Here is a 115,343-nt window from a genome sequence, read left to right as displayed (position 1 = left end):
TGCACATCGGGGTTGCCGGCCTTGCCGATGGCGGCGATCCGGCCGTCCTTGAGGCCGATGTCCGCCTTGACGATGCCCCAGTGGTCGAGGAGGAGCGCGCCCACGATCACCGTGTCGACGGCGCCCTCGGCCTGCGTCCGCTGGGACTGGCCCATGCCGTCGCGGATGACCTTGCCGCCGCCGAACGTGACCTCCTCGCCATAGCCGTGGAGCGCGGTGAGGTCCTGCTCGACCTCGATGAAGAGATCGGTGTCGGCGAGCCGCACCTTCTGGCCCACGGTCGGGCCGTACAGGCTCGCGTAGCTGGAATGAGAGATCGGATGAGCCATCGCCTGAGCCTCCTAGAGCGAGCCGTTGATCTTCCCCTGGAAGCCCACGACGACGCGGTCGCCGCCGTAGGGCACGAGGGACACTTCCTCTTTCTGGCCCGGCTCGAAGCGCTTCGCGGTGCCGGCCGGGATGTCGAGCCGCATGCCGCGGGCCTTCTGGCGGTCGAAGACGAGCGCCTCGTTCGTCTCGTAGAAATGGTAATGGCTGCCGACCTGGATCGGCCGATCGCCGGTGTTCTCGACGCTGAGCGTGACGACGGGCCGGCCCAGGTTGACCTGGATGTCCAGCTGCGCCGCCGGGCTGATGATCTCTCCGGGAATCATGACACCTCCTCCTCGCCTCTACGGCGTGCCCTGGGGCTCCGGCTGGATCTCGAGCCGCGGGCCGATCGGGTGGTGGACCGTGACGAGCTTCGTGCCGTCGGGGAACGTCGCCTCGACCTGGACATCGTGGATCATCTCGGCGACGCCCTCCATCACCTGATCCAGGAAGATCACGCGCGCGCCTCGGCACATCAGATCTTCCACCGAATGGCCGTCTCGGGCGCCCTCCATCACGAAGTCGGAGATGAGCGCGATCGCCTCGGGGTAGTTGAGCTTGACGCCGCGCTCCAGCCGCCGGCGCGCGACCATCGCGGCCATGGAGATCAGCAGTTTGTCCTTCTCTCGGGGGGTGAGATTCATCGACTCCTCCTCAGATCGACCAGAAGCGCGGCATGCGCGCCGGATGGCCCGAGCGCGCCGCCCTGAGCCACGAGACGAGATCGGTGAGATCGCGCCGCACGTGCGCCGGCTCCGCGCCGAGCGCCCGGGCCACGAGCACCCCGCCGACGAGCGTGGCGCCCGCGCGGGACGACCCGCGCGAGAGCCGCGCGCGGGCCTCGTCGACCCACGCCGCCGCGTCGTCGGCGACGAGCAGCGCGAGCCCCGCCGCCGTGGCGCCCCCGAAGCCCGCGGGGGCCGCGATCTGCGCGGCGATGTCGCCGGAGAGGGAGAGCGCCTCCGCCCAGAGGAGCCGCCCGCCGCGCCGGACGCGCCAGACGTCGTGCAGCGCGCCGGCCGTGAAGCGCTCGCCCCGGGCCAGCCGGCCGAAGACCAGGAGATCGAGCGCCAGCAGGCTCCCGCCGGGCGCGACGTCGAGCTCGACGCGCCGCTCGAGGCGGGCGTTGTCGAACAGGATCGTCTCCCGGGGCAGCCACTCGAGCGTGGCGCCCTCGCCGACGCGGAGATCGAGCGAGAGGCGGCTGGGGGCGCCGAGCGAAGGATAGACCTTCTCGGCGGCCTGGCTCGTCACGGTGGCCGTGGCGCCGCGGCGCGCCTCGACGGCGACCTGGAGGACATCGCCTCCGGCCATCCCGCCGGAGGTCGTGATGAACACCCCGAGCAGCGGCTCGTCCGGCTCTTGCCGCGGGAAGAGCATGCGGCACGGGGCGCGGTGCGCGAGGTGCACGGGCCTCGTGCGATCGTGCCGCTCGAAGCGGACCTCGAGAAACCCGTTGTCCCGCTGCAGCCCCAGGCGGTGCTCGGGGTGGTCCTTCGGGTCAGTCAATGAGAGCCCCTGTCGATCGTGCAAAGTGCTCCGCCTCGCCGCCGTTCGCCGCTCGTCGATCCGTCCTCAGGCTTGTACTCCGGCGCACGCAGCGCTGTCCATAGGACTTTGGCCCCATGGCGGCCGCCTCCCTCGGCGAGCGGACGAGCCATGCGCACGGGAGGGGAGCGTCGAGCACGCTCAAGAGAAGAGCAAGAGGTGCCTCCTCATCTCCGTCGCGAGCAAGAAAGCGGCGTAGTTCATGCTCAGGTGAGCCGCCCCTTGCTGAAAGCCGGTGAATCGGTTCATCTGCTCTGACATGGACCCGTCCGGGTTCATGTGGTAACGGGCTCGCTCCAGGAACGCGTCCCCTTCGCGCCGAAGCGCGTCCACGGTCCGGTCGAAGCGAGGATCGCCGGCGAGGAGCTCTTCCCCGGGGTCGAATCGCACGTCCTCCACGGGCAGCGCCTGAAAGAACGGCAGGCTCGTGGGCGTGAGGGCGATCCTCGTCGACCGCCGATACTGCATGGCCAGCTTGTAGTGATACATCGCGAAGCCGATCGTGATGCCCGGCCACGGGTTGCCGATCGAGTCCGTCCGGTAGCCATCGTAGCGGTCTTCCGGGTAGCGGCCGATCGCGATACCCGCGATCCGGCGCGACGGATCGTTGATCGGATAGAGGGACTGGAACGTTCTCTTCTGCGCCACGGCGGTCGCGAGCACCTGCTCGTGCTCGACCGGGTAGAGATCCTCGCCGTAGAGCTCGTGGTCGTGGATGGAGTACCCGCCCAGCGTCGCGAGGATGACCGAGCTGTCCAGGCCGCTCCGCGGGGGATCGGTCTCCTGATCGCGGACGGAGACGAGGTACTGGCGCTCGGGCTCCCAGTGCCGGCGCAGCTCGCCGTCCAGGTGTCTCGACTGATCCACGTAAAAACGCGCGGCCTCGTCGTCCCCGAGCCGCGTCGCGAGCGCGGCTCCCTCGATGAGCGCCTTCCGCTGCAGGAGCCGCGTGAAGAAGTGATGACCCAGCACCTCCTCCCAGAGGTCGTAACACGTCGCGCGCCAGCGGTGTGCTGTGTACTCCAGATCCGCCTTGATCACCGACCCGGTGGGCAGCCTCGCATCGTAGAGCCGCTCCTGCACCAGCTCCCGCCGGCCTTCGTCCAGGAGGAGGAAGGCCCAATGGGTGAGCTCGATGGCGCGAATGGCGGGCCCGTCGTCTTGCGGCCGCCCCCACGGGTCCATATAGGGCATTCCATCCACGAAGAACTTCGGTTCGCCGAGGCCGATGCCGGCCTGAACGGCCGTCCGCTGGATGTGCCAGGAAAAGTCCACGAACTCCATCATCCGATCGAAGTACCGTCGCCGTGCCTCGGGCTCTCGCGCCAGCCGGTAGAGCTGCAGGATGGCTTTGATGACAATTCCGGCGTCGCGGACCCAGTGATAGTAGTAATCAGGGTTCGATCTGGAAGGGGACGCGAGGATGGCCCCCGGGAGGGCGTCTGGAGGCGAGACGTTCCTCAGGAGATAGATCTCGGCGCGCTCGCTCTCCTGAAGAATCCACTCTTCAAGGCTGTCTTCTGGCATGAAGACGTGTCGCGGACGTTCCGTGTCGGCCATGACGGTATTGTTCGGGTGCGGCATATCGGTCTTCTGTTCCGCAGCTCGAATCGTAGCATTGGCGCTCTGCATCGACGTCACGGATCACGAGCCGAGCACCGTCACACCGAGCCCGGGGCCGGCGGTTGGGCCCGCGCTGGGTCCATGCCTTCCGAGGGGCTGCGATCCGTCATCAAGCCCCCCGAAATCCCGGGGGAATTGACGGATCGCGACGGTTCGCCAGCGCGAATTCGTCCTTGGGTGACGCCTGGACAGGGCAGATCGGTCGCCGCGATCTCGTCTAGAGTGCGGCCGACATGCTCGGTCGATTCTCCTTCCCCGGCGGGCGCCTGCGCGTCTCCATCGCGCTCGGGCTCGCCGTGGCCCTCGCGCCCGCGCCTGCCGCGGGCGACTTGCCCGCAGCAGGCGACCTCCGGGCGCGCGGCGCGCCGTCGATGCGCGTCTTCGACGCGGAGGACGGCATCCCCCAGATCACCATCAACGCCATCGCCTTCGAGCCCGGCGGCCGCCTGTGGATCGGCACCCAGGGCGGCGCGGCGTCGTATGACGGGCGTCGCTTCACGCCCCTCCCCCTGCCGACCGCCGGAGGATCGAGCTGGGTGCAGGCGGTCGCCGTGGGGCAGGACGGCGCCGTCTGGTTCGGGATGATGACCGGCCAGGTCATCCGCTACGCAGACGGGCGCTTCACGCGCTTCGGGGCCGCCGAGGGGCTCGCGGCCGAGAAGCCGCTCCGGGCGCTCCTCGAGGCGCCCGCGGGCCAGGGGCGCGCGGTCTTTGCCGCGACCACGGACGGCCTCTACCGGCTCGACGGCGAGCGATGGACGCGCGTGGACCTGGGGCCCGGCTTCGAGCACCCGGACGTGCGCTCGCTGCACGCAACGACGCTCCCCGGCGGGGAGCCGGCGCTCTGGGTCGGCACCGGTGAGGGCCTCTTCCGCTGCGACGCCCGGGGCTGCGCCCGCTTCGCGACGACCGCCGACGGGCTGCCCAGCAACGTGGTCATGAGCTTGCTCGAGACCCCCGGGGAAGCCGGGGGCCGCGTGCTCTGGGCAGGCACGCGGGGGGGCATCGCCCGGCTCGCGGAGGGGCGGTGGGAGAGCTTCGCCCCGGCGACCGTGCCGGTGCTGGCGCAGCCCGTGCGGGCGCTCGCCGAGACGGTGAGCGGCACGGGCGCGCGGACGCTCTGGGCCGGCACCTACGGCGGCGGCCTCGCGCGGCTGCAGGGCGGGACCTGGACGGCGCTGACCAAGGAGAGCTCCACGCTGCCGGACGACCACGTGATGGCGCTCGCGGCGACCGGCGAGGCGCACGGCGGCCGCACGCTCTGGATCGGCACGAACGCCGGCGGCCTCGCGCGCCTGCGGCACGACGGGTGGGTGGGGTTCACGCAGCGGAACGCGGGCCTGTCCGGCACCATCGGCTCCATCGCCGAGGTGCGCGCGCCGGGAGCCGAGGGCGGCCCGCCCGAGCTCTGGGTGGCCGTGAACGACACGGTGGTGCGGTCCTCGGGGCAAGGCTTCGCGCCGATCGACGCCCCCGGGCTCGCCGGCAAGCTCGGCGACCTGGTGACCTTCCTCCTGCCGTCGACGCGCGAGCCCGGGGTGGTCTGGCTCGGCGTCGCCGGGCTCCATCGCTGGGCAGGCGGGCAGCTCACCACGTACACGAAGCAGAGCTCCCCTCTCCCCGGCGTCGGCGTCCAGGCGCTGTCGGAGTCCCTGGACGGGCGCTCGCTCTGGATCGCGACGGACACCGGGGCCGCGCGCCTGGACGCGGACGGCGCGTGGCAGGTCTTCACGAAGGCACAGGTGCCCCTCGTGGACGATCACGTGACCGGCGTCCTCGAGACCACGGCCCCGGGCGGGAAGATCTCCACCTGGTTCGGCACCATGAGGGGGCTATCGCGGCTCACGGACGGGCAGTGGCGGAGCTACACGGCCGCGGACGCGCCGCTCGCCTCGGACGCGGTCGCCGCGCTCACCGAGATCCGGGACGCGCGCGGCGCGCGGGTGCTCTGGATCGGCACCCAGGGCGGGATCTCGCGCTACGACCTCGACGCGGAGGCGTGGATCGAGCCGCTGAACGAGCGGACCCGGCCGGCGCTGCCGGACAGCATCGTCTACGGCGTGCGCGCGGACGCGCAGGGCCGGATCTACGCCTTCACCGACCGCGGCGTCACCCGCTTCACCCCGCGCGCCCCGACGCCCGACGACCCCGCCGAGCTCGCCGCCTACACCTTCACCACCGACGACGGGCTGCCGAGCAACGAGTGCAACCAGAACGGCTCGTTCATCGACAGCCGGGGCCGCGTCTGGGCGGGCACGACCGGCGGGGTGGCGGTGCTCGATCCGGCCGAGGAGGTCCCGGACGTCGCGCCCAAGCCGCTCGCGCTCGACGCGCGCGCTCAACGTGCGCGCGGCGCGCTCGCCCTCTCGCCGGGCGCGTCGCTCGCCTGGGACGAGAACACCGTCTCGTTCGAGTACGCGCTCCTGAGCCTCTTCCACGAGCGCAGCACGCGCTACCGCAGCCAGCTCGTCGGCTTCGACGCATCGCCGGGCGCGTGGAGCGCGGACTCGAGCGCGCGCTACACGAACCTCGCGCCCGGCCCGTACACCTTCCAGGTCTGGGGCCGCGACCACGCCGGCAACGTCGCCGGCCCGGCGACGGTCGCCTTCCGCGTCCGGCCCGCGCCGTGGCGCACCGCCTGGGCTTACCTCGGCTACGCGGCGGCGCTGTCCGGGCTCGCCTACGGCGGCGTGCGCCTGCGGCTCCGGGCGCTCCGGAGGCGCACGCGCGAGCTCGAGCTCCTCGTGGAGCAGCGCACCGCCGAGCTCCAGGCCGCCAAGGACGCCGCCGACGCCGCGAGCCAGGCGAAGACCACCTTCCTCGCGAGCGTCAGCCACGAGCTGCGCACGCCGCTCAACGGCATCCTCGGGTACGCGCAGCTCCTCCAGCGCTCCGGGCGGCTCGCCCCGGAGGATCGGCAAAGCGCCAACGTGGTGCGCCGGTCGGGCGAGCACCTGCTCGCGCTGATCGACGATGTCCTCGATCTCGCCCGCATCGAGGCCGGCCGGCTGGATCTCGCGCCGGAAGATGTCCACCTGCCGTCGCTCGCGCGGACGGTCGCGGAGGTGTGCAAGGTGCGGGCGGCGCAGCGGGGGCTCGGGTTCGAGCTCGAGGTGGCGGAGGGCACGCCGGCGTGGGTCCGGGTCGACGAGAAGCGGCTCACGCAGGTGCTCCTCAACCTGCTCGGCAATGCCATCAAGTTCACCCGCGCCGGGCGGGTGACCTTCCGGGTCGCGCCGCGCGACGGGCGCGCGCGCGGCGGCGTCCTCTTCCGCGTCGAGGACACCGGCCCCGGCATCGCGCCGGCGGATCTCGCGCGCATCTTCGAGCCGTTCGAGCAGGCCGGCGAGCGGCGCGCGCACGGCGAGGGCGCGGGCCTGGGGCTCGCGATCACGCGCCGCATCGTCGACCGGATGGGCGGCCGCGTCGACGTGGAGAGCGCGCCCGGCGAGGGCAGCACCTTCACCGTGGCGCTCGATCTCCCCGTGCTCGCCGGCGAATCGCCGTCCGGCGAGCGGCGCGGGGGCGAGGCGATCGCGGGCTACGAGGGCGCGCGCCGGGCGATCCTCGTCGTCGACGACCACGAGGACAACCGTGCCTTCCTGCGGGACGCGCTCGCCCCGCTCGGCTTCGAGGTCGTCGAGGCCGCAGGCGGGGAGGCGGCCGTCGCGCTCGCGGCCGGGCGCAGGCCGGACCTCGTGCTGATGGATCTCCGCATGCCCGATCTCGGCGGCGACGAGGCCGCGCGCCGCATCCGCCGGCTCCCCGGGCTCTCGGGCGTGCCCATCCTGGCCACGTCGGCCAGCGTCGAGGCGCCCGAGCGCGCGCGCAGCGCGGCCGCCGGCTGCGACGGCTTCCTCCCGAAGCCGATCGAGCTCGGCGCCCTGCTCGAGCACCTGGAGCGCCGCCTCGCGCTCACCTGGGTCCACGCGGCGCCCGAGGGCGCGCGCAGCGTGGGCGACGGCGACGGCGCGCCGCCGTGTGCACCGGTGGTGCCGCCGTCCCCGGAGGAGCTCGCGCGGCTCGCCGAGCTCGTCGAGCGGGGTCGCCTCCAGGATCTCGTGCAGCGGCTCGCCGCGCTCGAAGCGGAGGACCCGCGGCTCGCGCCGTGGCTCCGGGAGGTGCGCGGGCTGGCCGAGGAGTTCCGGATCCACGAGCTCGGCGCGCGGCTGGCCGCGCACGGCGAGCCGCCGGCATCCGGGTGAGGGCAGCGCCGAGGCGAGCGCGAGGTCCCCGGACGTCAACGAGCCGCCGGGCTTCGCTCGTCGGCGAGGAGCTCTTCTTCGCTCTTCTTCGCTATTCGGCGAGGATCTGTTCGAGGGAGTCGGCGCTCATCGCCCGCAGCAGCCAGCGCTGCAGCGTCGCCGGGTCCTGACAGGCCAGCAGGCGCGCGCGCGCCTCGTCCGGGCACGGGATCCCGCGCATGGCGAGCGCGGCCAGGAGGGCCTCTCGCAGGCCTGCCATGGCCTGCTCGGCCTGGGCCTGCGCCTGCTCGGCCTGGGCCTGCGCCTGCTCGGCCCTCGACTCGAGGCTCTCCATCATCCCCTTCAGGCGGCCGATCAGGTCCGCGGAGCCGAACAGCTCGGCCATGCCCTGGAAGAACTGGAGCCGGTTGCCGGCGACCGCCAGGTCGAGGCCCAGCACCGCCGAAGCGTGACGCCCCATCTGCGGCACGATGCGCTGGTAGCGCGTGGCATCCGGCGCGGGGAGCCGGTAGCCGTGGACCTGTTGCCGGAGCCGGTCGTAGACGAAGTACTCGGGGATGCCCAGGCGCGCGTACCGTTCGACGTTGGCGACGAGATCTTTGTTCCGGTCGCCCTGATGCAGGACCTCCAGCACCAGGCTCAGCCCCCTGCCCTCGTCGGCCACCACCCACGCCATCCGCGGATCGTCCTCGGGCTGCGGCACGTCCAGCACCGCGAGGATATCCGGGACGAACACGTCTTCACCCGGGTACAGGACCGCCAGCTCCTCCGCCATGTAGATGACGCGTCCGGTGGAGCCGAAGTGCAGGGTGAGCATGTCGATCGCCCGCCCCTTGGCCTTGTGGTGGGGCCGCCCTTCGGCCATGGCGCTCTTCGGGTCCGACAGGGCGTCGAGGATCCTCACCAGCAGGCGCTCGCGCTCCGCCGGGGTCATCGCGCGCCACTCCTCCTCCGTCGGAGCGATCAGCGGGGGGCCGGGCGGCCGAGGCGTTCCGGAGGCGGGTAGGACCATGCCGAGAACCTAGCACCGAACGCCGCCGCGGCAGCGGAGGTGACGCGTTCGCCAGGACCGTTCCGGTCCCCGAGGGATGCTCGACCAGGAGCGCGCTCTTCCCCGATCGCCGCCCTCGTGCGCCACAGGCGCTTACCGTTCATCGCCCGCGGGACAGGACGGATGGCTCGCGGTCGCGCGTGGGGTCCTCACCCGCCTGTTGTCCGGGTGGACCATCCGCATCAGGGATGGATCGTAGGTGAAGAACGCATCGAAGAGGTTCAAGAACACGTGCTTCTCCCGGACCAGCCGGCAGCACACGTCAGGGCCCAGATCGGTGGGCGCCCCGCCGCGCAGGATCTGGAGGTTGAGATCAGCGCCCGGGTTGGTCTCATCGTGGCTCGGCGCGGGCGCGAAGTTCAGGAGCCACGAAACGCGATCCACCACGGAGGCGTTGGCGCGGCTCCCGTGCCACACGTAGTTGTGCAGGAACAGCGCGTCGCCGGCCCGCATTTCCAGCTCGATGGACCGCTCCGGCGCGTCGAACGGATCGACATAGATGCACGCCCGCGTCTCGTCGATATCGACGAGGGGAATCCAGAGGTGGACGGAGCCCTTGTGGCGCCTGGACGCCTCGGAGAAGCCGTCCTTGCCGCCGTCGACGTCCCGATGGCGCCGGGTGGCGTACGATGAGCCCGCGCGCACCGCCATGACCTGCTCGTACTCGAGGAACACCTCGTCCCCCACGATGCTCCGCAGGAGCGGCGCCAGCTTCTCGGCCAGCGCCTGGAGCAAGCAGGGGACACCGAGCAGCACCTTCTCCAGGTTGATCTTGTCCCGGTAGGCGGCCCTGTCCTCTCTCCACACGTCGGCGATGAGGGGGTGCACGACGGCGCGCAAGGTGCTCACCACGTCCGCGGACAGGACGCCTCGGACCACCGCGAACCCGCGGCGCTCGATGTGATGCTGGACCTCGGCCGTGTAAAAGGCGTTGTCGACGGCGCGGATCCCCTCCCACACGTCCACAGGCCCGCCCTTGTCGAGCGCGTGGGCGAAGTAACGCTCCGCGGTCTCGGTCCCATCGGCGCGGCGCACCACGTATCGAAACGGCTCGCCGGGGGCCAGCTTGCCCGCGTCGACGGTGTAGAGATGCGGCAGATCGGGGTGCGGCTCGCAGTCGACGGACGTTCCCCCGTCGGATCGGGCCACCAGGCTCTCGCCGTGCTGCAGGTGCATCTCGATGAGTCGCTGGCTACTCGGATTCATGGCAGTCCTGACAGTGGCAATTACACCTCCAGCGGCGGGGCATCAACCGATGTCGCGGCTCCTCGCTCGGGCGCCACCCGGGGCGCGCGAGGCCCGTGGCCCCAGGGCCCCTCGGCTCGCCGCTGCGTCTACCTGGGCATGCGCGCCGCCGCGGTGATGCGCGGCGCTGTCGTGCTGCCGCCGATCACGCTCTCGAGCATCGTGAGGCAGGCGCCCAGGCTGTCCTGCGCGACCATGAACTGACCGCCCGTCTCGACGGCCACGCGCGCGTAGTCTGCCTCGATGCCCGTACGCCGCCTCTCCTGCGTCGCCGCGTCGCCCCGGGACCGGCCGAGGCTCGGGCACATGTGCACGCGGGCTCCCATCTGCCGGGCGGCCTCGATGACACGGCCCGCGGCCCCGCGGTCCTCGTCCCGCCCTGCAGGCGTGAGGGAGCGGACTCCATCGAGCGGCCCATCGCCGAGGAAGAGCACGTTGCGGGTGGCCCCGGGTCGCCAGTCGAAGTGGGCCACGATGTCGACGAGGACGCGCCCCGCGCTCCCCTCGACGCCGGCGGATTGCCCCTCCGACGCGCCACTCCATGGCCCCCGGGGTCGGCTCGTGAGCAACGCTTCATCGACCCTGCGCGCCACGGTCAGGTAGCCGCGCGCCGAGATCATGAAGACGGTAGAGGGAAACGCGGTTTCGATGCCCAGGTAGGTGACGCGGAGGTTCACCGGGTGCTTCAGCCTGGCGGCGCCGATGGCCGCGCCGACCACCTTGCTGAGCGTGTCTGCCAGCTCCTTCATCGCCTCGCTGGAATCGATGAGCACGACAAGGTCGACGGCCGGGATTCCGATCTCGCGCCTCGCCGGGGAGGGGCGCTCTCGGCCCGCCGACGACGCGACCGCCACCACGTCCAGGACTTGCCTCTCGGGGATCATATCCCGGCCAGGGTGGGGTCACGACGCCCCTCCGCGCCATGGGACCTTGGTCCTACGCCGCAGCGCCGCCACGCTGGCCTGAGCGAGGCCGGGCGTCAGCGGGGCCCAGGGAGCCTCATCTCCTGACGCCGCGGCGGCCTGTTCCTTTCTTGCCAGCGCCCCCTGGAGCGCAGTTCGCGTCCCCGCGGCGGCGGCCCCCCGCGCGCGCCGGGCGTCACGCGCGGCCGGCCCCGGGGAGGTCGGCCTCGATCTCCCGGTAGATCGCGGCCAGGCGCTGCGCCCAGGCCTCCACGCCCTCGTCGCTGAGCAGGCCATCCTGGCGGATCTCGAGGAGCACGCACGGCAGGCCGCGGCCCTCGCCGTGCACGGGGATCCCGTAATCGCCTCCATCGGTCACATAGTAGGGCTCGTTGTCGCCGACGCAGAGCCCGGGCTCGCGGCGCATCGCCTCGAGGAACAGCGCGGCGAGCCGCCGGTCGCGGCCGTAGAGGATGGCCGCGTGCCAGGGCCGGTCCTCGCCGGGCATCGACGGCGTGAAGCTGTGGAGGCTGAGGATCGCCGTGCTCTTGCGGCGGTCCCGCCGCTCGTCGAGGAGCGCGGTGATCGCGTGGTGGTAGGGCCAGAAGCAGGCGTCGGCGCGCGCCATGGCCTCCGCGGCGTCGATCACGTTGCCGGGGATGGGCACGCCGCAGCTGATCTCGGGGATGGAGGTCGGCGAGCCCAGCGGCCGGTTGCAGTCGATGACCAGGCGGGAGTAGCCGGAGAGCACGAGCGGCGCGTCGAGGAGCGCGGACAGGCGGCGCGAGAGGCGCGCCGCGCCGATGTCCCAGCCGGTGTGCTGGCAGAGCGCGTCCTCGTGCATGCCCAGCCCGGGGAGGCTCCGCGGGACCGCGTTGGAGGCGTGGTCGCAGAGCAGGACCGCGCTGGATCGACCCTGGGGATTCACCACCTCGAACGCAGGCGGCTCGTCAGGTGCAAGGATGCGCAAGGCAGGCGAAGGGGTGCTCATGGCGTCTCGCCCGAGACATAGCAGACCCGAGCGCGTCCGCGCCGCGCGCGATCAGGACGGCGTCGTCATGCAGGCGCGCAGCGCGACCTTGGCGCGGTGCAGGAGGACCGCGACGTGGCCCGCCGAGATGCCGAGCGCGCGCGCCACGTCCTCCCCCGGTTGCTCCTCGAGCATGCGCAGGGTCACGACCGCCTTCTGGATCTCGCAGAGCTCCTCGACGCACGCGCGCAGGCGGACGTGCTCCTCCGCGCGCGCGATCGCCTCGTCGGTCGCCGGGACCTCCCCCGCGACCTCCGGGTGCGCGTCGACGTCCTCGTGCGGCCGGGCGCGGAAGTGACGACGGCGCCGGTTGCGCGCGGCGTTCCGCACCATCCCGGCGAGCACGCCCCCCCACGCGCCGGCGTCGTCCGGGAGCGCGCCCTGCTGCGCGACGGTGAGCAGCGTGCAGAGGCCCTCCTGCACGCAGTCGACAGCGTCCTCGGGCGTCACCCCCTCCGCGCGCGCCAGCGCCGCGAGCGCCGAACGCTCCGAGCGCACAAGGTGCGACACGTGCCCCAGGATGTCGTCCGCGTCCTTGATGGCTTCCATGGTCTACGGAGGTCAGGTCTCGAGCCGCGCCCACATTACACCGGCGAGCGCTGTAATGGAGGCCGGTCTCGAGACCTGGGGAGGCATGGAGGCTCACGCGATGTCCATGAATCCTGTCCACGAGATCAACGAGCTCGACTTCGATGCCGAGGTGCTGGAGGCCGGGGTGCCCGTCCTCGTCGATTTCACGGCGCAGTGGTGCCCGCCGTGCCGCGCGCTCGCGCCGATCTTGCACCGGCTGGCGGAGGAGGGCGCAGGTCGCCTGAAGGTGGTGGCGGTCGACGGCGATCGGAGCCCGGCGCTCGCCCGCCGCTTCGGCATCCGCGGGCTCCCGACGGTCGTCGCGTTCGCCGGCGGCAAGGAGGTGGCGCGCCACGTGGGGCTGACCACGAAGGAGAAGCTCCTGAAGCTTGTCGAGGGGCGGGAGCTCTCCGCGGGGGCGCGGAGGGACCGAGCGCCGTCGCCGCCGTGATGGCGTCTCGTCGGCGCTCCCTGGCGTGGGGATGCCGCGGCGGCTCTGGCGTGGGGACTGGGGATGCCGCGGCGGCGAGCCCGCGTTCGGGCTCGCTCGGGGGTCGCGCGGGCGACCCGGCCCACCCGCGTGCTACCGTCGATGCCGGTCGCGCGGTCGCTGCCTGTCTCGCTGCCCCTCGGTGTCGCCCTGCCTCTCGGCGGCGGGGAAGCTGATCCGGCGCGTCGTCGTCTCGGCCCCGGAGACCTCGAACGGCCCCAGCGGCAGCGGTTCGCTGACCGGCCTGCCGTTCTCGTCGATGAGCGTGATCGTTCCGACGTATTCATCGGCGGTGACATGGATGCTCGCGTCGAACCGCTCGCACGGGACCACCTGCCTGTTGACGTGGTTGTTCTCCGTGTTGATGAGCATCAGCTCGACCGCGTTCGCGCCGTACGCCTTGCACTGAGAGGCGTCGGTCTTGTCCTCGATCGCCCACTGGACGGCGACGAATCCCATCTTTTCAGGCTGGGTCTCTCCCGGCCCTGTCTCTCCAGGCTCTGTCTCGTCGGTCGTGTTGTCCATGCACGCGACCATCATCACTGCGCATAGCCCTGCCACAGAGTAGATACTTCGCATTCCTACCTCGCTGTGCTCGGCGCAGATCCCGGCGCCGCGCTCCGCGCCCAGCAACGCGGGTGCCACGCGGATCTCGCGGCGCGGCGGCGAGCGCGGCCGCTCTCCTCGGGAGGACGGGAAGCGCGGTGTTGCCCGCGATCGGGCGGCCCTGCGCGCGCGGGGCCTGCCCCCATCGAGCCGGCGAGCGCGGGGCTCGAGCGACGCGCACGCGCTGCGCGGTGGCGGCCGCGAGCACGGCGGGCCCCGGGCGAGCGCACGAGCGGGCATGCAGGACTATCCTTGGAGGCCAGTGCCGCGCCGTCCAATTTCGCCTGGATCCCGGCCGCGGCACGCCTCCCGGACTACGCGGTCAGCGGAGCTCGTCGATGTTCGTGTTGTATCGCCTGAGCCACCGGTGCACCTGGGCGCGCTCTCTCCCGAGCTCGCGCGCCACCGCGGCGACGTTTCCCCACGGCTGCACCAGGAGCTCCCGCGGCACCTGAGCTTCGAGCTCGAAACGGCTCCGCAGATCAAAATCGCAGGAATCGTCCTCTGTCAACACCTTCCGATGTTGGTCATCGAACAAGCAGCAGCTCGAATGTTCAGGGCTCTCCTTAGCGAGCTAGTCAGCGGCCGATCACGCCGCCATCATGTGCACGAGCGCGATCTGAACATCGATGTTGTCGACCGCGCAGAGCGCGTCGCACCGTCCCGGGTGGAGACCGAGGGGCCTGCATGCTTCCAGGAGCGCGAGGTGAGTCCCCCACGTCACCTGCGGCGGCTCGGCGAGCAGGGGGAGCAGCGCCTCGATCTCGGCGCGAGCGCCGAGCCTGGCGAGCGCATCGACGGCACCGGAACGGACCGGCTCGCGTCCATCGCTGCGGGCGAGCGTGAGGAGCCGGGGGATCGAATCCTCCTTCCGCGCATGAGCGACGTACGTGTTCAGGGTCTCGAGGGCGTGCGTGCCCGTCGTCCCGAGCTCGCCGAGGTGCTCCCAGGCGGGAGCTGCCAGGGCCCGGTTCGCCGAGAGCTGACCGAGCCAGTACATCGCGCTCTTCTTGACGTGAGAAGCAGGGTCGTGGGTGAGCCCGAGGAGGGCCCCGTGCTCGCCCCACGCGGCGAGGAGCGCCGCGGACCGCTCGCGGATCCAGGGATCGGGGTGTCCCACCAGGAACGCCGTCAAGACGCCGCGGTCCGCAGCATAACGCTCTGCTCGGAAGCGTTCCGAGAACCGACTCTTCCTGTCCGCCCAGCAGCCGTCGAGATCGGCATAGAGCGCAACGAGCTCGGCCGTCTCCAGATCTCCGTCCGACCCGCGGTCACCACCGGGCGGGTAGATCCGCGCGTTCGTAGCGGGGTCGTCGGCCCGGGGTACGGCATCGTCCTCCGGGATGCCAAGGAGATGCCGGACCGGATCCATCCATGCGAGGAGACGGCGCCGCTCGGCCGGGTCGGCGCGGTCGAGCGCCCACCGAAACCTGTCCTCGCGGATCTCGAAGGCACAGCGACCTGCCGCGGCGCGAACCCTCTCGTCAGGATGCTCGCAGAGCGCGGTAACCGCGCGGAGGCAGCGCTGGCTCGGATAGTAACGGAGCGTGTCCAGCGCAGCGATGGCGACGTCGACCGCTGGATCCGCCGCGGCGCGGAGGAGCGGCGCCTCGGCCGCGACGGGCTCGTCCCAGAGCAGTGCGTCGGCGGCGACCTTGCGGACGTCCGCGTCGGGGTGCTCGAGGGCGGCGATCTTCAGCGCCTGGAAGCGCGGCTCCGAGAAGTCGAACGCGAGGGCCTCGATAGCCTCCTTGTGAAGCGGGTGCGCGGGGTCCCGGGCAACCGGCTCGACGATGTCCGCCTCGGCGCGTCCCATGAGGAGCAGCGCGTGACGGCGAAGCACGGCGTCGCCCCCCGCCCAGGCGGCCCTGAGCCGGGCGCCGCCCGGAGAATTCCCGGCGCTCCTCAGGATCGCGCCCGCGATCTCGCGCGCCGCCTCGGGGAGCACACGCGCCTCCACGATGCACGTCAACCGCGCCTCCGCGCGGGGGTCCTCGACACGCTCCAGGGTCGTCGCGATCTCGTCCCGCTCGGCCGCGGTGAGCTCGGGCAGCACCAGCCAGCCGAGGAGCCGCTCGGTCCACGAGCGATCCTCGGCGCTCTGGATTTCCTCATGAGGGATGGATACGAGGGTGTCGCGACGGTCATTCACGGCTACGCCCGCGATCCTATCAGGCCGCGAGGCGGTCACCCACCGGCGGGATGCCTGCGCTTGTATCGAGCGGGAAAAAGACGAGTCGCGCTGCGGACCCGCCCGAAGAAGACGCTTGAAATTCGCGAGTAACTTGGACATGTTCGCCGCCGCCGTCACGCGAGCGGCGCCGCGTGGCGGCTGCGCCGGGCCGCGGGCATCGCGCCTCGGAGAGCACAACCGTTCATGCGCACGCCCGAGAACGCCCCGGAGAGCCGCCCAGAAGCGGCGTGGGGCGTCGTCTACGGCGTCGCGGCCTACAGCGCGTGGGGCATCGTTCCCGTCTTCTGGAAGCAGCTCCGTCATGTTGGCGCGTTCGAGATCCTGGCCCACCGCACCGTGTGGAGCCTGCTCTCGTTCGCCGCGCTCACGCTGGCCACGGGGCAGCTCGGCGCGCTCGGCGCGGCGCTGCGCGACCGGCGCGTCGTCGCCTCCATGGCGGCGACCGGGGCGCTCGTCTCGGCGAACTGGGTCCTCTTCATCTACGCCGTCGCGGTGGGGCGCCTGCTCGACGCCAGCCTCGGCTACTTCATCAACCCGCTGCTCAGCGTGCTCCTCGGCATGCTCTTCCTGCGCGAGCGGCCGCGGCCCGCGCAGTGGCTCGCGCTGGGCCTCGCCGCCTCGGGCGTCGTGTACCTCGCCGCGCGCGCCGGCTCGGTCCCCTGGATCGCGCTGGCCCTGGCCGGGACGTTCGGTGTTTACGGCCTGCTGCGGAAGGTCGTCGCCGTCAACGCGCTCCCTGGCTCCACCCTGGAGACCTTGTTCGTCGCCCCGCTCGGCGCAGCCTACCTGGCCACCCTCCACGTCGACGGCTCGGGCGCCCTGGGCCAGGCCGATCTGCGGACGCACGTCCTCCTCGCCGCGACTGGCATCATCACCGCGCTGCCGCTCATCTGGTTCACGAACGCGGCGCGCCGCCTGTCGCTGACCACCCTCGGCTTCCTCCAGTACCTCGCGCCGAGCGGTCAGTTCCTGCTCGCCGTGCTGGTCTATGGCGAGCCGTTCACGGCCACCCAGGCCGTGAGCTTCGCCTGCATCTGGACCGGGCTCGCCGTGTTCAGCGCCGACGCCGCGCTGCGCGCGCGCCGCGCGTCAAGGACGAGCGCATCCTGAGCGCTCTGCAGACGAGACAAGAGGAATTCGAACCGCCAGGACGCCAAGAGAGAGCAGAGAGGGCGCTCCTTCCGTGACTGGCGCCTTCGACTCTGTTCATCTCTTCCTCTACAATTCCCTCCCCTGGCGTTCCTCGCGCCTCGACGATTCAAATCCTCACTCTGGTCCAGACGATGAGCTCCGAAGAGACCGCACCGAGCACCGACCTCTCGCAGATCCCGGCGCAGATCGCCGGCCCCTCGGCCTGGTACGGCCCTGCGATGGCGCAGAGCGACGGCTGGATCGAGCACCTCACGCCGGCGGAGCTCGAGGAGGTCGAGGCCGCCGTCCGGCGCTTCGCCGAGACGGGCGAAGACCCGGCGCGGATGCGCAGCGAGGCCTTCCCGCTGCCGTCGCTCGCCGCGCGCCTCCGCGGCGTGCTCGCGGAGGTGCTCGACGGCCGCGGCTTCGCCGTCCTCCGCGGGCTGCGCGGCGCCTGGCTCGACCGCGGCGACCTCCGCGCGGCCGCGATCGCGTTCCTCGGCATCGGCAGCCACCTCGGGAGCGCGCGGTCGCAGAACGCGCGAGGGCACGTGCTCGGCCACGTGAAGGACCTCGGCCTTTCGAGCCAGGACCCGAGCGTGCGCATCTACCAGACGCGCGAGCGGCAGACCTTCCACACCGACTCGTGCGATGTCGTGGCGCTGCTCTGCCTCCGGACCGCCAGGGCGGGCGGGCTCTCGGCGCTGGTCAGCTCGGTCACGCTGTACAACGAGATGCGGCGGGCGCGCCCGGACCTGGCCGAGGCGCTGTTCGCGCCGCTCGAGACCGATCGCCGGGGCGAGGTGCCGGCGGGCGAGCGGCCTTATTTCCGCATCCCGGTGCTGAGCTGGCACACCCAGCTCCTGTCCGCCGTCTACCAGCGGCAGTACATCGAGTCAGCGCGCCGCTTTGCCGACGTCCCGCCGCTCACGGCGCGGCAGGTCGAGGCGCTCGACCTGTTCGATGCCCTCGCCAGCGACCCGGCGCTCCACATGACCATGGAGCTCCGCCCGGGCGACATCCAGCTCGTGCACAACCACACGCTGCTCCACGATCGCACGGCGTTCGAGGACTGGCCCGAGCCGGATCGCCGGCGGCACCTGCTCCGCCTCTGGCTCGCTCCGCCCGGCGCGCGGCCGCTGCCGCCGGTGTTCCGCGAGCGCTTCGGCTCGCTCACCCCCGGCGACCGCGGGGGCATCGTCGTGCCGGGCACGCGCCTCCACGCCCCGCTCGCTCCCGCGTGAGCGGTCGCGCCCGAGAGGGCCCCGGGGCGCTCACGGTTGCCTGTCCGCGGCGCTGAGGCGCTCTTCCGCGAGGTGTCCCGCCGCCGCGGGCGCACGCCGCGCGCCCGGGGCGCCTGCGCACGCCGCGCGCCCGGGGCGCCCGCGCTCTCCGCGCGCCCGGGGCGCCCCGCCGCCGCGTGCGCACGCCGCGCCCACACGGCGCCGGCATGCGCCTCGCAGCGTACCCCCTTCCCATGGCTCCCTTGCCTCCGGCCCGAGCGGCAGAGGAATGCCCCGACGGCGACCCCGGGCCCATGCCCGGCGGCGGGGCGCGCGTCCCTGCCGCGCCGCCCGACGCCCTGAACACGTCCGCCGCCCGCGGCGCGCGGCGCAGAGCGCTGCTCCACGCGGCGCTCGGGGCCTTTGGCCTCGCCGCCCTTGTCGCGCTCATCCGGCACGTCGGCGCGGCGGAGATGCTCGCCGCGGTGACCCGCGCCGCGCCGTTCTTGCCTTTCCTGATCGCGCTGGAGGCTGCACGCATCGGCTGCGAGACGATCGCCACCGCCGTGCTCTGTGCGCCGCGGCGCATCCCGCCGGCGGAGCTCCTTCGCATCCACGTCGTCAGCTACCCCGTCATGACGCTGATGCCGGCCGGCCGCGCCGCGGGCGAGGCGGTCAAGGCCGCGCTGCTCTCCCCCCACGTCGGCGCCCCGCGCGCGGCCGCGATCGCCACGGCGAACCAGTCGCTCGCGCTCCTGGGCGCGGCCCCGCTGTCGCTCCTCGCGGCCGCGGCGCTCTTCCGCATCGGCGGCGGCGCCTCCCCGTTCGCCCTGGGCGTGCTCGCGCACGCCGCCCTCCTTGTCGCGAGCGGCCTCGGCGTCGCCTTCGCGGCGCGGCAGCGCGCCGCCTCGGCGTGGATCACCCGGCGGTTCGCCCGCGCCGGCCAGCTCACCGCCGCCTTCCAGGAGGCCGTCCGCGAGCGCGCGCCCGTCCCGGGCTGGCCGTTCGTCGCCTGCGTCGCGGGCCGCGCGCTCCAGGCGGCGCAGTATGGCGTCCTCCTCGCCGCGGTCGGCGCCGAGAGCGGCCTCCTCCGCGCGCTCGCCGCGTACGGCGTGGGCGCGGCCGGCACGGCGGCCGGCGACCTCATCCCGGGCCAGATCGGCGCCACCGACGGCGCCTTCACGCTCGCCGCCTCGCTGCTCGGCCTCACCGCGAGCTCCGCCATCGCGGTCTCGCTGCTCCTGCACCTCCTCCAGGCGGCCTTCGCGCTCGCGGGGATCGCCGCCACGCTCGCGTGGCGCCGCAGCCCTCCCGCGCGCTGAGCCGCCGGCGCGCTCAGCCGCGCTCGCGCTTGAGGCGTTCCAGCTCGGCCAGGGCCTCGGCCAGCCGCCGCTCGGCCTCGTCGGCGCGCTGTCGCTCCTCGTCGGCCCGCTGTCGCTCCTCGTCGGCCCGCTGTCGCTCTTTGTCCAGGCGCAGCCGCTCTTCATCGGCGAGCCGCCTCGCTTCGTCCAGGCGCTGTCTCTCCTCGTCGAGTCTTTGCTCGGTCCCCTCGATGCGCGCCTCGAGGTCACCCACCATCGTGCCGAGCCTGGCGAGCAGCTCGTGCGTCTCCGGCAGCGGCGCCAGCCCGTGGAAGAAGCGCAGCCGGTCTCCCTCCAGGCCCAAGTCCAGATCGAGCACCGTGCTCGCGAGCCGGCCCTCCTGCGGGACGATCGGCTGGTAGCGCGCGCTGCCCTGGGCGAGCCGGAAGCCACGAAGCCTGCGACGACGCCGGTCGAAGACGAAGTACTCCGAGATGCCCAGCGACGCGTAGCGGGTGACGTTGTCCTCGAGATCCTTCTTGCTCCTCCCGCTCCAGAGGATCTCCAGCGCGAGGTCGACGCCCTTGCCCTCGGCGCTCACGGACCAGTGGGCCCGCTCCTTCACCTCCACGTCGAGTACGGCGATGAGATCGGGCGCGAACATCCGCTCTACCGGGTAATAGACCGGCAGCTCGCACGCGAGGTACACACGCCGCCCGATGCGCTGGAAGTACCCGCCCAGCGTGTCCCGGGCTGCCACCTTCGGGTTGAAGTGGAAGTCGCCCTCGGGAGGGCTCGCCTCCGAGACCTCGAACTCCGACGGGAGCGTGTCGAGGACGCGCTGCCGCTCCTCCGGCGTCATCCGGTCCCAGAGCTCCTGCGGGGGGGCCCGAGGATCGTCGGGGTCGATCACCCAGGACGTCGGCGCGCGCTGCATGGTCCGAGCATAGCGAGCCCGCGCGGGCGCGACCACGGCACACGCCCGGCCTCGGCCCCCTCAACAAGGGCGCTCCAGGCCACGCCGAGCCGCGCTGCGCTCCCCCGCTCGCGTTGCTTGCGCCCGGGAGGGATCCCGCCCCCCCCGCGCGCGCTCTTCCGTGCGTCCCGGGAGGGGTGCGGCACCCCCGCAAGCGCTCTGCATTGCGGTCCGGAGGGGTCCGGACCCCCCTTCTGGCACAACGAAGACGGTGTACACGGGGTCGTTGGCACAGAATTTCGCCAAAAAACGCGTTTTTTGGCACAACCTTGCCCAAAAAATCGCTCGACCGAGCGTTCTCGAGGGGTCCGGACCCCGGTGTGTCGCAATGCATTGCGTTTGAGCCAGTGCCGGACCCCCCTCCCCTGGCACAGAGCCGCGCCCTTCTGGCACAAAAAAGGCCGCGCGGCTCCCTCCGGAGGCCCCCCGCAGCCTCGGGCGCCCCCGGCGACACCGGGGAGGCCGACGCCCCGGGATCGCTCCGCGCGCCCACCGAGCCTGCGGCCGCCGGCCGCGCGGGACGGCTCCCCCGACCGGCCGTCCGCTCCCCCTCGTCCCTCGACAGGCCGCCTGGCAGCCGCCTCCGTCCTGCGCCTCGAGGCGGTGCGGCGATCCCGACCTTGCGCGGATGCGCTGGCCACCCTCCGGCGGTTCGTCCTAGGGTGTGCACGTCATGACGGAAAAGACCGGCGGCCCCGGACGGGACGTGCTCACCCAGAAGGAGGCCGAGGAGCGCGCCGCGCGCATCGGCAACGCGCGCTACGAGCTCTCCCTCGACCTGTCGCGCGGCGAGAGCGGCTACCGCGGCGAGGCGCTCGCTTACTTCGACGTCCGCGGCAGCGGCGACACCTTCATCGACTTCCGCGGCCGGCGCATCGAGCGGCTCGAGATCAACGGCGTCGAGGTCGAGCCCGAGTGGTCCGACTGCCGCATCCGCCTGCCGGGGAAGCTGCTCGACCCGGAGACGCGCGTGCGCGTCGTCTACGAGAACGACTACGACCATACAGGCGACGGCTTCCACCACTTCCGCGACCCCGAGGACGGCGAGGACTACCTCTACTCGGACCTCGAGCCGTTCAGCGCGCACCGCCTGTTCCCCTGCTTCGACCAGCCGGACATCAAGGCGAGCTACCGGCTCTCCGTGACCGCGCCCGAGGACTGGGAGATCATCGGCAACGCCCGCGTCCGCCGCACCATCGGCGCGGGCCTGGGGCGCTCGACGCGGGTGTTCGAGGAGACGACCCGGTTCAGCACCTACATCTTCGCGCTGATCGCCGGCCCCTACAGCGGCGTCCGCGACGAGCACCGCGGCATCCCGCTCGGGCTCTACTGCCGCAGATCGCTCGAGAAGCACCTCGACCCCGACGAGCTCTTCACGATCACGAAGCAGGGCTTCGACTTCTACCCGGAGTTCTTCGACTACCCGTACCCCTTCACAAAGTACGATCAGGTCTTCGTCCCCGAGTTCAACGCCGGCGCCATGGAGAACGTCGGCGCCGTGACCCACAGCGAGCGGATGATCTTCCGCGACCCGCCGACCGAGCACCAGCGCCTCACGCGCGCCGAGGTGTTCCTCCACGAGATGGCCCACATGTGGTTCGGCAACCTCGTGACCATGCGGTGGTGGAACGATCTCTGGCTGAACGAGAGCTTCGCCACGTACATGGCCTTCCTCGCCATGGAGCAGGCGACCCGGTTCGAGCCGGCCGTGTGGAAGGCGTTCAACGTCATGAAGAGCTGGGCCTACCGGCAGGACCAGCTCGTGACGACGCACCCCATCGCCGGGGAGCTCGCGGACACGGAGCACACGTTCCTCAACTTCGACGGCATCACGTACGGCAAGGGCGCGGCCGCGATGAAGCAGCTCGTCGCGGCGATCGGCCTGCCGGCCTTCCGCGACGGGATGCGCCGCTACTTCAAGCGCTACCAGTACGGCAACGCGACCCTGCGCGAGTTCCTGTCCGCGCTGGAGGAGGGCTCGGGCCGCGACCTCGGCGCCTGGTCGCGCGTCTGGCTGGAGCAGGCGTCGGTCAACACGCTCACGGCCGAGTGGGAGCCCGACGGCGACCGCATCGGCCGGCTGCGCGTGGTGCAGACGGCCCCCGTGGACTACCCGACCCTCCGGCCGCACCGCATCGACGTGGCGCTCGCGCGCGAGGAGGGCGGCGCGCTCGTCGTCGACTCGGTGCCCGCCGAGATCGACGGCGCGACGACCGAGGTCGTCGCGGCGCGGGGGCAGCGGGCGCCGCTCCTCGTGTTCCCGAACCACAACGACCTCACGTTCGCGAAGATCGCGCTCGACCCGGGCTCGCTCGCGTTCGTGCGCGAGCACATCGGCCGCGTGGAGGACGCGCTCCTGCGGCAGCTGCTCTGGTCGTCGCTCTGGAGCATGGTGCGCGACAAGAAGCTCGCCTCCCCCGCGTACCTCGCGCTCGTGAGAGACAAGCTGCCGTCCGAGCCGGACCTCTCGCTCGTCGAGCCGGTGCTCACGAACGCGGTGACGGCGCTCGCGCGCTACGTGCCCGACCCGATGCGCGAGGCCGAGGCGAGCGCGTTCACGGGCCTCGCCCTCTCGGCGCTCCGGGCGGCGCCCCGCGGCGACGCGCAGATCGTGTGGGCGCGGGCGCTCCTCCACGCCGCCTACGCGGCCCCGGACCTCGTCGTGGCCGCGCGCCTCGTGGACGGCGAGATCGAGGTGGAGGGGCTCGAGATCGACCAGGAGATGCGCTGGACGGTCGCCGTGAAGTGGATCGCGCGCGGCATGGCGGGCGCGGACGAGCGGCTCGCCCACGAGCGCGAGCGCGACCCGTCCGATCGCGGCCAGCGCGCCGCGCTGCGCGCCGAGACGGCGCGCCCGGATCCGGCGGCGAAGGCCGCGGCGTGGGAGCGCTTCCACGAGGGCGGGTACGGCTCGCTGCACCTCACGAGCGCGGCCATGTCGGGCTTCAACTGGTCGTTCCAGCGCGCGCTGCTCGAGCCGTACGTGCAGGGGTTCTTCGAGCGGGTGCAGCACGTCTTCGAGACGCGGACGCACGAGCTCGCGTCCGCGTATTTCACCCACCTGTTCCCCTCGTACCGCGTCGATCGGGACCTCCTCGCGGCGGCCGAGGCGCAGCTCACGGCGCTCCAGGAGGCCCCGGGCGGCGCGCCGCCGGCGAAGCCGCGGCTGCCGATGCTGGTCCGGATGCTGCGCGAGTCGAGCGACGACCTCGTGCGGGCGATCGGGTGCCGGGAGCTCGCGGCGGCGAGCGGCCAAGGCGGCGCGGGGGCCCCGCCGGGGAGCGGCGGGGCCCTGGGCTGAGCGGGCGGCCGGCGGCGGCGCTCGAGGCGACGATGATCGTGCAGCTCGGCAAGGCGTCTCTCACGTGGACGCGCGCGGACCTCGAGGCGAAGCTCGCTGGCCACGCGCGGGTCCTCATCGATGTCGGCACGGGCGACGGCCGCTTCGTGTACCGCTCGGCCGGCGCCCACCCCGACACGCTCTGCATCGGCGTGGACCCCGCGGGCGAGCGGATGCGCGAGGTGTCGTGGCGCGCCGGCCGCAAGGCAGCCCGGGGCGGCCGGCCGAACGCGCTCTTCGTTGTCGCGTCGGTGCAGGCGCTGCCGGAGGAGCTCGCCGGGCTCGCCCACACCCTCACGCTGAACTTCCCCTGGGCCTCGCTGCTCTCGGCCCTCGTGCTCCCGGAGGCGCCGGTGCTCGAGGCGCTGCGCCGGCTCGTCCGGCCGGGCGGGGAGCTCATCGCGCTGCTCAACCAGAGCGTCTTCGACGACCGGCCCTACGCGGCCCGGCTCGGCCTCCCCGAGCTCTCGGACGCGTGGATCGATGACGCGCTGCGCCCCGCCTACCGCGCCGCAGGGTTCGAGATCCAGGCGAGCGAGATGGTGGACGGGGAGGTGCCGCACCAGACGAGCTGGGGACAGCACCTCACGCTCGCATCGGGCCGGCGGACGCGGCGGCTCACGGCCGAGGCGATCGGCTGAGGGGCGACGGGCGGGCTGCCAGGCTACGCCGGTGGGATCGCGACCGGCTCGACGCGGACCGGGACGCCGTTCAGCGCGGCGGTGCCCGAGAGCGCGTCGATCGCGAGGTCGTCCGTCAGGTCGTTGACGCTCTCGCCGGCGTGCTGCCTCGCCGTCTCGAGCCGCACGCCGTCGCGGCCGTGACCCCAGCCGTGCGGGACGCTGACGACGCCGGGCATCACCTCGTCGGTCAGCTCGACCTCGATGTCGATGCTCCCGACCCGCGAGCACACACGGACCCGCTGCGCGGCCGCGATGCCGCGGCGCGCGGCGTCCTCCGGGTGCATGAGCAGCGTGCACCGGTTCCTGCCCTTCACCAGGCGAAGGCTGTTGTGCAGCCACGAGTTGTTGCTCCTGAGCTGCCGTCTGCCGATGAGCTGGAGGTCATACCCCGCCTCGCCCCGCTGCCCCGGCGCGCTCGCCTCCCCCGCCCCGTTCACCGCGCGGCCGAGCGGCCGGCCTCCCTCCCGGTCGAGCGCCGCTCGCGCCCGATCGAGATCGGCGACGAGGACCTCCGGCGCGAGCTCGATGCGCCCGGACCGCGTGAACAGCCGCTCCGGCAGGCACGGCACGAGCGGCCCGAGATCCACGCCGTGCACCTCGCGCTCGAGCCTGCGCAGCGAGAGGCCGCCGGACAGTGGGCTCACGCCGGCGCCGTAGGGCCCGAAGCGGAGCGCCGCGTCGAGCAGCCGCGTCGGCGGGAGCGCCCTCTTCAAGAGGCGCGCGGCGCGGCCGGCGAGCCCCGCCGCGCGCCCGGGCGCCGCGAGGCGCACCCCGAGATCGACGAGGATCTGCCAGTCGTGACGCGCGTCGTCCGCCGGGGCGAACAGCGCGGGCGCGTACTTGGCGGTGTTCCGGATCGCGAACGCGTGGAACGCGAGATCGTAATGGTCGCGCTCCAGGGGACCGGTCGGCGGCAAGATCACGTGGGCGTGCCGGGTCGTTTCGTTGATGTAGAAGTCGATGCAGGCCATGAAATCGAGTCCGGCCAGCGCCCGATCCAGCGCCCGGCCGTTCGGCGTCGACAGCACCGGGTTGCCCGCCATCGTGAGGAGCGCGCGGATCTGCCCTGGCCCTTCGGTGAGGATCTCCTCCGCGAGCGCCGCGACAGGGTACTCCCCGGCGAACGCCGGCAGCTTGCGCACGCGGCTGCGGCTCCGGTCGAAATCGCCCCGCTGCCCGAGCAGATCCTGGATCGCGACGACATCGACGGCCGGCCGGGCAAACATCGCCCCGCCGGGGCGATCCAGGTTGCCGGTGACCAGGTTGAGCACCGCGATGAGCCATGTGGTGAGCGCGCCAAACTCCTGGAGACAGGCGCCGATCCGGCCATAGCAGACGGCCGGGCGCGCCGCGGCGAAGGCGCGCGCGAGCTCGCGGATCTGCGCGGCCGGGATGCCGACCTTCGGGGCGACGCGCTCGGGCGTGAAATCGCTGACGAGCCGCTCGATATCGTCGATTCCATTCATGAAATCGCCGAGTCGCCCCGGCGCGACGAGGCGCTCGGCGAAGAGGGTCGAGAGCAGCCCGAGCATCAGGAAGACGTCGGTCCCGGGCCGGATGAAGTGGTGGCGGTCGGCGATCTGCGCGGTCTCGGTGCGCCGCGGGTCGATGACCACGACCGTACCGCCCCGAGCGCGGATCGCCTTGAGTCGCCGCGGCATCCCGGGCGCTGACATGAGGCTGCCGTTCGACACGACCGGATTGGCCCCGACGATGAGCAGGAACGAGGTGCGGTCGACGTCGGGCACCGGAATGAGCAGCTGGTGCCCGAAGAGCAGGGTCGCGACGAGGTGGTGCGGGAGCTGATCGACCGAGGTCGAGGAGAAGCGGCTCCGGGTCCGCAACGTCTCCAGGAACGGGATGAGGTAGAGGAGCGACGCGTAGTTGTGCGTCGTGGGATTGCCCACGTAGACCGCGGCGGCGTCCCGGCCGTGACGCCCCTGGATCTCCCGGAGCCGCCCGGCGACCTCGTCGAGCGCCTCGTCCCACGAGATGCGCTGGAATCCGGAGGCGGTACGCCGGACCGGAACCCGCAGGCGATCCTTGTCCTCGTGGAGGTCCTGCAGCGCGAGCGCCTTCGGGCAGATGTACCCGCGGCTGAACGGGTCGCGCTGGTCGCCGCGGATCGACGCGATCCGGCCGCCGTCGACTTCGATCTCGACCCCGCACATCGCCTCGCAGAGGTTGCAGGTGCGATGGTGCGTGCGCGTGGTCCCGTGGCTCGACATGGCGCGCGAGCCTATCAGCGCGCCGCGCGGCCGGCGAACGCATGACCTCGCCCGCTTACGCGCGCCTCAATCCGGGGCGGGTCGCTGCGTCCGACGGTACCGCGAGCGCCTGTGCCGTCGGGGTCGCGCTCCGGCGCGTCCTGGCACAGACCGCACCACGGGCAGCCACGCAAACGCCGGAGATCGCGCGAGCCGGGCTCGGTACGCTCCATGCTTTGCAGCACGCCTGGCCGCGTCCGACGTCGGCACGTGAGGACCCCGGCGGCCAAGGAGACCCTATGCGTACCTGTTTCCGCATCGCTTTCACGGTGGGATGCCTTCTCGCTCTCGGGGCGTGCTCGGTCAGCTCGAGCTCAGACGACGGTGGCGACGGCGAGATCCCGGGGACGGGCAGCGACGGCGAGATCCCGGGGACGGGCCCTGGTACGGGCGAGGTCGACGGCACCGCTTCGGCCGGCACGGGAGGTCCGGCGGACGGCGGCGATCTCGCAGGCGGCGTCGGCTCCCCCGGCAGCGGCGGCGGAGGAGGCGCCGGCGGCGGAGGCACCGGCGGCGGAGGCAGCATCGAGCCAGGCACGCTCACCGCGGGCGTCTGGGACGACAATCGCAATTTCGACTTCTTCCTCTCGTACCGGAGCACGCTCTACGCGCAGCAGCTCCCGGGCCTCATGCCCTTCACCGAGGCCGATCACCAGGCCGCGCACAGCTTCTTCGCGGCGCCTCCAGTGAAGCGGGAGACGCTCGACGTCTCGCTCATCATCGACACGACCGGCAGCATGGGCGACGAGATCGCGTATCTCCAGACGGAGTTCATCGCCCTCTCCGACTCCATCTTCGCCAAGTACCCGAACGCCGAGCAGCGCTGGTCGCTGGTCCTTTATAGAGACACCGAGGACGACTACGTCGTCCGGTGGTTCGACTTCCGCAACGATCCCGGCGAGTTCCAGGTGAAGCTCGCCGAGCAGGCGGCCGGCGGCGGCGGCGACTTCCCGGAGGCGCCCGACAAGGCGCTCTCCAAGGCGGCCGATCTCGCCTGGAGCACGGGCGGCGACACAGCGCGCCTCGCCTTCTGGGTCGCGGACGCGCCCCACCACGACAGCAACGCGGCGGCCATGGCCGACGGGATACAAGCCCTGAAGGACCGCGGGGTGGCGGTCTATCCCGTCGCGTCGAGCGGCGTGGACGAGCTCACCGAGCTCACCATGCGCTCAGCCGCGCAATTGACGGGCGGCCGATACCTCTTCTTGACCGATGACTCCGGGGTTGGCGGCGCTCACAAGGAGCCGACGATCCCCTGCTACTACGTGACAAAGCTCGATCGCGCGATCCTGCGCATGGTCGACATCGCGCTCTCCGGCGTCTACCACGAGCCGGAGCCGTCCGAGATCCTCCGCACGGGCGGCGATCCCCTGGACGGCGCGTGCGAGCTCTCGTCGGGCGGCGAGGTGCTCGCGTATTGAGCCTGCGGGCTTCGTCCTGCTGAAAGACCCGTCGATGGCATCCCTTGCGCCCGAGGAGCCCGAGAGATCGAGGACAGCGCCGAGGTTGCCGCGGGAGACCTCGCGCAGGGAGACGGGCGGAGCGCCGTCAGGCATGGCGTCGTCCCGGAAGAGGCAGGCGCTGGACCGGCTCACGAGGGGCGAATCGGCTCCGCGAGCCAGCGAACCAGCGCCTCGCCCTCGAGATCGAGCAAGGCATCCTCGACCTCGCCTGGACCGATCGAGCGAGCTCGCTCGACGATCGAGCGCTCTTCTTCGGCCGTCGGCCGGCGCCCGATCCGCCGCGCGAAGAGGCGACCGAGCAGCTCCGCGATCGCCTTCTGCTCCCCGCGCTCCGCGCCTCGTTGCTCGCCGCGCTGCTCGCCGCGCTGCTCGCCGCGTCGCTCGGCCTCGATGATCATCTCCCCGATGATCGGCGTGCGCCGGAGCAGCCCCTCTTCCTTGTCCTCGATCATGATGATGAGCTCCTTCAGGAGATTATGCCCCCAGGGGTCGATGGTCGCCATCACCAGGAGCGCCGTGTACAGCTCGGCCCGCTCCTCGGCGGTCTTCGCCCCCGCGTGGATCTCCCTGACGATGTCCCGCAGCGCCGCCGCGGTCGCGTTACGTGCGAGCGGGGTGAACACCAGCCAGAGCACGCTGCCGCGCGACCGGAGCTCGGAGACCGTGCGCTGGTAGACGGCGTCGACGCGGAAGTGCGCGCCGCTGAACGGCCGCCCCGGCCAGGCGATGCGGCGCTTGCCCGTCGCCGGCAAGCGTCGCCTGCGGCCCGACAGGACCACGGCGACGCTCTCGATCGGCGGCACGGGCTCGCCGGGGGCTTCGAGGCGAAGCGCGGCGAAGAGGAAGCCGAGGTACTCGAAGACGCGATCCGGAACGTCGTCGCGGAGCGCGTAGCAGAACTCGACGTGCAGCACGCGTGGCTCGCCGTCGATCCGCAAGCGCAGGGCCTTGTCCAGGCGACGCTCGATGTGGGTGACCTGGCTGTCGATCCAGCCGAGGACCTCGATGGGGCGGCTCTCCGGGACGAGGGCGCGCACCAGGTCCTCGGGGCGCCTCCGGGCGAGGTGGCGCAAGGTGATGTCGGCGTCTCCCATGCGCGGCGCTCATGGCAGATCGCGTACCAGGGGTTCAGGGGGCAGAACTCAGGGGATTCCGGGGTGACGCGTGCCGTCGGGCAGGTGGCGGCGCCATGGCGCAGTGTCGGGTCGCCGGCCGCAGCGCGGAGAACCGGATCCGGCGAATCCTGGAATAACTCCGGTGCGCGCTGTCGTTGTCGCGGGCGCCCGATGAAGCCGCGAACATCGACTCTCCTTCTCGCCGCGGTCCTCGCCGCGGCCTGCTCGAGCCCCTCCAGGCAAACCGCGCCGGACGAGCGCAATGCCGGTGCCGCGGAGACCGCCACTCCGCCGCCGTCTCCACCACCACCACCGTCCCCGCCGCCGCCGTCCCCGAAGCTCCGCGCGGTCCTGCGAACCGGCGGCGCGCTCGTGCGCGCGCCGCAGGACGACGCGCTCTACCTGGCCGACGAGGACCACCGCGCCCTCCGGCGCATCCCGCTGCCCGTCGACGTGAGCGCCCCGCCGATCGCGATCGCGATGCCGGGGCGCCCCGCGCAGGTCCTCGCGCTCGAGGGCCGCGTGCTCGTCACGATCCGAGATCCCGGGCTGCTGCTCGTGATGCAGCCGGATCCGACCGCGGGGCTCGTGGAGGTCGCGCGCGTGCCGCTGCCGGCCGACGCCTGGGGGCTGGCGATCACGCCGGACGAGCGCACCGCCATCGTCACAAGCGCGTGGACCGGCAAGGTCTCCGCGGTGGATCTGGCGACCGCCACGAGGTCATGGTCGATCGACGTCCCGCGCGAGCCCCGCGGCGTCGTGGTCCGCGAGGACGGCGCGGCCGCGTACATCACGCACCTCACGTCCGCGGCGCTCACCCGGATCGACCTGCGTTCTCCGCCCCAGGCGAGGCCGATCGCGCTCTCCCCGTCGCCCTACCGCGCCCCTCCGGACGAGCCGCGCGCTGCCTCGCTCGGATACGCGGCCGCGCTCTCCCCGGACGGCCGCCGCCTGTTCGTCGCGCGCCACGCGCTCGGCGCGATCGGCGAGCTCTCGTGGTTCGGCGCCGCCACGGTCGACGTCCTGGTCACGGGCAACGACGAGCCCCTCGCGCCGCGCCGCCGCGAGGGCGCCCCGAGCCGGCTCGCGCGGGACTTCGAGCTCGACATCGCGGGCGACCAGGAGCTCGAAGCACCCAGGAGCGAGCTCGCCCCGTTCGTCCAGCCGCGCGCCCTCGTGTACCGCGAGAGCACCCGCACGCTGCTCGTGGCCAGCGAGGGCACCGACGCCCTGGTGGAGCTCGATGCGCTCTCGGTCGAGCCGACGCTCCGGCCTCTCCATACGTACCCGCTCGGCAGCTCACCGGCGCTCGCCGGCGCGGCGCCCGGGTCCCTGGACGCCCTCTCGCGCGACGCCGGCGTGGCGACCCTGTGCGGCGCGCCGAGCGGCGTCGCCCTCTCCGGGGACGAATCGTTGGCCTGGGTGTACTGCCGCTCGACCGACACCCTCGCCCTCGTCCGTCTCGACGAGCACAAGGCAGGTGTTCCCTACGAGCCGGGACCCGTGCCGTTCATCCGGCTGGCCAAGCCCCCGCTCCCCGAGCAGGCCGCCATCGGCCGGAAGCTCTTCTACAACGCGACCGACTGGATCACGAGCGGCGGGCTCGGGTGCGCCGGGTGTCACCCCGATGGGCGCGACGACGGCCACGTGTGGCACGAGGTCAGCGGCGGCGAGTTCGCCAATTTCTTCGGATCCGCCGATAACCGGCCGATGGCAGGGCTCGCGGGCGGCGTGGCTCGACAGACACCCATGCTCGCAGGGCGCGTCTCGGCCGAGGGCCCTTATGGCTGGAACGCCCAGAGCGAGCTCCTCGCCGCGCGCATCCTGGAGGGCTTCGGCCTGCATCGATGGGGGATGGGCGGCGGCGCGGACGGCGCGCGCTCGCTGCGCGCGAGCTATCTGGCCAGCTTCCTCCGCGAGGGCCTCGTGCCTCCGCCGAGGGAGGATAGGCCGCTCACGCCGGAGGAGAAGCACGGCTTCGCGCTCTTCACGAGCGAGGCCGCGCAGTGCTCGCGCTGCCATGTGCCCGAGACCGAGTACACCGATCGGACAGGCTACCCGATGCCGGGCCTCGTCGCTCGGCCCGGGTTCTACAGGGAAAAGAAGGGCACGGTGTACAAGACGCCCTCCCTGCGCTTCATCGCCGGGACAGCGCCCTATTACCACGATGGCTCCGCGAGGACGCTCGAACCGCTCGTCGAGCAGAACGAGGACCGCATGGGCCGCACAAGCCACATGTCGAGGAAAGACAAGGCGGCGCTCGTCGCCTTCCTGAGGACGTTATGAAGAAGCTCCCGTGGATCGGTACAGTCCTGCTCGGCGCGCTCGCGCCGGCGCAAGCCTCGGAGTCGCTGATCGCCCGGACAGCCGAGCCGGACGGCGCCGCGATCGGACCTCGGGCGGAGACGGGGGCAGGCCTCCCGGACGGGAGAGAGGCCGCGGCAGCATCCAGGGTGCGCGCGCTGGAGGAGGCGCCGCCTGCGCCCGAGCGGACGCCACGGCCCGCGGCGGCGGAGTGGGACGCCGCCGAGCCGGTGCGGCTCGCGCGGGACAGGAGCGGCGCCGCATGCAAGGCGCGGATGCGGCGCGAGTGGCTGCGCATCGACTGCACGGCGCCCTCGCTGGCCGCCGTGAGGACGCTCGGTGCGAGCGCCGGGGAGGCGTGGTTCTCGCTGGACCAGAAGAATGGCGAGGAGCTCGCGAGCGGCGTCTCCGTGGCCTTCCCCGTCCGCCGCGGAGACCGGAGGGTGATCGAGATCCTCGCGGGCACCTCGGCATACCGCGGTCAGATCGGGATCTCGACGAGCTTCGTGATCTCCGAGCAATGGCTCGACGGCGACGCCGGGCCGCTCGTCAGCGTGCTCTGAGCCCCCGTCGGGCGCGCCGTTGCGGCGCCCCAGGGGCAACTCCGCGCCGGGACCCGCGGCGGAAGCGCTCGCGGTCGGACCGGCTTGCCGGGGCGAGCGCGCCATGCCTTGATCCAGCGCGTGACGACGGGATTCTTCGAGGCAGGTGGCCTGCGTTTCCGGCTCGATCGCCAGGGCGCCGAGGTGAGCGGGGGGCCGGCGCGCGCGGTCCAGGCCAGGATCGAGCCCGACGAGGCGAGCCTCGACGGGGACGAGCCGCTGGCCGAGCTCCTGGGCCGCCGGCTGTCGGCGCTGCTCGGCGTGCCGGTGAGCGACGAGGAGGGGATCTTCGACCTGGCGGTCGAGCGCGATGGGACCGTGGTCGCGGCCGTGCAGCTCTCGTGCGGCGAGGACGACGAGGACGTGCTCGAGCTGCTCGGCGAGCGGGCGCCCTCGCTGCCGGTGCGGGCGCTCGTCGAGGCGCTGGTCGAAGCGCTGCGGGGCCCGGAAAGGTGACGTGACCGCTCGCGACCCCCGGGCTCGGCGTCATGCCCCCCCGGGGGCCGGCGCGAGGCCGCCCTCCTCGGCCCGCCTCGACGCGCGGTTCGCGCAGGGCCGCCCCGGCCGGGTCGTCCAGCCCGGGCCCGGAAAGCCCGTCGAGGCAGCTCCCTTCGCGATCGCCGCAGGTCGGCTACTGCGCCCTCGCCCCCTGAGCCGCCTCCCGCTCGGTCACCCGGCGGATGGTCTGCGCCGTGTTCTTGTCGTCCTCGCGCTGCGCGATGTCCGACAGGCTGATGATGCCGACCAGCCGGCCGTCCGCCTCGGTGCACAGGACGCGCGACTTGTGGTGCTGCCCCATCAGCTGCTCGGCGCGCTGCACCTCGTCGTCAGGCCGGCACGCGACCACCGCGCGGGTCATGACGTCGCCCGCCTTCGTGCTCAGCGGGCGGTTGTCGGCCAGCACCCGGATGGCGAGATCGCGGTCCGTGAGCGTACCGAGCACCTTCCCCTGGTCGTCGCAGACAGGAAGGAAGCCGACGTTCGCATCGCGCATCTTGCACGCAGCCGTCTGGATCGTGTCCTCGGTCATGACGCTCTGGATCTCTCTCTTCATGATCTCCTTGCACAGCATGGTTTCCTCCTTCGGCTCCGTTTGCAGCGCTCGGTTGCGTCACCGCGCACACACGCACCTTAGGGGACCGGCGCCGGCAGCGGATGGAGCAGCGTGATGAATGCGGCGTCGGGCGCCGCTTGATCGCGCGCCCGGCCGGCGAGCGCTCCGGACGACACAACGGCAGCGCCTCCCGCCGCGACGCCAGGCATACTGGGACGCGAGACACCATGTCGGAGCGGATCACGAGGGCCGTCATCCGCCGAGCGCAGCCGGCAGACGCGGCCGCCATCGCGCGCGTCGAGGTCGACTCCTGGAGGGCGGCTTACCTCGGCCTCGTCCCGGCGGACGACCTCAACGCCCTCTCCCCGCGGCTGCGCGAGGCGAGCTGGCAACGCATCCTGAGCCACGGCGCCGCGACAGGCACGCGGGCCTGGCTGCTCTGCGCCGCGGACGCCGTGCTCGGCTTCGCGAGCGCCGGACCGACGCGCGACGACGACGACGATCCCTTCGAGGTCGGCGAGCTCTACACGATCTACCTCCTGCCCGCCGCGTGGGGTCGCGGCCTCGGCGCCGCGCTGCTCGACACCGCGCAGGCCGACCTCGCCCAGCGCCGCCACCGGACCATGACGATCTGGGTCCTCGAGGGGAACACCCGGGCGCGCCGCTTCTACGAGCTCTCCGGCTTCGCCCGCGACGGCGCGCGGCGGCGAGCGCGCGTCGGCGCGAGCAGCCTGCCGGAGGTCCGCTACCGGCGAGCGCTGTAGCGCCCCTCACCGGCGAGCGCCGCAGCGCCCCCGTCCGAGGGACGCCGGCGGACAGCCCGGGCCTGGGCGCTAGGCGAAGCGCACAACGATGCTGCTGTAGCCGCCCCGCGGGTCGTACTGGGAGGTGATCTTTCCCCAGGGATACTCGTACGGCGGCGCGCCGAGGATCGATTCAAGCCAGGCATCGTGGTTCGCCTTGCGCTCGGCCTCCTCCTTCTCGGACCAGTCGTTCCAGAACGCCTTCGACTCCGCGCCCACCTCGAAGAGCTCGACCCACGCGATCTTGCCGCTGCAGAAGTGCAGCGTGACGCGGAAGGTCCGGAAGCCGATGCGCTGGCGCGCCGTCCGGTAACCGCTCCACGGCTGCGCCTGGCTCAGGGCGTTGGCCGTCCGCGCGAGCGGTGACGACAAAAACTGCGCTTCCGAGTACGAGGGTCCGATGCGGACCCCGGATGCGAGCTCGAGCTCGCCTGTCTGTCGATGGATCATCCAACCCTCCGACCTATCGGCGCAGCATACACCACAGCTCCCGGCCCCGCGCGCCGAGCCGCACCCCGACCAGCCACCGGACTCTGCCGTTTCCCCGGAGCGACCCGACTCCGCCGCTCCGCAGGTGGGTCCGCCGGATACCCGGCCCCCCGCCAGGCCACCCCGCCGCTCGCAGGCGATGACCGCCGCGCGTTTCGCGCACTGCGACCCTCGCCGCACCTGTCCCCCCGTGTCGACACGACGCCCACGCTGTCGGGTGCGACCTGCGCCGTGCGCTTTTGCCGGGGGCGTAAAGCTGCGCGTGCAACGTGGCTTTTCTCGCTCGTGACGCGCGGAGACCCGGTAATATCGGCCACGTATCGCGCCGGCCCCCCATTCCGAGGTCATTTCGAGGTCTTCTTGCCGCGCTGCCCATCCTGCCATCGCCGACTTGCAGCCCTCGCTCCTTGCCCAGCAGACGGCGCCCTGGCGCCGCTCCGCGCCGCGCCGATCGATCTCGGCGCCGAGACGCCGCCGTCCCTCGCGGGCTTCCTCGTTGGCCAGCCGCTCGCGGCGGGCGCGTTCTCGGTCGTCTGGGGCGCGACGCGGCTGGAGGACGACGCCCCCGCCGTGCTCAAGATCAGCAGGGCCCACTCGCTCCTCGCGCGCGAGCGCTTCCGCTGCGAGACGTGGGCGCTCGAGCAGCTCGGCCCCCCGGTCTCGCCGCGCCTGCTCCAGAACGGCGTGCTCGAGGACGGGCGCGCGTACATCGCCATGGAGCGGCTCCAGGGCGAGACGCTGGCCGCTCGCCTCGAGGGCCTGCCCGCCGCGCTCGATCTGCGCTCCGCCCTCGAGGTCGCGCTCGCCGTGCTGAGCTGCCTCCAGGTCGTGCACGAGCGCGGCCTGGTCCACATGGACCTCGCGCCCGAGAACCTCTTCCTCGAGCCCGGCGGGGGCGTGCGGCTCCTCGACTTCGGCCTCGCGCAGCGCGATCGCGGCGTCGTTTGCCACCCGGCGGACAGCGCGCTCACCACGCTCGGCGTCCTGCTCGGGACCCCCGAGTACGCCTCGCCCGAGCGGCTCCGGGCCGAGCCGATCGACGGGCGCGCGGACCTCTACGCGTTCGGCGCGCTCCTCTTCGAGCTGCTCACGCAGCGCCCGCCGTTCGCGGGCGATCGCGCGAACGTCGCGCAGGGGCACCTCGGCCGGCAGCCCCCCCGGCCGAGCGAGCTCGCCCCGGTCCCGCCGTCCATCGAGGCCCTCGTCCTCGCCTGCCTCGCCAAGGAGCGGGCGCTCCGCCCGCACGACGCCGCTGGCCTGCGGGCCGCGCTCGCGTCGGCAGGCGCGGCGGTGCTCGCTCCGGAGGGCGGCGCCGCCGGCGCCGCGGAGGCCGCGGTGGAGGACGCCGCCAGCAGCTCCTCGGACCGGCAGGACACGGTGGTGCTCGCGCTGGAGGCCCGCGGCGCCGAGGCCGAGGTCCGCGCCGCCGTGGCCCGGCACGAGGGGCACCTCGCGCGGCAGCGCGGCTACCGCTTCGTCGCGATCTTCCCCGGGCCGAAGGAGGCGGCCGCGGAGCGCGCGCTGCTCGCGGGGCGGGAGATCGTCGCGTCGGTCGGCGCGCCGCTCGCGATCCACGTCGCGCCGCTGAAGCTCCGGCGCGAGGCGCGCGAGGGCGACAGCGTCCAGGCCGTCACCGGGCTCGCCGTGGAGCGACCCGAGGCGTGGCTCCCCGCGGATCCGTGGCGCGGGATCGCGCTCAGCGCCGAGCTCGTCACCGCGCACCCCGGCTTCGACGTCGCCGCGGCGAGCGAGGACGGCCGCTACTTCTTCGCGCAGGAGGCGCCCCTGTCCCCGGGCGAGCGCGACGCAGCGCGCGCCGCGCCGCCGCCGCTCGTCGGGCGCGGCGACCCCCAGAGCGCCGTCGAGGGGAGCCGCGAGCGCGCCCTCGCGGGCCTCGGGCCCGGCCTGTGCGCCCTGATCGGCGAGCGCGGCGTCGGCAAGTCGCGGCTCGCCGACGAGATCGCCGAGAGCAGCCGGCTCGCGCACCCCGGCGCGCTCGTGATCTCGGTGCGCGCCGAGCTGGAGCTCTCCGGACGCACCGGGGGCCGATCCGGACAGACCGCGGCCGCCCTGCTCGCCGAGGTGCTCGGCGTGGACGACGGCGCGGAGAGCAGCGCGGAGAACAGCGCGCGCGCGGCGCCCCGCGACCCGCGCGCGCTCTGCATCGAGCGGCTCGGCGAGCCGCTCGGCGGCGACGTGTGGCCCGCCGTCGCCGCCTCCCTCGGCTGGCTCGACGGCTCGTCCGACCCGCCGCCGCCGGCGCGCCGCGGCAGCGTGATCCGCGCGATCGCCGAGGGGCTCCGCCGCCGGGCGACGGAGCGCCCCGTCGTCGTGATCGTCGACGACGCGCACTTCGCCGACAGCGCCGCGCTCGACGCGCTCGACCTCGCGACGCGGCGCGAGGCGCAGCTCCCGCTCTGGGTGCTCCTCACCGGCGCGCCGGAGCTCGCGGCGCGACGCCACGCGCTGAGCGCCCGCGATCACGCGCGCGACCAGGTCGCGCTCTTGCCGCTCGACGACGCCGCCGGGCTCCTCCTCTGCGCGGAGCTCCTCCGGCCCGCGGAGCACCCGCCGAGCGCCGCCCTCCGGCGCATCTGCGCGTGGGCCGGCTACAACCCCCGCTGCCTCGTGGAGCTCACCCGCGCGATCAAGCGCGCGGGCCTCGTGCGGCTGCGGGCGCGCTCGAGCAGCTACCAGCTCGCGACCGCCGAGCTCGAGAAGCTCCCGCCGTCGCCCGCGTGGCAGTGGTCCGCGGCGCTGCAGCTCGAGGCGCTCCCGCCGGAGCTCGGCGCGTGCGCGCAGCTCTGCGCCGTGCTCGGCTTCGAGCTCTCGGAGGACGTGGCGGCGGGCGTGCAGCGCGCGCTCGAGCGCGAAGGCGAGCGCGAGGACGCGGCGGCGCCGCGCTTCGACGTCCCGAGCGGCCTGCGCGCGCTCGTCGCGCGGGGGATCCTCGCTCCCCGCGGCGCGCACGACGCCGTGCGCGGCGAGGGCGCCCCGCGCGGGGGCGCCCGCTATGCCTTCCGGAGCGCGCTCTTGCAGGAGGCCATCTACGCGCTCCTCACGGAGGAGCAGCGCGCGGGGATGCACCGGCACGCGCTCGCCGTCTGGGAGCGCCTGGCCGAGGCCCAGCCGAGGGCGCCGGATCTGCTCGAGCCGGTCGCGTGGCACGCCGCGGCCGCCGGGGCGCACGCCCGCGCGGCGGACGCCTACCTGATCCTCGGCGATCTGCACCGCGACCGGCACAACAACGCCGTGGCGGAGGGCCACTACTCGTCCGCGCTCCTCTGGGCCGACGGCGACGATCAGCGCCAGCGCTATCTCGCGCTGCTCGGCCGCGCGCGCGTGCGTTACCGCGTCCTGCGCACCGGCGAGGCGCTCGACGATCTCCGCTCCGCGGGCGCGCTGGCCCGCACGATGAAGGATCCGCGGATGATCGCGGAGGCGCTGCTCGAGGAGGCGACGGCGCTCGACTGGGCCGGCGCCTGGGAGGAGTCGGCGGCGCGGGTCGAGGAGGTGATCCCGCTGCTCGACGTCCGCGAAGGCCACGTCGACCCGGCGCTCGCCGCGCGCTTCGAGGTCGCCGCCGGCCGCTCGTCGTTCCGCAAGGGCAACCTGGAAGACGCCCTCGAGCGGCTGACGCAGGGCGCCGAGCGGGTCCGCGAGGCCGACCACGACACGCACGTGACCGGGCTGACGCTGCTGGCCTGCGTCCTCATGCGGTGCGGCCACCTCGACGAGGCGGAGCAGCGCTTCGACGAGGCGGTGCGCAGCTGCGAGGCGCGCGGCGATCGGGTCCACCTCTGCGCGGCGCTCGTCCGCCGGGCGGAGCTCTGGCCGGCGCTCGACGCGCCGGATCGCGGGATGGCCGACCTCAGGCGCGCGGTCCGGCTCGCCCGCGAGGAGGCCAACACCTGGGCCGAGCGCGAGGCGACGATCAAGCTCGCGGAGCTGCTCTACCTCTGGGGGCGCGAGGACGACGCGCTGCCCCTCGTGCGGCAGGTGCGCTCGCTGGACGAGCAGTTCAAGGACCGGCCCGTCTACAGCAGCGCGCTCCTCCTCGCGCGGATCCACGCGATGCGCGACGAGCACGCGGACGCGAGCCGGCAGCTCCGGTGGCTCAGGGCGCAGGGGGCGGTCGCGGACCTGCCGCCGTACGCCCAGGCGCTCCTCGGCGTGATGCAGCTCGCCGTGAGGGACCCGCGGCACAGCATGGAGGGCGCGCGCACGCGGGCGACGATGCGCGAGGAGGGGGAGCCGCCGGGCGAGCTCGGCGGCGGGCTGAGCGCCGACCAGCGGGTCGAGCTCCTCTACTGGCGCGCGCGCGCCCTGCTCGACGCCGGCCGCCCCGAGGACGTGGCCCTGCTGCTCGCGCGCACCGCGCCGCTGCTCGCCGAGAGCAGGGCGTGGCGCCCGCGCTTCGCGAAGCTCCGGGCGGGGTACGGGCAGCTCGCCGGCTAGCCCTGCGCTCGCGGGCGAGCCACCCCCTGCGACGCGGCGCCCTCACCTCGGCCTCACTTCGGCCTCACCTCGGCCTCACCTCGGATCGATGCGGAACACCTCCCCGGTGAGCATCACAACGTAGAGCTCGCCGGCGGCGTCCTCGCCGAACGAGGCAGCCGGCAGGCTCGACGCGAGGTCCGCCGTGATCTCCACGTGATCCCGCACCGCCCCGCCGTCCCACCGCAGCGTCCAGAAGCGGTGTGTCCCGTAGTCGCCGTAAACGTACCTCTCCTGGAGGCACGGAATGGCCGAGCCGCGGTAGACGTGGCCGCCGGTGATCGAGCCGCCCTCTCCGCTCGAATGGCTGTGCTCCACGGCGGGCGCGACCCCGACGCGGGAGCACCCGGACGAGACGCAGTGGTCGCCTTCCATCGTCGGCCAGCCGTAGTTGCGCCGCCCGGTGCCGGCCGGCTCGATGTTGAGCTCCTCCCAGGCGTTCTGTCCCACGTCGGCGATGTAGAGGTCTCCCGTGCGCCGGTCGAAGCTGAAGCGCCACGGATTGCGCAGCCCGTAATCCCACACGAGCGGGTTCACCCCTGCGCCGGAGAGATTGCCGGACGGCCCGAGCCCGGTCGTCACGTCGATCCGCAGGATCTTGCCGAGGGGCGACGAGAGGTCCCTGGCCGGAGAGGTCGAGTACGGCGTGACGGCCGCGTCGCCGACCGACGCGTAGAGATGACCATCCGGTCCGAACGCGAGCGTACCGCCGACGTGGTTCCAGCCGCCGTGCCTCGCATCGAGGAGCGTCCGGACAGGCAGGCTCCCCGCCGACGTGTCGGCGACATCCGGGTTCGTGGCCGAGCGGCGGAACTCGGCGATCGTGACGTTGCCCCTGGGCGCGGCGGTGTAGAAGAGCCAGAACCTGCCGCTCGTCGCGTAGCTCGGGTGGAACGCCATCCCGAGCAGTCCGCCTTCCGCGGTCGGGCTGGGCGTGCACACGAGCGGGTGTGCGCTCGCCGGATGCGACGGCGGGCACGAGGTCCCGCCCCGGAGGTCGAGGAACGGCGTGGACAGGAGGACACCGTTCTTGATGAGGCGGACGACTCCGTCCTTTTCGAGGACGAACCTCCTCGAGGTGTCGCCCGGCGGGCTCGTGAGGAAGAGGGGCGTTTCGAGGCCGGAGGCGATCTGCGTGAGCTTCAGGCGCGGCACCCCGGAGCACGCGGGGCCGGCGCTGCCGCCGCCCGCGCTCGCGCTGGAGCTCCCGGTGCCGGCGCTGCCGCCGCCGGTGCTCGCGCTGGAGCTCCCGGTGCCGGCGCTGCCGCCGCCCGCGCCGGTGCCGGTGCTCGCACCGCCGGCGCCTGAGCTCCCGCTGCCGGCGCTCGCGCTGCCGCTGGCCGCGCCGCTGCCGGCGCCGCTCGCCGCCCCGGCCGGCGGCCGCAGCCCCTCGATCCACGCGCGGACCGTCGCGAGCCCCGCCGTGTCGATGACCTCCGACCCGATCGTCGGCATCTGCGCCCTGGAGCCGCGGTGCGCCATCCGCCGCACCACGGCGCTCGACTCGGGATCTCCCGCGGCGATCCTGTGGACCACGCCGGGCTCCCAGAAGCTGGGCGTCACGCCCACGCCCGTCGTGTAGATGTCGGTGCTCTCCACGGTGGTGTTCGCCGCGAGCAGGCGTGTCCGCAGGGTCGCGACGCCGGCGCTGTTGTGGCAGTTGCCGCAGTTCACATGGAGATACCCGAGCGCCGCGGCCGCCGTCGCGTCGCCCGGCGGGCGGACCCCTCCCGGCATGGGCACGCTGAGCCGCCCGGCGTTGCTCAGCGACGTGATCGTCTCGCCCGGGCCATGGTGGCTCAGCTGGAGCGCGCTGAAGCCGAGGATGCGCTCCGGGAGCTTGCCGTGGCACTCCCAGCAGTCCGCGGTCCGCGGGATGTCGTGCGCGGTCCCGCGCGCGTCCTCGACGCCGTCCTCGACAAGGAACGCGTCGTTCCCCGACGGATCCCACGCATACGCGGCGAACACCCAGTCGTCGATCCCCGGTCCGAACCGGTGGATGAGCCGCGTCTCCACGGCCACGCCCTCGGCGCGGAACTCCTTCCAGAAGCGCGTCCCCACCGGCAGCGACCAGTGATCCATGTCGCTCGTATCGACGGTGGAGCAGCGCGGCAGGTACACGAAGCGCCGCTTGGCTGCCCCGTCCGACCAGAGCTCGAAAGCGGGGCGGAACTCGAGCGTGTTCGCCGCGCGCGACCGGGTCGCTATATCGGCATAGAGCCCGGTCTCGGAGAGCCGCTCGGGCGGCGACGGATCCGGCGGGAGCGCGGCCGAGTCGGCGCACGGATCGCCCGTGGAGCTCGGCGTGCCGGTCGTCGCGCCCGAGCAGGGAGCGCAGTGCGGCCCACCGCAGTCGACGCCCGCCTCGAGGCCGTTCCTCGCGCCGTCCGAGCAGGTCACGTAGCAGACGTCGAGCCGGGGGCGCTCCTCCACGTTGCCGATCTCGCTGCTCCTCAGGTCGGTACGGTGCGCCGGCGCCTCATCGAGGAGCACGCCGTGGTTCGGCGCGGTCCCGAGCACCCACGCCTGGACGAGCGACGACACGTCCGCCGCGCGGGCGCCGACGCCTGCCTCGGCCGCGATCGTCGCCGCGCTCTCCCGCTCGAAGCCGCTGTCGCCGACGCTGCGCCACGCGGCGGTGCGCTCCTCCCACGGGACCACGACCCGATGAACGCTGATCGCGCTGCGCTCGGTCTTGTACGTCTGATGGAAGATCATCGACGCAGAGACGACCGTCGCGCCTGTGGGCACGGGAGCGAGGTCGAACTGCACGACGGACCGGCGGCGGCCCGCGCTCCCGGCGGATCCCGTCGAGAGGTTCGGAGACGCCGAGTCGCTCCACGCTGGAGCATTTTGCCACAGTGTCGCATCTCTCACCGTGCCAGGCCTTCCACGCTGGATCGAGACGCACACCATTGCATCGCTCGAGAGCGCCGCGCGAGCCGCGCCATGAGCGGGCCCAAGAGCGTGACCAAGAGCGTGACCAGGAGCGGGCGAATCGCCGGAGTCGCCCTCCCCCACATCGTCGATGCCGCCGGTTCCCTGCGCGATGTCGCGCTCCGCCCCGGGCCCTGTACTACAGTTGAGGGTCGCGGCGGCGGCTCCGGCAAGGACGCCGCGCCTCACGAGGGGATGCACGCGCGATATCGCCCCCGAGCGGCGACCGCGGCAGACGGGTGGCCCGAGCGGCCCGGGCGAGAGGGGTCGTCGTTTCATACAGCAATCACCTCCTGGTGGGGTTGCCCGCCGGGATCTCTCCCGCAGGCGACGGCAGTTGTGCGCGAGGCGCTCGGGGACCCGACCGGATCCACGGACACACCTCGCCATCGATGGGCGCCGAGATCACATCAATGAATGTGCCACTCGATCGCGACAGCGCGCCGCGTCACGGCCCACATGAAGTGCGCCGTTCGCCCCGCGCCGTCACGCCGTCACGCCGCTCGCCGAAGTCCCCGGTTGGATCCGGCGCGAGGGCCGCGTATAATGACAGATTGTGTCATCCCCCGAACCAACGCAGAGCGCCTCGCTATTCCTCTGCATCACCTTCTTTCCGAGCGAGCGCCTGGCGACGGCGGTGCTGCGGCTTGTGTCCAGCTTCTGCGGCGCGGTGCTGGACGACGCGAACGTGAGCTCGCGGTTCTACATGGCCGCGCATGAGCTCGCCGAGAACATCACCAAGTATTCCACCGGCCCTCGCGTCAGCCTCGAGCTCGCGCTGGAGGAGGACGACAGGTCGCACATCATGAAGATCCGCGCGCGCAACGAGGCGTCCCCGGAGCGCCTGCGGGAGGTCGAGAAGCGGCTGCTCGATCTGAAGACCGCGAGCGACCCGCTGAAGCACTACGACGAGCTCATCACGGAGACAGCGATGATCGAGGGCGTCTCCGGCCTGGGCCTCGCGCGCGTCCGCGCCGAGGGAGGGCTCGACGTCGACTACAAGATCGAGGGCAACGAGCTCACGATCATCGCGCACGCGCCGCTCGAGCGGTGGAGGCTGAATGAGCAGCTTAAGGGTTGAGCCCGTCGTCACCGAGAGCTTCGGCATCGAGCCTGCCCTCAGCGGCGATCGGCTCAGCATCAAGCTCACCGGGACGGGCGACATGGCGGCGGCCGCGCCGCTCGGCAGCTATTGCAATGAGGTCCAGCTCGAGGTGAAGCGCCTCTCGCTGACCACCGTCGAGTTCGACATACGCGCCCTGTACTTCCTGAACTCGAGCTGCCTGAAGGCGTTCATCGCCTTCATCTGCGGCGTCGCCGCCCACGGGCTCGGGTGCGAGATCAGGTTCGTCACGGACGCGCGGCTCGGGTGGCAGCGGCGCAGCCTGGCGGCCCTCCAGCGCATGTCCCCGAGCCTCGTGTCCATCGACGAGGCGTGAGCCGGGAGCGCTCGAGCATGACGGCGAAGCGGCCCACGATCGCCCTCCTGACCGACTCTCTCTGCGGCGAGTACCAGTCCGAGGTGCGCTTCGGGGTCGAGCGCGCCGCCGAGGCGCACGACGTCAACCTCGTCGTCGCCTTCGGGGAGACGGGCGCCCGCCGGGGTGACACCCTGGACGCCCGGGGCAGCATCTATGCGCTCGTCGGCGCGGCGACGGTCGACGGGCTGGTGATCGTCTCGTCGGCGCTCACGAAGCACCTCGGCGTCGAGGGAGCGTACGCGTTCTGCCGATCGTACACGTCCCTGCCCATGTGCAGCGTGGGGCTCGCGATGGAGGGCATCCCGAGCGTCATCGTCGACAACGCGCTCGGGGTGGAGGCGACGGTCGCGCACGTGCTCGACGACCACGCGTGCCGGCGCGTCGTGTACATCAGCGGGCCGGTCGACAACGAGGAGGCCAAGCTGCGCGCCAGGGCGTACCGGAGGGCGCTCGAGGCGCGCGCGCTCCCCTACGACGAGCGCCTCCTCGTGTTCGGCGATTTCCTGATCGACGGCGGCCGCCGCGCCATGCGCGAGCTCCTCGCGCGCGGGGTCGACTTCGACGCCGTCATCGCCGGCAACGACAACATGGCCCTCGGCGCGATGGACGCGCTGAAGGCCCACGGCGTCGACGTCCCGGGCGACGTCCTCGTGTGCGGGTTCGACGACGTCGCCGTGTCGCGCGTCACGAGGCCGTCATTGACCACCGTCCGCCAGCCGATCAAGGAGCTCGGGGCGCTCGCGGTCACGACGGTCGTGCGCCAGCTCGGCGGCGAGCGGGTGCCGGCGTGCAGCCTGCTGCCGGTCGAGCTCACGCGGCGCGAGTCGTGCGGCTGCGGCTACTACGCCGCCCTCCCGCGCGCGTCCGCCGGGGCGTCCTCGCGCGGCGAGCCGCTCTCCATCGCCGAGCAGCGGGAGGACCTGGAGCGCGCGCTCGCGCGGTCCGTGACCGCCTCGGCCGCGTCGCTCAGGGCCTGGCCCCGGGAGCTGCTCTCGGCGCTCGAGGAGGAGCTCGCCGGGCAGGAGGGCCGCTTCCTGCGGGCGCTCCAGGGCGTCCTCGACGCGGCCGGGCGCGAGGGCGTCGCGCTCGACCAGCTCCAGGGCGCGATCACGCTGCTCCGCGCGCGGGTCCGCCGGGCGCCCGCCGGCGCCCCCGAGGACGACCTCGAGCGGCTCTGGCACGCGTCCCGCATCCTGATCGGCCACGCCTCCGCGCGCGCCGAGGGCGAGAAGCGGCTGTCCCTGGAGCGCGCGTCGATCCACCTCAGCTGGACCGGCAGGTGCTTCTCGACAAGCCTGAGCATGCCCACGCTCCGGCGCACGCTCGCGGCGGAGCTGCCCAGGGTGGATCTCACGCACGTCGCCATCTCGCTCTACGACGACCCGCGGCACACCACCTTGCGGTCGCTCTTCCTGATGGAGAACAGCCGCGAGGTGGAGCCGCCGCCCGCGAGCTTCGCGTCCTCGTGCCTCGCGCCGCCCGGCTTCCTGGGCTCCGCCGAGCGCTGGAGCGTCATCGCGATGCCGCTCACGTTCGGCGAGACGGAGCACTTCGGCGTCGCGCTCCTCAACAGCGGCGCGAACGAGGTGGTCTACGACGCGGTGCGCCTCCAGATCGGCTCGGCGATGAAGGCCGTGTCGATGCACCGCGAGATCGTCCGGCAGGTGGAGATACGCGAGCGGCTGGAGCAGGAGCGGGTCCGCCAGGAGAGCCTCGTCGCGGAGCGCATCCAGACCACGCTCGTCCCGTCGCGGCTGCACGTGGAGGGGCTCGAGCTCTCCGCCATGATGAAGCCGGCCGCCGAGGTCGGCGGCGACTACTACGACGTGATCGCGACGCAGGAGGGCGGGTGGCTCGGGATCGGCGACGTCGCGGGGCACGGGCTCGCGGCGGGCCTCGTCATGCTGATGATCCAGAGCATGGTCGCGGCCATGACGCGCAGGGATCCGATGGCCAGCCCGGGCGAGCTCGTCTCGGCGCTGAACGGGGCGCTCTACGAGAACGTCCGGGAGCGCTTGAAGCGCGACGAGCACGCGACCCTGCTCCTGCTCCGCTACGAGCGCAGCGGGCGGGTGACGTTCGCCGGCGCGCACGACGACATCGTCGTGTGCCGCGCGGGCACGCGGCGGTGCGAGTGCGTCCCGAGCTCCGGCGTGTGGGTCGGCGTCCTCCCGTCGATCGACGCGATGACCCACGACGCCGAGCTCCGCCTCGAGGACGGCGACCTCCTCGTGCTCTACAGCGACGGGGTGACGGAGGCGCGCAACGCGGAGCAGGAGCAGTTCGGGCTGGAGCGGCTCTGCTCCGCCGTCGAGGTCTCCCAGGACGCGCCCGTCGAGGTCCTCCGCGACCGGATCGTGAGGGACGTCGAGAGCTGGAGCTCGAGCCTGGACGACGACATCACGATCGTCGTGGCGAGGCACCGCGCGTCCCCGGGCGCCGGGTAACCCAGCTCCGCCTCGGGGAGGAGCGCGCGCGTCACAGCGGGCAGCGCGCTACCGACCGTCAGCCGGCGAGGCGCCCCTCGATGATGCCGCCGTCCGCCGTGATCCCGACGACCACCTCCGAGTCGACGAACAGCGACACGACCGGGCCGACCCAGGCGTCGTTCTCCCAGACGCACTCCCACGTCCCCGCCATCGGCGGGATGCCGCCGCGCCGCACCCAGATGCGCCCCGCGCTGCCCGCCCAGGCGCGGCCCTCCGCGTCGATCGTCGCCGCCGACAGGGCGCGCCGCGGCTCGATGTGCTCCGTGAAGACGCTCTGCCCGTACCGCCAGACCACGCTCCCGTCCGCGCCGACCGCGATGCCCACGCCGAGATCGGGCCGCCCGGCGCACGCGACGAACGCCCGCGCCGGCGGCGCGGGGATGCGCTCCAGGTGCCAGTCGAGCGGCGCGTAGAGCGCGACCAGCCCCTCGCCCGCGGTCGACCGGCCGACGAGCAACCACCGCTCGTCCTCGACGCGCGTGACCGCGGCGAGCAGCGCGACCCCCTCGGCCGGCATCGGCCGCAGCCAGCGCTTGGCGATGAACGCGTGCAGGAGCGGCCGCGGATCGTTCGGCGTCGTCGAGACCAGGATGCCCATGTCCTCGAGGTCGCCGCTCAGCGCGACGTGGCTCTGCGGCTCGCCCGGCAGCTGGAAGACGCCCGTGACGCCGCCCGTCGTGTACACCGCCAGCGTCGAGGCGTCGCCGCCGAGCAGCCAGCGCCCGGGCCCGATCCGGTGCACGAAGCGCACGCCCTGCGGGCTCGGGAGGCCGCCGGACGACGCCTCGCTCCAGCTCGTCCCGTTCCAGAAGAGCAGCCCGCCCGTCGCCGCCGCGAGGCACCGGCCGTAGCCGTCCCAGGCCACGCTCCGGATGACCGAGTCGAGGCTCGGGTGGTGGAGCACGCTCCACGTCCAGCGCTCGACGATGAACGACGACTGCCGCGGCGGCGGCTCCCGGCTGGCGCGCGGCGGCGCGCTGATGAGCTCGGCCTCGATCGCGCGGTCCGGGCTCGGGCGATCGGCGCCGCGATCCGGCGCGCGATCCGCGGCGGCGCCCCTCGGCTGGCGCGGCGAGAGCAGCGTCTGGCCGAGCTCCCCCTTGAGCTGCGCCGGCGCCTTCACGTGCGTCGCGGGGAGGGTCATGGGCGCCATCTCCTCCTGGGCGCGCGTGCGCTGCTCGCCCGCGCTCGCCACGATCCGCTGCTCCAGCGCCGAGACCGGCGAGGCGGGGCGGAGGTACGGCGAGAGCATCGCGGCGACGGCCACGGCCTCCTGGAGGCGCTCCTGCGCCTCGCCGGCGGACGCCCAGCGGAGCGCGAAGTCGATCGACTTGCACGCCTGGTCGTTCGCGCGCAGCGCGGGGTGGAGCCACCGCGTCTCGAGGAGGCTCCGGCGCGTGCGCGCCATCGCCGCCATGAGCGCCTGCGCCTGCGACTCCGCGACGATGAACTGCTCGCCCGTGAGCAGGAAGAAGATGACGGACGCGAGGTTGAAGATGTCGGTCCACGGGCCGATCGTGCTCGGATCGGCGGACAGCATCTCCGGCGGCGCGACCCCGGAGCTGCCGACGACGCCGGCCATGATCGTCTCGCGGATGCCGCGCGGCCGCGCCATGCCGAAGTCGCTGATCTTGAACAGCTCGTCGTCGCCGGAGCCGCAGCACAGGATGCTCTCCGGCGTGAGCTGCCGGTGGATGACGCCCACGTCGTGCACCGCCGACAGCCCGCTCGAGATGCACTCGATCGCGCGCGTCGCGCGCGCCGGATCGAACGCGTGGCCCGTGGCCTGGATCGTCCCCTGCACCCGCTGGCGGAGCGTCACGCCCTGGACGCCGCCGTGCACGTACTCGATCGTGATCCAGGGCAGGTCGAGCGTCTTCGTGCCGCGGCGGACCTCGAACGTGCCGGTGTCGATGAGCCGGACCACGAAGGGGGTCGGGGGGACCTGCTCGTTGAGGCGGCCGAGGGACACCGCCTCCTTCTTCACGATGACGGCCGCCGACGGACCCATCTGCCGGAAGAGCGACGGCCGCAGCACCTTGACGACGACGGGGGTCTCGCCCTCGGGGGCGGTGCGGACCGCGTAGTACGAGACGAACATCGCGCCGGCCCCGGCCCGCGACACGATCCGGTAGCCGATGCTTGGCGAGAGGTCGCTGGGGATCGTGGCCCCCTGCAGACCTCCGAGGGCCTCTTCATCGCTGGGTATTGTGAGCACGTAAACGACCATAGCGCACCCGGCGCGCCGTGGAACAGCTTGCCGAGAGGGGGGCAACGCGGCCCCCTCGGGCGTCCCCCGCGCGGCGCCCGGCGCGCGCTCTGTTGTGTCCGGCGCGCCCGGCGCGCCCTGTAAGGCGGCGCGGGCGTCGCGCGTTGCACGGGCATGAAGAACCAGAGCTCTCTGTCGCGCCGGCTTTGTCTCGCCGCGTTCCTGCTGTCGACCGCGCCCCTGCTCGCCGCGTGCGCGGCGCAGGCGACGCCGCCCCAGGCCGTCGCTCCGGAGTCCCACACCATCACGGTCGTCGGCCGGGGCGAGGTCAGCGCGAGGCCCGACATCGCCCGCGCCCAGATGGGCATCGAGGTCATGGCGCCCACCGTGGCCGAGGCGACGAAGTCGGCCGCTGCGCGCATGACCGAGATCATCGCGGCGCTCAGGAAGGCCGGCGTCGCCGACAAGGACATCCAGACCAGCAACTACTCCATCCAGCTCGTGCGGCCGGCCGACGTGCCGCCCTGGATGCATCCCCCGCAGCCCCTTTCGGCGCCCGCGCCGGCCGTGGCTCCTGCGGCGCCCGCGGCGCCCGCGGGGCGCGCGGCGCCCGCTGGACGAGGGCCGAAGTCGGCGCCGCCTCCGGCGCAGAAGCCGCCGGCGTCGCCCGATCTGGCCCCGGCCCAGCCGGCGCCGCCGGCGCACTTCTATCAGGTGAGCAACACGGTGATGGTCGTCGTGCGCAACCTCGATCAGGTCGGGGCGGTGCTCGACGCCGCCGTGGCCGCCGGCGCGAACAACGTGTGGGGCATCTCGTTCGGCCTCGACAAGACCGACCCGCTCGAGGCGCAGGCGAGGGAGAAGGCGATCGCGGACGCGCGGGCTCGCGCCGAGGCGCTCGCCAGGCTCCAGGGCGTCTCGCTCGGCCGCGTCGTCGCGATCAGCGAGATCGTCGACCAGGGCCCGATCCACGCCCCCCGCCTCGCTGCCGCGTCGTACGCCGCGGACATGGGCACCCCCGTCTCGCCCGGCGAGGTGTCGTTCGGCACGCAGGTGAAGGTCGTCTACGCCCTGGAGAGCGCGCCGGCGAGCCCGCGCAAGTGAGCTCCCGGCGCAGGCCTCCGTCGCTTCACGCTGGCCATCGCGCGCTCGCTCCCCGTGGGCCGAGCCTCGGCCTCCTGCGCTGAGCGGCCGGCGCTTCGCCCGGCGGCGAGTCGGCGCCGCCGCGCGCCGCCGCGCGCAGCGGTGGTCGGATTGCAGCTATCTCCAGCCGCGCGTCGCCCTGGCGGATACAGTTCCGGCGTCCGGCCCTGACCCCACACCCCTCCGCCCCTCTACAGCGCCATCATGACCGCTCCGCCCTGCCCTCCCCTCCTCCGCGCTGCCCTCCCCGCGGCGCGCACGCGTTCTTCTGCCGCGCTCGCGCGCTCGCTCGGGGCCGCGGCGCTCGCCGTATCCGCCACGGGTTGCCTCGTGATCTCGCCGCCGGCGTACGAGCCCCCCGAGAAGACCGCGCCCGTGCTCACGGCGGTCTTCCCTCCCCCGTACAGGCCCGTGCACATCGATCTGCTGAACCCGCTGGACAAGATCAAGGATTTCGGCGCGACGGTGCTGTCCGAGGACAACGGTGAGCCCGTGCAGATCGCCCTGTACATCGACTATGGGAGGCGCACCTCGAACAAGTACCCGTACCGGAGGTCCGTCGACGCGCCGTCGGTCGCGGCGGGGACCATCGCCGGCGGACAGCGCCCCTTCACGCGCACGCTGGACCTCAACATCGAGTCGATCCCGAACGACGGAGTGACGCCGGAGCGGGAGTGTCACACGCTCACCATGATGGCATCGCACGCCCTCAACGAGAACAAGTGCAATTGCCCGGACGACCCGGACGACATGAGCTGGATCACCTGGCAGCTCATCACCTGCGACCCGGACGAGCCGACCTGCCCGACGTCGTGTCCTGCGCTGGACTGCGAGACCACCCCGTGCCTCTTCTGCGATGATCCCTCGCTCGCAGAGGGCTGCACGGACTCCTGACGCCGCGCGGGAGGACTGCGCGAGCCCCTGATGCCGCCGGGCGTGGTACATCGGGGCCGATGAGCGCTCCCCCTGACGTCCAGCCATCCCTCGCGCCGCCCGGCGGGGTCGTACGGCCCGCGCGGCGGCCGCCCGGGTGGGTCGCCCCTGGGCCGCGGCCGGTGACGCCGGAGCGGCCGGAGGTCTGGCCCGGCCCCGGCGAGGACCTCTGCTATCTCTCGGGCGATTTCCGCATCCTTCAGCGGCTCGACGGCCACCGCTGGTCGGCCGACGATCTCGTGACCGCCTGGTTCGCGGCCGAGCGGGTGGGGCACGCGCCCCCGCGCCGCGCGGTGGACCTCGGGTGCGGGATCGGCACGGTGCTCCTGTTCACCGCGTGGCGCTTTCCGGACGCGCGCTGCGCGGGCGTGGAGGCGCAGGAGGTGAGCGCGGCGATGGCGCGGCGCTCGGTCGCGTGGAACGGGGTCGACGTGCGCTGCGAGGTCCGGTCCGGGGATCTGCGCGACCCTGCGGTGCTCGACGGCCTCGGGCCGGCGGACCTCGTGACGGGCACGCCGCCGTACTTGCCGGTCGGGACAGGCATCGAGTCCGATCGGGTCCAGCGCGGCCCGTGCCGCTTCGAGCACCGGGGCGGCGTGGAGGACTATTGCCTCGCGGCGGCGCGCCTCCTCGCTCCCGGCGCGCCGTTCGTGGCCTGCGCGTCGGCGCGGCAGCGGGGGCGGGTCGAGGCGGCGGCGGCGGCGGCGGGGCTCGCGCTCGAGGCGTGGCGCGACGTCGTCCCGAAGGAGGGCAGGGCCGCGCTGTTCTCGGTCTACGCCCTGCGCCGCGCCGGGGACGTGGCGTCGTGCCGCGACGAGGCGCCGCTCGTGCTGCGCGGCCCGAACGGGCGCTTCACGGAGGAGCACAACGCGCTCCTCCGGACGATGGGAATGCCGGTGTGACGGCGGGTCCGCGCACTACGGATCTCGGTGATCTCCAGCATACGAGTCCGAGGTCGGCCGCTTCGGCGTGGACTGTGGAGCACGACCGCGGTAATCGTTCGCGATGAGCCTTCGGATCACCCAGGTGGATGCGTTCACGGCCAAGCCGTACCGCGGCAACCCGGCGGCGGTCTGCGTCCTGCCCGAGGCGCGCCCCGCGGCGTGGATGCAGGCTGTGGCGCGCGAGATGAACCTCTCGGAGACTGCCTTTCTGGTCGCCCGCGGCGACGGCGGCCATGATCTCCGCTGGTTCACCCCGGCGGTGGAGGTCGCGCTCTGCGGGCACGCCACGCTCGCGAGCGCGCATGTGCTGTGGGAGGCAGGCCTGCTCGCGCGCGACGAGCAGGCTCGCTTCTTCACGCAGAGCGGCCTGCTCACCGCCTCTCGCCGCGACGGCGGCTGGATCGAGCTGGATTTCCCGGCGAAGCGGGAAGAGAAGGAGGAGCCGCTCCCGGGCCTCGCGCAGGCGCTCCGCGTGGAGCCGCTCTACATTGGCAGGAACGCGTTCGACTACCTTGTCCTGCTGGGGTCGGAGGATGAGGTCCGCGCGGCGACGCCCGACTTTGGCCTCCTCGCGACGCTGCCCGCGCGGGGCGTCATGATCACGAGCCGGAGCTCGTCCCGGGACTTCGATTTCGTCTCGCGGTTCTTCGCCCCTGCCGCGGGCATCAACGAGGATCCGGTCACCGGCTCTGCTCATTGCTGCCTGACGCCGTTCTGGGCTGCGCGCCTCGGCAAGGCCGAGATGCTGGCCTATCAGGCCTCGGCGCGGGGCGGCGTGGTGCGCGTGCGCCTGCGCGGCGATCGCGTCGACCTGGGCGGCCAGGCCGTCACCATCCTGGAGGGCGAGCTCCGCGCGGAGCCGAACATCCGGGGCGAGGGCTCTCCCCCTTCGGACAGCCCTCCTGCCCGCTGATCCGCGCCTGGCGCCGAGGGTCAGCTCGGCTGCGACACGAGCGGCAGCGTCATCGTCTGCGCCCGGAACAGCGGCTGTCCGTCGCGCGAGAGGAGCGCCTCCTTCGCCGGCTGGCCCGCGGCCGCGCGCGGTCGTGCCGGGCGCGCCGGTCGCGCCGGCTTGTCTCCCGGCTGGGGCGCAGGCGCAGCGGGCGCCATCTCGACCGGCGCCTCCCATGCGTTCCGGGTCCCGCCCGCCTCGTTGGCCTGGAAGAACACGGCGCGGAGCGCCCTCCCCTCGACGTCCGTCTCGACGGCCATCATCCAGAACCACGGCCCATCCGGCTCGGATTCTTGTCCGAGGAACGAGAAGGTCATCTGTCGGGGCTCGTTGCGCCGGTTGTGCTCGCTGCGGGCGGCCTCGAGGTGTCTCTGCGAGGGTTTATCGGCCGGCCCGCGGTACACGCGCACCGCGACCCCCTCGATATGGGGCATCAGGTACAGCCCGTCTCGCTGCACGGTCAGCCACGGGTGTTTTCCGCTCTCTGCCAGCCTGCAGAGGGCATGACCGAACCGCTCGTGCGCTTTGCAGCCGATGCCCCAGCTCGTATCGCCCTCTTCGCGGTTCGCCTCGCTGAACGCCTTGTTGCGGACATTGACCGCCGTCTGCGCCAGCAGGACGAGCCGGCTCTGTTCAAGGACGGGGTTCAGCTCCCAGGGAAGGGCGGCATCCATCGGATCCGGCACGCTACGCATGTTCACTGAAAAGTCAATCACCTCTCGCCCCACCGCCAGGCCCCTGAAACCTCCCGCGCATCGACGACCGCGGCCCCCCCCTGTGCTACAGCGCCCGCGCCAGCGCTTGCGCGCGGCCCGGAGGTATTCTGTGGGATCCCCCCCGATCGTCGGAGCTCCCGCCGCGGATCGTCCGCTGGTGGGCGTAGGAGTCATGCTGGTGCGCGATGGCCGCGTGCTCCTCGCGCGGCGGCGGGGCAGCCACGGCGACGGCAGCTACTCGTGGTGTGGAGGCCACCTCGAGTTTGGCGAGTCGTTCGAGGCCTGCGCGGTCCGCGAGGTGCTCGAGGAGAGCGGCCTCGTCGTCAGAAAGCTCTCGTTTCTGTGCCTGAGCAACCTCATCGCCTACGGCAAGCATTACGTGGACATCCAGCTCCTCGCCGAGGAGTTCGAGGGCGAGCCCGAGGATCGCGAGCCCCACAAGATTGCCGGCTGGGGCTGGTATCCTCTCGACGCTCTCCCCGAGCCGCTCTTCCGCCCGGTGGAGCTCGCGATTTCGAGCTACCGCAGCGGCCGCCGCTACAACCCCTGACCCACCCGGGGCGGGGCGGCGCCGCCCTGCGCCGGGCCTCGTCAGCTTCAGCTCGCTACGTCGTCGCTTCGCTACGTCTCAAGTCCCAGCAGCTCCCCTCGCTCCCCGGCGCTCCGGCGTCTTCCGATGCGCCTCCGGGGCCGGCGTTGCCGCCGGTGCCGGGTGTGCCGGCCGCGAATTGCGCCGTCGCCGCCGCTCGTACCGGTCAGCGCCAGCGTCGCCCCCGTTCCCCCGACCCCGGCGGGACCGGCAGCTCCTGGGATACCCTCTTCACCGCGCCGGCAGACCCCCGCCGGATCCGTCTGCCCGCGCTCTTCTTCCCCTCCTCCAGCGTTCACCCCGCGCACTTGAAGCGCCCGAGCACCTCCAGCCCCGCCTCCACCTTCACGCTCTCCTCGAACGCCTCCTCCCCCTCCGCGCACGCGTACACACGCTTCCGTTCCGCCGCCGCCTTCTCGATCGCCTCCTGCAGCGACCCGTACGGCCTCTGCCGCGTCCCCTCTCCTCCTCCCGCTCCCGCCTGCGCGAACACCCCGCACGCGTCGCTCACCACGCTCGGGTCTTCCCGCGGGTCTCCCTCGCAAGGATCCGGCGGCTCCTCTCCTCCGGGGCTGTGCGGGCACACGGAGTTGTGCGGGCACGCGTCCTCTCCACCGCAAGACCCGATCGAGAGAAGGCAGCAGAAGAGAACGATGCCCACCCCCCGTCGGTGCTCGGCGCTTCGCGCCTCCGCGCCGCCGGCCCCTCCCATAGCCCGCGCTCCGCGCGGGCTGGGAGGGGTGCGTCCGTCACTGGTGTCTCGCGCCGTCATGGTGGGAGGAGCAGACTGCTTGGCCGTGTTCCTCATCTCGATATCTCCTTCATGCTCAGCGGTCGTCGAAGCGCCGAAGCCACGCCTCGCTTCTCTCCAAGTCGAAGCGGAGCCCTGGACCGGCGTACTGGAACGGCCGGTGCTCCGTGATGCGGATCGGCTTCAGGTACTTCGACAGCTTCACGTACAGCTCCGGCCAAACGTTGCGCTCCGCATTGCCAAGCTGCGGACGCGGGCCTGCCTGAATCATCATGCCTCCGTCGAACCGATGAACGACGAACCGGCGATCCAGCGCGCCCAGATCAGCCTCGATCTTGTCCGCCCCTCCCATCTCCACAACCCACCGCTCCCCCAGCACCGTGAGCCAGTTGACTCCCTTGATGCCCTCCTTGCCACCCCTTCCCTCGAGCAGCCAGATGGAATGAGATATCGGGTAGTCCGCCTCCAATCCGGGAAACCGCTGGGCCCAATCATACACAATAGGCTCATACAGGTTGCGAATCGAGCTATCAGGCGACTCGACCGCGCCGATGCCACCGTAGCCGCTCACCGGCTTCAGCCTGCGGCACACCTCGAGCATCACCTCCGGAAACGACTCCGACGAATCCGCAAACCAGAGCAGCGGGAATGCCATCCGAAAGAACCCGAGCTCGGTGAATGGGCGCCTCTCGTTGCCCAGCGCTTCAGCGTAGAAGGCGCTCGCGCCGCGATCGTACTCCGCTCCGTGGTAGATGAGCGAAAAGCTCTCGTCTTCACCGAACCCCAGGAGCCACGCGCGAGGATTCGACCCCTTTCCCTTGTCATACGGCTCCATCAGCCGCTTTTCTGGGTGCAGCGCCCAGCGGAGACGATGACCACAACGCCGGAAATAGTCTTCGCAGCATGAGACAACCGCCTCGCGCACCTCGCTCTTGTAGGCGTCCTCGAAGTAGAAAGTTGCCACAAGCGCGACCTGCAGAACCGGGCGCCCCTCGTCGTCCTTGACCACCAGGTGCTCATCGAGCACCTCCATCATCTCGTTCGTCTCATCCGACATGACTTCCTCCATCATGGAACAACCACAGGACCGCCGAGAAGCGGTGCGAGCTTGCTGAGGATCCGCGCGACTGCGGGCGGAATGGCCACATCATCGGCCTGCCCCCCTGGCACGGCGTCATCCAGCACCAGCGCGATCACGAGCAACGTCAGCGCCGCCACTTCCGCCACGTCACCGGCGGTGATCTCCTGCGGCTGTGGTTGCGGCTTCTGGCGCGGACAGCCGCACCGATCGGGTCCAAGCTCTTTGAACCGGGCTTTACCGGCGATTGCCGTATATGCCAATTCCTGTTCCCGTTTGAGCTCATCCGGAGGAAACTTGATCTCGATGACCTCCTTGATGTTGTCGCGCGTAGGCGGCTTCGTGCCGTCCTTGACCACCACCACGTCCGGTATCCTGCTCCCCTTCGGGCTGCTGCGCGTCGCGCGCCGCGGGTCGTTCTTGCTCATGATGGGCTCGGGCGGTCGCTTGCTCATGTCGTAGGGCACCTCGGCCTTGAGCGGGCTCGTGTGCGCCGACGCCTCCTCCAGCGCCCGGATGTGCTGCGTCACGCATCGCTGCCGCAGCTTCTCCTCCTTGCACCGGCAGATGAAACCGCACACCGCACCCTCCTCCGGCGTGAGCGGCCCGCCGCCACCGCCGAGGCCTCCCGCCTGCATCGGCGGCAGCCCGCCAGCGAAGCCGAGCAGCGGCAGCCGTACAGGTTCCGCCCGCACCGGAGCGCCGGCTGGCACGAACGGTAGCGCCGGTCGCGCGGCCGGCGCTCCGCCGGGCGCGCCGCCCTGCTGGATCCTTACCGCGCCGCCGTCGATCGACACCCCGCTCGCGTCGATCCGGACGAAGCCCCCCGGCCCCCGGAGCGTCACGTCGCCCGCCTCGATCACGATCGCCCCGCCGGCCTTCAGATGGATGGTCCCGCCCGCCTCCAGCGCCGCGACCCCGCCGACTCGCTCGTGCCGGTCGCCGTCCACCGTGAGCGACCGCGTGCCGCCGACCCGCTCGCGCAGCTCGCCCTCCACCAACGACCACACCGCTCTGCATCCCGTGCGCGACCGGCTTCGGCGTGCGCCGTGCGTGCCGGTACGGCGCCAACACCGGCACCGCTGTGCCGCTCACCAACCAACTGCCCCAGGCGCTTCCTTCGATCCACAGCGACGTCACCAGCAGCCCCACCCGCGGGTCGAGCTCCGGTCGCGGGTGGCCCTCGACCGCGAAGACCGTGCCGGGCCGCAGGTCGAGCGCGCTGGTCTGGAACGAGATCGAGCACGACCCCGTAAGCTCGGCTTCCAAGGCACGCGCCGCGAGCCTCGCCGCGTGGCGATCGTCGTGCGAGGGGGCGCCGTGCTCCCCCTCCACGACGCACGCGCCCGGCTGGTAGCGGTACCGCTCTGTGCGCGCGTCCATGCAACCCGCGCTCCGCGCCTGCCCGAGCAGGGCCCAGGTCGGGCGCGCGAAATCGTGATCGCGCAGCACGATCGCATCGGCACGCGCATACCGCTCCACCGCGACCCGCGTCACCCAGGCGTGTGTGCGCACATCCAGCGGCTGGTCAGCGTACGTGAGCGGCGCCTCCCGCCGCGGCGCGCTCTGGTGCAACGCATCGGCCAGCACCAGCCGCGAGCGCTCCCCATCGTCGAGCAGCGCATACGAGATCCCCGCCTCCTCCAGCACGCGCTGGAAGAAGTCGAGGTCCGTCTCCCCGTACTGCACCTTGTACGCGAGCCGCGGGTGCTCCTTCTCGTCGATGCGCCACGCCGCATCGAGCCCCCACCCGTCGAGCACCGCGCGCCCGATCTCGGGCACCGACAGGTGCTGGTAGATCCGGTGGTCGGTGCGCAGCGAGAGCCGCCACAATGCCGGCACGATCGTCAGCGCATACGTCGAGACGCCGAGCTCGCCGCCGCGCAGTTCCAGCCCGTGCACCTGGCGGATGTGGCTGCAGACGCCCGACCAGACTCGCTCGCCAGAGAGCCCGCTGCCCTCGCCAGCCTCGATCCGCAGCGCCGCCGGTTGCCCCGCGATCGCCTCGAGGTCCACGCACGGCTCCGGCGACGACGCCTCCACTTCCACCGTAAACAGCGACGACACCGCCTCGCGGATCGCCACCCGCTCAACACGCAGCGCCTCGCCGCAAGCGACCGTCAGCTCCAGCCGAAGCACGTCACCCGCCTCCCAGCCGCGCCAAGACGCACGTCACGTTGTCCGGGCCCCCGTGCTCGTTCGCGATGTCGACCAGCAGGCTCGCCGCCAGGCTCAGCTCCCGGTGCCTCCCCAGCACCCCCTCGATCCGCGCCTCCGGCACAGGACCCCACAACCCGTCCGAGCACACGAGGAACAGATCGCCCGGCTTCGTCACCTCCACGCGTGACTCGATCTCCACGCTCGTGTCGCACCCGAGCGCCCGCGTCACCGCGTCCGCTCGACCGCTCAGCGCCTCCAGCGCCGAGAGCGCCCCGTCGCCTTCCCGCAAGAGCTCCTCCAGCAGCGTGTGATCCTGCGTCAGCCGCTCCAGCTTCCCGCCGCGCATCCGGTACACGCGCGAGTCGCCCACGTGCGCGATGTACGCCATCCCCGCCCCGAGCAGCACGCCCGCAAAGGTGGTCGCCATGCCGCGCACTTCCTCTTGCTTCTGGCTCGCCTCGTAGATCGCCCGGTTCGCGCGCCGCACGCTCAGCACCAGCCGCACCTCGTCCCGGTCGTGTGCGCTCCCCGTGCCGTACGGCCACGTCTCCTCGAGATCCTCGTCCACATCGAAGCAGCTCTTGACCACCTCGATCGCCATCCGCGACGCGACCTCACCCGCCGCGTTGCCTCCCAGGCCGTCGGCCACCATGAAGAGCCCCAGGCACGGCAGCGCCGCGAAGCTGTCCTCGTTACGACTCCGCCGGCGCCCCACGTCCGACTGCGCTGCCGCCTCGATGGCGAGCTGTGGATACACGATCGTCCTCCTCGCATGCTCGTCGATGAGACAAGCCGAGCCAAAGGCGCGCCGCGCACGGCGGCGCGCGTTTCCCTGGATGTGATCAGGCCGCGCCGCGCGCGGCCGTCTCGCGACGTCGTTGCTTCGCTACGTCGTCGCTTCGCTACGTCGTTGCTTCGCTACGTCTCATCAGCTCAGGCGCAGCGCCACGAGCGCCACGCAGCACAGGACCGCCAGCACGAAGGCCGCCGTGCCGAGCCACGCCAGGCGCGACCTGCGCCTGGCGTCTTCGCTCTCCACCAGCACCGCGCCCGCCCACGCTTCGTTGACCTCTTGCGCCATGGCATCCATCGCCTCGGCCTGAGCCGCCAAATGCGCGAGCTCCGCCCGCACGTCCGCGCCCCGCACCAACCGCAACAGCAGCGAGCCCCGCGCCTGCGCCCGGCGCATCATTCGGAGCTGCTCCGCCTGCGCCTCCGGCGTGGTCGAGCTCCACACCGGATCCACCCACGGAGGCAGGACGCGGACCGGCGTCTCGTTCGGTGACTTCATCGCTTCACCCTCCACACGGCGACTGCGTCGCGAAGTCCCAGCAGCTCCCTGCGCTCCCCAGCGCTCCGGCGTTTTCCGGGGCTCCTCCGGGGCCGGCGTCGCCGCCGGTGCCGGGTGTGCCGGCCGCGAATTGCACCGCCGGCGCTTCGCTTGGCGTCACCGCATACGCAAGGCCTACGGCATAGCCGCCTCGGCCGCCACCACCCGCGCCACCGGGGCCGCCTGCGCCACCCTTTCCGCCGTCGCAGCCGGCTTTGCTGGGCGGAGTGGTCGACGCCGTCCCGCCGAGGGCTCCATTGCCGCCGGTAGCTCCATTTTGCCCCGCCGCCCCGGCGCCTCCGTTGCCGCCCTTCCCCACCGCGATCGTCACCCCGGTCAGCTTCAGCTGGTTGCCCAGGCTCACGATCCCGAGGCTCGACCCGCCCGCCTGCCCGCCGCCGCCTCCCTTCCCACCGCAGCCCCCGGCACCGCCGCCTCCGCCGCTGGCCCCCACGCCGTCAACGGTGTCCGGTCCGACCTTGCAGAAGAGCCCCGCCTTCGCCCCGCCGCCTCCGCCGCCGCCTTGCCCCCGGCCGCCGATTGTGCCCGGGGCGCCATCGCCGCCGCTCGTGCCGGTGAGCGCCAGCGTCACACCCGTCCCCCCGGTGCCGGGAGGACCGGCGGTGCCGTCCCGCCCATTACTTCCTTGCCCGCATCGCCCTCCGGGATCCGACAGGTCCGTCTGCCCCACGCCGCCAAGGCCATCCCCGAATGGATTCTCCTCCGGCACCGGCCCGCCATCCTTCCCCACCTGCCCGTTGCCCTCGTCCGTCTCCGTGATCCCGCCCAGCCCGCCGCTCCCGCCGGCCGTCTCGCCGTCCTCGCAGCTCGTCACCCCTCCGGTTCCGCCCAGCACCGCGTTGTCCGCCACGCACGCGTTCGACGCGCTCCCGGCCTCCGCGCTCGCCCCCGCAAGCGGCGCCTCTTCCGGCGTCGCTCCTCTCGTCCCGTCGATCCCGTTGCCCGCGGTCACCTCCACGTCAACGAGCTCCGCCTCCACGGCCGCCACCACCACCCCGATCGACGACCCCCCGGCCTGCTTCGCGTCCGCCGCCCGGATCGCGAACCCCTCCACCCGCGCTCCGTCACCACCCTCGCCGATCGTCAGCGCCACAGCGTCCGCCGGCCCCGCTATCCCGCTCTTCTTCCCCTCCTCCAGCGTCCACTCCGTGCACGTGAAGCGCCCGAGCACCTCGATCCCCGCCTCCACCTTCACGCTCTCCTCGAACGCCTTCTCCCCCTCCGCGCACGCGTACACACGCTTCCCTTCCGCCGCCGCCTTCTCGATCGCCTCCTGCAGCGACCCGTACGGCCTCTGCCGCGTCCCCTCTCCTTCTCCCGCTCCCGCCTGCGCGAACACCCCGCACGCGTCGCTCACCACGCTCGGGTCTTTCCGCGGGTCCCCCTCGCAAGGATCCGGCGGCTCCTCTCCTCCGCTCCCGCCCGTGCCGCCGCCGCACGCCGCGCCCGGGTACTCCGCGCAGTCGTTGTAGTCCACGCCGAACACGCACCCCATGCCGGGCACCATCGCCGCCCCGGCGATGACCGCCGTGATGCCCATCAGCCCGCGCCAGTGACGCATGCGTCGATCCTCCTCACGCCTCGCTCCGTCCCTCACCACGTCCCCCGGATGACAAGCGCCCCGCCATGGGCGGTCACGACCGGCGCCGCCGCGACCGACGGGCGCGGCGCGCTGCCGCCCCAGAGCGCGTACGCCCCCGTCGCGAGCCCCACGGCCCCGGCGCCCACGAACGTCCACAGCGCGGCGTTCTTCAGGTCCGCCGCGCCCTCCAGCGTGTCGCGCAGCGCCGCGCACCCCGGCCTGTCCACCGCGCACGCCGACGCTCCGCCGTCGCGGACGAGCTCCGCGCGCCGCTCGTCCGCGTCGCCGTCCCGCCCGACCGCGAGCACCGCCAGCACCACCCCCGCGACCACGCCGGCGCCGGCGACCGCCCCGCCCGCGATCAGCACCTCCGGGCGCGGACCGTCCGTATCGGCCCCCTCGCCCGGCCACGGCACCGGGGCTTCGACCCGCGGCGGCGCCGGCGCCGGCGCCGGCGGCGCGGGCCGCTCCGGCGGCGGCAGCAGCGTGAGATCCGCCGTGAGCGCCTCGCCCGCGGGGACCTCCAGCGTCACGCGCGCCGGCTCGTGCCCCGTGAGCCGCGCCTCCACCGCGATCGTCCCGGGCTTCACGAACACCTCGTACCGGAACGGCGTGCGCCCCACCGCGGCCCCGTTGAAGGAGACCTCGGAGCCGTCCGCGTTCGCCTTGACGACGATCGACCCCACCTCCTTGCGCACGGCGCGGAACTGCGCCCGGATCTGCTCGTGCTGCGCCGAGCTGCCCGTGGCCGGGTAGCTCCGCAGGCAGAACGCGAGGTGCTCCGCCGCCTCGACCTTCATCCCGCGCTGGAGCTCCGTGTTGGCGAGGTTCGCCGCGATGTCGTAGCTCTGCTTCAGCGACCACGCCGTCCGGTACGCCTCGTACGCCGCGTCGAGCTTCCCGAGCCGATACAGCTCCTTGCCCCGCGCGAACGCCGCGTCCGCGTCGCGGGACGCCTGCGCCGCCGCCGCGCTCTCCGGCGCCGCCTGCGCGCCCGCCGGCGCCGCGCCCGCCGGCGCCGCGCCCGCCGGCGCCGCCTGCGCGCCCGCCGGCGCCGCCTGCGCGCGCGCCGCTGGAGGCGCCGCGGCCACCGCGCCCACGACCAGCACCAGCCAGCCCGCCGCTCGGGCCCCCATCGCTCTCGCCTTCATCTCAGAACACCTCCGGTGGCAGGGGACCCGGCCCCGCGTTGCTCTCCGGCGGCGGGGATGCTCCTGCGGCCGCGGAGCTTACTCCACCAGGCGCTGCAAGAGGCGCCGCGACGCGGCCCGGTGGGCGAGACGCGGCGGCGTCCACCGTTCCCTTCGGCGGTGGCGGAGCCGCGGGCGCCGGCGCGCTCGCCGGCGCGCTCGCCGGCGCCACCGCCAGTGCGGGCGCGGCGCTGCGCGCGCCCCGCTCCGTCCCATCGCTGCCCGCCGCGGGCGCGGGCGACCGCCCATGCACCCCGCCGCCTCGCTCGTTCTCATCACCCCCCGCCGCCGCCGGCGCGGACCCCGACCCCGCCGCCGCCGCGGACCCCGAGCCCGCCGCCGCCGCGGACCCCGAGCCCGCCGCCGCCGGCGCGCCGCTCGCCGCCGCCCGCCCCGGCGCCGGCTGCGCGCCGGCCACCGCGCTCGCGCCCGTGGAGGGATCGCTCGGCGGCGCGCCGCCGCGCAGCGCGCCCACCGACGGCCACAGCGCGACCGCGCCGGCGGTCCCCGCGGCGGCCGCGAGCAGAACCGCCACGACGCGCAGCCGCCCGCGCGGCAGGCCCGCGGGCGCGCGCCGCGGCGCCGCGGCGGCGCCAGGCGCCCCCTGCGCACCCTCCCCAGGCGCACCCTGCGCACCCTCCCCGTTCGCCGCGGCGGCCGCAGGCCGGGCCGGCTTGCGCACGGCCTTGCGAAACCAGCGCCGCGCGACCGGAAAGAACGGATCGCCGCCCTGCCCGTCGTGACGGAGGTCCTCGATCAGCTTGTCGAGCCTGGGATCGTCGCCGGGCTTCACCACCGGCCGCTTCGGGTCGTCCGTACGCATCGCTTCCCTCGTTCCTGATCAGTCGCGCGGCGGCATCTCCCTCACCCCTCCCTCGAGGAGCGCCGCCGAAAGGCGGTCGAGCAGCGCGTCGTGGCGGCGCCGCGCCGTGGACAGCGACACGCCGAGCCCCGCCGCCACCGCGTGCATCGGCAGCCCGTCCACGTAGCGCAGCACGTACAGCCGGCGATCGTCCTCGCCCAGCCCCGTGAAGACCCCGCGGACAATCTCGATCGCATGGCGCCGGTCCTCCACCTCAACCGCCGCGTCGTCGAGGGTGTCCCCGGCCTCGACCACCCCGAGGACCATCGACGCGACGAGGTGCCTCGCGTACCGCGCGAGCCGATCGCCGTTCGTCGCGTCGTCGTCCCAGATCACGTCGAACCGATCGGACGTCTCCGCGACGAACGAGCGCGCCGCCCAGCTCGCGGCGCGGTGCAGCCGGTGCTGTTGCCGCTCGCGGTGGAGGCAATCGAGGATCTCGCCGTCGATGTACGGGTACGCGTAGCTCGTGAAGCGGACCCCGTGCGCCGGGTCGAAGCGCGACGCCGCCACCACCGCCCCGTAATGCCCCCACGCGAGGAGCTCTTCCCTCTGCTCGGGCCGCGCGTGCGGCGAGTGCACCGCCACCCTGGCCCGGATGAGGCCGATCGCCTCCTTCACCAGGGCCTGCTGCTCGGGGCCGAGGGGCTCCGGAGGCACCGCGCGGAGTCGGCTCATCCCTTGCTCCCGCCGCGGCGCCGCCCCTTGCCCCGCGAGGCGCCGCGCTCGGCCTCCTCGACGCGCGCCGCGCCGCCCCGCGCGAGCTCGTGGCTCTCGTCGGGCGGCGGCCGCCGCTCGATCGACTGGAGCAGCGCCACCGGATAGGGGTGCGCCGACATGAGCGCCAGCGCCTCCTCGCGCATGTGCTCGATGAGCTCCGGCGACAGCTTGCCCCGGTACGGCGCGAGCGCGCGCTCCACCGCCTCCACCAGCACGGGATCGAATTCGCGCGAGGTCGTGTTCATCGTGAGCCTCTCTCGGGACCGTCCAGGGTGCGGGCCGTCTCCGCGCCGGGACGCGACGTCCCGGCCCTCTCCTCAGTTATCCAGCGTTCCTCCCGGGATCGCTCATGGAGGCCGGGCCGGGGCGCCTCGTTCGCGGCGCTCCCCGGCCGGCCTCGGCGCCCGCTCAGGTCGCTACTCCAGGAACTCGTCATAGAACCTGGGGTCTCGAACGACCTGCCGCCGCCTCGGCTTCGGCTTCGGTCTGGCGGCCGGCGGCGGCGCGGTCGGCGCGACCGCCCGCGCCGCCGGCCGCACGGCGGTTGCCGGCATCGCGGCGGCTGCCACCGGCGTCGAGACGGCTGGCGCCCGCGTCGTGGCCATCCCTCCGCCGCTCCGCCGGGCTCCGGCGGGGACCGCCGCCGGTGGCTCCTCGGCGCGCGCGCCCGCGGAAGGCACCGTCGCGGGATGGGCGGCGCTCGCGTCCTCCACGGTCGCCCTCACCGCGGACGGCTCCGGCGCCACGGCCTCCCCGGCGCCGCCGGGTGTCGGCCCCGGAGCCGCCGGCGCCAAGGCCGACGCCGCCAATGCCGCCGGCACCGGGTCCACGGGGACCGACGCCACCGGCGGCGCGCCCTGGAGCCGGAGGATCACGTCGAGGAGGAGCAGGCTCACCACCACGCCCAGCGAGAGCCCGATCGCCACCGCGCGCGGCGTGATTCGCACCCGCCGCCGCGCTACGGCGGCGCCGTGCGCGCTCGCCGCCTCCGGGCGCGCTGCGACCGGCCCCACCGGCGCTGCCGTCCGCCCCGTGCCGGCGGCTCCCCCGCCGGCAAAGGGCACCGCGCCCGGGCGAAAGGCCCCGGCGCCCGCCGCCGTGCGGGCCAGCGGCACCGTATGCTCCACCGGGACCCAACCCGGCGCGACCGGCTCCGGAGCCGGAGGCGGGTCCGGCGCCCGCTGCGCCAGCGCGGCGACGCAGCTCGGGTCCCGCAGGCGCTCCGGCAGGCGCTCGGTCATGGCCCAGCCGCTGCCTGCCTGCCCCGGCTCGGCCTCTCCGCCGGCCTGCCGGCGGCCGGCCTGCGGATCGCGCGGCGCCGCTCCGCCCGGCCGTCCCGGCGGCGCGGCCGCCGGAGAGGAGGCGCCCGCGATGCGCTCCCGCGATCGCGCCGGCGCCGCGGGCCCCGTGGTCGTGGCGACCTCCTCGTTGCCCCACCGCAGGATTTCCGAGATCTCCGGCTCGCCCGGGTTTGTGTCGCGCGCCCCCTGCGCATGGCGGGTGACGAGAAACGGGTCCCACAACGCCTCGGCGAACGCGAGCCCGTCCCGGTGCCGCTCGCGCGGGACCTTGGCGATGGCCCGCGCGATCACGCCCGAGATCGGCTCCGGCACGCCGATCCGCGACAGCGGCGGCGGCACCTCGTGGAGGTGCCTGGCGAAGAGGGCGTCGATCCGGCCCGCGGCGCGGGCATCGCCGAACGGGTGGAACCCGGCGATGGCCTCATAGGCGATGAGCCCCAGCGCGTACACGTCGGTCGCCGGCGTCGGCACTTCGTCCCGGATCTGCTCGGGCGCCATGAAGAGCGGCGAGCCGTGCGTCTGCGCATCCAGCGTATCCGGCGTGCCGCTGAGCCGCGCGAGCCCGAAATCGAGGAGCTTCACGTCGCGCGGCTCGCGCAGGATGAAGAGGTTCTCGGGCTTGACGTCGCGGTGGACGCCGCCGAACGAGTGCAGGTGGCCGGCACCGAGCGCCGCGGCGCGCAGGGTGGCGCACGCGAGCGGCAGCGAGAGCGCCCTCCGCCGGCGGAGCTCGTCGCGGAGCGTCACGCCATCGAGCAGCTCCATCCGGTACCAGGCCGTGAGGTCGTCGGCGAGGCCGACCTCGTGGACCTGGACCACGTTCGGGTGCCGCATCCGCGCGAGCACCTCGCCCTCCCGCAGCAGCCGGCGGCGCTGGTCCGGATCGTCGAGGAACTCGGATCGCACGATCTTGAGCGCCCAGATCTGCCCCTTGTCGGCGACGGCGTACACCGCCCCCATGCCGCCCTGGCCGAGGAGCCGCTCGACGCGGAAGCGCCGCAGAAACCAGGTGCCTGGATCGAGGAGCGGAGGACGGTTCCGGCCGGCCGCCGCCGGGGGCGCCTGGCCGGCGCGCGCCTCGGAGACCTCGTCGTCCTGTGACCTGCGTTTCACCGTGTACCTCCGCGCCCGGCGCCGGGACGCCGCCAGGACTGCCCGGCGCCGCGAGCCATGCCCTCCCACGGTCCCGCGTCGCTTCCATGCTGGTTATCCGGAAACGGTCCCCGAGGTGCTCACGTCGCGCGGCGCGCGACGCCGCTGGAGTGCGGTGGTGGCCTAATTTGCCCCGGAGTGATTCCCATGAAGGCGGGAAGGCAGGAAGATCATTGATCTTTTCTTCCCGCCTCCCCGCCTTCATGTTCAAATCCGGCCACCCCCTGGAGAGCCCACGCGATACTCCCGGCGGCGTCCCGGCGCGTCCCAGGCATCGTGGCACCGGAGCGGCGTGGACCGCCATGGGTCCTGGGAGGCAGCTGGCTGCCTCCGGTGCATCGATCCCGATCCCGGGGAGGCTGCTGGCTGCCTCCGGTGCATCGATCCCGATCCCGGAGAGGCTGCTGGCTGCCTCCGGTGCATCGATCCCGATCCCGGGGAGGCTGCTGGCTGCCTCCGGTGCATCGATCCCGATCCCGGGGAGGCTGCTGGCTGCCTCCGGTGCATCGATCCCGATCCCGGGGAGGCTGCTGGCTACCCCCGGTGCATCGATCCCGATCCCGGGGAGGCTGCTGGCTGCCTCCGGTGCATCGATCCCGGCTCCGGCAGGGCAGCCGACTGCCTTCGAGCACTGCGGGCGGCCCGCCGGTTGCGGCCAGTGCTCCTGGCCGGTGAGGTCAGGGGCTGGCGCGGGATGTGCTCTGAGCGCGCGATGCGCGCGACGATGACAGGCCGAATGCGCGGCGAGCGCCGGGGAGCGATCCAGAAGAGCAAATCAACGACGTTGACGGACGGACCGGGGTGACTATCCCTGGTGGACCGCCCGGCGCGCGCCGGACGATCTATCGAATCCAGCGCGGGGGACAGAGAGCACGACAGGGTGTCTCTTCGCCTCTCCGCGTCCGACATCCACGAGAGGTGGTCCCCTCATGGTCAAGCCTTCTGCTCCGCTCAAGAAAAAGCCAGCTCCCACGAAGCCCGCTGCGCCGCCCCAGGCGGCGGCGGCGTTCGACAAGGCCGCGCCCGACATGGACGCGCTGGAGCGGCACGCGCTCATCCCCATCAACATCGATATCCCCCGCGCGGTCTCCCAGGTGCTCGGGGTGCTCCCCGGCCTGCTCGCCCTGCGCCCCCTCATCGCCGAGCGACTGCCGACGCACGAGGTCGGGCTGGTCGACCGGCTGGAGACCTACGCGCTCGCCGCCTGGGTCGCGCACCTCGCGTGGCTGTCCAGCGGAGGAGCGCAGAACGGGCTGAAGCCGCTCGCCGAGGAGGCGGTGCCGCTGCGCGCGAACCTCCTCGGCGACGCAGAGGCCCTGGCCCGCCGCGGCTTGCTCGACGCGGAGACGGTGGCGGACATCCGGGCGGGGAACGGTCACATGGACACGGCCAACGACCTCGTCGCGCTCTCGGCGCTGTTCAGCGACAGCTGGTCCGAGATCGCGGGGAAGACCGCCGCGACCGAGGAAGAGGTGAGGCGCGCCGGCGAGCTCGGGCCGCAGCTCCTCGCCGCCCTCGGCATGAGGGAACACGGCGCCGCCCCCGGCCCGAGCGACGCCGCGGACAGGAGGGCGCGCGCGTTCACCCTGTTCGTGAACGCATACGACCAGACCCGCCGCGCCGTCACCTACCTCCGCTGGAACGAAGATGACGTCGAGACGATCGCGCCGTCCCTCTACAAGGGCCGCGGCGGTCGCGGGTCGTCGTCGAGCGACACGGACGCCGCGCCGCAGGTCGCTCCGCCGGCGCAGCCCGGCGCGGCACCGCCCGGCACATGACCGGCGATTGAAGCGCCCTGGAGGAGCAGGTATCCCTGCCTCCATGGCCCGTACTGCGCCCGTGCCGAACATCCCCGCAATCCCCGGGATGAACCCCGGCGTCTTCGTCTTGGGAGGAGGCGGCGGGGGCGGCGGCAGCGGAGGCCCGGGCGGCGGGGGGGGCGCCGGTGGCCAAGGGGCCGGCGGGGGCAGCGGCGGGGACACCGCCGGCGGCGGGGGCAAGAGCGCGCCGGATCCGACCAGGTACCCGGAGTGCGGCACGGTCTCGCACCCGATCGATGTCGTGACTGGCCGCGTCTTCACGCACTCAATCCCGCTCTGCGCGCTGCCGGGTCCGCTGCCGCTCGTCTGGGAGCGGTCGTACAGCGCCGCGATGGCCGATCGCGACGCCGGGCTCGGGCACGGCTGGGGCCATAGCCTGGGCTGGGAGCTCGAGGTGCGGAGCCATCGGGTCCGGGTGTGGACCGGGCTGGGCACGGTGGTGGATCTGCCGAAGCCCGCCGAGGGCGAGGAGGTACACGGCAAGTGGGGCTACGGGCTGCGTCACGAAGCGGACGGGTGGCTCCTCGACGTCGGCGACGGGGTAACGCGGCGATTCGCGTGCTTGCAGGACGGCGGCCGGCGCGCGCGGCTCACGGCCGTGGAGGACCGCAATGGCAACCGGATCGCGCTGGTCTATGACGAGAAAGAGGGTCGGCTGGTCGAGGTGATCGACAGCGCGGGTCGGCGCATCCGGCTCCGCGACAGGACCTCGGGCGAGCAGCGGGTGACCGCGATCGAGGCGCAGCTCGACCAGGAGCGCGGCGAGTGGCTCGCGCTCGGCACGCTTTCGCGCGACGGCCGCGGAGACCTCGTGGCCGCGACCGACGCGGACGGCCATGCGTGGCGGTATGCTTACGGCGAGCGGCACCTGCTCGTCGAGGACACCGATCGCAACGGGCTGACATGGCACTTCGTCTTCGACGGCCAGCGCCGCGGCGTCGAGGCGTGGGGCGACTACCCTGGCAAGGCCGACCCGAGCCTGGCCGGAGAGCTGCCGAAGTACCTCTACGACAAGGAGACGCGGTGGAAGGGGATCCACCACTGCAAGGTCTCCTACTGGGACATCGGCTTCACCGAGGTGGCCGACTTCAGCCAGACACGGCGCTTCCACGGCAACGAGCATGGCACGCTCGACAAGCAGGTGATCGGCGGCGCGGTCGTGACGGCGACCTACCGCGAAGACGGCTGGATGACCTCGCGGCGCAACGAGCGCCAAGGAACAGAGCTGTTCGAGCGCAACGCGCGCGGGAGCCTCGTCCGGCACACGGACCCGCTCGGACGCACGACGTCGATCGAGCGCGACGGCCTCGACCGGCCGGCCGAGATCGTCGACGCGAAGGGCGGCGTGCACCGGCTCGAGCACGACGCGCGGAGCAACGTCACGGTGTACGTCGACCCCACGGGCGCGGCGACGTCCCGCCGTTATGACGCGCGGGGACTCGTGATCGAGGAGATCTCGCCGAACGGCGAGCGCACGGCATTTGCGTACGACGCGCACGGCAACCGCGCCGAGGTGACGCTCGCCGGCGGCGCCACGTGGCGCTTCCGTTACGACCGGCTCGGACGCTGCGTCGCGGAGGTCGACCCGTTCGGCGCGGAGACACGCTACCGCTGGTCGGCGCGGGGCGATCTGCTGGCGGTGATCGACTCGACCGGCGCGGAGACGCGCTACGCCTACGACGGCGAGCACCACCTGACCGAGATCGTGGATGCGCACGGTGGCGTCACGTCGCTCGTCTGGGGCGGCTACCACAAGCTCTGCCTGCGCCGCGACCCGAACGGCCACGAGGTGCGGCTCGGGTACAACCCCGAAGGCGAGCTCATCGAGGTACGCAACGAGCATGGAGAGGTGCACACGTTCCGGCACGACGGCACCGGCAGAGCCATCCACGGCCACCCACGGGCCTTGTCCGATGTGCGCAAATTCATTCCAGGGGCAAAGCCATGAAACCTCTCCACATAGCTCCTCTTCAGCCTCTCCGTGTTCCAGCCGGCTGGCGAATTGTGATTAACAATCTGTGCGAGGTCGATCCGAGCACCATGAACGATCCGAGCGACGAACGGTGGGAGTATTTCGAAGAAGACATGTTCTCGGCGCGACATGACCATTATCAGGTCGCGGTGGACGTGGGGTGGTATCCGGCACTGAGCCCAGACGGCAGCTATCGAGCGACATTTGTCGCCGATGACGATTGGGATAGCCCGCTCGACGAGCTGGTTACGCGGAGTCTTCAGGCGGTCGTGCTTTGGCTTCAAGAGCGGATGGCCAACTCCCAAGCCCTTCGAAAAGGCCGAAGGGCGTGAGCGTCGGAGCGGCTCGTCGACGAGCGCGGCGAGGTGGCTTGCGAGCTACGGCGCGAGGCGTTTCCTGTCGAGATTGGCGAAGTATGCCGGGAAGCGAGCGAAGAGATCGTGAGCCTGTATGGCGAGTACAAGGAACCACTGAGTCCAACATAACTTCAAGCGCTACCTCATCTCCCTGACCTCTCCGCTCGCTCAGCACAAGCCCTGCCATCCCGGTCCGAACGGCGACCGGCACGGCCCGCTTCCTCGCCCTGGGCATGCAGGCTCCCCTGCAACCTGGACCACCGCTGAGCCGCCCCGCGGCGCTCGAGGGCGCCCCGCGCACGCCCGGTGGAGCTCGCGCTCGCGAGCCACCGCGGCGGCCGCCGCAATAACCCCCGGCCCCACCCGCCCGGCGACGTGCGTCGCCCGCGACGCTATTGACTCCCGTTCAATAGCTGATATCAACACGGACCGGCGCCCGTGCCCTGAGCTGCGCCGCGCTGCGGCGCGCCCGGGACCGGCTCCTCCGGCGCCGCGGCGGGCACCGGAGGGCACCTCGGGAGGAGAGGAATGCGGAGGAAGGAGAGCTCGATGATCACCGACCCGTCGCCCCTCAGGCCGCGCAAGCCGCCCGTGGCGTTCGAGCAGGGCCTCACCCGGCACTGGCTCGGGGGCCAGGCGCTGCCGACCCACGTCGCCAACGCCATCAACCTGCTGTTCCCCGCCGGCGAGCGCTTCTTCATCCGCAGCGTCGCGCGCTACGCCGACCGCGTCGAGGACCCGGCGCTGCGCGCCCAGATGAGGGCGTTCTTCGGGCAGGAGGGCCACCACGCCAAGGCGCACGAGCGGTTCTTCGACCTGCTCCGCGGGCAGGGCTACGAGATCGACCGGTTCCTCCGCGCCTACGAGCGGGTCGCCTACGACGGCATCGAGCGCGTCTGCTCGCCCGCGCTGCGGCTCTCGGTCACCGCGGCCCTCGAGCACTACACAGCCATCATGGCGGAGGACGCGCTCCAGGAAGGGACGCTCGACCTCGCCCACCCGACCGCCAGGGCGCTCCTGCTCTGGCACGCCGCCGAGGAGATCGAGCACAAGACCGTCGCCTTCGACGTGCTGAAGCTGGTCCACCCGAGCTACGCCCTGCGCATCGCGGGCTTCGCGCTCGCCACCGTCACGCTCTCGATGTTCTGGCTCGCCGCCCTGCTCGTGCTGCTCGCCCAGGAGCTCCCCCGCCACGGCGAGCGCGGCGAGCGCGGATCGTTGACAGAGCGACTCCCGCTCACGAGGCACAGGTCCATCCTGAAAGGCGTGTTCCTCCGCGGCATCCGCGAGTACCTGCGCCGCGACTTCCACCCTTCCCAGAACGACAACCTCCACCTCGCGAGGGCCTACCTCGCCGGGATCGGCGCCTCCTGAGCGCCGGACGGACGCCATGAGCGGCTACGAGCACAAGCACGCGATCATCGGCGCAGGGTTCTGCGGGCTCGGCGTCGCTCGGGCCTTCAAGCGGAGCGGCATCCCGCTCGACGTCTTCGAGGCGGACGACGACGTGGGCGGCAACTGGTACCACGGCGTCTACGAGACGGTGCACATCATCTCGTCAAGGAAGACCACCGAGTACCCCGACTTCCCGATGCCCGCGGACTACCCCGATTTCCCGAGCGCCGCGCAGATGCTCGACTACCTGCGCGGCTATGCCGAGCATTTCGGGCTCCGGGAGCACATCGCCTTCCGCACGCGGGTCACCCGCGTCGCCCCGCGGGACGGCGGCCGCTGGGAGGTGACCCTGAGCGGCCCGTCGGGCGGCGAGACGCGCATCTACGGCGGCGTCGTCGTCTGCAACGGCCACCACTGGGACCCGCGCATGCCCGACCTCCCGGGCACCTTCAGCGGCCAGCTCCTCCACGCCAAGCACTACAGGCGCCCGGAGGAGCTCGCCGGCAAGCGGGTGCTCGTGCTCGGCGGCGGCAACTCCGCGTGCGACATCGCGGTCGAGGCGTCGCGGTTCGGCGCCTCCTCGCACCTCAGCCTGCGCCGGGGCTACTGGTTCCTGCCGAAGATGATGCTCGGCGTCCCCACCGTCGAGCTGCTCAAACCCTGGATGCCGCCCTGGCTCCAGCGACGTTTCGTCAAGAGCCTGGTCCGGCTCTCCGTCGGCCGCTACGAGCGCTACGGGCTCCCCCACCCGGATCACGAGCCGTTCGAGCGGCACCCGACCCTCAACTCGGAGCTGCTCTATCACCTCCGGCACGGCAGGATCACGCCCCACCCCGACGTCCGGCGGCTCGACGGCGACACCGTGGAGTTCGTCGACGGGGCGCGCGAGCCATTCGACCTCATCGTCGCGGCCACCGGCTATCGCGTGAGCTTCCCCTTCCTCGCCGACGGCGTGATCGCGTGGAAGGACGGCCTGCCGCAGCTCATCGACGGGATCGTCCCGCCGAGCCACAAGAACCTTTACGTCCTGGGGCTCGGCCAGCCGCGCTACGGCGCCGGGCCGCTGATCACGGCGGGCGCCGATCTGCTCTGCACCATGGTGGCGACGCAGCAGCAGCTCAAGCACCCGCTCGGGGCGCTGCTCGCGCGGATGCACTGCAGGCCCCCCCGCACGCTCCTCCAGGACCCTTTCCAGGTGCTCCGCGCAGTCCGCATCAGAAAGCAGCTACTGCCGAGGCTGCCCCGGCTGGAGCCGCTCCTCATGCGGGGCGCCTAGCGGCGCTGGCGCGCGCCGCCCCGCGCGAGGGACCAGCCGCTCTGAGCAGCGTGGCATTCCGACACACCCTCGACATCGTGCTTGACGCCGCGCGGACGCGTGCACAGCGATCGCGGCGGTCATGACGCGCCCGCGACACGTCCACCAGCAGTCGCGTGCACGCCGCTTCGCAGTTGCAGCACGTGTCGCTCTTCGTTGATAGGCATGAGCAGGGCACGTATCATGCGCTCTATGACAGACGCGGCGGACGGCCCGCCTGGCTTCAGTGCCGGAAGCGAGAACGGCGGCGATCCCCCGGCGCCGCTCGTGCCCGACGTCGCGGATACGCTGCCGGGCGTCGATACCGTCGTGCGCGACCGGTCTCCCGTGCGGGTCGAGCCGCCCGTCGAGCCGCCCGTCGACAGCTCGACGCTCAGCGACGAGGACCTGGCGCTGGCCGCCACGCGCTCGAGCATGCACGAGGGCGGAGGCCACGTTCAGGTGCCGCCCGACGGCACTTTACTTGGAGGCGTCTATCGCATTCGCGGCCGTCTCGGCGAGGGGGCGATGGGGGTCATCCTCCTGGCGCGCGACGAGCAGCTCCAGCGGGACGTCGCCATCAAGCTGCTCCGGCCGGAGCAGCTCGACAACGCGCAGATGCAGGCCCGGCTGCTCGCGGAGGCGCGGGCGATGGCGCGCGTCCACCACCCGAACGTCGTCGAGATCTATGCGTTCGGGGAGTACGCCAACGCCCCGTATTTCGTGATGCAGTACGTGCCCGGGGTCACGCTCGACACCTACGTCCACAGCAAGGGCGGCCGGCTCGTCCTCGACGAGGCGCTGAGCCTCCTCGACCAGGTCTGCCTCGGCGTCTCGGCGATCCACGCCTCGGGCATCGCCCACCGCGACATCAAGCCGACCAACATCCTCGTCGGCCAGGCCCTGCGCGTGGTGGTCGCCGATCTCGGCCTCGCGAAGCGCATCCCGCGCGGCGATCGGATCGAGCTCGCCTTCTCCGGCACCCCGGCGTACCTGGCGCCCGAGGTGGCGCTGGGCCGGCACCTCGACCCCGCGCTGCTGCCGCGGATCGACGTCTACGCGCTCGGGGTGGTCGCCTACTACCTGCTCGCCGGCCGCCTGCCTTTCCAGAGCACGAGCACCGTCGATCTGGTGATGCAGCACGCGTATCAGCCGCCGATCCCGCCGAGCGAGCTCTGCCTCGACCTCCCCGCGTCGTTCGACGCGCCGGTGCTCGGGGCGCTGGCCAAGGAGCCTGAAGAGCGCATGGCGAGCGCGGAGGCGCTGCGCGAGGCGCTCCTCGACGCCCGCGGCGCCATGCCGGCGTACACCCGCGCGACGCGCGTCGTCGTGGCCGACGACAGCCCGTCGTTCCGCAGCTTCCTCGTCAGCGTCCTCGCGCAGGCGCTGCCCGGCGCCGTCATCGAGACCGCGCCCGACGGCACGACGGCGCTCGCCGCGATCGAGGCGAACCCCCCGTCGCTCGGCGTGTTCGATCTGGACATGCCCGGCCTGGACGGCATCTCGCTCACGGCGGCGGTGCGGAAGCTCCCGCGGGGGGACTTCCCGATCGTCGTGGCGACCGGGACGGGGGGCGCGGCCGACTGGCAGTGCCTGTCGCGCCTCGGCGCCTCGGCGTTCCTCGTCAAGCCGTTCGACGCCGGGCAGCTCATCACCCTGGCGCGCGCGCTCGTGGGCGTCGCCGACGAGCAGAAGCGCGGGCAATGAGGTTCAGAACGAGGACCATGACCACGGCGCCAGCGCGGGCGCCGTGGCGCGGCGCCTGTCGGCGCGAGATCGCCGATGGCCCGCGGGGTCGGCGGCGTCGAGGCTCCGGATGAACGACAGCGAGATCAAGATCCTTCTGGTGGATGACGACGAGGTCGATCATCTCGTCACGCGCAGGCTCCTCCGCGAGGTCTCCCGGACCCGCTACGACGTGACGTGGGTGAGCACCTCGGACGAGGCGCTCGAGGCGCTGCTCGCCGGCGGCTACGACGTCTGCCTCCTCGATTTCCGGCTCGACGCCCGCACCGGCCTCGAGGTCGTGCACGAGGCGAACCACCTCGGCTGCGCGATCCCCATCATCATGCTGACGGGGGTCGGCGACGAGGCGATCGACATGGCCGCGATGAGCGCGGGCGCGGCGGATTACCTCATGAAGGGGAAGTTCGACGCGCAGATCCTCGAGCGCACGATCCGCTACGCCATCGAGCACAAGCGGAGCCAGCTCAAGCTCAAGCAGTACGCCGACACGCTGGAGGAGAGCAACCGGCAGCTCCTCCAGATGCACGAGGAGCTCGCGGCCAAGAACGCGGAGCTCGTCCGGCTGAACGAGGAGAAGAACCGCTTCGTCGGCATGGCGGCCCACGACCTCAGGAACCCGCTCGGCGTCATCCTGGGTTACAGCGACTTCATGCTGATGACCCACCGGCGCGGGGAGCCGTCGTCCCTGCTCCGGGAGGGCGGGGTCGAGATCATCGAGATGATCAGGAGCTCGAGCAAGTTCATGCTCTCGCTCATCAACGATCTGCTCGACGTGTCGATGATCGAGCTGGGCAAGCTGAACCTCGACCGGAAGAGCACGGATATCGTCCAGCTCGTCGAGTCGAACGTGGCGCTCAACATGGTGCTGGCGGGGCAGAAGAACATGAGGCTCGTCGTCGAGAGCGACGAGGACGTCCCGCGGGTCGAGGTGGACGTCCACAAGCTGGAGCAGGTGCTCAACAACCTGATCAGCAACGCCATCCACTACTCCCCTCAGGGCAAGGCCATCCGGGTCCGGGTCGAGGGCGCTTCGGGCGCCGCGGGCCCGAACGGGGCCGCGACCGAGGTGATCCTGTCGGTCCAGGACGAGGGGCCCGGGATCGCGCCGGAGGACATCGGCAAGCTGTTCCGCCCGTTCGGCCGGGCCAGGACGGTCAGCACCGGCGGAGAGCGCTCGACGGGGCTCGGGCTCGCCATCGCGCAGCGCATCGTCGAGGGGCACGGGGGGCGCATCTGGGTGGAGAGCGTGCTCTCGAAGGGGGCGACGTTCTTCGTGGCGCTGCCGATGGCGGCGTCGGTCGGGGGCGAGGCGGCGGCCTGAGGGGAGACGGCCGGAGCGCTCGGCCGGGATCGGGGAGCGAGATCCGCGGGGTCCGCTCCGCTCAGGACACCGGCCGCGCTCAGGGCTTCTGCGGGAGCTCGACGTAATCGAGGTAATCGAAATCGGCGGGGAGGCCCTTTCCCGTGAGATCATGGGCGCACAGCGCCGCGAAGGCGCCGGTGAAGCCCATGCCGAGCGAGGTGCGCTCGTCGGACAGGAGCGACGCGTCCAGCACCGGCCCGAGCGCGTCGAAGCGCTCGCCGTCCTCCGAGGACGAGAACTGCAGCTCCTTGCCGGAGAGCTCGAAGCGGAGGTGGAGGCGCGGGGCGGAGAAGGCGACCGGGCGCGCGAGCCAGGTCAGCTTTCCGTGCTCGCTGCCGAGGAGCGCGATCGAGCGCCCGGCGCTCTCGTCGTGGCTGAGCAGCGCGTAGAAGAAGTTCTCGTCGTCGTACAGGGCCATGAGCCCCGCCATCTGCTGGAACGAGGCCGGCTCGAACTCGAGGCAGGTCTCGACGCGGCAGCGGAGCGACTGGATGCGGCGGCCGACGACGCTCTGCCGGTGCAGCGACTGCGGCGACTCGCGGCCGCGGACGCGCAGGTGGCCGGGGCGCTCGCGCAGCGACACCCAGCTCTCGTCGGGCACGTCGCGCAGCGCCTGGTACGCGACCCCCAGCGCTCCCCGGTCGAAGTTGTCGCGCGCCGGGGCCTCCTCGAAGGGGTGGTCCGGCAGCCGGGGCGCCGGCACGCGGACGGCGGGCGCGGCCGGGCGCTCCGCGTCGAGCGTGAGCCACCCGTCTTCGGTCCAGCGCACCCGCTGCAGCGCCGTCTCGCGACCGAGGATGCAGCGGCGCTCGCCGGGGAGCGGCCGCCCGCACAGGTGGGCGAGGTACCACTCGCCCGTCGTTGTCTCGACGAGGGAAGCGTGGCCGGCCTTCTGCAGCGCGAGGCCCGGGTCGTGATGAGAGGTCAGGAGCGGGGAGCCCGGGTCGACCTCGTACGGCCCCTCGATGCGGCGGGAGCGCGCCATGACCGCGGCGTGCTCGTAGCTCGTGCCGCCCTCGGCGACGAGGAGGTAGTAGTGGCCCGCGCGCCGGTAGAGGTGCGGCCCCTCGGTGAGGCCGCGGCCGCTGCCGGTGAAGATCCAGCGGGGCTCGCCGACGAGCCGGCGCTGCTGCAGGTCGAGCTCCTGGAGCACGATGCCGGGGAACTGGTTGTTGCCGGGGCGATGGTCCCACACCATGTTCGTGAGCCACGCGCGGCCGTCCTCGTCGTGGAACAGCGACGGGTCGAAGCCGCCGCGGTTCAGCGCGACGGGCTCGGACCACGGCCCCTCGATGCGGCTCGCCGTGACGTAGTAGTTGTGCGCGTCCACGAAGCCGTGGCCCCAGGACTTGACGTCGGTGTAGACGAGATAGAACACGCCGCCCGCGTGGGAGAGGCAAGGCGCCCAGATACCCCCAGAGCGAGGGTTGCCGAGCAGGTCGAGCTGGGAGCGGCGGTCCAGGGCATAGCCGATGGGGTTCCAGTGGCGGAGATCGCGGCTGTGGTGGAGCCGCACGCCCGGGAACCACTCGAAGGTGGAGGTCGCAAGATAGTAGTCCTCGCCCACCCGGACGATGGAGGGATCGGGATGGAAGCCCCGGAGGACGGGGTTCTCGATGAATCTCGGTTCTTTGGTCATCGCTTTGGCCGTGGTGCTCGGAGGTGAAGTCGGGGGCGGTTCGACCCGGTCACGCCGGGGGGCGCGGGGCGTCGTGCGCTGGCCATCTTGCAGCGGGCTGGCTGTCCAGCGCAACGGAACACGGCAGGCCGAGGGAAGTGTGAGGCAGATTCGTTGACCCCGGGGCTGCCTCCTCGTCGGTCGACGAGGTGATCGTTCTCCCAGAGACAAGCGGTGACCCTGCGATGTCGCGTCGACCCGCGGGCCATCGACGCTGCGCGGCGGACTCAAGTCAGGGCCGCACCGCCTTGGGTGTGGGCACGCGGCTCCCGTGTGAGCACCGCGGCGCTGCGCTCCGCCCAGAGCCGCCCCGATCCCGCCGGACATCCGCCCCGACGCCGTCCTGCGTCACGCGCGCGAAGATCCGCCTTCGCCTCCGTCCTGTCACCGCAATCCGCGTTGAGCGCGCCCTCCAGAACGTGGATAATCTGCGCGATGCAACTTCACGGTCCAGGGTAGCGCGAGGCCACGAGGACCAGGGCGATCGCGGGCTGCGCCGTGCCGGACGCGCCCTCGACCCCTCGCCGGGAACTCGAGGCGTCGTCGCCCGTCGACCGGGACGTTCAGAGCGCGGTTCACCCGTGTAGGACACATCGATGTGCGCAGGCTCAGTACCTCGCGCGAGGCGCTGAGGAGGAGTAGGCAGTGGCGAACAGAGCTTTGTTCAGAGGCGTGCTATCGGCGCAGGCCAGCGTGATGGCCGCGCTCCTCTTGGTGTTAGGACAGGGATGCGGGGGCGACGAGAACCAACCCCAGCCCCAGGAGCAAACCCCTCCGGAAGAAGAAGAGAACGAGAACCCACCGCCCGAGGAGGAGGAGCCCGAGCCCCAACCTCCTGAGGAGGAAGAACCCGAGGAGGAGGAGCCCGAGACCCCGGAGGGGCCCAGCGAGTTCACGTCGGCCGACGACCCCTTCACCGAGGGGTACCTCGGCGAGGAGGAAGAGGAGGAAGAAGAAGAGGAGGAGGAAGAAGAGGAGGAGGAAGAGGCCGGCCGCGAGATCGAGGAAGGCGACATCTACCGCGTCCTCGGCGGCGGACAGCTCCTCAACCTCAACCCCTACCGCGGCCTGCAGGTCATCGACATCCAGGACCCGTCGAGCCCGAAATTCCTCGGCCAGCTGCAGATCGCCGGCACCCCGGTCGAGATGTACGCCGTCGGCGATCGCGCGGTCGTGCTCCTGAACGACTGGGCCGGCTACCAGCTCAAGGCCGATGGCCTCACCGTCGAGCGGCGGGCCGGCGGCACCGTCCTGTTCATCGACATCGCCGACCGCACCGCGCCCAAGCTCCTGTCGCAGTACCCGGTCACGGGCTCCATCATGACGAGCCGCCTCGCGCGCGGCACGAACGCGACCTCGCTCTACATCGCCTCGAACGGGTCGGAGCTCGCCGAGATCGCCCCGGGCCAGTTCCAGTGGGTCAACAAGACCCTGGTCAGGAGCTTCGATGTCGGCGCCGACGCGCTCGTCGAGCGCCCCGGGATCGAGCTCGGCGACGCCGTGACCGCCATCCACGCCGAGGCGGACGTGCTCCTCGTGGCGCGCAACAGCCTCAGCTGGTCGGAGGAGATCAGCGAGATCTCGGTCATCGACATCTCGAACACCGACGGCTCCATGGACCTGCGCGGCAGCGTCAACACGGCGGGCTACGTGCGCTCCCAGTTCCACATGGACTTCCGCGACGACATGCTGCGCGTCTTCTCCGGTCCGAGGCGGGCCGACGGGACGCCCAGCCACCTGGAGACGTTCGACGCGGCCGATCGCGACAACATCGCGCCGATCGACAGCGAGGACTTCGGCGCCCAGCAGTCGCTCTTCGGGGCCATCTTCATGGACGACAGGGCGTTCGCGGTCACCTACCGGCGCGAGGATCCGTTCCACGCCTTCTCCATCGATCCGAGCGGGAACGTCGTCGAGGAGAGCGAGTTCATCGTGTCCGGGTGGAACAACTTCTTCCGCCCCGTCCTCGGCGCGACCCGCCTGATCGGCATCGGCGTGAACGACACGAACGGCCGCCGGCTCGCCGCCAGCCTCTACGACATCACCGACCTGACCAACGCGAACCCCCTCGTGGCGCGCGCCGAGGTCGACAGCGCCGCCGATGGCTGGAGCTGGTCGGAGGCCGACTGGGACCACCGGGCGTTCACCGTGCTCGACGACGCGGTGGAGGCGGTGGCGCCGACCGGAGAGGCCGAGACCGGCCTCGTGCTGCTCCCGTTCTCCGCGACAAGGATCGTGGACAACTACCGGCGGCCGTTCTCCGGCGTGCAGATCTTCACCTTCTCGGACACCACGCTGACCCGCCGCGGCCTGATGGAGCACGGGACGCCCGTGCGCCGCACGTTCCGCGCCGAGGAGATCGCCACGGCGAACGTGTCCGACGAGCAGCTCACCCTCTACGCTCAGGACGACCTCGACGTCACGACAAAGCTCGGCCAGCTCGAGCTCGCCCCGGACTACACGAAGGTCTTCGCGTTCGGCGACCACCGCGTGCGCATCAAGCTACCGTACGACCTCTACTGGACTCCCCAGGAGAACCGGAAGATGAAGGCGGAGGTCGTCCCGAGCACCGGGCTCACCCAGCTCGAGCAGCCGGTGGCCGCCTTCGATCTGCCGCTCGGCGCGCAGCTCTACCAGGTGGGCGACCTGCTCGTGTCGCTGACCACCACCTTCGAGAACTGGGTGGGCAAGGTGGCCCATATCCAGGTGATCGATCTGTCCGATCCGACCACGCCGCGGCAGGCCGGCACGCTCGATACGAGCGACCTGCCCTCGATCGGCAGCTACTACGGCGGGGCGAGCTCGTTCCCGACCGTGCACCCGGGGCGCGATGCGCTCGCGTTCCTGCGCGTCATCGGCCACACCGAGGATCTCGGGGTCGGCTGGGCGTGCCGGACGAACTCCATCCAGAACGTGACCTGCTTCGGGCAGGAGGGCTGCACGTACATGGCCGGAGAGCGGATGTGCCGCAGGATCGGCAGCGACGAGTACTGCAACGGCGGGTTCGCCGAGTGCACGGACCACGCCGGCGCCGACACGACCTGCACGCCGGTCGAGGTCGACCGGAACGACATTCCGGGGGTCACCTCGACCTACTGCTACGAGTACGTCCCGCGCCGCACCTGGGCTCAGATCGAGATCCACGTGCTCGACCTGTCCAACCCGGACAGCCCGACCGTCAGGCCTGCCCTGACGCTGCCCGACAACAGCGAGACCGTGAACGTCCTCAATGACAACGGCGAGCTCTACTTCAACATCAAGCGCTCGGTCGGCGCGCCGGACGACCCGCGCCCGCACACGCAGTACTTCCTCACGCACCTCGACCTGTCCGACCCATCGCAGCCCGCGCTCGACCCGGGGATCAACGTGCCCGGCGAGATCCTCGCGATCCAGGGCGACTCGATCTACGCGAGGGACAGGGTGTGGGGCCAGCAGTTCATCGAGACGGCGATCGCCCGGCTCGAGCTGCACCAGGGGCTCGCGTACCTCCAGGAGTACCAGCAGTTCCCGAACCGCCAGGTCAACGCGATCTCCATCGACGGCCGCGGGCTGCCCGTCCTGAGCCACAGCCTGATCTGGCGTCCGGGTTACGGGTGGTATAGCGGCTGGGATCCCAACCAGAAGCTGACCACGCTCTCGCCGGTGCCCGCGGGGGAGACGCCGCCTCCGCCGCCGGAGAACGAGAACGCGACGACCCCCGAGTTCAACCAGCTCTCCACGGTCCGCCTCGCGTCGTGGGCGTCGCTGCGCCACACCGCCGACATGCGCGCGCTCTTCGAGGTGCCCGGCGGCGTGCTGGCGATCTCCCTGGAGCAGCCGGAGGCGCCGAAGGCGCAGGCGTTCTTCCAGACCTGGGGCTGGCCCGAGAAATTCGTGACCAGCGGTGAGGAGGTCCTCTTCGCCGCCGGCCGCTTCGGGATTCACCAGCTCGACCGCGAGACCGTCAACCTCGTCCCCTACCTGGACGAGTAGCCGGGCAACGTGACGGCCGGCCCGGGCGAGCCCGCCGGGCCGGCTCGCCGCGACGGCGTCGCGGCGCTGCAGCCCCGTCATCCACCGCGGCCGCGTCCTCCCCCTTCCCGATTCACCCTCAGCGGCCCGCACAGATCGCCCCGGTCCAGGCGGAGGAAGCGCTGCGCACCCACGCCGACGGCGGGGGAGGCGGTGAGATCCGGTTTCGCGGAGCGCTGGACAACGCTATGGAGGAGCCCCATGGCCGAGCAAAGCACAGCGGAAAACGGGGCGGGGCAGCCGGAACGCGCGGAGCCCGTCGAGGAGCGCGCGCCGGACCCGGGAGCGACCGAGACCGCCGGAGGGGCGGCGGAGGGCAGCGCGGCGACGTCCGCCGACGACGCGGCGGCACCCGCGACGACAGGTGCAGCCGCCGGAGCGGGCGTGGCGGACACAGCGCCCGTTGCCGCAGCGCCAGCCACGGCAGCGCCCGCTCGCGCGCGGCCTCCGCGGGTCATCGACATGCGCCGGCCGCGTACGCCGGCGCCCGCGCAGGAGCCGTCGCCGCGGCTCCCGGCACGCCCAGGAGAACGTGGATCGGACGAGCGTGGAGCGCGCGAGCGCGGGCCGGCAGAGCGCGGCCCTCGCGACGGCGGCGCGGTCGAGCGCGGCCCGGCGGACAGGACCCGGGCGCCGCGAGATGGGGCGCCCCACCGCGGACGGGCGGGCGGCGACCGCGCCGGCGGCGCTCCCCCGACCCGAACCGCGCCGGGCGCCGCCACGCGAGAGCGCCGCGCGGCCGCCGCTGAGGAGCCTGCGCAGGGCGACGCAGCGCGGGCGGATGCGCCCGCCGCGGCGAAGCGCGCCGCTGCCGGCAGGGAACCCGAGGCGCCTCGCCATGCGGCCCGGCCGCCGCAGCCCGCCGCGACCCACAAGGCGGCCCCGGTTCCGCCGCCGGCACCGGAAACGGCGGCGCCCTCCGAGCCGCGCCGGGAGGCCGCGTGGGTGCCTCCCCCCGGCCCCGCGTTCCCGCGGAAGAAGAAGCCGGCGCTCACCGCCAAGGAGGCGATGAAAGCCAGGATGCAAGCGCGCGCCGGCAAGAAGGCAGCGAACCCCGCGCCGAGCCAGGCGGCGGAGCGCACGACGGCCCCGGCCACGGAGGCCGCCCGCGACGAGCTCAGGGCGTCCGCCGCGGCGAAGCCCCGCGAGCGCGGCGCAGCAAAACCCCGCGATGGCGGCGCAGCGAAGCCCCGCGACGCCGCGCCCAGCTCGGTACGCCGCGACAAGGAGGCCGCGGCGGAGGCGCCGGCCAAGAAGCCCGGGCTGCTCCGGCGGCTGATGAACCTGTTCCGGCGATCCGGCTAGTCACGGCGCGGCGTCGACCTCGATGGGTCGGCTGGCCAGGAGGTCGTCCAGCAAGGCGCACAGCGCCACCGATTGCCTGGCGGCCCGGGTATACAGGGCGGTCGCTTGAATGACCGGCAGCTCCAGGTCGGGGAGCAGGCGAACGAGCGAGCCTCCTTCCAGGTCACGCGACGCGAGGAACTCGGGGACGAGTGCGATCCCGAGCCCGGCCCTCGCGGCGTCCCGCGTGACGATCATGTTGCCGGTGCTCATGCGCCAGGGGACACGAACGGTCTCCCCGCCGACTTGCCAGCGGACGATGTCGGGCCGCGTGACGATGGCGACATGCCGGGCGAGGTCGCCGGGCCTCCGGGGCGCGCCGTGCTGCTCCAGCCAGCCGGGCGAAGCGACGATGACCATATGGATATCGGCCAGCTTGTGGCTGACCAGATCGCTGTCTCCGATCGCGCCCATGCGGATGGCCAGGTCGTAGCCGTCGCTGACCAGGTTGACGCGCCGATCATGGAGATGCAGGTCGATGCGAACCGCAGGATAACGCCTCATGAACGCCAGCAGGCGGGGCGCGATCGCCGCCTGGCCATAGGCGACGGACGCGGCGATGCGCAGCAGCCCCGCGGGAGCCGCATTGTGGCTCTTGACCTCGGCGGTCGCTTGCTGCGCGTCCCGAACAATGGGCTTTACCCTGTCGAAGAAGCGCCTTCCAGCGTCCGTCAGGCTGAGCGCGCGCGTGGAGCGGATCAACAGCGGTGCGCCGAGCCGCTTCTCCAGCAACGCGAGGTTACGGCTGATCGTCGCCTTCGGCAGGCCGAGCGCCCTGCCGGCCGCGCTGAGCGAACCCTCCTCGACGATGCGCACGAACATCGACAAACCGGAAAGATCATCGAGCACTCTCAATACTCCACTCCTCGAACGCGGCCGTTCCAGGGCGCCATCTGGCGCCGTCACGGGCAGCGTCGCAACCTGCCGTCCCCGCCTGGTAAGAGCGGAGCACGCCGTGGAGGGCGCGGCCGGCTCGCTCAGAGAAAGCGCACCTGGACCGCGCGCGGGTCGGCCCGCTCCACGCCGTCAGCGTCCTTGTTGGCGATCGGCGCGATGCGCTCGAGCTTACCGCCCTTCCCGGCCTGGGTCACGTGGATGACGCCGGTTCGTCGTGACGGTGGCGAGGTGCTCGACCGCCATCCCGGCGGCCATCGCCAGGACGAAGGCGAGGACGACGCCGGAGCCGGTCGCGAGCGAGACGAGCGCCGGCCCGGGGCAGTAGCCGGCCAGCCCCCAGCCGGCGCCGAACAGCGCGGCACCGCCGAGGAGGCGCGCGTCGACGCCGGTGCGGGTCGGGAGGGACACGCGATCGGCCAGGAGGGGGAAGCGCGGCGCGCGGGCGGCGGCGGCGCGCTGCTGCCAGCGAAGGACACGGTAGGCCAGGAAATGCACCGAGATCGCGCCCACCATCACGAACGCGAGGCTCGGGTCCCAGTCGCCGGCGATGTCGAGGAAGCCGATGACCCTGGACGGCTCGGTCATGCCGGAGACGCCGAGCCCCACGGCGAACAGCGCGCCGGTGAGGAGCGCGAGCGCGCTCTGCTTCATCGCGCCGCTCCGAGCAGATGATGGCTGACGTAAACGGTGATGGCCGCGGTCGCCATGAACGTCATCGTGGCGACCAGCGAGCGGGCCGAGAGACGGCTGAGGCCGCAGACGCCATGGCCGCTCGTACACCCGTTGCCGAGCCGCGCGCCGAGGCCGACGAGCAGCCCCGCGGCGACCACGAGGCCGAGCGAGCCGCCGCCCGCCGGCGGAAAGGCGCCGGGATGCGCCGCGGCGAGCGCGAGGCCGCCGAGGAGGAGGCCCGCGACGAACGCCGCGCGCCAGGCGGTTTCGCCGGGCTCGCGGAAGAGGAGCCCGCCGAAGATGCCGCTGATGCCGGCGACCCTCCCGTTGAAAAGAAGGAGCAGGGACGCGCTGAGGCCGATGAGGGCCCCGCCGACGAGCGGGCCAGTCACGGTGAATTCATGCACGATGAGACCTCGTGGGGTGCTCGTGGGGTGATCGGGCGACAGCATAGCAACGCGCGCCGCAGATCCTCCAGGGCACGGCCGGGGTCAGGCGGGCAACGCCGGGCTCGCCGCGCCCGCGCTACAGTGAGCGCGCAGCGCGACGACCCGCCTGGATCACCGCCGGGCCGGGCCGGGCCGCCGATCGCCTCCGGACAGCGCAGGTGGGGCCGGGAGCGGGGCGTGTCGCACACGACGCTGGCGCGGAGGTGGGCAGGGGCGAGATTCTGCCGGAGGCCGGGGAGCGCTGGTGTATAGTGATCGGCCGATGGCCCAAGCAAGCTGGGAAGCGGTGGAACCGGCTTCGTGGCGCAAGATTCCGCGGGTCGGGGACATCATCGGCGGGAAGTACCGCGTGGAGCGGGTGCTCGGGCGCGGCGGCATGGGGCTCGTCGTCTCGGCGCACCACATCTCGCTCCGCCACCGCGTCGCGCTGAAGTTCCTGCTCCCCGAGGGGCACACCACGCCGGGCGCCATCGAGCGCTTCCTCCGGGAGGCGCAGGCCGCGGCGGCGATCGCCAGCGAGCACATCGCGCGCGTCATCGATGTGGGGCAGACCGACGAGGAGCTGCCCTACTTCGTGATGGAGTACCTGAATGGCATCGATCTGGAGGCGCTCGTGGAGACACGAGGCCCGCTGCCGGTCGAGCTGGCGGTGAGCTACGTGATCGAGGCCTGCGAGGCGCTCGCCGAGGCGCACACGCTCGGGATCGTCCACCGCGACCTCAAGCCGGGCAACCTCTTCCTGGCGAGCCGCGCCGACGGCTCGTCCCTGATCAAGGTGCTCGACTTCGGCATCTCGAAGGCGTCGGAGGCGAGCGTGCTCGGCTCGAACGCCAAGCTGACCACATCGTCCGTGGTGCTCGGCTCGCCCCGCTACATGTCGCCGGAGCACATCCGCAACACCCGGACCGTGGACGCCCGCAGCGACATCTGGGCGCTCGGCATGACGCTGTATCAGCTGCTGACAGGCCGGCTGCCGTTCGAGAACGAGGCCATCTCGGCGCTATTTGTAAGTATTGTTACAGATCCACCCGTGCCGCCGCGCGTGCACCGGCCCGAGATCCCGGTGGAGCTCGAGTTCATCCTCCTGATGTGCCTGGAGAAGAACCCTGCGCGCCGCCCGCAGACGGTCGCCGAGCTTGTGTCGCTCCTCGAGCCGCTGGGGTCGGAGCCCGCGCGCCTGACGGCGGCGCGCATCCTGCGCAGGGCCATGGGGAACGAGACCGTGGACGCGCCGCCGGCGCCGGGCCGCCCGAGGGAGGTCGAGGAGGACGCCCAGACCTTGACTGGACCGCGCATCACCGCGCTCGGAAGGGCGCAGGGGTGGGCGGCGTCCGCGCCGTCCGCGCAGCCGTCCGCGGCGGCGACCGCGGCCTCCGTGCCGCCTGCCGCCGGCTCGTGGCCCGCGGCGACCGCGGCCTCCGTGCCGCCTGCCGCCGGCTCGTGGCCCGCGGCGACCGCGGCCTCCGTGCCGCCTGCCGCCGGCTCGTGGCCCGCGGCGACCGCGGCCTCCGTGCGGCCCCCGCAGGCCTCCGTGCCGCCCGCTGCCGCGCCTTGGTCCGCGGCGACCGTGACCTCCGTGCCGCCCCCGCAGGCCTTCGCTGGAGCCACGCCGGCCGCGAGGGCGTCGCGCCCGGACGAGCCGCTGGCGCCGGTGGCGGCGCCGTCCGAGCCGCGCGAGAGCAGCCCCGCTGGGGACGCCCGCGGGCGCCGTGGCCGGCGGAGCGCTGTCGCGCCCGTGGCGGCGGCGCTCGTCGTGCTGCTCGGGGGTGCGGCGGCGCTCGCGTGGCTGGGACGCGGGGCCGCGCCGGTCGCGGGCGCGCCGCCTGCCGGCGACGCGGCCTCGCGGGCCGCACCGGCGCAGGACGAGCCGGAGGAGGCGCTCGCGGACGAGGCGCCCGGCGCTTCGCCCCTCGCGCCGTCCGCCCTCCTCACGCCCCCCGCGGCGGCCGTCGACGCCGCGGCGAGCGGGTTCGCCGCAGCCGGCGCCGCGCTCGCGCCGTCGAGCTCGACGAGGCCCGCGCGCCCGCGCGCCGTGCTCCCGCCGCCGGCGGGCGCCGAGCCGGCGACCGGCACCGAGCGAACGACGACGAGGCCGGTGCGCCTGCGCGAGCACCGCTAGCGGCATGCATCGAGCGCCCTCGAGCACGCGCGCTCGCCGGTGGACGCGCGCTCGCCGGTGGAGCCTCGCCGCCCTGCCCCTCCTCGCGGGCGCGCTGCTGCTCCAGGCCCCCTCCGCCCGCGCCGACGGCGAGGGCCAGGCCGACGAGGCCGACCTCCACTTCGAGCTGGGCCGCGACAGCTACAAGAAGGGGCAGTTCCCCGCGGCCCTCGAGCATTTCCTCGCGTCCAACCGGCTCGTGCCGAACCGCAACGTGGTCTTCAACATCGCGCTCACCTACGAGGAGCTGGGCCGCTTCGCCGACGCGCACCGGTACTACGACGACGCGCTCGAGGGCGAGACCGACGCGGAGATCGTCGCCGAGGTGCAGGCCGCGCTCGCGCGGATCGCGCCGCGCGTGGCCGTGCTGCAGATCGTCACGTCGCCGCCGGGCGCCACGATCTACGTCGATCGCAGGAACCTCGGCGCGCGCGGCACGGCGCCGCGCCGGCTCGCCCTGGCCGAGGGGCGCCACCGGGTCCTCGTCGAGCTCGCCGGCTACGAGCCCCTGGCGGTCGAGGACATCGCGGTGAGGCTCGGGCAGACAAAGGACGTGCTCATCGTGCTCCGCCGCATCGTGGGCTCGGTCCGGGTGGACGTGCGCGGCGCGAGCGAGGCCACGGTGCACGTCGACAGCGAGGGCGCGCCGCCCGCCTGCACCGCGCCCTGCGATCTCGACCTGCCGCCGGGCCGCCACGTGCTCTATTTCTCGCGCGCCGGCTACCAGGCGGCGCCGCAGCCGCTGACCGTCGCCGCCCACGAGACGATGTCGATCACGGCGGCGCTCAGCCCGCTCACGGGCTCGATCCTCGTGCGCGCCGGCGAGCCCGACGCCCTCGTCGAGATCGACGGCCGGCCGATGGGCTTCACGCCGTCGGTGATCCAGGGCGTCGCCGTGGGCCGGCGCCGGGTCCGCGTCAGCCTGCGGGGCTTCGCGCCGATCGAGCGGACGATCGAGGTCTCGGCCGGCCAGCAGGCGGAGCTGCGCGACGTCGCGCTGGAGCCGCTCCGGGAGGTCTCGGCCGCCTCGCGCGTCCTCGAGCGCGTGGAGGACGCGCCCGCCTCCATCAGCGTCATCGAGCAGCAGGAGCTGCGCGCCTTCGGGTACCCGACCATCGCGGAGGCGCTGCGCGGCACGCGCGGCGTCTACCTGTCGAACGACCACGTCGTCTACTCGGCCGGGATCCGCGGGCTCGGCGAGCCGCTCGACTACGGCAACCGGCTCCTCGTCCTCTCGGACGGGCACTCGACGAACGACAACATCCTGAACGCCTCGTTCGTGGGCTCGGACGCGCGGGACGACCTCCACGACGTGGACCACATCGAGGTCGTCCGCGGGCCGGGCTCGCTGCTCTACGGCACGGGCGCCCTCTCCGGCATCGTCAACCTCGTGCCGCGCGGCCGCGACGAGCCCACGGGCGCGCACGTGACGGCCGGCACCTACTACGACGGCGTGGGCCACGCGCGCGCCGGGTTCCACTACAACGCCGGCAAGGACGCGGGCGTGCGGGCGAGCGTCACCGGGGCCCGCTCCGACGGGTTCGACGTCCCGGTGGCGCTGAGGACGCCCGGCGCCGGGCCGCGCGTGCAGATCGCCGAGCGCGCCGAGATGTTCCGGGCCGGCGGCACCACCGGGCGCGCCTGGTACGGGCCGTTCACGGCGCAGTGGATGTACCACACGCGCGAGCAGCGGATCCCGACCGGCTACGTGGGCACGCGGCTCCACGATCTCGGGACGAGCTACGAGGACGCGCACATGATGGCCGAGGTGCGCTTCGAGCCGCGGCCCGCGCCCGACCTGCAGTTCATGGCGCGCGTCCACGTGAACCGCTTCGTCTGGCACGGGGTCTACAGCTTCGACGAGGAGACGATCTTCGAGCAACAGCACGGCACCTGGCTGGGCTCCGAGATCAGGGCGGCGTGGACGCCGCTCCCCGAGCTCCGGGTCACCGGGGGCGGCGAGATGCAGGGGCACCCCGAGGCGACGCTGCGCGGCGTCTTCGCGGACGGGCGCACCCGCACGAAGCGCAAGCCCTTCGGCTTCGGCGCCGGGTACCTCATCGTCGACGGCTCGCCTGCGCCGTGGGTACGCTTCTCGGCGGGCGCGCGCCTGGATGTCTACAGCACGTTCGACCCCATCGTCGTGCCGCGCGCCGCGGTCATCTTCCGTCCCGCGCCCGGGGGCGTGCTGAAGATCATGGGCGGGACCGCCTTCCGCGCGCCGAGCGTCTCCGAGCAGTACTACGAGGACGGCAAGACGCAGGTGCCTGCCGTCGACCCCGATCAAGGCCTCGTGCTACGGCCGGAGTCCATCCATTCCGCCGAGATCGAGTACACGCAGCGCGTCGGTGACGCCTGGATCGCGCTCGGCGCCGTCCACGCGAGCAGGCTGTCGGAGGGGATCTCCATCGAGGAGAGCGGCGGGCTGCTGCGCTACGCGAACAGCAAGCACGACGCGTTCGTCGTGGGGGGCGACGTCGAGCTCCGCCGCGAGTGGCGGCAAGGCTGGATGCTCGCGGCGATGTACGGCTACCAGCGCGCCCAGCGCGAGGGCGGAGAGCGGCTGATCAACGCCCCGGAGCACCTCGCGTCGTTCCGCGGCGTCGTCCCGGTGGTGGAGCGGCTCGCCGCCGCCGCGCTGCGGATCAACCTGGAGGCGCCGCGTCGGATCTCGCGCAGCGCGGGCGGCGCGACCGAGGCCGCCATCGTCGCGGATCTCACGGTGTCGGGGGAGCTCCAGCGCTTCCACACGCGCTATGTGATCGGCCTCTACAACGCGATGGGCACGCGGTACGACTACCCGGCCGCGGAGACCTACCTCTCGTCCACGAGCCGGCAGAACGGCAGGACGTTCCTCGCCGAGTTCACCGTCAGTTATCCGTAGTTCGGCGCGTCAGAGATCCAGCACGTTTCGCTGGAAGGAGGAGAACCCGATGGTCATCGAGCTGACCCCGAGCTTCGAGGTGATCGACCCGCGCTTCCGCAAGCTCGCGCTCCCGCACGTGCACGTCGAGAAGCTGTACACGGGCTGCCGCTGGGCGGAGGGGCCGGCGTGGTTCGCAGCGGGGCGCTACCTCGTCTGGTCGGACCTCCCGAACGACCGCATGCTGCGCTGGGACGAGACCGACGGCTCGGTCTCGGTGTTCCGCCAGCCCGCGATGAACACAAACGGCCACACGGTCGACCTGCAGGGCCGCCTCGTCTCCTGCGAGCACCGCGGCCGCTGCGTCTCGCGCACCGAGCACGACGGCTCGCGCACGGTGCTCGCCTCGCACTTCGAGGGCAAGCGGCTGAACTCGCCGAACGACGTTGTCGTGAAGTCCGACGGCAGCGTCTGGTTCACCGACCCGAGCTACGGCATCGACAGCGACTACGAGGGCGACGCGTCGCCGAGCGAGCAGGGCGCGCAGCGCGTCTACCGCGTCGACCCGGTCTCCTTTGCGCTGACGGTCGTCGCGAACGACTTCGTGCAGCCCAACGGCCTCGCCTTCTCGCCGGACGAGTCGCTGCTGTACATCGCCGACACCGGCGCGACGCACGTGACGGACGGCCCGCACCACGTGCGCAAGTTCCGCGTCGACGCGAATGGCACGCTGACCGGCGGCGAGGTGTTCGCGACCTGCCCGGCGGGCGTGTACGACGGCTTCCGCGTCGACGTGCACGGCAACCTGTGGCTGTCGGCCGGCGACGGCGTGCACTGCCACGCGAGCGACGGCGCGCTGCTCGGCAAGGTGCTGATCCCCGAGACGGTGGCCAACGTCTGCTTCGGCGGCGCCAAGCGCAACCGCCTGTTCATCTGCGGCACGACCTCGCTGTACGCGGTCTACCTGAACACCCGCGGCGCCGGGCGCTAGCTGCGGGTCATCGTCCCTCCTGATGCTGTCGGCCGTAGACCAGCAGCATGGCGATGATCACGGCGCCGTAGATGATCTGGCGGCCGGCCTCGGGCATCTGCAGCACGCTGAGCATGCTCTGGAGCAGCACGATCAGGATCGTGCCGAGGACGGTGCCGAGGTACGTCCCGCGTCCGCCCATGATGTTGGTTCCGCCGATCACCACCGCGGCGATGGCCGGCATGAGGTAGTCGTTGCCCATGGCCTGGTAGGCCTTGTGCGAGAAGCCCGCCAGCAGCATGCCGGTGATGGCGGAGCACACGCCGCACATCACGAAGGCGCCGATCAGCACAAGGTGCGTCCTGACGCCCGAAAGATAGACGGCCTGCTCCTGGTTGCCCACGGCATAGATGTAGCGGCCGAGCGCGGTTTTCTTCAGCATGAAGGTCCCAATGCCGCCGACAAAGATCCAGACGAACAGCGAGTTCGGGATGGAGAGCGTCTTGCCAACGGCCAGGACCTCCATCCACTCTGGCGCCTCGCTGCGCGGAGCGAAGCCGCCTGTGTAGACAACCATCAGCCCCTGAAGCACGGTGTTCGTGCCCAGCGTGAAGATCATCGAGGGCACGCGAAGGTAGGCGACGCCGAGCCCGTTCACCAGACCCGCGGCGGCGCCGATGGCCAGGCCGCAGGGCAACGCGGCCCAGCCGCCGAGCCCTGCGGCCAGCATGGCGCTCGAGGTGAGCACCCACGGCAGCGAGAGATCGATGTGACCGAGCAGGATCACGATCATCATGCCCGTGGCGGCCACGCCCAGGAAGGCGGCGATCTGCAGCTGTTGCAGGAGGTAGTACGGGCTCAGGAAGCTCAGCGTGCCCTGGGTGACCAGCGTGCCGATCGAGCCGATCACGAGGACGACGCCGATCGACAGCAGCGTGTACCAGGTCGGCTTGTCGATCTCGCCGAGACGTCTCTTGAGGGAGGGGAGCTGTTGCATCGAGCTCACCTGAAGACGTGCAGCCGGTTCTTGACGCGGACGACCCAGAGCGCGCCGAGGCAGACGGCCGCGAGCAGGATGAGGCCCTCGAACAGCGGCTGGTAGAGGGGGTTGGCGAGGAAGCCCAACGCCGAGCCCTCGTTGAGGACGCGGAAGTTGAAGGAGACGGAGCGGAGCACCAGCGCGCCGAAGAGCGATCCTATGGCGCCGCCGATACCTCCGTACAGCGAGGAGCCCCCGATCACGACGCAGGCGATGGAGTTCAACGTGTAGGAGCCGGCTTGTGGGATGTCGGCGTTGCCCGACGTCGTCTGCAGCGCGAGGTAGAGGCCGCCGACGCTGGCGAAGAACCCCGACAGCGTGTACGCGGCCAGCTTGACGCGCTTGATGCGGACGCCCGACATGTACGCCGCCTCCTGCGACGCGCCGACGGCGTAAGCGCCGAGGCCGTAGCGGGTGCGGCGGTAGTAAGTCCAGAGCAGCGCGAGCAGCGCCATCCAGATCGCGGGCGACGGGATCTTGCCGACGAAGCCCAGCGCGCCGTCGAGGGGGGCGGCGCCCGCGGCCTGCAGCAGCTCGTTGAGATCGAAGGTCACCGCGAACGCCAGATCGCCATCGACCTGGCCGCCGGGCGTCGGCCTCAGGAACAGCGCGATGCCGATGAAGATCGTGCCCGAGGCCAGGGTGGCGATGATCGGTTGCAGGCGGCCGTACACGACGAGGCAGCCGTTGAGCAGGCCCGCCGCCATGCCCACGGCCAGGCACAGCAGGATGCCCAGGAAATTCTCGAGCGCGCCGCCGGCAAGGACGTGCGAGGCCAGGCAGTTGACGAGCGTGATCACCGCACCCACGGACAGATCCAGGCCGCCGGTCAGCACGGGGATCGTCTGGGCCATGGCCGCAGCCACAAGCACGAACGATTCGTTGGCGTTCTGCCCCAGCAGCGACGCGCTGAAGCCCTTGGGATGGGACAGCGAGTAGAGCCCGTAGAAGAAGATGCAAAGACAGACGGCGACGAGCAAGCCCTGGTTCTGGCGTAGGCGGAGCTTCCAGTCCTTCATCGTGCCTCTGATTGCGCGCGCTCGGCTTCGGGCTTCGCGCGCTCGGGCCCGCCGCGCAGACCGAGGGCCAGGTCCAGGATGTTCTTTTCGGTGATGTCGGGCCCCACGAGCTCGCCCTGCACGCGGTTCTGGTAGAGGACGAGCACGCGGTCACAGCAGCCGATCAGCTCGTCGTAATCCGTTGTGTAGAAGAGGATGGCCGTGCCGGCGTCCGCCAGGTCGCGGAGCAGCTGGTAGATCTCCTGCTTCGTGCCGACGTCGATGCCGCGGGTGGGGTCGTTGAGCATCAGCAACCGCGGCTCCGTCATCAGCCACTTGGCCAGCACGACCTTCTGCTGGTTGCCCCCGGACAGCGACGACACCGGGTCGTTGAGCGAGCCGATCTTGATCTGGATGCGGCGCACCATCTCGTCGATGCGCGCGGCCTCGCGCTGGCGGTCGAGCACCCCGCCGCTCGTGAACTTGTCGAGCGAGGCCAGCGACAGGTTCGCGGCGATGGCCATCGGCAGCACCAGGCCTTCGGTCTTTCGGTCCTCGGGCACGAGGGCGATGCCGTGCGCACGGTCCTTGGCCTGGCGCGGGCTCGTCAGCTTGACCGGCTTGCCATCGATCTTGATCTCGCCGCGCAGATCCTTGAGCACACCGAACAAGCTGAGCAACAGCTCGCGCTGACCCTGGCCGTCGAGCCCGCCGACGCCGAGGATCTCGCCCTTGCCGAGCTTGAACGACACGTCCTCGAGCTGCCGCTCCCAGCTCAGGTCGCGCACCTCGAGGAGCGTCGCCGGGAAGCTGCGCGCCGCCGGCTTCGGCGGGAAGACGTGACCCATGTCACGGCCGATCATGAGCTCCACGATCTGGTCGTCGCTGTGCCGGCCCTTGGCGAAGGTCTCGATGTGCCGACCGTTGCGGAAGACCGACATCACGTCCGCGAGCTCCTTGATCTCGTGCATGCGGTGCGAGATGTAGAGCATGCCGACGCCCTGAGCCTTGAGCTCGGCCAGGAGCGCGTAGACCTTCTTGACGTCGCTGCTGGTCAGCGCGGAGGTGGCCTCGTCCAGGATGAGCAGCCGCGGATTCTTGCCGAGCGCCTTCGCGATCTCGACCATCTGGCGGCGCGAGAGCGGCAGGTCGCTCACCCAGGCGTTCGGGTTCACGCCCTCGCAGCCGACGCGCGCCAGGAGCTCCTCGGCCCTGCGGACCTGCGCCTTGCGATCGAAGAGCCCCAGGCGGCTTACCGGCATGGTGATACCGATGTTCTCGGCCACGGTCAGCGTCGGCATCAGGGACAGCTCCTGAAAGACGCAGACGATGCCGGCGGCGTTCGCCTCGATCGGGTGGTCGAACCGGACCCGCTCGCCGTGGAGCAAGAGCTCCCCGGCGCTCGGCTCGACCACGCCGCCGATGATCTTGATCAGGGTGCTCTTGCCCGCGCCGTTCTCGCCGAGGATCGCATGCACCTTCCCCGCCTCGCAGGCGAAGTCGACGCCGCTCAGGGCGGTGACGCCGCCGTAGCGCTTGGAGACGGCCCGGAGCTGGAGAAGCGGAGGGCTCACCGGTTCGGTCATGATGCTGGGGCGCCCGCGGGGCGCTACTTCACGTCTACTTCACGTCTACTTCACATCTACTTCACGTCTACTTCACGTCGGCTTCCGACTCGTTCATGATCTTCACGCCCGAAATGTTGACCCCGCAGGGCGGAAACTCGTTGGGTGTGAAGAAGTTGTCGGAGAGCTGGGAGAAGAAGTTCTCGCCGTCCTTCAGCGTGGTGTGATCGGCGGCGGGGATCGGCACGGAGATCATCTGCGGCAGCACCTTGCCTTGCAGGCCCTCGAGCGCCGCCTTCATCGCGATGGCTGCGAGCCCCGGCGACTGGCCGAGCGACAGGCCCTTCATGCCCTGTTCGTGGTGCTTCGCGATCAGCTTGCGCACGCCGTTCTCGGCCTCGGTGGCGACCGGGATCGGCTTGTGGCCGGCGTCGAGCAGCGCGCGGACGGCGCCCGTCGAGCCGCCTTGCGCGAAGAGCGCGTCGAACTGGCGGTGCACGGCCAGCGCGTCGGCCACCGCCTTCTGCGCCTTGCCGTCGTCCCAGCTGCCGACCACCTCCACGATGGTGTAGCTCTTCCCCGGCGCTTCCATGACCTGGCGGAAGCCGACGTGGCGGTCGCGATCGACGGAGTTGCCCTGCAGGCCGCGGACCTCGAGCACCTTGCCCTTCCCACCGAGCTGCTTGTCGAGGAACTCGCCCCACTGGCGCCCCATCGCCAGCTGGTCCTCGTTGACCTGCAGCACCTTGTCCGTGTCGAGCACGTTGTCGAACGGAACCAGGATGACGTCCTTCTTGTCAGCGAGACGGATCACGCGATCGAAGCCGTCGGGGCTGACGGCGAGCGTGACGATGCCGTCGAAGCCCTGGTTGATGAAGTCCTCGATCGCACCGAGCTGGGCCGCGACGTCGGTGCCGGTCGACACCACCTTGAACTCCTTGAGCAGCGGCGCGATGGCCGGGTCCTTGGCGAAGGCCTTGGCCGTCTTGACCATCTGGATGCGCCAGCCGTTACCGACGTAGCCGTTGACGAGCGCGAGGCGGAACGGCGGCTTTCGCGCCGTCCACTGCAAATACTTTGTGTCCTTCTTCCACGGCGCGAAGCACTCGGGGTTGAAGCCGGGCCCTGGCACGCTCTTGGGCCCCTGCCCGCTCGGCGCCTGCTCGGCCGCGGCGCTGGCGGCGCCATCTGCGGCCTGAGTGCTGTCGGGCTTACCTTTGCAGGCAGAGAGGCCCCAGAGCCCGAGCGCGCAGCTCAACACCGCCGCTGCGCGCCGCGCCGGTCCACGAGACTTCAACTGGCCAATCGACATCGTGCCGCTACCTTTCGAGCAAAGAGACGTGGTCGGATAGAGACCTCTACGGCCCATCCCACGTCGTGGTGGCCGTCCCGTCGTACAGCCACGCTGCACGCTCTGGTTGAACCATGAAACCTTACGCGATCCGCCTTCCTCCTGGAAAAATGACGCGATATAAACAACTTATGCACCAAAGGAGCTCCGCTCGGCCGCGATGGCGCGACCGAGGAGCCCGATGATGCGCTCCGCATCATAGACGCACCCACCCCAGCTGCCGCCGCTGGCATCCTGGAGCGCGGCCCACAATCGCGTATCCGCGTTCACTCGGCCGTCGGGTTGAAGGGCTGGATTGGGCAAACGGGCGGCAAGACCGCCGGCCTCGACGCCCACGACGTCCACCGTCCCCTCCAGCCTGCGCGTGTCGATGCGAAGCCTGACGCGATCGCCGTCGCGCACGCGGCCGATGGGTCCACCCGCCCACGCCTCCGGGCTGACGTGGCCGATGCACGCCCCGGTGGAGACGCCCGAAAAACGACCGTCCGTGACCAGGGCGATACGGTGCCCATCCTTCACGTGCTTGAGGGCGGAGGTGATCTGGTACGTCTCCGGCATTCCGATACCGGGACCGATGCCGATCAACACCATCACGTCACCCGGTTGCACGGCGCCCGTCTTGATCGCCTCGATCGCCGCGTGCTCGCTGCCGAACACGCGCGCAGGTCCTTCGTGCAGATAAACGCCGTCCGGTCCGATCCCCTGGGGAGCGATCGCGGTGCTCTTGACGAGCGCTCCCTCGGGCGCGAGGTTGCCGCGCAAAAAGGTCACCGTGCTGGTGAGGCCGCGCTCGCGCGCCGTCCCGGCGGACATGATCACGTCGTCCGGATTGATGCCGTCCAGCTGCTGTAGCTTGTCGCGCAGGCGCCGGCGCCGTTCGCTGCGTTCCCACCACTCGAGGTTCTCGCCCAGGGTGAGGCCGCTGACGGTGCGCGCACCGAGCCGCAGCAGGCCAAGCTCGCGCAGATGGAGCATGACCTCCGGGACGCCCCCCGCGAGGAAGACCTGCACCGTGGCATAGTGTCGCGGCCCGTTGGGCAACACGTCCACCAGCCGCGGAACGAGGGCGTTGATGCGCACCCAGTCGTCCACCGTGGGGCGTCGAAGTCCGGCCGCATGGGCGATGGCCGGCACATGGAGCACAAGATTCGTCGACCCGCCGACGGCGGCATGCAGCACCATGGCGTTGTGGATGGAATCGTCGGTGACGATGTCCCGCGTGGTCACGCCCCGTCGCTCGAGGGCCATGAGCGCGTGCGCGGAACGGCGGGCGAGGTCGCGCCAGATCTCGGCGCCCGACGGGCTGAGCGCGCCGTGCGGGAGGGCGAGGCCGAGCGCCTCCGCCACCACCTGGCTCGTCGCGGCCGTCCCCATGAACTGGCAGCCGCCGCCGGGGGAGCCGCAGGCGCGGCAGCCCATCTCGGCGGCGTGGTCGAGGCTCACCTCCCCGCGCGCATAGCGCGCCGCGAGGGTCTGGACCTTGGCGGTATCCTCCGCCTCCTCCGCGAGGAGCGTGACGCCTCCCGGCACGAGCACCGTGGGGAGGTCGAGGGAGCCGGCGAGCGCCATCAACATGGCCGGCAAGCCCTTGTCGCAGGTGGCGACGCCGAGCACGCCTCGGCGGGTGGGCAGCGAGCGTATCAGTCTTCTGAATACGATGGCAGCGTCATTGCGGTAAGCGAGGCTGTCGAGCATGCCGACGGTGCCATTGGTCCGCCCGTCGCACGGATCGCTGACGTAGGCGGCGAACGGAATGGCTCCGCTGGCCGTGAACGTGCGGGCGGCCTCCTCCATGAGGAGCCCCACCTCCCAGTGCCCCGTGTGATACCCGAGCGCGATCGGCGTGCCGTCGGGCGCGCGGATCCCCCCCTGCGTGCTGAGCACGAGGAACTGCTTCCCGTTCAGGCGCGCAGGATCCCACCCCATCCCGGCATTCTGAGTCCAGCCGAACAGCTCGCCGCTGGACATGGCGCGCAGCTGCTCGGCCCCGAGCGGGAGGCGCCCCGACGGTCCGGGCGCGGTGGTGCGCAGGGTGTAGATCGCCTCGCTGCCGGACTCGAACACCGGGTCGTGGCTCATGCGCGGGGCGCGATGGGGTCGCGGGTGGCCCGGCCATCGACGAGACGTGATATCCCGAGCGGATTCTCGTCGCGCAGCGCCCACGGGAGCAGCGCGGGTGGACACGACTGGTAGCAAACGGGAGATGCGAAGCGGAGGATGGCCGCGGTCCCGACCGAGGTGAAGCGCACGTCGCTGCTCGCGGGATACGGCCCGCCGTGGTGCATGGCGTGCGACACCTCCACGCCCGTCGGGTAGCCGTTGAAGACAAGCCGGCCCGCGACCCGGCTGAGGACATCGACAAGGTCCTGGGCGGCGGCGAGATCGTCGGCGGTCCCGTGAAGCGTGGCGGTCAGCTGGCCTTCGAGCGCGCCGAGGAGCTGAAGTAACTCTCCGCGGTTCGAAGCGGTGACGAGCAGCGTGTACGGTCCGAAGATCTCGCGCGCGAGGTGCGGCTGCCGCGCGAAGTCGGCGGCGGAGACGCGAGCGACGCGCGCGCCGGCGTCGGTCAGCCACTCCACTCCTTTCAGCTCCCGCACGGAGCGGTCGAACGACTCCTGGATACCGGCGTGCAGCATCACACCGGGGGTGATGGCGCGGGCTCGGTCGGCGACCGACTGCGCAAACGCATCCCATTCAGGGGAGGCCAACCCCAGGACAAGGCCCGGCTTGGTGCAGAACTGGCCGACGCCGAGCGTGCACGAGCCGGCCAGCGCTTCGGCGATCGCGTCGCGGCGCTCGCGCAGCGCGCCGGGCAGCACGACAAGCGGGTTGATGCTGCTCATCTCGGCAAAGACGGGGATGGGTCGCGGGCGGGCGGCGGCGGCGTCATAGAGGGCGCGGCCGGCGCCGGTGGACCCGGTGAAGGCCACCGCCTGGATGGCCTCGTGGCGCACAAGCGCGAGCGAGACCTCGGGCGAGGCGCCGTGCACCATGCCGAACACGCCCGCGGGCAGGCCCGCCTTCTGAACGGCGGAGCGCAGGGCCGAGGCCACGAGGTCGGAGGTGCCGGGATGCGCCGGGTGGGCCTTGACCACGACCGGGTTGCCCGCGGCGAAGGCGGAGGCGGTGTCGCCGCCGGCCACGGAGAACGCGAGGGGGAAATTGCTCGCGCCGAAGACGGCGACCGGACCGATCGGCCGCAGCATGCGGCGCACGTCGGGGCGCGGGAGCGGCTTGCGGTCCGGCAGCGCGGGATCGATCCGGGCATCGACCCAGGAGCCCTCGCGCACGACGGCGGCGAAGAGGCGCAGCTGGCCGGTGGTGCGGCCGCGTTCGCCTTCGAGGCGGGCGACGGGCAGCCCGGTTTCCCTGTGTGCCGTCTGGATCAGGAGCTCGCCGAGCGCCAGGATCTCGTCGGCGGCGGTCTCCAGGAACCGGGCGCGCATCTCCGGGGCGAGACCGGCGAAGGCCGGCGCCGCCGCGACGGCGGCGCCGGCGGCGGCGTCGATCTCGGCGGCGGTGGCGTCGCGGTAGGCGCCGAGTTTTTCCCCGGTGGCGGCGTTGTGGGCGAAGAATTCCATGGGTTCAGCGGGAAGCGAAGCTCACGAGCGTGTCAACCCTGAGATATCGGATTCGTCAGCGTGCCGACGCCGCGGATCGTGATCTCCACGAGGTCGCCAGGCTCCAGGGTGAACGAGTCGGGCGGCACGATGCCGGTCCCGGTCATCAGGATGACGCCCGCGGGGAAGCTCAGCTCGCGCGTGAGGTAGGCGACGAGCTCCTCGGGCGTGCGCCGCATCCTCGCGGTCGAGGTCTCCCCCGTGAACACCGCCTCGCCCCCGCGCCGGATCGCGAGCTCGATGGAGAGCGCGCGCAGATCCAGCCCGGGCTCGTCCGCGAGCGCGATGACGGGGCCGAGCGCGCAGCAGCCGTCGTAGACCTTCGCCTGCGGCAGGTAGAGGGGGTTGTCGCCCTCGATGGACCGCGACGAGACGTCGTTGCCGGCCGTGTAGCCGACGATGCGGCCCGCCGCGGACACGACGAGCGAGAGCTCCGGCTCGGGCACGTTCCAGCTCGAGTCGCGCCGCACGCGCACCGGCGCGCCCGGGCCGGCGACAAGGCGGGGCATCGCCTTGAAGAACAGCTCCGGGCGCTCGGCCTCGTACACGCGGTCATAGAAGTCGCCGCCGCCGGCGCTCTCCTCTTTGCGCGCGTTGCGCGAGCGCTCGTAGGTGACGCCCGCCGCCCAGACCTCCTGCCCGTCGATCGGGGCGAGCAGCGGGACGTCGGGCGGGAGGGGGTGGGCTGCAGCGCGCGCGCGCGCGTCGCGCACGGCGCCGAGGGGATCGGGCAAGGCGAGCCACGAGGCGACGGACGCGAACGCCTCGGGGGACGCCGCCGTGAGGTCGTGGCGCGCTCCCCGCTCGTCCTCGAGCCCGAGGCGCGGCCCGCCGCCACCTGCAAACCGGAACACCTTCATGTCACCGCATGATCCACCACCTACACGGTATGTAAAGCCACTTTTTCGCTCTCGCCGCTGCGCCTCTCGTGCGCGCCGACCCAGCCCGCGCCCGGCGGATCGCCGGTCTCGAGGTCGATCTCGCGCCTTGGCCCGGGGGGCCGGGGCGCCCTCGAGTCGAGCAGCGTCACCCGGCGGTACCCGAGCGCCCCCAGCTCGCGCGCGGCGACGGCGAGCTCGAGGCCCGCGGAGTCGTCGGCGTCCGGATCGGCCGACGGGGGAATGTAGACCACCGCGCCGGCGCCGGCGGCCTCGATGTCCCGCAGGGCGCCGAACAGGTCGGCGTCGCCGAGGAGGTCCGAGACGAGCGCCGCGCGGTGGGTGTACACGATGGCGCGGGTGTCAGCGGGCGCCGGCGCGCCGTGCGTCAGGAGGAGCAGCTGCCGCTCGCGAGGCAGCCTGTACGTGTGCGCCCGCCACTCGCCGCTCAGGCCCGCGGGCCGGAACGGGGTGCTCCGGACGCGCGTGGCGACGTCCTCGCGCTGCACCCGGTGGCGGAGGATGTCCCCGATGGCGACGGACGGCACCCCGTGGCGCGCCGCGAAGCGCGAGAGGTCCCGCCTGCGCGCCATCGTCCCGTCATCGTTCATGATTTCGCAGATGACGGCGGCCGGGTTCGCCCCGGCGAGCCGCGCCAGGTCGACCGCGCCCTCGGTGTGCCCTTCGCGCTCGAGCACCCCGTCGCGGCGCGCCCGGAGCGGGAAGACGTGCCCCGGCGACACGACGTCGCGCGGCGCCGCGTCCCGGGCGATGGCGGCCGCGACGGTGCGCGCCCGGTCGCGGGCGCTGATGCCGGTCGTGACGCCCGCGCGCGCCTCGATGCTCACCGTGAACGCCGTCGTCCGGCGGGTGCCGGCCCGGGTCGCCATGAGCGGCAGCCCGAGGCGGTCCACCTGCTCTTCCGTGAGCGCGAGGCAGATCAGCCCCCGGCCGTGGGTCGCCATGAAATTGATGGCGGCCGGCGTCGCGTGCTCCGCCAGGACGACGAGATCTCCCTCGTCCTCGCGCGCCTCGTCGTCGACGAGGATCACCATGCCGCCGGACCGGAGCTGCTCGACGGCAGCCTGCACACGCACCGCTGATGACGAAACCGCCATGCACCCTCTTCCTTGCCTCTGTGCGCCTTTGCGTTGAATTCTGCTTTCCCGCTGCGAGGAGCCATCGAGGCTCGAGGGAGCGCTCGATGGCCTCTCGCGACGGCGGCTCGACGTGCCCGCCCGGGAGCTGCGCGGGGGCGGGCCGCAGCGCGCGGGCCGCGCGCCGTCACCCCTTCGGCTTGCCGTTCGCGTCCCACTCCACCCAGAAGCGCTCGTGGCCGAGGTCCTTCAGCGCCCGGTGGAGGAAGCGCCGATCGGTCCAGGACTCGACGTCGAAGGTGCTCCTGATCAGGCCGAACTTCTTCGAATCGGCGACCGCCGACCTGTACCGGGCGAGGATGTACTCGTCGAGCAGCGGGCTGGCGTTCTGCTTCATGTCCTCGCCCTGCTGCGCTTCCTTGAAGTTCGAGAAGGGCGTGCCCGACTTCGACCACAGCTGGAAGGCCTGCGTGCGGTTCTTCTCGTCCGAGACCCACGCCGCGGACCTCACCGCGGTGGTGATGATGCGCTGCACGATGTCGGGGTGCTCGTTGATGAAGTCCTCCCGCGCGACGACGCCTGTATTGCTCGGGTAGGTCGGGGAATCGCCCTTCGTCGAATAGACGATCTTGGCGATCCCCTGATCGCGCAGGGAGAGGAAGCTCGTGCCGCCGAACACCGCGTCGACGTCCTTCGTGGCCAGCGCCGCCGTCGCCGTCGCCGTGTCCATGCTGATGGATCGGATGTCCTTCTCGGTCAGGCCGTGGCCCTCGAGGACGCGGTTCGCGGACAGCTGCGTGGCCGTGCCCTTCTGGTAGGCCACCTTCTTGCCGCGCAGATCACGGACCCCGTTGATCTGCGAGTCGGCGGGCACCACCAGATAGGCGTGGCCGCGCCGGCTGGCGCTGGCCAGGAGCCGCGTCTTGAGGCCGCTGGCCCGGCCGACCACCGAGGGCAGGTGACCGTGAGTCCAGAGGTCGAGCAGGTTGTTCGCGACCGCCTCGTTCACGGCCGGACCGGCGCCGCGGAAGAAGCTCCACTTGACCTCGATGCCGTCCTTCTTGAACTCCTCGGCCAGGCTCCCCTGGAGGTGCAAGAGGCTGAAGTAGCTGCCCCCGGTGACGGGGCGATTGCCCACGCCAACGCCCGGCACGCCAACGCGGATCACACTGGGCCCAGCGGCCCGGGCTCTGCCTGCCAGGAGCGCTCCGGACACCGCCGCCGCAGCGCCTCCCAAGAACTGACGTCTATCCATGGTGCGGCCATGTGCACCGGACATGCCACCCGCTGGAGCCCTGAAATCAGCGGTCCGGCGCGTCGTGTTGCTTCCAGGGGAGCACTCGATCCGCAACGATGCTGGCGGGGGGACACCGTGAAGGCGAGGCGGGGAGCCGCGCGCGGCGGAGCGTGCTCCTGCGCGGCCCGCCCCGGGCCGGGCGCGCGCGGCCGGGGCGGCTCAGCCTCAGCCGCCGAGCCCTCCCGGCCGCGCGCTCGCGAAGATCGCGACGTTCCTCGGCGTCACCTCGGGGTCGAAGACGATCGCCGCCTCGACCTCGTGACCCTGCTCGCCGAGCGCCATCGCGCGGTCGAGCGCGACGGCGACCTCCGTGAGGCGGGCCAGGAGATAGCGCGGCAGCGTGAGCCGGCGCATCCGGCCGAACGCCGCGCGCGCCGCGCGCTCGCGCTCGCGGAGCTCGACGTCGGTCGCCGGCGAGAGGCCCCGCAGCTCGAGGGCCCGCGCCGCGAGCTCGCGCAGGCCGCCGTGCGCGCGCCGCCGGTTGATCCCGCGCATCTCCTCGCCCAGGGCGACGTCGAGCCCGCGGCCGCGGAGCAGCGAGAGCAGCGCGTGCCGCCGCTCGCGCGCCGCCAGCTCCTCGTCCAGGCTGGCCTCGACCCCCGCGCGGCGCGCCGTGAGGTTGGTGAGGCCCAGCGCCTCGCGCCGGAGGACGAGCCCCGCCGCCCTGGCCGCCGCCGAGAGCGGGGCGCGGGCCGGAGCGCCGATCTTCTGCAAGCAGCACGAGACGAGCGCGAGATCGCAGCGCGCCGCCGCCGCCGCCGTCACCATGCGATCCCCGAGCTCCCCGCAGGCGTGCAGGCCGACCGGCAGGTCGTCCGGCGCGAACACAAGCGCCTGCTGGAAGGCGTCGAACGCCACGAAGCGCGCCCGGCCCCCGGCGGCCAGCGCGGAGGCCGTCGCGACGCGGTCGGGCTCGCGCTCGAGGCCGATCGCGTCGCGATCGAAGCGCGCGGCGGCCAGGCGGGTGAAGTGCCCGTGCCCCGCGCCCACGTCGACGAGGCGGCGGGCGCGGACGGCCATGGGGGCCACGGCGCCGAGCAGGGCCTCCAGCTGGAGCCGCTTGCGCGCCGGCACCGCCCGGAGCTCGTCCAGCGACGCCGGCGGGAGCGGCTGGACCGGTGGCCGCGGCAGCCTCGCGGCCTCGTCCGCGGCGCGCGCCAGGGCCACGAGGTCCGGGGGCGCGCCGTCGAGGCCGTCGATGCACGCCGCGAGCCCGTCGGCCTCACAGCGGGCGAGCTCGCCGTCCGTGAGCGAGAGGAGGAAGCCCGTCCAGCCCCGCGCCTCGCACCAGGCCGGCGGCGCGCCCTCGTCGACGCGCGCCTCGACGATGTCGAGCGCCGGCAACAGCACCTCGAGGGCGCGCGCGAGGCGCTGGGCGACGGACAGAGGCGTGGGCGACGGGAGCATGCGGGGAACCGGAGCAGGGCGAGGACTACCGGATCCGCGCGGCGCCAGGAAGGCGCCTCGATCGCGGGCGCCGCTGGGCCGGCCGGGGGCTTGCGGCAGGGCACCCCCGCGCCATTCCGCCCGGCGGCGCGTGGTAGTTTGGGGGCGCCATGCGCCTGCTCGCCCTCGCGTTCCTCTGCCTCTGGATGTGCGGCTGCGCTCCAGCCCTCTCCACGTTCCAGCCGGCCCACGTGGCCGATAAGGGCCATGTCCAGGCCGAGCTCGGGGTCGACGTCTCGATTCCGACCGGCACCATCGTCTCGCTCATCGACGCCGGCGTCGTGCTGGCGGATGTCGCCGAGTCCCGCGAGCTGTCCGAGCGCGAGCGGCAGACGCTCTTCGAGGCGGGCGGCGCGCTCGCGCTGAACCCGCCGTCGGTCACGCCGCACCTCGGGATCGGCTACACCGCGCTCGACCGCTGGGAGCTCAACCTCCGCTACACCGGCAGCGCGTTTCGCCTGGGCACCCGCTACCAGCTCCTGAAGCGCGACAAGGACGGCGTCGACCTGACGGCCGGCGTCGGCGTCGGGCGCTACGTGGTGGGGTTTCCTGTCGGGAGCGTCCTTGGCATCGTCGCGCTCGAGGACTTCACGCGATGGCAGATCGATCTGCCGATCCAGATCGGGACGGCGGGCACGTGGTACCGGGTCTGGGGCGGCCCTCGCCTCATGTTCACGACGTTCGACGCCGGCCTCACCGTCGACCTGCCCGCCTTCACCGGCTACCCGGGCGAGCTCGAGATCGCCTCGTTCTCCGGCACCGGGCTCTACGTGGGCGGCCAGGCCGGCGTCGCGTTCGGCTACAAGCACGTGTTCTTGGGCGTCGAGCTCACGCTCGCCGAGATCTTCACAGGCGGTGAGCTCTCCGTGCTCGGGGAGCGGGAGGTCGCGGTGGATCTCGACAGCTTCATCATCTACCCTGCGGTGGGGCTGATGGTCGAATTCTAGGCGGCGCGCTGTGCCGCTCCGGGAGGCCGCGCGCGAGCTCTACCGAGGCCGCGCGCGGGCTTCAAGGTGACAGGCCTCCTCCCCCGCGCGATGAAGGACGGCGACCGGTACATCGACGAAGAGCGCATGATGCGATCGCTCTAGAGCAGGACACCCCCGCGCGAGGGGCCGCGCGGCGTTACGACAGCGTATCACCCCGGAAACGCTGCCGAAACAGGCGCCGGGCGATCATGCCGGCGTCCCCGCGGCGGCGTTCGCCGAGGGGGCGGTGTTCCCCTCCCCAGGAGGCCTTCCGCGTGGTGACCTCTGCCGATCTGGCCATCAAGGATCTCGGCCCCTGCCGGTACCCCTCACCCGTCGCCGAGAAGCTCGGCGAGAAGGCCACGGTGTACGTCGGTGAGGCCGACAAGGTGCTGTTCGACGATCGCCTGTCCGCCGTCCTGGCGGGCGCCTCCGGCCCGCGGCCGCCGGCGTTCGAGCTGGCCGGGCCGCGCAACCGCGTCTTCTGGGATCCGAGGGAGATGCGCGCCGGCATCGTGACGTGCGGCGGGCTGTGCCCCGGCGTGAACAACGTCATCCGCGGGCTCGTGCTCACGATGGCGCACAGCTACGGCGTGCAGGAGATCTTCGGCTTCCGCTACGGCTACGAGGGGCTCGCGGCCCGCTTCGGGCACGCCCCGATGCGCCTGGAACCGCGCAATGTCGAGGAGATCCACCGCATGGGCGGCACCGTCCTCGGCACCTCCCGCGGCAACCAGGACCCGCACCAGATGGTCGACACGCTCGTGGCCCTCGGCATCAACGCGCTCTTCGTCGTCGGCGGAGACGGCACCCTCCGCGGCGCCATGTCGATCGTCCGGGCCATCGAGGAGCGCCGCCTGCCCATCGGGGTCGTCGGCGTGCCGAAGACCATCGACAACGACATCCAGTTCATCGACCGCAGCTTCGGCTTCGAGAGCGCCTTTGCCGCCGCCGTGGACGTCATCCGCAGCGCGCACGTGGAGGCCTCGGGGGCGAAGAACGGCATCGGCCTGGTCAAGCTGATGGGCCGGCACTCGGGCTTCATCGCGTGCTCGGCGGCGCTCGCGTCGGCGGACGTGGACGTGGTGCTCATCCCCGAGGTCCACGCCGAGCTCGATGGCCCGTGCGGGCTGCTCGCGCACCTCGAGCGCCGGCTCGAGAGCCACGGCAACGCGGTGATCGTCGTGGCCGAGGGGGCGCTGCAGGAGCACTGCGCCTCGAGCGCCGAGCCGATGGCGACCGATCTCAGCGGCAACATCAGGCTGAAGGACATCGGCCTCGTGCTGCGCGATCGCATCAACGCGCATTTCCGGGCGCGCGGCGTCGAGGCGACGCTCAAGTACCTGGACCCGAGCTATCATATCCGCAGCGTCCCCGCGTCCCCCTCGGACAGCGTGTTTTGCTGGAACATGGCCAGGAACGCGGTTCATGCCGCCATGGCGGGCAACACCGAGATGCTCATCGGCCGCTGGCACGGCCGCTTCGTGCACGTGCCGATGTCGCTCGCCGTCCGCATGCGCAAGCAGGTGGAGCCGACGGACGACCTGTGGATGGCCGTCGTGGAGGCCACGGGGCAGCCGCTCTCGTTCTCGTGACCGCCGGCGCGCCCCCGGAGCGATCGAGTGGCTCGCGTCGACCGCGTCGATGGGAGCAGCGGCGCCGAGGAACGCCCGTCCGGGAGCCCTGCCCGGCTGCGCGGGCAGCGGTCCCCTGCCCCACGCCCCCCAGGACGACCTCCTCCCGTGCCATCATGGCCGGCATGAAGATTTTGTCGCTCTCGCCCGCCCTCGTGCTCGTCGGTCTCGCCGGTCTCGCCGGCTGTCACAAGGAAGCCCCGGCGCAGGCCCCGCCGGCGGTCGACGCGATGCCCCGGACGCAGGACCCCGCCACGACCGGCGCCTCGCCGGCCGACGGCAGCGGCGCGCCGGCCGACGGCAGCGGCGCGGCGACCGAGCCGCGATGCGAGGCGGACGCCGACTGTGTGGCGTCCTGCGCGCGGGCCGGGCAGTGCTGCGACCAGCTGTGCCCACCGTGCGACCAGGCGTTCCACCGCGACGCGCTCGCGGCGCTCCAGCAGTGGCGCGCCGCGAGCTGCGCCGCCGAGAGCTGCCCGGTCGCCAAGTGCATGGCGCCCAAGGAGGACTCGGTCGCCCGCTGCAAGGCGGGGCAGTGCGTCGTCGAGCGCGTCCCGCACGTCGAGCAGTGACCTGCCGTTGCGCGGCCGGCCGGTGAACGGCGCCGCCGAGCAGCTGACCACGGTGCGTTTCGCCCCAGGCCGCACCTGCGCCACACCGATCGAGCTCAACACCGCCGGGCAGCCATCTCCGGCGTCCTGCGCGCCGAGGCCGCCGGTCCTGGCCCTGCGTTTGCATTGCGCAGAGCCGGGAACATCGTGATCCCGGCGGCGGACGACCCTCCAACCCGCGGCTCTCGCCGTGAAGAACAGTGAATCAGCTCTCGCCGAGATCGCAGCGGGAGGTCCCTTGGGCATCGAGATCCAGCAAGATCAGTTCAAGACCGTCGATTACGGGCTGTTCAAAGCGCGCCTCCAGCAGCACCTCACCGCGCTGGAGATGGTGCTCGGCCGGCCGGGGTTCGGCCTGGGCGACGTGACGATCGGCGCCGAGCTCGAGATGTTCCTCGTCGACCGCGAGGCGCGCCCCGTGCCCATCGGGCCGGAGATCGCGCGCGCCGCGGCGAGCCCGATGATCACGCCGGAGATGGGCGCGTTCGACATCGAGCTCAGCACGCAGGCGGTGCCGCTCGCTGGCCGGCCGCTGTCCGCCCTGCGCGAGCAGATGCGCGCGACCGTCGAGGCGATCCGCCAGCGCGCGGCCGCGCGGGGCGCGCGCGTGGTGCCGGTCAGCATCCTGCCGACCTTCCGGCGGCAGGACTTCAGCCCTGCGACGATCACGAACCTGCCCCGGTATCGCGCGCTCGCCGCGGGGCTCTGCCGGCTGCGCAAGGCGCCGTTCCACATCCAGATCGACGGGGCCGAGCCGCTCGAGCTGATGTCGGACGATCCCGCGATGGAGGCGGCGAACACCGCCTTTCAGGTCCACCTCCGGGTGACGCCCGACGCGTTCGCGCGGATGTTCAACGCGGCCATGATGATGACCGCGCCCGTGCTCGCGGCCTCGGGCAACTCTCCCACCTTCCTCGGACACCGGCTGTGGCGCGAGACGCGGGTGGCGGTGTTCAAGCAGGCCGGCGACGACCGCCCGCCGGAGCGCGACACCGACTGGAAGAAGCCGGCCCGCATCGGCTTCGGCACCGGCTGGGTGCGCGACGGCGCGGCGGAGCTCTTCATGGAGAGCGTCGCGCTGCACGAGCCCATCCTCCCCGTGTGCAGCGACGAGGACGTCATCGCCTGCGCGCGGGCCGGCGGCGTGCCAGAGCTCCACGAGCTCCGGCTGCACCACGGCACCGTCTGGAAGTGGAATCGACCGGTGTACGATCCGGCCGGCGGCGGCCACCTGCGGATCGAGCTGCGCGCCCTGCCGTCCGGGCCCACCCTCGACGACATGCTCGCGAACGCGAGCTTCCTGCTCGGGGGCATCCTCGCCCTCGCGCCCTCCGTCGGAGAGCTCCTCCCGTCGTTCCCCTTCGGCCTCGCCGCGCGGAACTTCTACCGTGCGGCGCAGTACGGCCTCGACGCCGAGCTGGTCTGGCCGGAGGGGCCGGGGGCCGCGCCGCGGGGCATCCGCGCGCGCGATCTCCTCCTCTCGCTCCTGCCGCGGGTCGAGGAGGGCCTCGCGACCGCGAGGGTCGACGGCGCGGAGGCCCGGCGCTTTCTGCAGATCTTCGAGGCGCGCGTCGAGAAGGGCGTCACCGGGGCCGCGTGGCAGCTCCGCGCGCTGGAGGCGCTGGAGCCGCGGGCCGCGTCGCGCGAGGAGGCGCTCCGGCGCATGCTCGAGCGGTACATGGCCGAGGTCGACTCCGGCGACCCCGTGCACGCCTGGGCGATCCCGGGCGCCGGCGCGACATGAGGTCGCCATGATCTGGGACGCCACACGATCGCTCGCGGAGCAGCTCGACGCGCGGCTGGCCGCGCCCGGGGCGATGGACGCGGCGCGGTTCGCGTCGTTCCTCGACGGCCAGCGGAGGCTCGGGCTGGTGCACGGCGCGCGCCCGCTGTGCCGCCACCTGCGGCCCTACCTCATCGCGGCGCAGGACCACGCCGCGGTCGCGCGCGCCGCCGAGCAGATCGCCGCCGCGCTCGAGCGCGTCGCGCGGCGCGGGATCGAGGACGCCGCGCTCGCCGAGGAGCTGGGGCTCTCCGCGGACGAGCGCGCCCTCGCCGCCCTCGATCCCGGCGAGGGGCCGTTCCTCACGGTCGGGCGGCTCGACATGCTGGTCACCGAGGGCGGCTTTTCCTTCATCGAGTACAACGCCGACTCCCCCGCTGGCATCACCGACCAGCTCCTCGTCGAGCAGACGCTGATGGCGCTCCCCCACCTGGCGCCGCTCCGGGGCGGACCGGGCGTGCGCACGCCGGCGCCGCACCGGGGGCTCCTGCGCGCTCTGCGCGAGGGGTACGCCGCGTGGGGCGGGCGCGAGGCGAGGCCGACGATAGCCATCGTCGACTGGGCCGCTGTCGATACATCGGCCGAGCTGAAGGTGCTCTCCGAGCTGTTCTCGGCCGAGGGGCACCGGACGCTGATCCTCGAACCGGACCAGCTCGAGATCGACGGCGACCGCCTCTCCGCCGGCGGGGAGCGGATCGATCTCGTCTGCCGGCGCGTCATCACGCAGGAGCTCATCGAGCGGCGCGGCCTCGATCACCCGCTGATCCGCGCCTACCGGGATCGCGCGGCGTACGTCGCGAACTCGTTCCGGACCATGCCACTCAACAAGAAGGCGGCGTTCGCCGTCCTGAGCACCCCCGTGTTCTCGGACCTGTTCTCGCCCGAGCAGCGCGCGGCCATCGCGGAGCACATCCCCTGGACGCGCCGGGTGAGGGCGGGCCGGACCGAGTGGCGAGGCCGCGAGGTGGATCTCGTCGAGCTCATCCTCGGCGAGCAGGAGACCTTCGTGCTGAAGCCGAACGACGAGTACGGCGGCAAAGGCGTGCTGCTCGGGTGGCAGACGCCTCCGGACGCGTGGAGGGAGGCTGTCCGCGGCGCCGCGGATCAGCGCGCGATCGTGCAGGAGCGCAGCCGCGCGCCCACGGCGCGCATGCCGACGTTCCAGGGCGGCGGCGTCGTCGAGGAGGAGGTTTACTTCGACCTTTGCCCCTTCGTGTTCGCCGGTCGCATGGAGGGCGCCATGGTGCGCCTATCGGCCTCGGCGGTGAGCAACGTCTCTGCGGGCGGCAGCGTCACCGGGCTCGTGATCGTTGACGATGCGCGCGCGCCACGGGAGGATATGCGCCATGTGTGAGCTCCTTGGCATGGTGTCGAACGTGGCGACGGACATCGTGTTCTCGTTCACCGGGCTCGCGCTCCGCGGCGGGCAGACGGGGCCGCACGCGGACGGCTGGGGCGTATCCCTGTATGATGGGCTCTTCGCGCGGACGTTCCTCGAGCCTCACCCCGCGTTCTCCAGCCCGCTCGCGCGGTTCATCCGCGAGAACCCGATCCACACGGCGCTCGCCATCGCGCACGTGCGCAAGATGACGCGCGGGAAAGCGGCCCTGAAGAACACGCACCCTTTCATGCGGGTGCTCCACCGGCGGCACATCGTGTTCGCGCACAACGGCACCCTGCCCACGGTCAGGGATCGAAAGCTCCACGTCGAGACGCCGGTCGGGGACACCGACAGCGAGCATGCCTTCTGCGTCCTCCTCGAGGCGCTCCGGACCGCCTACGGCTCGCAGTACCCGAGCGACGCGCGGGAGCTCGGGAGAACGCTCTACGAGCTGGGAAACGAGCTCGGCAGCGACGGCGTGTTCAACTTCCTGCTCGCGGACGGAGAGCACCTGTTCGCCCGCTGCGGCGACAACCTGTCCTGCATCCTCCGCCATGCCCCGTTCGGCGAGGCCACGCTCGTCGACGCCGACCTCAAGGTGAATTTCAACGACGTCCAGGGCCTGGGCCCCGACGCGCGCATGGCGGTCGTGGCCACCGAGCCGCTCACGCGCGACGAGCTCTGGCGCAAGGCGACGCCCGGCACCCTCTGGGTGTTCCGCGCCGGCGAGCTCCTGGCGTCGTTCCCCGAGGCCTCCGGCCCGGTGTCGAGCGAGCTCCCGGGGGGCGCCGGGCAGGCTCCTCACGGCTGAGCTGCACGGCTGAGGTGGCCTCGGTCCGCGGCGCCGGACGGCGGATCGCGGTCAGTTGCGCGGGCGCGCGAACAGGCCCCGGAAGAAGTCGCCCAGCGTGTGTTCCTTGTAATCGCGGAACTCGCCGGCATCGAAGTAGACGCCGCCGCAGACGCTGCAGCTCTCGTACCAGATGTGCGGCTGCTGCGGGTCGACCATGCGCACCATCGGCGTCGAGCAGCGGGCGCACGGCACCCGCCGGATCTCGTTGTTCTTCCGCCCCACCGCGGGATCGCCGGTGTCGATCTGCTGCGAGCCCTCCATGGCCCTGAGCGACTCCTTCTCACGGCTGTCGAACCAGATCCCGCCGCACGCGGAACATCGGTCGACATCGACCCCGCCGAAGGTGATGACATCCATCGAGGCCGTGCATTTCGGGCAGTTCAAGTCGCGCTCCAGTGCGGCGGGCGCCGCGGTCTGGATCGATGCTATCAGACGGGCCGGATCGCGTGAAGAGCCGGCGTCACGTGTGGCAGTCCGGCGCGAGCCGCAGCGCTCCCGCGGCGCTATGCGGCGGGGTGTGCCAGCTTCGAGTACTTCGTGCAAAAGAGCATGTATACGCCGTACGCGCACAGGCCGGCGGCGACGAGCACGAGCAGCACCGACCCGAAGGGCGACGCGGCCACGGCCGAGAGGGCCTCGCCGACGCCCTTCGACTGCCCCGGATCGTGGGCGAGCGCGGCCTGGATCAGCGCCGCGCCGATGATGCCCAGGACGACGCCGCGGGAGACGAGCCCGACCCGGGCCATGCGGAACACCCACGTGCGCTCGGGAGGGCTCATGCGCTGCGTGCTGAGGTCCCGCGCGAAACGAGACCTCATCGCCTTGCGGAGCTGCTGCACGGCGACGGCGATCACCGCGAGCCCCGCGATGCCGACCAGCACGCCCCCGAACGGCTGCTCCATCACCTTACCAACCCAGGTGTGCGACCCGTCGCCCCCACCGCTGCCGCGGCCGAGCGCGAGCTGGAAGGCCGTGATCGCGAGGCCCGCCGAGATGACACCGCTCACGGCCCAGCCCACGCGCTCGGCCGTACCCTTCGCGTCGTGGCCGACGTGGCCCGGGTCCTTGAGGGCGAGGACCTCTCGCCACAGCGCATACCCGAGGAGCCCAATCCCCACGACGATCAGCAGCGCTTGCCCGAACGGCTGTTCGCCGAGGACCCCGACCGCCTCGTGCTCACCGGCGGCTCTCCCGCCGCCGCTGAAGGCCACCTGGAGCGAGAGCGCACCGATCAGCACATAGACGAGCCCCTTGGCCGCGAACCCGAACCTGGCGAGGGTGCGCACCCAGCCGCTATTTTCAGGCTGAGTGAACATATTCGGCCGCACCGGAATTTCCATGGCTTCAGCTCTCCTGAGCGAGCCTGGTGCAGCGGGTATGCCACCGGGCGAGCGGGGCGCATCGTGCTCCCGGCGCGGGGCGCATCGTGCGGTGTGGGGCGCGCCGCCACGCCTCGGCTCCAGAGTGCCTCACGCCCCTCGACGAGCGTCGGGAACGTGCTTCGCCGCGCACCTCGGACTTCGCGCATCCGGCGCAGCGGGCCCGGGGCGCCAGGGCGGGTGACCGCGCAGGCCCTCTCGCGATTGCGGGAATTTCCGGTGCGAACCGGAGCGCTGGATGGATCGGAGTCCCCTCCCTGCCTGCAAACGATCCTGTGCCACCCTGGTCCGCGCTGGATCGTCCATGGTCCACGACGCGGGGCAGAGCATTGACACCCCTTCCTGTTTGGCGTCTTCTCGCGCCCGATCCCCTGCCACGCGGGCTGCCCTGGCCTCCTCGCCGGCACTCTCCGCCTCCCCTGTTGCAGCTGTCGGCCCCTCGATGACCCAGACATCCCCCGACGTCGTGCCCGAGCCTACGCCTGACGAGCGGCCGCCCGCCGGCGCGCCCCCGCCTCTGGCCGTGCCCTCGCCGTGGGGCGCGCGCGCCGCTGCTCTCCGGGCGCGCGTCCTGCCGTGGATCGAGCGCCTCCCGCGCGCCGCCGTCGTGTTCCTGCGCGTGGTCGTCGCGCTGGCCGCGGCGGGCGCGATCGGCGCCTACCTCGTGCTCGGGATCATCCATCTTCGTTACCCGTTCGAGCTCGAGTGGATGGAGGGTGGCATGCTGGACGAGGTGCGCCGCGCGCTCGCCGGGCAAAAGCTCTATGTGAAGCCGACGGTCGAGTACGTCCCTTTCCTGTACGCGCCGCTCTACTTCTATGTTGCCGCCGCGTTCTCGAAGGTGCTCGGCCTGGGCTTCTTCTCGGCGCGGCTTGTCTCGTATCTCGCCTCGGTCGCGGCCATCGCGCTCGTCGCGCGCTTCGTCCACCGCGAGACCGGCGGCAAGCTCGCCGCCCTCCTCGCGGCCGGCGTCTTCGCGGCCACGTATCATCTCGCGAGCGGCTTCCACGACATTGCGCGGGTCGACTCGCTCTTCGTGCTCCTGCTCCTCGCGGCGCTCCACGTCGTGCGCTTTCGCCGCTCCGTGAAATCTGCCGTGGCGGCCGCGTTCCTCTTCACGCTGGCGCTGCTCACGAAGCAGTCGGCGTCGGTGATCTTCCTGCCTGTCGCGGCGTACCTCGTGCTCGCCGAGCGGAGGCGCGGCCTCGTCTTCGCCGCGTCGGGCGCTGCGATGATGGTGGGCAGCGTCTTTGTGCTCGACCGGATCCACGACGGCTGGTTCTGGTACTTCGTCTTCTGGCTCCCGCGCCAGCACCCCTGGGTATCGCGGATGTGGGTCGACTTCTGGATCGACGATCTGATGCGGCCGCTCTCGGTGAGCTGCCTTTTCGCGCTCTTCTACGTGTTGATCGATCGCCGGGTCATCTCGTCGAGCGACGCGCGCCAGGCGGAGCCGGGCGACGCGCATCGCGGCGCGGCGCCGGTAGACGCCCAGGCCTCTGACCCCGACGCCGCCGTCCCCACCCGGCCGGCTCAAGCCGTCACCTTTGCGATCACGCTCCAGGACGGCCGGTACTTCTATCTCTTCGTGGCGGCGGGGATGCTCGGCGCCTCCTGGGCGGGGCGGCTGCACATGGGCGGCTGGCCCAACGTCATCATGCCGGGCTTCGCGATCCTCGCGATCCATTTCGGCCTGGGCATCCAGGCCGCGCTCGACGCCGCTGCCGGGCTCGTGGCGTCCCGGCGGCACCGCATCGAGGTCTTTCTCTTCGCCGTGGCAGCCCTCCAGTTCGCCTGCCTTGCCTACGATCCTTCTCGTTACGTCCCGAAGTCTCGAGACGCCGCGGCGGGACAGCACCTGCTCGACAAGATCCGCGCGGTGGACGGCGAGGTCTTCATCCCCGCCCATGGCCACCTCGCAACGCTGGCCGGCAAGCGCCCCTACGCCCACCAGATGGCGATCGCGGATATCGTCGGCATCGGCGGCGGGCCGGCCGGCGCCGATCTCCTTGCCGACATCCAGAAGGCGATCTCGGACAAGCGGTTCAGCGCGATCTTCTCGGACATGGACTTCTTCAAGAAGGAGATCGACCTGACGTACCGTCAGAATGGCAAGGTCTTCGCCGACAAGAAGGTCTTCTGGCCCGTGACCGGCCTCCGCGTTCGCCCCGAGCGCATGTACGTGCCCAAGGACAAGTAGCGCCGCGTCGCCCCGCTTTCGCCGCAGGTCCGAGCCCCCCTTCGGGCCGGGCGGCTCCGCGAGGCCCAGCTCCGCGAGGCGCGAACAAAAGCAAAAAAGCCCGCATGACGTCCGCCATGCAGGCTCTCTGTTCTCGTTTCATTCTGAAGCGTCTCTCGCTCGCTGCGCCGCGCTGCTCATCACCCGAGCTCCGGGCGCGATGCTCGTCACGTTCCATGGAGTATGGTCAAGCCGCACGACCTATTAGTACCGGTTAGCTCCGCCGATTGCTCGGCTTCCACACCCGGCCTATCAACCTCGTGGTCTACGAGGGGTCTTTAGGGACCTTGCGGTCCGGGACACCTAGTCTTGAGGCCGGCTTCCCGCTTAGATGCTTTCAGCGGTTATCCGTTCCGTACATGGCTACCCGGCTATGCCCTTGGCAGGACAACCGGAACACCAGAGGTACGTCCACCCAGGTCCTCTCGTACTATGGGCAGCTCCTCTCAAGTGTCCTACGCCCACGGCAGATAGGGACCAAACTGTCTCACGACGTTTTAAACCCAGCTCGCGTACCGCTTTAATCGGCGAACAGCCGAACCCTTGGGACCTGCTCCAGCCCCAGGATGCGATGGGCCGACATCGAGGTGCCAAA

At 72.3% G+C, this 115,343-nt stretch carries 88 protein-coding genes, 1 rRNA gene and 1 pseudogene (2 of these 90 cut by a window edge); 40 read left to right on the top strand and 50 right to left on the bottom strand.

Going from position 1 to position 115,343, the window contains the following annotated elements; translation table 11 throughout:
• From ureC to WME75_RS11470, 5 genes are all read right to left on the bottom strand, one after another.
• A protein-coding gene (gene ureC, locus WME75_RS11490) for an urease subunit alpha (RefSeq protein ID WP_437489825.1) crosses the window boundary here: on the bottom strand, positions 1-329 show its beginning. It extends 1,393 nt beyond the left edge of the window; only the first 329 of its 1,722 coding nucleotides appear in the window; it begins with the start codon at positions 327-329; the stop codon falls past the left edge of the window.
• Between the two features lie 12 nt (positions 330-341).
• Positions 342-653, bottom strand: a complete 312-nt coding sequence (locus tag WME75_RS11485; protein WP_437489822.1) for an urease subunit beta — start codon at positions 651-653, stop codon at positions 342-344.
• 18 nt (positions 654-671) lie between these two features.
• Positions 672-1,013 (bottom strand): urease subunit gamma, encoded by a 342-nt coding sequence (locus tag WME75_RS11480; RefSeq protein ID WP_437489819.1) that lies wholly within the window; start codon positions 1,011-1,013, stop codon positions 672-674.
• A gap of 10 nt (positions 1,014-1,023) precedes the next feature.
• Positions 1,024-1,878: an urease accessory protein UreD gene (locus tag WME75_RS11475; protein WP_437489816.1), complete on the bottom strand. Its 855-nt coding sequence runs from the start codon at positions 1,876-1,878 to the stop codon at positions 1,024-1,026.
• A gap of 180 nt (positions 1,879-2,058) precedes the next feature.
• A complete protein-coding gene (locus WME75_RS11470) occupies positions 2,059-3,477 on the bottom strand; it encodes a glycoside hydrolase family 15 protein (protein ID WP_437489813.1) in 1,419 nt (472 codons plus the stop codon).
• A 296-nt stretch (positions 3,478-3,773) separates the two neighbouring features.
• Between WME75_RS11470 and WME75_RS11465 the strand changes: the two genes are divergently transcribed.
• Positions 3,774-7,745 carry an ATP-binding protein gene (locus WME75_RS11465; protein ID WP_437489810.1) on the top strand — a complete coding sequence of 1,324 codons (3,972 nt, stop codon included), beginning with the start codon at positions 3,774-3,776 and terminating at the stop codon, positions 7,743-7,745.
• Between the two features lie 91 nt (positions 7,746-7,836).
• On the opposite strand, the gene WME75_RS11460 is transcribed toward WME75_RS11465, so the two are convergent.
• From WME75_RS11460 to WME75_RS11440, 5 genes are all read right to left on the bottom strand, one after another.
• On the bottom strand, positions 7,837-8,679 hold the full coding sequence (locus tag WME75_RS11460) for a Uma2 family endonuclease (RefSeq protein WP_437489809.1): 843 nt from the start codon (positions 8,677-8,679) through the stop codon (positions 7,837-7,839).
• Positions 8,680-8,889: 210 nt separating this feature from the next.
• Positions 8,890-10,002, bottom strand: coding sequence for a phytanoyl-CoA dioxygenase family protein (locus WME75_RS11455; RefSeq protein WP_437489806.1), 1,113 nt, complete (start codon positions 10,000-10,002; stop codon positions 8,890-8,892).
• 128 nt (positions 10,003-10,130) lie between these two features.
• Positions 10,131-10,925, bottom strand: a complete 795-nt coding sequence (locus tag WME75_RS11450; RefSeq protein WP_437489804.1) for a hypothetical protein — start codon at positions 10,923-10,925, stop codon at positions 10,131-10,133.
• A gap of 214 nt (positions 10,926-11,139) precedes the next feature.
• Positions 11,140-11,934 carry an N-formylglutamate amidohydrolase gene (locus tag WME75_RS11445; protein ID WP_437489802.1) on the bottom strand — a complete coding sequence of 265 codons (795 nt, stop codon included), beginning with the start codon at positions 11,932-11,934 and terminating at the stop codon, positions 11,140-11,142.
• Between the two features lie 51 nt (positions 11,935-11,985).
• Positions 11,986-12,522 carry an RNA polymerase sigma factor gene (locus WME75_RS11440; protein WP_437489799.1) on the bottom strand — a complete coding sequence of 179 codons (537 nt, stop codon included), beginning with the start codon at positions 12,520-12,522 and terminating at the stop codon, positions 11,986-11,988.
• A gap of 100 nt (positions 12,523-12,622) precedes the next feature.
• On the opposite strand from WME75_RS11440, the gene WME75_RS11435 reads away from it, so the two are divergent.
• Positions 12,623-12,994 carry a thioredoxin family protein gene (locus WME75_RS11435; protein ID WP_437489796.1) on the top strand — a complete coding sequence of 124 codons (372 nt, stop codon included), beginning with the start codon at positions 12,623-12,625 and terminating at the stop codon, positions 12,992-12,994.
• A 132-nt stretch (positions 12,995-13,126) separates the two neighbouring features.
• On the opposite strand, the gene WME75_RS11430 is transcribed toward WME75_RS11435, so the two are convergent.
• The 3 genes from WME75_RS11430 to WME75_RS11420 form a co-directional block, all read right to left on the bottom strand.
• Positions 13,127-13,678 (bottom strand): hypothetical protein, encoded by a 552-nt coding sequence (locus WME75_RS11430; protein WP_437489793.1) that lies wholly within the window; start codon positions 13,676-13,678, stop codon positions 13,127-13,129.
• Between the two features lie 283 nt (positions 13,679-13,961).
• Positions 13,962-14,153: a helix-turn-helix domain-containing protein gene (locus tag WME75_RS11425; RefSeq protein WP_437489791.1), complete on the bottom strand. Its 192-nt coding sequence runs from the start codon at positions 14,151-14,153 to the stop codon at positions 13,962-13,964.
• A gap of 75 nt (positions 14,154-14,228) precedes the next feature.
• On the bottom strand, positions 14,229-15,791 hold the full coding sequence (locus tag WME75_RS11420; protein WP_437489788.1) for a hypothetical protein: 1,563 nt from the start codon (positions 15,789-15,791) through the stop codon (positions 14,229-14,231).
• A 225-nt stretch (positions 15,792-16,016) separates the two neighbouring features.
• Between WME75_RS11420 and rarD the strand changes: the two genes are divergently transcribed.
• The 3 genes from rarD (at position 16,017) to WME75_RS11405 (ending at position 19,509) form a co-directional block, all read left to right on the top strand.
• The gene (gene rarD, locus WME75_RS11415) at positions 16,017-16,943 is read left to right on the top strand and encodes an EamA family transporter RarD (RefSeq protein WP_437489785.1); all 927 of its coding nucleotides are present in this window, start codon (positions 16,017-16,019) and stop codon (positions 16,941-16,943) included.
• A gap of 173 nt (positions 16,944-17,116) precedes the next feature.
• Positions 17,117-18,208 carry a TauD/TfdA family dioxygenase gene (locus WME75_RS11410; RefSeq protein ID WP_437489782.1) on the top strand — a complete coding sequence of 364 codons (1,092 nt, stop codon included), beginning with the start codon at positions 17,117-17,119 and terminating at the stop codon, positions 18,206-18,208.
• Positions 18,209-18,441: 233 nt separating this feature from the next.
• Positions 18,442-19,509 (top strand): lysylphosphatidylglycerol synthase domain-containing protein, encoded by a 1,068-nt coding sequence (locus WME75_RS11405; RefSeq protein ID WP_437489779.1) that lies wholly within the window; start codon positions 18,442-18,444, stop codon positions 19,507-19,509.
• A gap of 13 nt (positions 19,510-19,522) precedes the next feature.
• Here the strand turns inward: WME75_RS11405 and WME75_RS11400 are convergent, their stop codons facing one another.
• Entirely contained in the window at positions 19,523-20,425 is a 903-nt protein-coding gene (locus WME75_RS11400; RefSeq protein WP_437489777.1) for a Uma2 family endonuclease, read from the bottom strand.
• Between the two features lie 712 nt (positions 20,426-21,137).
• Here WME75_RS11400 and pepN point away from each other — a divergent pair.
• On the top strand, positions 21,138-23,765 hold the full coding sequence (pepN, locus tag WME75_RS11395; RefSeq protein ID WP_437489774.1) for an aminopeptidase N: 2,628 nt from the start codon (positions 21,138-21,140) through the stop codon (positions 23,763-23,765).
• Positions 23,766-23,797: 32 nt separating this feature from the next.
• Positions 23,798-24,445, top strand: a complete 648-nt coding sequence (locus tag WME75_RS11390) for a class I SAM-dependent methyltransferase (protein WP_437489771.1) — start codon at positions 23,798-23,800, stop codon at positions 24,443-24,445.
• A gap of 23 nt (positions 24,446-24,468) precedes the next feature.
• Here WME75_RS11390 and WME75_RS11385 read toward each other — a convergent pair whose 3' ends face one another.
• Entirely contained in the window at positions 24,469-26,715 is a 2,247-nt protein-coding gene (locus tag WME75_RS11385) for a molybdopterin oxidoreductase family protein (protein WP_437489768.1), read from the bottom strand.
• A 278-nt stretch (positions 26,716-26,993) separates the two neighbouring features.
• On the opposite strand from WME75_RS11385, the gene WME75_RS11380 reads away from it, so the two are divergent.
• Positions 26,994-28,175, top strand: a complete 1,182-nt coding sequence (locus tag WME75_RS11380; protein WP_437489765.1) for a vWA domain-containing protein — start codon at positions 26,994-26,996, stop codon at positions 28,173-28,175.
• A 170-nt stretch (positions 28,176-28,345) separates the two neighbouring features.
• Here WME75_RS11380 and WME75_RS11375 read toward each other — a convergent pair whose 3' ends face one another.
• On the bottom strand, positions 28,346-29,311 hold the full coding sequence (locus WME75_RS11375) for a hypothetical protein (RefSeq protein WP_437489762.1): 966 nt from the start codon (positions 29,309-29,311) through the stop codon (positions 28,346-28,348).
• A 192-nt stretch (positions 29,312-29,503) separates the two neighbouring features.
• Between WME75_RS11375 and WME75_RS11370 the strand changes: the two genes are divergently transcribed.
• The 3 genes from WME75_RS11370 to WME75_RS11360 all read left to right on the top strand — a co-directional run bounded on the left by WME75_RS11370 (position 29,504) and on the right by WME75_RS11360 (position 32,694).
• Positions 29,504-31,618, top strand: coding sequence for a hypothetical protein (locus tag WME75_RS11370; protein WP_437489759.1), 2,115 nt, complete (start codon positions 29,504-29,506; stop codon positions 31,616-31,618).
• A complete protein-coding gene (locus WME75_RS11365; RefSeq protein WP_437489757.1) occupies positions 31,615-32,199 on the top strand; it encodes a hypothetical protein in 585 nt (194 codons plus the stop codon). Before WME75_RS11370 ends, WME75_RS11365 begins: the two co-directional genes overlap by 4 nt.
• Positions 32,200-32,319: 120 nt before the next feature.
• Entirely contained in the window at positions 32,320-32,694 is a 375-nt protein-coding gene (locus tag WME75_RS11360) for a hypothetical protein (RefSeq protein WP_437489754.1), read from the top strand.
• 175 nt (positions 32,695-32,869) lie between these two features.
• Here WME75_RS11360 and WME75_RS11355 read toward each other — a convergent pair whose 3' ends face one another.
• Positions 32,870-33,310: a CBS domain-containing protein gene (locus WME75_RS11355; protein WP_437489751.1), complete on the bottom strand. Its 441-nt coding sequence runs from the start codon at positions 33,308-33,310 to the stop codon at positions 32,870-32,872.
• Between the two features lie 209 nt (positions 33,311-33,519).
• Between WME75_RS11355 and WME75_RS11350 the strand changes: the two genes are divergently transcribed.
• The gene (locus tag WME75_RS11350; RefSeq protein WP_437489748.1) at positions 33,520-34,056 is read left to right on the top strand and encodes an N-acetyltransferase family protein; all 537 of its coding nucleotides are present in this window, start codon (positions 33,520-33,522) and stop codon (positions 34,054-34,056) included.
• Positions 34,057-34,125: 69 nt separating this feature from the next.
• Here WME75_RS11350 and WME75_RS11345 read toward each other — a convergent pair whose 3' ends face one another.
• Entirely contained in the window at positions 34,126-34,545 is a 420-nt protein-coding gene (locus tag WME75_RS11345) for a hypothetical protein (protein WP_437489746.1), read from the bottom strand.
• Between the two features lie 399 nt (positions 34,546-34,944).
• On the opposite strand from WME75_RS11345, the gene WME75_RS11340 reads away from it, so the two are divergent.
• Positions 34,945-39,042: a serine/threonine-protein kinase gene (locus WME75_RS11340; protein ID WP_437489742.1), complete on the top strand. Its 4,098-nt coding sequence runs from the start codon at positions 34,945-34,947 to the stop codon at positions 39,040-39,042.
• A 75-nt stretch (positions 39,043-39,117) separates the two neighbouring features.
• Here the strand turns inward: WME75_RS11340 and WME75_RS11335 are convergent, their stop codons facing one another.
• On the bottom strand, positions 39,118-42,207 hold the full coding sequence (locus tag WME75_RS11335) for a PQQ-dependent sugar dehydrogenase (protein ID WP_437489739.1): 3,090 nt from the start codon (positions 42,205-42,207) through the stop codon (positions 39,118-39,120).
• 367 nt (positions 42,208-42,574) lie between these two features.
• On the opposite strand from WME75_RS11335, the gene WME75_RS11330 reads away from it, so the two are divergent.
• From WME75_RS11330 to WME75_RS11320, 3 genes are read left to right on the top strand one after another with little or no spacing between them, the layout of a single operon-like run.
• On the top strand, positions 42,575-43,099 hold the full coding sequence (locus WME75_RS11330; RefSeq protein WP_437489736.1) for a hypothetical protein: 525 nt from the start codon (positions 42,575-42,577) through the stop codon (positions 43,097-43,099).
• Positions 43,080-43,457 (top strand): hypothetical protein, encoded by a 378-nt coding sequence (locus WME75_RS11325; RefSeq protein ID WP_437489733.1) that lies wholly within the window; start codon positions 43,080-43,082, stop codon positions 43,455-43,457. Before WME75_RS11330 ends, WME75_RS11325 begins: the two co-directional genes overlap by 20 nt.
• Before the next feature lie 17 nt (positions 43,458-43,474).
• The gene (locus WME75_RS11320) at positions 43,475-45,946 is read left to right on the top strand and encodes a SpoIIE family protein phosphatase (protein WP_437489730.1); all 2,472 of its coding nucleotides are present in this window, start codon (positions 43,475-43,477) and stop codon (positions 45,944-45,946) included.
• Positions 45,947-46,004: 58 nt separating this feature from the next.
• On the opposite strand, the gene WME75_RS11315 is transcribed toward WME75_RS11320, so the two are convergent.
• Positions 46,005-48,206 carry a serine/threonine protein kinase gene (locus WME75_RS11315; protein WP_437489728.1) on the bottom strand — a complete coding sequence of 734 codons (2,202 nt, stop codon included), beginning with the start codon at positions 48,204-48,206 and terminating at the stop codon, positions 46,005-46,007.
• A gap of 165 nt (positions 48,207-48,371) precedes the next feature.
• Here WME75_RS11315 and WME75_RS11310 point away from each other — a divergent pair, with 165 nt between their 5' ends.
• The 4 genes from WME75_RS11310 (at position 48,372) to WME75_RS11295 (ending at position 52,130) form a co-directional block, all read left to right on the top strand.
• Complete coding sequence (locus WME75_RS11310; protein ID WP_437489726.1) at positions 48,372-49,301, top strand: SIMPL domain-containing protein; 930 nt, start codon at positions 48,372-48,374, stop codon at positions 49,299-49,301.
• Positions 49,302-49,544: 243 nt separating this feature from the next.
• Positions 49,545-50,234 (top strand): hypothetical protein, encoded by a 690-nt coding sequence (locus WME75_RS11305; RefSeq protein ID WP_437489724.1) that lies wholly within the window; start codon positions 49,545-49,547, stop codon positions 50,232-50,234.
• A 59-nt stretch (positions 50,235-50,293) separates the two neighbouring features.
• Positions 50,294-51,175, top strand: coding sequence for a tRNA1(Val) (adenine(37)-N6)-methyltransferase (locus WME75_RS11300; protein ID WP_437489721.1), 882 nt, complete (start codon positions 50,294-50,296; stop codon positions 51,173-51,175).
• 103 nt (positions 51,176-51,278) lie between these two features.
• Complete coding sequence (locus WME75_RS11295; protein WP_437489719.1) at positions 51,279-52,130, top strand: PhzF family phenazine biosynthesis protein; 852 nt, start codon at positions 51,279-51,281, stop codon at positions 52,128-52,130.
• A gap of 20 nt (positions 52,131-52,150) precedes the next feature.
• On the opposite strand, the gene WME75_RS11290 is transcribed toward WME75_RS11295, so the two are convergent.
• Positions 52,151-52,864 carry a hypothetical protein gene (locus tag WME75_RS11290; RefSeq protein ID WP_437489716.1) on the bottom strand — a complete coding sequence of 238 codons (714 nt, stop codon included), beginning with the start codon at positions 52,862-52,864 and terminating at the stop codon, positions 52,151-52,153.
• Between the two features lie 130 nt (positions 52,865-52,994).
• On the opposite strand from WME75_RS11290, the gene WME75_RS11285 reads away from it, so the two are divergent.
• A complete protein-coding gene (locus WME75_RS11285) occupies positions 52,995-53,435 on the top strand; it encodes a nucleotide triphosphate diphosphatase NUDT15 (RefSeq protein ID WP_437489713.1) in 441 nt (146 codons plus the stop codon).
• 334 nt (positions 53,436-53,769) lie between these two features.
• On the opposite strand, the gene WME75_RS11280 is transcribed toward WME75_RS11285, so the two are convergent.
• The 12 genes and pseudogenes from WME75_RS11280 to WME75_RS11225 form a co-directional block, all read right to left on the bottom strand.
• Positions 53,770-53,985 carry a hypothetical protein gene (locus tag WME75_RS11280; protein WP_437489711.1) on the bottom strand — a complete coding sequence of 72 codons (216 nt, stop codon included), beginning with the start codon at positions 53,983-53,985 and terminating at the stop codon, positions 53,770-53,772.
• Between the two features lie 316 nt (positions 53,986-54,301).
• Complete coding sequence (locus tag WME75_RS11275) at positions 54,302-55,297, bottom strand: type VI immunity family protein (protein WP_437489708.1); 996 nt, start codon at positions 55,295-55,297, stop codon at positions 54,302-54,304.
• Positions 55,294-56,301, bottom strand: coding sequence for a VRR-NUC domain-containing protein (locus WME75_RS11270; RefSeq protein ID WP_437494791.1), 1,008 nt, complete (start codon positions 56,299-56,301; stop codon positions 55,294-55,296). The genes WME75_RS11275 and WME75_RS11270 overlap by 4 nt, the downstream gene beginning before the upstream one ends.
• Before the next feature lie 133 nt (positions 56,302-56,434).
• A pseudogene (locus WME75_RS11265) lies at positions 56,435-57,370 on the bottom strand (type VI secretion system Vgr family protein); the annotation flags it as partial.
• A 73-nt stretch (positions 57,371-57,443) separates the two neighbouring features.
• Entirely contained in the window at positions 57,444-58,220 is a 777-nt protein-coding gene (locus tag WME75_RS11260; protein WP_437489706.1) for a PP2C family protein-serine/threonine phosphatase, read from the bottom strand.
• Positions 58,221-58,391: 171 nt separating this feature from the next.
• Positions 58,392-58,754, bottom strand: coding sequence for a hypothetical protein (locus tag WME75_RS11255; protein ID WP_437489703.1), 363 nt, complete (start codon positions 58,752-58,754; stop codon positions 58,392-58,394).
• 4 nt (positions 58,755-58,758) lie between these two features.
• Positions 58,759-60,375, bottom strand: a complete 1,617-nt coding sequence (locus tag WME75_RS11250; protein ID WP_437489700.1) for a hypothetical protein — start codon at positions 60,373-60,375, stop codon at positions 58,759-58,761.
• A 32-nt stretch (positions 60,376-60,407) separates the two neighbouring features.
• Positions 60,408-61,547 carry a PEGA domain-containing protein gene (locus WME75_RS11245; protein WP_437489697.1) on the bottom strand — a complete coding sequence of 380 codons (1,140 nt, stop codon included), beginning with the start codon at positions 61,545-61,547 and terminating at the stop codon, positions 60,408-60,410.
• A 1-nt stretch (position 61,548) separates the two neighbouring features.
• A complete protein-coding gene (locus WME75_RS11240) occupies positions 61,549-62,409 on the bottom strand; it encodes a hypothetical protein (protein WP_437489695.1) in 861 nt (286 codons plus the stop codon).
• Positions 62,410-62,427: 18 nt separating this feature from the next.
• The gene (locus WME75_RS11235; RefSeq protein WP_437489693.1) at positions 62,428-63,126 is read right to left on the bottom strand and encodes a sigma-70 family RNA polymerase sigma factor; all 699 of its coding nucleotides are present in this window, start codon (positions 63,124-63,126) and stop codon (positions 62,428-62,430) included.
• Positions 63,123-63,413, bottom strand: coding sequence for a hypothetical protein (locus WME75_RS11230; protein WP_437489690.1), 291 nt, complete (start codon positions 63,411-63,413; stop codon positions 63,123-63,125). The genes WME75_RS11235 and WME75_RS11230 overlap by 4 nt, the downstream gene beginning before the upstream one ends.
• Positions 63,414-63,584: 171 nt before the next feature.
• Positions 63,585-65,582 (bottom strand): protein kinase domain-containing protein, encoded by a 1,998-nt coding sequence (locus WME75_RS11225; RefSeq protein ID WP_437489687.1) that lies wholly within the window; start codon positions 65,580-65,582, stop codon positions 63,585-63,587.
• 968 nt (positions 65,583-66,550) lie between these two features.
• Here WME75_RS11225 and WME75_RS11220 point away from each other — a divergent pair.
• The 7 genes from WME75_RS11220 to WME75_RS11190 all read left to right on the top strand — a co-directional run bounded on the left by WME75_RS11220 (position 66,551) and on the right by WME75_RS11190 (position 75,525).
• Complete coding sequence (locus WME75_RS11220) at positions 66,551-67,399, top strand: hypothetical protein (RefSeq protein ID WP_437489685.1); 849 nt, start codon at positions 66,551-66,553, stop codon at positions 67,397-67,399.
• Between the two features lie 43 nt (positions 67,400-67,442).
• Positions 67,443-69,389 carry a DUF6531 domain-containing protein gene (locus WME75_RS11215; protein ID WP_437489682.1) on the top strand — a complete coding sequence of 649 codons (1,947 nt, stop codon included), beginning with the start codon at positions 67,443-67,445 and terminating at the stop codon, positions 69,387-69,389.
• 92 nt (positions 69,390-69,481) lie between these two features.
• Positions 69,482-69,745 (top strand): hypothetical protein, encoded by a 264-nt coding sequence (locus WME75_RS11210; protein WP_437489680.1) that lies wholly within the window; start codon positions 69,482-69,484, stop codon positions 69,743-69,745.
• A 573-nt stretch (positions 69,746-70,318) separates the two neighbouring features.
• Positions 70,319-71,143, top strand: coding sequence for a metal-dependent hydrolase (locus WME75_RS11205; RefSeq protein ID WP_437489677.1), 825 nt, complete (start codon positions 70,319-70,321; stop codon positions 71,141-71,143).
• Between the two features lie 16 nt (positions 71,144-71,159).
• Positions 71,160-72,440 (top strand): flavin-containing monooxygenase, encoded by a 1,281-nt coding sequence (locus WME75_RS11200; RefSeq protein WP_437489674.1) that lies wholly within the window; start codon positions 71,160-71,162, stop codon positions 72,438-72,440.
• A gap of 231 nt (positions 72,441-72,671) precedes the next feature.
• Positions 72,672-74,165, top strand: a complete 1,494-nt coding sequence (locus WME75_RS11195; RefSeq protein WP_437489671.1) for a protein kinase domain-containing protein — start codon at positions 72,672-72,674, stop codon at positions 74,163-74,165.
• 109 nt (positions 74,166-74,274) lie between these two features.
• The gene (locus WME75_RS11190; protein WP_437489668.1) at positions 74,275-75,525 is read left to right on the top strand and encodes an ATP-binding protein; all 1,251 of its coding nucleotides are present in this window, start codon (positions 74,275-74,277) and stop codon (positions 75,523-75,525) included.
• 79 nt (positions 75,526-75,604) lie between these two features.
• Here the strand turns inward: WME75_RS11190 and WME75_RS11185 are convergent, their stop codons facing one another.
• Complete coding sequence (locus WME75_RS11185) at positions 75,605-77,206, bottom strand: glycoside hydrolase family 43 protein (protein ID WP_437489665.1); 1,602 nt, start codon at positions 77,204-77,206, stop codon at positions 75,605-75,607.
• Between the two features lie 753 nt (positions 77,207-77,959).
• On the opposite strand from WME75_RS11185, the gene WME75_RS11180 reads away from it, so the two are divergent.
• Both WME75_RS11180 and WME75_RS11175 read left to right on the top strand, forming a co-directional pair.
• Positions 77,960-81,217 (top strand): beta-propeller domain-containing protein, encoded by a 3,258-nt coding sequence (locus WME75_RS11180; protein ID WP_437494789.1) that lies wholly within the window; start codon positions 77,960-77,962, stop codon positions 81,215-81,217.
• A 984-nt stretch (positions 81,218-82,201) separates the two neighbouring features.
• Entirely contained in the window at positions 82,202-82,561 is a 360-nt protein-coding gene (locus tag WME75_RS11175) for a hypothetical protein (RefSeq protein ID WP_437489662.1), read from the top strand.
• Here WME75_RS11175 and WME75_RS11170 read toward each other — a convergent pair whose 3' ends face one another.
• From WME75_RS11170 to WME75_RS11160, 3 genes are all read right to left on the bottom strand, one after another.
• Complete coding sequence (locus WME75_RS11170; RefSeq protein ID WP_437489659.1) at positions 82,562-83,449, bottom strand: LysR family transcriptional regulator; 888 nt, start codon at positions 83,447-83,449, stop codon at positions 82,562-82,564.
• A gap of 216 nt (positions 83,450-83,665) precedes the next feature.
• Positions 83,666-84,148, bottom strand: a complete 483-nt coding sequence (locus WME75_RS11165; RefSeq protein WP_437489657.1) for a DUF6691 family protein — start codon at positions 84,146-84,148, stop codon at positions 83,666-83,668.
• Positions 84,145-84,576 carry a YeeE/YedE family protein gene (locus tag WME75_RS11160; RefSeq protein WP_437489655.1) on the bottom strand — a complete coding sequence of 144 codons (432 nt, stop codon included), beginning with the start codon at positions 84,574-84,576 and terminating at the stop codon, positions 84,145-84,147. Before WME75_RS11160 ends, WME75_RS11165 begins: the two co-directional genes overlap by 4 nt.
• A 304-nt stretch (positions 84,577-84,880) precedes the next feature.
• Here WME75_RS11160 and WME75_RS11155 point away from each other — a divergent pair, with 304 nt between their 5' ends.
• Genes WME75_RS11155 through WME75_RS11145 form a run of 3 tightly spaced genes read left to right on the top strand, consistent with a single transcriptional unit; the run spans position 84,881 to position 90,630 of the window.
• Positions 84,881-86,737 carry a protein kinase domain-containing protein gene (locus tag WME75_RS11155; RefSeq protein ID WP_437489652.1) on the top strand — a complete coding sequence of 619 codons (1,857 nt, stop codon included), beginning with the start codon at positions 84,881-84,883 and terminating at the stop codon, positions 86,735-86,737.
• Between the two features lie 4 nt (positions 86,738-86,741).
• On the top strand, positions 86,742-89,660 hold the full coding sequence (locus WME75_RS11150) for a TonB-dependent receptor domain-containing protein (RefSeq protein ID WP_437489649.1): 2,919 nt from the start codon (positions 86,742-86,744) through the stop codon (positions 89,658-89,660).
• A gap of 49 nt (positions 89,661-89,709) precedes the next feature.
• On the top strand, positions 89,710-90,630 hold the full coding sequence (locus WME75_RS11145; RefSeq protein WP_437489647.1) for an SMP-30/gluconolactonase/LRE family protein: 921 nt from the start codon (positions 89,710-89,712) through the stop codon (positions 90,628-90,630).
• A gap of 7 nt (positions 90,631-90,637) precedes the next feature.
• Here WME75_RS11145 and WME75_RS11140 read toward each other — a convergent pair whose 3' ends face one another.
• The 10 genes from WME75_RS11140 to WME75_RS11095 all read right to left on the bottom strand — a co-directional run bounded on the left by WME75_RS11140 (position 90,638) and on the right by WME75_RS11095 (position 103,861).
• Complete coding sequence (locus WME75_RS11140) at positions 90,638-91,606, bottom strand: ABC transporter permease (protein ID WP_437489644.1); 969 nt, start codon at positions 91,604-91,606, stop codon at positions 90,638-90,640.
• Positions 91,607-91,611: 5 nt separating this feature from the next.
• The gene (locus WME75_RS11135; protein WP_437489641.1) at positions 91,612-92,667 is read right to left on the bottom strand and encodes an ABC transporter permease; all 1,056 of its coding nucleotides are present in this window, start codon (positions 92,665-92,667) and stop codon (positions 91,612-91,614) included.
• Complete coding sequence (locus WME75_RS11130) at positions 92,664-94,232, bottom strand: sugar ABC transporter ATP-binding protein (RefSeq protein WP_437489639.1); 1,569 nt, start codon at positions 94,230-94,232, stop codon at positions 92,664-92,666. The genes WME75_RS11135 and WME75_RS11130 overlap by 4 nt, the downstream gene beginning before the upstream one ends.
• Before the next feature lie 67 nt (positions 94,233-94,299).
• Complete coding sequence (locus WME75_RS11125; protein WP_437489637.1) at positions 94,300-95,508, bottom strand: sugar ABC transporter substrate-binding protein; 1,209 nt, start codon at positions 95,506-95,508, stop codon at positions 94,300-94,302.
• Between the two features lie 183 nt (positions 95,509-95,691).
• The gene (locus WME75_RS11120; protein WP_437489634.1) at positions 95,692-97,641 is read right to left on the bottom strand and encodes a YjhG/YagF family D-xylonate dehydratase; all 1,950 of its coding nucleotides are present in this window, start codon (positions 97,639-97,641) and stop codon (positions 95,692-95,694) included.
• Positions 97,638-99,143, bottom strand: coding sequence for an aldehyde dehydrogenase (NADP(+)) (locus WME75_RS11115; protein WP_437489631.1), 1,506 nt, complete (start codon positions 99,141-99,143; stop codon positions 97,638-97,640). The genes WME75_RS11120 and WME75_RS11115 overlap by 4 nt, the downstream gene beginning before the upstream one ends.
• Before the next feature lie 32 nt (positions 99,144-99,175).
• A complete protein-coding gene (locus WME75_RS11110; RefSeq protein ID WP_437489629.1) occupies positions 99,176-100,042 on the bottom strand; it encodes a fumarylacetoacetate hydrolase family protein in 867 nt (288 codons plus the stop codon).
• A 20-nt stretch (positions 100,043-100,062) separates the two neighbouring features.
• The gene (ribB, locus tag WME75_RS11105; protein WP_437489626.1) at positions 100,063-101,178 is read right to left on the bottom strand and encodes a 3,4-dihydroxy-2-butanone-4-phosphate synthase; all 1,116 of its coding nucleotides are present in this window, start codon (positions 101,176-101,178) and stop codon (positions 100,063-100,065) included.
• A 166-nt stretch (positions 101,179-101,344) separates the two neighbouring features.
• The gene (locus WME75_RS11100) at positions 101,345-102,295 is read right to left on the bottom strand and encodes an ABC transporter substrate-binding protein (RefSeq protein WP_437489623.1); all 951 of its coding nucleotides are present in this window, start codon (positions 102,293-102,295) and stop codon (positions 101,345-101,347) included.
• Positions 102,296-102,619: 324 nt separating this feature from the next.
• The gene (locus WME75_RS11095; RefSeq protein WP_437489620.1) at positions 102,620-103,861 is read right to left on the bottom strand and encodes a methyltransferase; all 1,242 of its coding nucleotides are present in this window, start codon (positions 103,859-103,861) and stop codon (positions 102,620-102,622) included.
• 149 nt (positions 103,862-104,010) lie between these two features.
• On the opposite strand from WME75_RS11095, the gene WME75_RS11090 reads away from it, so the two are divergent.
• The 6 genes from WME75_RS11090 to WME75_RS11065 all read left to right on the top strand — a co-directional run bounded on the left by WME75_RS11090 (position 104,011) and on the right by WME75_RS11065 (position 111,088).
• Positions 104,011-104,847, top strand: a complete 837-nt coding sequence (locus WME75_RS11090; RefSeq protein ID WP_437489618.1) for a hypothetical protein — start codon at positions 104,011-104,013, stop codon at positions 104,845-104,847.
• A gap of 296 nt (positions 104,848-105,143) precedes the next feature.
• Positions 105,144-106,463: an ATP-dependent 6-phosphofructokinase gene (locus WME75_RS11085; protein ID WP_437489616.1), complete on the top strand. Its 1,320-nt coding sequence runs from the start codon at positions 105,144-105,146 to the stop codon at positions 106,461-106,463.
• 164 nt (positions 106,464-106,627) lie between these two features.
• On the top strand, positions 106,628-107,074 hold the full coding sequence (locus WME75_RS11080) for a hypothetical protein (RefSeq protein ID WP_437489613.1): 447 nt from the start codon (positions 106,628-106,630) through the stop codon (positions 107,072-107,074).
• A 277-nt stretch (positions 107,075-107,351) separates the two neighbouring features.
• Complete coding sequence (locus WME75_RS11075) at positions 107,352-108,857, top strand: hypothetical protein (RefSeq protein WP_437489610.1); 1,506 nt, start codon at positions 107,352-107,354, stop codon at positions 108,855-108,857.
• 7 nt (positions 108,858-108,864) lie between these two features.
• Positions 108,865-110,250: a hypothetical protein gene (locus WME75_RS11070; RefSeq protein WP_437489608.1), complete on the top strand. Its 1,386-nt coding sequence runs from the start codon at positions 108,865-108,867 to the stop codon at positions 110,248-110,250.
• Positions 110,243-111,088 carry a class II glutamine amidotransferase gene (locus WME75_RS11065; RefSeq protein ID WP_437489605.1) on the top strand — a complete coding sequence of 282 codons (846 nt, stop codon included), beginning with the start codon at positions 110,243-110,245 and terminating at the stop codon, positions 111,086-111,088. Before WME75_RS11070 ends, WME75_RS11065 begins: the two co-directional genes overlap by 8 nt.
• 51 nt (positions 111,089-111,139) lie before the next feature.
• Here the strand turns inward: WME75_RS11065 and WME75_RS11060 are convergent, their stop codons facing one another.
• Positions 111,140-111,514: a zf-TFIIB domain-containing protein gene (locus WME75_RS11060; RefSeq protein ID WP_437489602.1), complete on the bottom strand. Its 375-nt coding sequence runs from the start codon at positions 111,512-111,514 to the stop codon at positions 111,140-111,142.
• A 119-nt stretch (positions 111,515-111,633) separates the two neighbouring features.
• Positions 111,634-112,470, bottom strand: a complete 837-nt coding sequence (locus WME75_RS11055) for a DUF1206 domain-containing protein (protein WP_437489599.1) — start codon at positions 112,468-112,470, stop codon at positions 111,634-111,636.
• A gap of 481 nt (positions 112,471-112,951) precedes the next feature.
• On the opposite strand from WME75_RS11055, the gene WME75_RS11050 reads away from it, so the two are divergent.
• On the top strand, positions 112,952-114,709 hold the full coding sequence (locus WME75_RS11050) for an ArnT family glycosyltransferase (RefSeq protein ID WP_437489597.1): 1,758 nt from the start codon (positions 112,952-112,954) through the stop codon (positions 114,707-114,709).
• 222 nt (positions 114,710-114,931) lie between these two features.
• Here WME75_RS11050 and WME75_RS11045 read toward each other — a convergent pair.
• Positions 114,932-115,343, bottom strand: a 23S ribosomal RNA gene (locus WME75_RS11045) (it continues 2,596 nt past the right edge of the window).

Source organism: Sorangium sp. So ce1014 (genome assembly GCF_051521505.1).
Lineage (GTDB): Bacteria > Myxococcota_A > Polyangia > Polyangiales > Polyangiaceae > Sorangium.
The sequence above is the reverse complement of the archived record's forward strand: the minus strand, read 5'-3'. Positions and strand labels throughout refer to the sequence as shown.

Excerpts from the sequence above, each read along its gene's own strand:
- WME75_RS11485 (WP_437489822.1), bottom strand. The coding sequence starts at position 653 with ATGATTCCCGGAGAGATCATCAGCCCGGCGGCGCAGCTGGACATCCAG.
- WME75_RS11480 (WP_437489819.1), bottom strand. The coding sequence starts at position 1,013 with ATGAATCTCACCCCCCGAGAGAAGGACAAACTGCTGATCTCCATGGCC.
- WME75_RS11470 (WP_437489813.1), bottom strand. The coding sequence starts at position 3,477 with ATGGCCGACACGGAACGTCCGCGACACGTCTTCATGCCAGAAGACAGC.
- WME75_RS11465 (WP_437489810.1), top strand. The coding sequence starts at position 3,774 with ATGCTCGGTCGATTCTCCTTCCCCGGCGGGCGCCTGCGCGTCTCCATC.
- WME75_RS11460 (WP_437489809.1), bottom strand. The coding sequence starts at position 8,679 with ATGACCCCGGCGGAGCGCGAGCGCCTGCTGGTGAGGATCCTCGACGCC.
- WME75_RS11455 (WP_437489806.1), bottom strand. The coding sequence starts at position 10,002 with ATGAATCCGAGTAGCCAGCGACTCATCGAGATGCACCTGCAGCACGGC.
- WME75_RS11450 (WP_437489804.1), bottom strand. The coding sequence starts at position 10,925 with ATGATCCCCGAGAGGCAAGTCCTGGACGTGGTGGCGGTCGCGTCGTCG.
- WME75_RS11445 (WP_437489802.1), bottom strand. The coding sequence starts at position 11,934 with ATGAGCACCCCTTCGCCTGCCTTGCGCATCCTTGCACCTGACGAGCCG.
- WME75_RS11440 (WP_437489799.1), bottom strand. The coding sequence starts at position 12,522 with ATGGAAGCCATCAAGGACGCGGACGACATCCTGGGGCACGTGTCGCAC.
- WME75_RS11435 (WP_437489796.1), top strand. The coding sequence starts at position 12,623 with ATGTCCATGAATCCTGTCCACGAGATCAACGAGCTCGACTTCGATGCC.
- rarD (WP_437489785.1), top strand. The coding sequence starts at position 16,017 with ATGCGCACGCCCGAGAACGCCCCGGAGAGCCGCCCAGAAGCGGCGTGG.
- WME75_RS11410 (WP_437489782.1), top strand. The coding sequence starts at position 17,117 with ATGAGCTCCGAAGAGACCGCACCGAGCACCGACCTCTCGCAGATCCCG.
- WME75_RS11405 (WP_437489779.1), top strand. The coding sequence starts at position 18,442 with ATGGCTCCCTTGCCTCCGGCCCGAGCGGCAGAGGAATGCCCCGACGGC.
- WME75_RS11400 (WP_437489777.1), bottom strand. The coding sequence starts at position 20,425 with ATGCAGCGCGCGCCGACGTCCTGGGTGATCGACCCCGACGATCCTCGG.
- pepN (WP_437489774.1), top strand. The coding sequence starts at position 21,138 with ATGACGGAAAAGACCGGCGGCCCCGGACGGGACGTGCTCACCCAGAAG.
- WME75_RS11390 (WP_437489771.1), top strand. The coding sequence starts at position 23,798 with ATGATCGTGCAGCTCGGCAAGGCGTCTCTCACGTGGACGCGCGCGGAC.
- WME75_RS11385 (WP_437489768.1), bottom strand. The coding sequence starts at position 26,715 with ATGTCGAGCCACGGGACCACGCGCACGCACCATCGCACCTGCAACCTC.
- WME75_RS11380 (WP_437489765.1), top strand. The coding sequence starts at position 26,994 with ATGCGTACCTGTTTCCGCATCGCTTTCACGGTGGGATGCCTTCTCGCT.
- WME75_RS11375 (WP_437489762.1), bottom strand. The coding sequence starts at position 29,311 with ATGGGAGACGCCGACATCACCTTGCGCCACCTCGCCCGGAGGCGCCCC.
- WME75_RS11370 (WP_437489759.1), top strand. The coding sequence starts at position 29,504 with ATGAAGCCGCGAACATCGACTCTCCTTCTCGCCGCGGTCCTCGCCGCG.
- WME75_RS11365 (WP_437489757.1), top strand. The coding sequence starts at position 31,615 with ATGAAGAAGCTCCCGTGGATCGGTACAGTCCTGCTCGGCGCGCTCGCG.
- WME75_RS11355 (WP_437489751.1), bottom strand. The coding sequence starts at position 33,310 with ATGCTGTGCAAGGAGATCATGAAGAGAGAGATCCAGAGCGTCATGACC.
- WME75_RS11350 (WP_437489748.1), top strand. The coding sequence starts at position 33,520 with ATGTCGGAGCGGATCACGAGGGCCGTCATCCGCCGAGCGCAGCCGGCA.
- WME75_RS11345 (WP_437489746.1), bottom strand. The coding sequence starts at position 34,545 with ATGATCCATCGACAGACAGGCGAGCTCGAGCTCGCATCCGGGGTCCGC.
- WME75_RS11325 (WP_437489733.1), top strand. The coding sequence starts at position 43,080 with ATGAGCAGCTTAAGGGTTGAGCCCGTCGTCACCGAGAGCTTCGGCATC.
- WME75_RS11320 (WP_437489730.1), top strand. The coding sequence starts at position 43,475 with ATGACGGCGAAGCGGCCCACGATCGCCCTCCTGACCGACTCTCTCTGC.
- WME75_RS11310 (WP_437489726.1), top strand. The coding sequence starts at position 48,372 with ATGAAGAACCAGAGCTCTCTGTCGCGCCGGCTTTGTCTCGCCGCGTTC.
- WME75_RS11305 (WP_437489724.1), top strand. The coding sequence starts at position 49,545 with ATGACCGCTCCGCCCTGCCCTCCCCTCCTCCGCGCTGCCCTCCCCGCG.
- WME75_RS11300 (WP_437489721.1), top strand. The coding sequence starts at position 50,294 with ATGAGCGCTCCCCCTGACGTCCAGCCATCCCTCGCGCCGCCCGGCGGG.
- WME75_RS11295 (WP_437489719.1), top strand. The coding sequence starts at position 51,279 with ATGAGCCTTCGGATCACCCAGGTGGATGCGTTCACGGCCAAGCCGTAC.
- WME75_RS11290 (WP_437489716.1), bottom strand. The coding sequence starts at position 52,864 with ATGCGTAGCGTGCCGGATCCGATGGATGCCGCCCTTCCCTGGGAGCTG.
- WME75_RS11275 (WP_437489708.1), bottom strand. The coding sequence starts at position 55,297 with ATGATGGAGGAAGTCATGTCGGATGAGACGAACGAGATGATGGAGGTG.
- WME75_RS11255 (WP_437489703.1), bottom strand. The coding sequence starts at position 58,754 with ATGAAGTCACCGAACGAGACGCCGGTCCGCGTCCTGCCTCCGTGGGTG.
- WME75_RS11250 (WP_437489700.1), bottom strand. The coding sequence starts at position 60,375 with ATGCGTCACTGGCGCGGGCTGATGGGCATCACGGCGGTCATCGCCGGG.
- WME75_RS11245 (WP_437489697.1), bottom strand. The coding sequence starts at position 61,547 with ATGAAGGCGAGAGCGATGGGGGCCCGAGCGGCGGGCTGGCTGGTGCTG.
- WME75_RS11240 (WP_437489695.1), bottom strand. The coding sequence starts at position 62,409 with ATGCGTACGGACGACCCGAAGCGGCCGGTGGTGAAGCCCGGCGACGAT.
- WME75_RS11235 (WP_437489693.1), bottom strand. The coding sequence starts at position 63,126 with ATGAGCCGACTCCGCGCGGTGCCTCCGGAGCCCCTCGGCCCCGAGCAG.
- WME75_RS11230 (WP_437489690.1), bottom strand. The coding sequence starts at position 63,413 with ATGAACACGACCTCGCGCGAATTCGATCCCGTGCTGGTGGAGGCGGTG.
- WME75_RS11220 (WP_437489685.1), top strand. The coding sequence starts at position 66,551 with ATGGTCAAGCCTTCTGCTCCGCTCAAGAAAAAGCCAGCTCCCACGAAG.
- WME75_RS11215 (WP_437489682.1), top strand. The coding sequence starts at position 67,443 with ATGGCCCGTACTGCGCCCGTGCCGAACATCCCCGCAATCCCCGGGATG.
- WME75_RS11210 (WP_437489680.1), top strand. The coding sequence starts at position 69,482 with ATGAACGATCCGAGCGACGAACGGTGGGAGTATTTCGAAGAAGACATG.
- WME75_RS11205 (WP_437489677.1), top strand. The coding sequence starts at position 70,319 with ATGATCACCGACCCGTCGCCCCTCAGGCCGCGCAAGCCGCCCGTGGCG.
- WME75_RS11200 (WP_437489674.1), top strand. The coding sequence starts at position 71,160 with ATGAGCGGCTACGAGCACAAGCACGCGATCATCGGCGCAGGGTTCTGC.
- WME75_RS11195 (WP_437489671.1), top strand. The coding sequence starts at position 72,672 with ATGACAGACGCGGCGGACGGCCCGCCTGGCTTCAGTGCCGGAAGCGAG.
- WME75_RS11190 (WP_437489668.1), top strand. The coding sequence starts at position 74,275 with ATGAACGACAGCGAGATCAAGATCCTTCTGGTGGATGACGACGAGGTC.
- WME75_RS11185 (WP_437489665.1), bottom strand. The coding sequence starts at position 77,206 with ATGACCAAAGAACCGAGATTCATCGAGAACCCCGTCCTCCGGGGCTTC.
- WME75_RS11165 (WP_437489657.1), bottom strand. The coding sequence starts at position 84,148 with ATGAAGCAGAGCGCGCTCGCGCTCCTCACCGGCGCGCTGTTCGCCGTG.
- WME75_RS11155 (WP_437489652.1), top strand. The coding sequence starts at position 84,881 with ATGGCCCAAGCAAGCTGGGAAGCGGTGGAACCGGCTTCGTGGCGCAAG.
- WME75_RS11150 (WP_437489649.1), top strand. The coding sequence starts at position 86,742 with ATGCATCGAGCGCCCTCGAGCACGCGCGCTCGCCGGTGGACGCGCGCT.
- WME75_RS11145 (WP_437489647.1), top strand. The coding sequence starts at position 89,710 with ATGGTCATCGAGCTGACCCCGAGCTTCGAGGTGATCGACCCGCGCTTC.
- WME75_RS11140 (WP_437489644.1), bottom strand. The coding sequence starts at position 91,606 with ATGCAACAGCTCCCCTCCCTCAAGAGACGTCTCGGCGAGATCGACAAG.
- WME75_RS11135 (WP_437489641.1), bottom strand. The coding sequence starts at position 92,667 with ATGAAGGACTGGAAGCTCCGCCTACGCCAGAACCAGGGCTTGCTCGTC.
- WME75_RS11130 (WP_437489639.1), bottom strand. The coding sequence starts at position 94,232 with ATGACCGAACCGGTGAGCCCTCCGCTTCTCCAGCTCCGGGCCGTCTCC.
- WME75_RS11120 (WP_437489634.1), bottom strand. The coding sequence starts at position 97,641 with ATGAGCCACGACCCGGTGTTCGAGTCCGGCAGCGAGGCGATCTACACC.
- WME75_RS11115 (WP_437489631.1), bottom strand. The coding sequence starts at position 99,143 with ATGGAATTCTTCGCCCACAACGCCGCCACCGGGGAAAAACTCGGCGCC.
- WME75_RS11110 (WP_437489629.1), bottom strand. The coding sequence starts at position 100,042 with ATGAAGGTGTTCCGGTTTGCAGGTGGCGGCGGGCCGCGCCTCGGGCTC.
- ribB (WP_437489626.1), bottom strand. The coding sequence starts at position 101,178 with ATGGCGGTTTCGTCATCAGCGGTGCGTGTGCAGGCTGCCGTCGAGCAG.
- WME75_RS11095 (WP_437489620.1), bottom strand. The coding sequence starts at position 103,861 with ATGCTCCCGTCGCCCACGCCTCTGTCCGTCGCCCAGCGCCTCGCGCGC.
- WME75_RS11090 (WP_437489618.1), top strand. The coding sequence starts at position 104,011 with ATGCGCCTGCTCGCCCTCGCGTTCCTCTGCCTCTGGATGTGCGGCTGC.
- WME75_RS11080 (WP_437489613.1), top strand. The coding sequence starts at position 106,628 with ATGAAGATTTTGTCGCTCTCGCCCGCCCTCGTGCTCGTCGGTCTCGCC.
- WME75_RS11070 (WP_437489608.1), top strand. The coding sequence starts at position 108,865 with ATGATCTGGGACGCCACACGATCGCTCGCGGAGCAGCTCGACGCGCGG.
- WME75_RS11065 (WP_437489605.1), top strand. The coding sequence starts at position 110,243 with ATGTGTGAGCTCCTTGGCATGGTGTCGAACGTGGCGACGGACATCGTG.
- WME75_RS11055 (WP_437489599.1), bottom strand. The coding sequence starts at position 112,470 with ATGGAAATTCCGGTGCGGCCGAATATGTTCACTCAGCCTGAAAATAGC.
- WME75_RS11050 (WP_437489597.1), top strand. The coding sequence starts at position 112,952 with ATGACCCAGACATCCCCCGACGTCGTGCCCGAGCCTACGCCTGACGAG.